A 112989-nucleotide genomic window follows, 5' to 3' on the forward strand; every position below is an offset into this window, starting at 1 on the left:
CACATCAGGATCGCGGGGAAGATCGGCGAGACCACCGCCTCGATGCCCTGGATGCTCCTGAACGAGGCCAGCGTCAGGTGGTGCGTGGACGTCAGCGTCTCGATGCCGCCAAGGCCGAAGAAGTTGACCAATGCTTCGGGCAGTTTCATGCCGCCTCCCCATCGCCATCCGCCCGATCCTAGCGCGCCCGGAATTTGCCGGGGCGGAACTGCGCCATCAGTAGAGGTCGATGGGATCCACGTCGAGGGACCAGCGCACCTTGCGCGCGCCGGGCAGGCGCGCGAGTTGCGCGGCCCAGGGGTGCAGCGCGGCGTGCAGCTCGCGGCGGTTCGCGGCCTCCAGCAGCAGCTGGCCGCGTTGGCGGCCGGCGCGCAACGGCATCGGCGCGGGCATCGGGCCGGCGATCTGCAGGCCATGATCCGGCGGCAGCGCGGCACAGGCTTCGGCGAGGAAGCCGTCGACCGCCACGCGTTGCGTGGCCTCGGCGCGCAGCAACACCTGGTGCGCGAACGGCGGCAGCGCACTCTGCCGCCGTTCGGCGAGCAGGTTTTGCGCGGCGGCGGCATAGCCCTGCGTCAGCAGTTGGCGCAGCAGCGGATGATCCGGATGATGGGTCTGCAACAACACGCGGCCCGGCTTGGCGGCGCGTCCGGCGCGTCCGGCCACCTGCACCAGCTGCTGCGCCAGCCGTTCGCCGGCGCGGAAGTCCACGCTGAGCAGGCCTTCGTCCACGCCCGCGATGGCGACCAGGGTGAGGTTGGGCAGGTCGTGGCCCTTGGCCAGCATCTGGGTGCCGACGAGGATCGCGGGTTTCGCCTCGTCGCGCAGCTTGTCCAGCAGCTGTTCGAAAGCGTCGCGGCGGCGCGTGGTCTCGCGGTCGATGCGCAATACGGGCACGTCGGGGAAGCGCGCGGCCAATGCTTCCTCCAGCCGCTCGGTGCCCTGGCCCTGCGGCTTCAGCTCGGTGGCACCGCAGGCCGGGCAGGTGGCAGGAATGCGGCTGTGATAGTCGCAGTGATGGCAGACCAGGGCACGGCGGCCGGCATGCAGGGTCAGCGGGTGTTCGCAGCGCGGGCAGTCAGCATGCCAGCCGCAGGCGTGGCACAGCAGCACCGGCGCGTAGCCGCGGCGGTTGCGGAACACGAGTGCCTGTTCGCCGCGCGCCACCGTCTCGGCCACCGCGGCGAGCAGGGTGGGCGAGAGGCCGTGCTCCAGCCGCTGCGCGCGCATGTCCACGATCTGCACCGTGGGCGGCCGCACCGCGCCGGGCCGCGCGCGCAGATGCAGCGCGCGATAGCGGCCGGCTTCCACGTTCGCCAGCGATTCCAGCGACGGCGTGCCCGAGCCGAGCAGCACCGGCACGCCCAGCGCACGGGCACGCACCACGGCAAGGTCGCGCGCGTGGTAGCGGAAGCCTTCCTGCTGCTTGTAGGCGCCGTCGTGCTCCTCGTCGACGATGACGAGGCCCGCGTGCGGCAGCGGGGTGAACACCGCGGAGCGGGTGCCCAGGATCACCTTCGCCTCGCCCGATCGTGCGCGCAGCCAGGCACGGGCACGTTCGCCCTCGGCCAGGTTGGAATGGATCACCTCGACCGTCACGCCGAGGCGCTCGCGCAGGCGGCGCACGGTCTGCGGGGCGAGGCCGATCTCGGGCACCAGCAGCAGGGCTTGCCGGCCCTGCGCCAGCACGCGCTCGATCAGGGCGAGGTATACCTCGGTCTTGCCGCTGCCGGTGACGCCGTCGAGCAGGAAGGACTGGTAGCGGCCGAGATCGCCAGCCACCGTGTCGACGGCCTGTTGCTGTTCCGCGCTGAGTGGCGGCGCGGCGCGCGTGGCGATGGCGTTACTGACGGTACGTTCGCCACGTTCGACCAGGCCGGCTCCGAGCAGCCGCCTTGCCGCGGCGCGCCAGCCGGGCAGGCAGGCGTCCAGTTCGGCGACGCCCAGCGGACCCGTGGCGAGTTCGGCGAGCAGGCTGCGACTGGCGCCGCGCCGGCTGCCGGCATCCAGCGCGCTGCGTCCGGCGATGGTGAGCGACCAGCATTCCTCGCCCAGCGTTGGCAGCGGTTTTGCCTCGCGCAAGGCCAGCGGCAGTGCGTTCGCATAAGCTTCGCCGGGCGCGCCCAGCCAGTAGTCGGCGGCCCAGGCCAGGGTCTGCATCAGTTCGGCATCGAGCAGGGGCGCTTCGTCGAGCAGGCGCAGCGCGCGTTTCAGCTTGCCCATGCCCACCGCGGGCTCCACACCGGTGGCCACCACCACGCCCACCGCCTTGCCGCGGCCGAACGGCACCAGTACCCGGCTACCCGGCCGGATCCCGCCGCCGGCCGCGGGCGGCAGGTAGTCGAACAGGGTGGGCAGGGGTACCGGCAGGGCGACGCGCAGGACGGCGGGCATCATGGCGACCAAGTTTAGCGGCGTCGTCGAGGCCGCATTCTCCGCACAAGGGGCAGGCGGGGCAGAGCTTGCGGACACATGCTGCCCACGGGTCGAGGAGTAGGACGCAAGTCACTCAGCCGTGCAGGTTTTTTCGCTTATCCACAAGGGCTGTGGACAAGTCTGTGGACGACGCGGGGACGAGGGGCTCTGAAGCGCATGGTGAAGCCCTTCGCGACAGTCTGGACACGTTTTGGTCATGTGAAAAAATGTTTCCATATCAATAACTTGTGATTTTCGTCCAGCGAGCATTCATCGAACGGCCAAATGGTGAGGGGCGCCTTGACAGCCCGGTGACGCTGTGCAAAACCGCGGCCAGGTGGCCCCGGCCATGACGCCGCTGGGCGTGCGCCGGGGCGATTTGCGCTAGTGCGCCAGCCCCAACACGAATGCACAGATCAGCACGAAGAAGAGCAGCCAGAAGTAGCACCAGCCGATGCACCAGTACTTCAGCAGGGTCATCGGCCAGCCCTGCCGGTAGATGCGCTTCTGCATCAGCAACAGGTAGATCGGCGCCCACAGCACCAGGATCCGCTCCAGCCAGTTCAGCGGGTATGTGGTCCACAGCGCGTGCGGCTCCAGCCAGCCGGCCAGGGCGGCCAGCAGCGTGCACAGCAGCAGCCACAGGAACAGGAAGGCCTGGCTGTGCAGCGCCACGATCAGGTGCTCCATGTAGAGCCGCCGCTTGAACACGTAGAACAGCTTGAGCAGGAGTGCGAACACCGGCACCAGTACCAGCATGGCGCCCGGCAATTTGCCGAAGACGCCGTTGACCATGCGGTCCTTGGCTGCCTCGCGGCTCAACGCGTCGCCGTGCCGGAAGGCGTGCCAGTTGTCGAGCATGTGCTCGCGGACCGCATTCAACCGCTGGTTGGCGAAATCGGGCAGCCAGGCGATCTGCACCGGCTTGCTGGTCTCGCTCCGGGTGACCGGGGAGGCGGTGGCGTACGCCGCGGGCAGCGGCGGGGCGTGCAACTCCGCCAGCCGCCGGTCGGCGGCCGCGCGCAGCTGCTGCTTCACGCGAGCTGCCTGCGCGGCCATCGCGTCGTCGCCGAAGGTCCGCACGGCGTTCAGCGCGTTGTTCTTCTCGTCAAGCAGTTCGTGCACCTCGTCCGCGCTGTCGGCCTGGGCGAAATCGGTGCCGCGATCGAGCAGTACGTGCTGCTGGCGCTGTTCGATGCTGTGGCTGATCGCCGCCGAGGTGGCCAGGTGCAGCACGAAGAAGCACAGCAGGCACAGCACGAACATCAGCCGGAACGGCGCGATGTAGCGTACGCGGCGGCCGGAGAAATATTCCAGCGTGAGAAAGCCCGGCTTGAGGAACAGCGGCGGCAGCGTGTGCACGATGCGGCTGTCGATGTGCAGCACCGTCTCCACGGTTTCCTCGACCATGTGGTGCATCGGCTTGAGCACGCTGTGCATGGACTGACCGCACCCGTGGCAGAAGTCGCCCACCAGTGGCGTGCCGCAGTTGGCGCAGTGCTGGCCTTCGTGGCTGACCAATGACTTCATCGCGTGCCCCTTCTTTCCGCTGCAGCGCGCGATCTTGGCACAGCATGCGGCTCCCGACAGCCCCGCCCGCTAGAATGTCCGCTCGCAGGAGCCTTCGATGAAACCGTTTCGCCCCGAGCGTGCCCGCGTGCGGCACGAGATCGGCGCCACCATGCGCCTTGCCATCCCGCTGATCTTCGCCCAGTTGGCCGCGGTCGGCAGCAACGTGATCGACACGGTGCTTTCCGGCCACGTCAGCGCCCATGTGCTGGGCGCGGTGGCGGTGGGCGCCAACCTCTGGTCGCTGGTGATCGTCTGCGGCATCGGCATGATGATGGCGGTGCCGCCCTCGGTGGCGCAGCTGGACGGCGCCGGTCGGCGCCACGAGGTGGGCGGCGTGTTCCGCCAGGCATTGTGGCTGGCGCTGGGCATGGGCGCGGTGCTGTGGTTCGCGGTGCGCCATGCAGGGCCGCTGATCGACCTGATCGGGGTGACGCCCAGCCTGCGCCACGATGTGGAGCGTTTCCTGTTCGCGATCAGCTGGGGTGCGCCCGCGCTGACCTGCTACTTCGCGCTGCGCGGTTTGTCCGAAGGCCTGTCGCTGACCAAGCCGTCGATGGTTTTCGGCTTTGGCGGCCTCGCATTGCTGGTGCCGCTGGGCTACGTGCTGATGTTCGGCAAGCTGGGCATCCCGCCGCAGGGCGCGCATGGCTGCGGCATCGCCACCGCCACCGTGCTGTGGCTGGAGATGCTGGGCTTCGGCACCTACGTGCTGAAGCACCGCAACTACCGCGGGCTGAACCTGCTGGAGCGTTTCGAGTGGCCGCACTGGCGGCGCATCGGCGCGCTGCTGCACATCGGTGCGCCGATGGCGGTGACCCTGCTGGCCGAGGGTGGCATGTTCGTGGCCACCGCGCTGCTCATCAGCACGCTCGGCGAGGACGTGATCGCCAGCCACCAGGTGGCGCTCAACGTCGCCGCTTTGTTCTTCATGATCCCGTTGGGCCTGGCGATGGCGATCACCGTGCGGGTGGGCAACGCGGTGGGTCGTGGCGACGCCCGCGGCGTGCGCTACGCCGGCTTCTGCGGCATCGGCCTGACCCTGGCCACCCAGCTGGTCTCGGCGGCAATGATGCTGAGCCTGCCGCATTTCATCGCCACGCTGTACACGCACGATGTCAGGGTGATCGCGCTGGCGGCGCAGCTGATCGTGCTGGCCGGGCTGTTCCAGTTCTCCGACGGCATCCAGGTGGCCGCGAACGGAGCGCTGCGCGGGCTCAAGGACACCCGCGCGCCGATGGCGATCACGCTGTTTGCCTACTGGGGCGTGGGCATGCCCACGGGCTGGTGGCTGGCCTTCCATCGCGGTCTGGGCGCACGCGGCATGTGGATGGGCCTGATCGCCGGCCTGAGCGTGGCGGCGGTGATGCTGTTCACGCGCTTCTGGCGCAGCGCCTGGCGCGAGCGCTGGCGGCGGCACATGCCGGCCGCGGCGGAAGCGCCGATACCGGTCGCGCCAGGCATGACGTGACGCCGCGCAAGCGGCTACGCTAGCGCGCATCCACCACGGAACCCGCACCGATGCCGCCACCGCCCATGCCGTCACGCCCTTCGCCGTCGTCGGCAACCCCGCCGCCGCGCAGGCATGGCTTCTGGGCGGTGCTGTGCGGGATCGGCCGCGGCATCAACGTGGTGCGGCTGGTCATCATCAACGCGGTGTTCTTCTTCCTGCTGCTGATCGTGCTGCTGCTGGTTGTCGGTGGCGTCGCCGGCAGCCGGTCGTCGCATGAAGTGGCGGACAACAGCGTGCTGGTGCTCAAGCCGGAGGGCCAGCTGGTCGAGCAGTACAGCATCGACCCGCTGCAACGCACGCTGGCGCGGCTGTCCGGCAACAAGCCGGACCAGGTGCAGCTGCGCGACCTGGTCGGCGCCATCGACGCCGCCGCGCACGACAAGCGCATCAGCCGCATCCTGCTGCTGCCGGGCGACCTGCACGCTGGCGGCTTTGCCGCCTTGCGCGAGGTGGGCGCGGCGCTGGACCGCTTCCGCGCCACCGGCAAGCCGGTGATCGCCTGGGCGGCGAATCTCGACCAGGGCCAGTACTACCTCGCCGCGCATGCTGACCGCGTGCTGCTCGATCCGCAGGGCAGCCTGATGCTGACCGGCCTCGCCAACTACCGGCTGTTCTACAAGGATCTGCTCGACAAGCTGGGCGTGGACGTGCACCTGTTCCGCGTGGGCCAGTTCAAGAGCGCGGCCGAGCCGTACATCCTCGACCATGCCTCGGCCGCCTCGAAGGAGGCCGACGGCTACTGGATGGGCGGGCTGTGGGACGAATACCTCGCCGAGGTGGCGAAGCTGCGCAAGCTCGATACCGCGGCATTGCGCGCCGACGTCGACGACCTGCCGCAGACCATCGCCAGCACCCAGGGCGACCTCGCCAAGCTGGCGCTGGACGAACACCTGATCGACGGCACCGCCACCCGCGCCGAGCTGATCGCGATGCTGCACGCCCAGGGCGTGCCCGCGGCGAAGAACGGCCACGGTTTCCGTGCGGTGGACCTGGCGCAGTACGCCGCCGACCTGCCGGACAACACAAGCCTGTTCGCGCCCGGCGTCACCGTGGTGGTGGCCGAGGGCGAGATCGCCGCCGGCAAGCGTCCGCCGGGTTCGATCGGCGGCGAATCCACCGCTGCGCTGATCCGTGCCGCGCGCGAGGACAAGCGCACCAGGGCGCTGGTGCTGCGCGTCGACTCGCCCGGCGGCGAGGTGTACGCCGCCGAGCAGATCCGCCGCGAAGTGGCGCTCACCCGCGCGGCCGGCATCCCGGTGGTGGTGTCGATGGGCGACGTGGCCGCCAGCGGCGGCTACTGGATCTCGATGAACGCCGACCGCATCGTGGCCGAGCCGAACACCATCACCGGCTCGATCGGCATCTTCGGCATGTACTACACGGTGCCGAACACGCTGGCCAAACTCGGCATCCAGAGCGACGGCGTGGCTACCGGCCCGATGGCCGGTGCGTTCGACATCACGCGCCCGCTCGATCCCGGGGTGGGTGCGGTGATCCAGGCGACCATCGACAAGGGCTACCGCGATTTCGTGGGCGGTGTGGCCAAGGCACGCGGGAAGAGCTTCGCCGACATCGACGCGATTGCCCAGGGCCGCGTGTGGACCGGCAGCCAGGCGCTCGACCGCGGCCTGGTCGACCAGCTTGGCGGCCAGGACGACGCGGTGGCCGAGGCCGCCAGCCTCGCCAAGCTGGGCAAGACTTACCCGGTGCGCTACGAGCAGGCGCCGCTGGGCGCATTCGAGCGCTTCATGGTCGGCTTCAGCCAGAGCGCCAGCGTGGAGCTGCTGCAGTCATGGGGTGTGCGGCTGCCGCCGTGGTTCGCGCAGATCCACGCGCTGGCGCCGGAGCTGTCGCTGCTGCAGGACGCCAAGGCCGGTACGCCGAACGTCTACTCATACTGCTTCTGCTCGCCCCATTGATGCGGATTGCAGGAGCGCACCCTGTGCGCGATTGTCTTGCGCTTTGATCGAAGCAAGAGCCATCGCGCACAGGGTGCGCTCCTACGGCGGAGCCGCCGCCGCGTCGTACCAGTCGCCATGCTGCGCGACGTGCACCGGCATGCCGAACGCTTCGCCCAGCGCGTCGCCGGTGAGCACGGCGGCCTTGTCGCCCTGCCGCAGCACGCGGCCCTGTCCGAGCAGTAGCACCTGATCGATCTCGGGGATGATCTCCTCGACGTGGTGGGTCACCAGCAGCAGGGTGGTGCCGCTGCGCGCCAGCGCGCGCAGGCTTTCCAGGAAGCGGCGACGGCTGGCGAGATCCAGTCCGGCGCAGGGTTCATCCAGCAGCAGCGCGCGCGGTCGATGCACCAGGGCGCGGGCGATCAGCACGCGGCGCGCCTCACCGGTGGACAGGCTGGCCATCTCGCGGCCGATCAGCTGGCTGGCACCGAGTTGTTCGAGTGCGCCGCGAGCCCGTTCGCGCATGCTCTCGCTGACCTGGTGATCCAGCCCCAGTCCGCGCGCGGCGAAGAAGCCCGAGACCACCACGTCGAACACTTCCAGTGGCATCTCGCTGGTGTAGTCGCGCTGCACGGCTGGCGAGACGATGCCGAGCAAGCCGCGCAGTTCGGTCACGTTCCAATGCTCGCGGCCGAACACACGCACCGGGCTGCGGCCGTTGCCCGGTGCCAGCGGGTAGAGCTGGCGCGCGATCAACTGCACCAGGGTGGACTTGCCCGAGCCGTTGCCGCCGAGGATCGCGGTATGCCGGCCCGCGTCGACGCGCAGGCTGAAACGGTCGAGCACAGGCTGGCCGCCGCGCAGCACCGTGGCGGCGTCGATCTCCAGCAATGGCGGCGCAGAGGCGTGGTTGGTATCGGCATGCATGCCGCAAAGATGCCGGCAAACGCGACGACTGGCAAGGCACACGGACGTCGAGACGTCCAAATGCGACAGGCTATTGCGTCTGTGCCTCGATCTGCTTGCGTTGGTCCGCGGCCTGCTTGTCCACGATCTTCTGCACGTCCTTCGCACGCTGCTCGTCGGCCTTCATCGCGTCCCACGGCGTGGCGACGCGACTGCTGGCCGCCGCGGCCGGTTGCGCGGCCGCCGTGGGCGTTGGCGGCTTGCCGGAGCAGGCGGCGAGAGTGAGCAGGCACAGCAGGGGCAATGTGGCTTTCATCGCGCAAGCCTCGTGGAATGCAGGCGTCGAGTGTCCCGCTGCATGGTCTCTCCGGCAAGGCCATCGTGTAAGCTCGCGCCATGAACAGCCGCATCGACGCCTGGCAGCTGCACGGCCACACCGCCCTGGTCACCGGGGCCAGCAAGGGCATCGGCTACGCCACCGCGCACGAGCTGGCCGGGCTGGGCGCGAACCTGCTGCTGGTGGCGCGCGACGAGGACTACCTCGAACAGGTGCGGGTGGAGCTGGCCGACGAGTACGAGGGCATCGAGGTTTACGCGTTGGGTGCCGATCTCGCCGAGGCGGAGGACCGGCTCGCGGTGTTCGACTGGGTGGCCGATCTCGGCCTGCCGCTGTCGTTGCTGGTCAACAATGCGGGCGGCAACATGCCGAAACCGGCACTGGAGTACGGTGGCGATGACTACCGCGCGATCTTCGAACTGAACCTGTTCGCCGCGTTCGAGATGTGCCGGCTGGCGCATCCGCAGCTGGTGCAGCATGCGAACGCGGCGATCGTCAACGTGGGTTCGGTGTCCGGCGTCACCCACGTGCGCACCGGCGCCCCCTACGGCATGAGCAAGGCCGCGTTGCACCAGCTCACCCGCAACCTCGCCGCGGAGTGGGCCGTGGACGGCATCCGCGTCAATGCGGTGGCGCCGTGGTACATCCGCACCCAGCGCACCGATTCTGCGCTGGCCGACGAGGACTACCTGGAAGAGGTGCTGGATCGCACACCGCTCAGGCGCATCGGCGAGCCGGAGGAAGTGGCCGCGGCGATCGCCTTCCTGTGCCTGCCTGCCGCCAGTTACATCACCGGCCAGGTGCTGGGCGTGGACGGTGGCTTCCTCAGCTACGGCTTCTGACTTTCTGGCCGTAGGAGCGGCTTCAGCCGCGATCAGCGCTGCGGGAGTCGCGGCTGAAGCCGCTCCTACGGGCCGCCGCAACCCTGCAGTTGCGCGCGCAACCCGGCCTCGCGCTGGAGCAGCGGTGGCTGGTCGCTCTTGAAGGCACGGCTGAGTTTGCGTTCGTTCTCGGTCCAGTCCTTGCGCAGGACCTCGCAGGTCTCCTGCGGGCCCAGGGCACGGCAGCGATCCTGCACCCGGGTGTAGTAGTAGCCGGGGACCATGGCGGCGTTGGGCTGGTCGCGGCCCGTGTGGCTGGTCGCGTCGTATTGCTGTGTCAGCGAGGTGAGCAGGCCGACGATGCCGAGCGGTGCGTAGTAGCCGGGCGGCTCGCCGGTGGTGCTGATGTAGGTTTTGCCGTCGGTGGCGCGCACGCACTGGTACAGCGCGGGGATCGGTGCGGCTGGCGGCGGCGGGAGCGCCGGCGCGGTATCAACAAGCGGTGCCGTGCTGGTGGCCACCGCCGGCGCAGGGGCCGGTGGTGGTGACGCGGGCGGTGCGTCGAGAACGATCTGCCGCTGGCGTTGTGCGCCAGGACAGGGCGAGGACTGGTAACTGGCTTCGCCGTGCGTTCCCGTGCACTTGTAGACCGTCTGCGCATGACCCGGCACGCACAGGCCGGCACCGAGCAGTGCGAGACAGGCAGGCAAGGCGGGCAGGCGCGGCATCGTCTGTTCCACGGCCACGCAGGGCGAGCCTCAGAATGCGGCCTCGTGTTCCTCGGCAGCGAAGCCCAGGGTGACGGCGCCTTCGCCCACGTTGACCATGCCGGTGATGCTCATCGGCGCTTCCAGCAGGGTGACGCCGCATTCCTCGCAGGCCGTGCGCAGGCCGGTGTAGCCCGGCAGGTGCGACAGCACGGCGAGGTCGCCGCCGTAGCTCGCGCACACCACCGGTACCAGCAGGCCGGCGCGCACGCGGGCGGCGGCGTAGTCGAACAGCTGCTGCGCGCCTTGTTCGAAGCCGCGCGCCTTGCCCACCGGCCCGGTCTCGCCGCGGAAGCAGCGCAGGATCGGCTTGATGTCCAGCGCGGAGCCCAGCACCGCGCTGAACAGCCCCACGCTGCGGTCGTTCTTCTTCTTGGCGCGGGCGCGCAGGTAGTACAGGTCGCGCGGCAGCATGTAGCCGTAGCTGTGATTGGCGATGTGGTTGAGTCGTTCGCGGATCGTGGCCGGCGCCTCGTCCGCGGCGATCAGCCGGGCCGCCTCCCAGATCGCCGGTGCGGCGCCGGCGAAGATGTTGCGGGTGTCGATCACCCGCATCAGGAACGGGCCGTTGATCCCGGCCGGCTCGCGCACCTCGCGATAGCCGCGCAGCACCGCGAAGCTGGCGCGCACCACGTTGTCGTGGATCGGGCTGCGGGTGGCGGTGATGGTGAGGCAGAACATGCAGTCCTGCTCCAGCACCAGGCGCTTCAGGAACAGCTGCTGCACTTCCTCGGCCGTGGTCGGCTCGGTTTCCGCCGAGTGGCTGCGGTTGCCGAGGCGGCGGTTGATGAAGCGCTGGATCTCCGCCGGGTCGCGGTCATCCATGAAGGTCTCGCCATCCACCTTCACGGTGATCGGCATCACCGTGATGCGGTGTTCCTGCACGAACGCCTGCGGCAGATCGCAGGCGGCGTCCATGGTCAGCCCCATGCGCATGTGTCATCCCCCTCGAATGGCATTCGCAACATAACACGCGGCCGCGCCGAATTCCGGAGGGCGGCAGGCGAGGGCGCCTGCATCCATATAATGCGGGGCAGACCTGAGGATCCCGCCGGCGTGGCGTCGCCGGCACCCTCCGCGGGCGCGGAGGTTCCCCATCGGACAAGGCAATACCGCATGAAAGAGAAGTACGAGATCGTCACCAACTGGCTGCCGCGCTACACCGGCACGTCGCTGGAGCAGTTCGGCCAGTACATCCTGCTCACCAATTTCGGCCACTACGTGGACCTGTTCGCCGAGTGGCACGGCGTGGAAGTGCAGGGCCGCGACCGGCCGATGCCCAATGCCACCGCCGACGGCATCACCCTGATCAACTTCGGCATGGGCAGCCCCAACGCCGCCACCGTGATGGACCTGCTCAGCGCGATCACGCCGAAGGCGGCGCTGTTCCTCGGCAAGTGCGGCGGGCTCAAGAAGAAGAACCAGATCGGCGACCTGGTGCTGCCGATCGCCGCGATCCGCGGCGAGGGCACCAGCAACGATTACCTGCCACCCGAGGTGCCGGCGCTGCCTGCGTTCCAGCTGCAACGCGGCGTCTCGACCATGATCCGCGACCTCGGCCACGATTACTGGACTGGCACCGTCTACACTACCAACCGCCGGGTCTGGGAGCACGACGAGAACTTCAAGTCCTATCTCCGGCGCACCCGCTGCATGGCGGTGGACATGGAAACCGCCACCATCTTCGCCGCCGGTTTCGCCAACGGGATTCCCTGCGGTGCGCTGCTGCTGGTCTCCGACCAGCCGATGATCCCCGAGGGCGTGAAGACCGAAGCCAGCGACCGCAAGGTCACCGAAAAGTACGTCGAGGCCCACATCCGCGTCGGCATCGAGGCGCTCAAGCTGGTCCGCCGCAACGGCCGCAGTGTGAAGCACCTGCGTTTCGAGGAGGATGGCGAAGGGGAATGAGGGCGGGGCCGGTCGGCACGCAGATGCGACCGACCGGCCTGCGCGCAACGCTTCCGGATGATCGGGGGCGCCGGGAAGATCCGTATCCCGCTGCGCGCATCCATGCAGAGGTACCCGCCAGGGGAGCGATCACATGCGACAATCTGCGGGCCTTGCGCACCCCGCCATCAATGAAGCTGATCGGCGTGTCCTGGAGGTGGTTCGTGCATGCGAGGCCAGGTTCTGACCATCAAGCGAGCAATCCGGTCCATGCCACCACAGCCCACACTTTCGCCGGCAACGCGCCGATTGCTGGCAGACGCCGGGGCGGCGCTCAATCAAAGGCAGCCCGATCTTGCCGAGCGCCTGCTTGCGCAGGTGCTCGCGGCCGAGCCGGATCTGTTCGATGCGCAATTCCTGTATGGGCTCGCCTGCCTCATGCGCGGCGACAGTGCCAGGGCCGCCGGTTTTCTGCGCAAGGCCGCCGGACAGCGTCCTGGCGACGCAAACATCCAGATGTACCTGGGCTGCGCCCTGCAGGATGCAGGTGTCCCGGATGAGGCGTTGGTCCATCTGCGCCGTGCTTGCGAGATGGCACCCGGACAGGCGTCGCCCTGGTACAACCTTGGCAAGGCATTGAAGCAGCAGGCATGGCTGGACGATGCAGCCGAGGCATTGCGTCGCGCGCTGGCGCTGGACGACCGGCACGTCCTTGCGCGTATCTGTCTGGCGGACATCTGCACCATGCAAGGCGATATAGCCCGGGCGGTTGCCGAGTACCGGCGCGTGCTGCGTCAGCAGCCCGACCAGGCCAAGGCATGGCACGCGCTCGCCAACCTGAAGACCGAGCCGCTGAATCATGAGGATATCGGGCAGATCCGGCTGGCCCTGCGCAATCCCGGCATCAGTTCCGAAACACGCACCGAGCTGGGCTTCAGCCTGTTCAGGGCGTTGGAGGATCAGCACGATTACGCGGGCGCCTTCGCGGCGTTGCGCGAGGCGAATGCCGAGATGCGGCGCCAGGTGGGCTGGGATGCCGCTGCCGAGCGCGCGCGCATTGACGCCATCATGGAGACCTTCCGCTTGCCCTTGCCGGCACCGCTGGATCCGGCGCTGGGACGGGAGGCGATCCTGATCGTCAGCCTGCCGCGCTCGGGCTCGACGCTGGTCGAACACATCCTGGCCTCGCATCCGCAGGTCGAGGGCGCCAACGAGATTCCCGACCTGTCGCAGGTGATCGAGGATGAATCCCGCCGGCGTGGCCAGCCGTTTCCGCAGTGGGTGGCGACGGCGACGGCGCAGGACTGGTGGCGGCTGGGCAAGGACTACCTGGCGCGCACCGCAAGGTGGCGCGAAAAGCGCCCCCGTTTCAGCGACAAGAGCCTGTTGAACTGGCCGCTGGTGGGGGCGGCCCTGGCCATGCTGCCCGGCGCGAAAATCATCGACTGCCATCGCGATCCGCTCGAAACCTGTTTCGCCTGCTACCGCCAGCTGTTCCGGCACAGCATGCATTTCAGCTACGACCTCGACGACATGGCCGACCACTACCGGGACTACCGGCGCGTGATCGACTTCTGGCAGTCGCGCTATCCGGGCCGGGTACTGGATTTCTCTTACGAAGCGTTGTTGCAGGAGCCGGAGATACAGATTCGCCACCTGCTTGCCTTCTGTGATCTGCCTTTCGATCCCGCCTGCCTCACGCCCCACCAGACCAAGCGCGAAGTGCTCAGCACTGCCAGCGCGGCGCAGGTGCGCGAACCCATCCGTGCAGATACGGCGCACAGCGCGCCGTACCTGGAGTGGTTGCAGCGGTTGCGGGAGCGGTTGGTGCACTGAAACGGACAAGGCCGCCGGGTAACCGGCGGCCTTGTCCGTTTTCGCATCTCCGCGCCATGCCGCCAGCTTGCGGCGGCATGGCGCGGAGGTTGTTGCTTACCAGTCGAACTTGGCGTTGAACTCCACGTAGCGCGGGAGCTCCACCGCATAGCCTGTCACGCCGCCGATCGGCAGCTTGTACGCGGTATCCGGTGCACCACCCACGCCATCGTGGGTAACGACGTAAGCCGTGTCCTTCTGCTCGTTGAACACGTTCTGGACCTGCACCTGGAGAGTCAGGTGCTTGCCGGCCCACTCCGGGATGTAGCTGACGGACAGGTCGAGCTTGTGGGTCCACGGCGTATGGCCGGCCTTGCCCGGAGGCGACGGCATGCCGTTGCACCAGTGATAAGCCTCGCCGTAACCCTCCGCATCGATCTGGTCTGGGCCCCAGGCACCCAAACAAGTGATGGGTGCGCCCGACTGGACGATATACAAACCACTGACCAACCACTCGGGAGTGATCGCATAGGTGCCATAGGCCTTCAACGTGTGGCGATGCGAATTGGGCAGTTCACCGTTCGAATACTGCATCAGCTCGGGGAAATCCCAGGCTTCGCTGATCGAACCGGACTGTCCGCCACCCGAAGCGGCCGACGCGTTGCTGGTCTGGCCGAGCGGCGAGTAGGTCGGGCCTTCCGTGGTGCCGTAGCTCTTGGCGAACACGTAGTCGATCTTGCCCATCCATTTGCCATCCCACGGATGCTCAAGGGCTTCTTCCAGGCTGTAGTACTTGCGGAATGCGGCCGGGAAGCCCGTGACGTATCCACCAGTCACCGTGTGCGGATTCCACGTGTAGGTCTTGTAGGTGCCGTCGGTCGCCAGGTAACGCACCTTGTTGCTGCGCCCGGGGTTGACCAAAATGTCCGTTTGGAAGGCGCTGTCAAGCGCATCGGCAGGCTCGGTGACAGTACCGGTGTCATCGATGATGTTGTTCATCCTCGAGTAGGTCGCCTGCGAGGTCCAGACCAGCGCCTGACCGAACGCGTTGAGCGTCTTCTGGAAGCCCAGCACGTACTCGTCCTGGTACATCGGTTTCAGGTCCGAGGCGGCAATCGTCTTCGGATCCTTCGGCGTGCCGTACTCGCCGTCGGGCGAATAGGGCGTCGCGGTCGTGGGAACCTGGGTCAGGCCCTGCGGAATGCCGTTCGAGTCGATGGACGCGTAGGTGTAGTACTCATTGAGGTAGGCATTGGCACCCGCCATGCGCACACCGAGACCCGTGGGCAAGGCAAGGTAGTAACGCCCCACGTTGCCGTACAGCTTGGCGCTGCTGTCGCCGAAGATGTCCCAGCTGAAGCCCAGGCGCGGCTGCCACTGCGGCGAGGTCTCCCGGATGTACGGCTGGTTACCGGCGCTGTAGTTGATGAACTGGTCGTTGCGCAGGCCGAGGTTCAGCAGCAGGTTCGGCGTGACCTGCCAGTTGTCCTCGACGTATTGCGCCTTCTGCTCCACCGTGAACGAGGCCACGCCGCCATACGTCCGCTTCACGACGTAGTAGCTGCTGGCAGTGTCGCCGGTACCCACCGCGCCGCCGTTGGGGTAGTTGATCGGGTTGAGGGCGCACTGGCCCAACGCATTGCACGACAGGGTCGGCGAGGAGAAGTTCTTCGAGCCCTGCTTGCCGTAGATCCAGTAATACCCCGGACCGGCACTCTGGCTGCCGTCGTTCATGTCCGTGCTGCGCATGTTGTCGATACCGAACTTCACGTCGTGATCGCCCAGCTTCCAGTCGAGGTCCAGACGGAAGTTGTTCTCGCTGGACTTGTGGTCCGGAGAGGGGATGGTGAGCGCGTTGTTGTTCGTGTTGCCGGCGCCCGGAACGGTCGGGTTCTGGCTTCCGACGCCAGACACGCCCGCCAGCAGCACATCGAAGCCTGGATAGGTCACTTGCTGGCTGTAGTACGTACTCTTCATCTTGCCGGCCAGCACGCTCAGCGTGAGGTTGTCGGTGATGTACGAGGTGTACTTCAGGATGCCGATGTCGAACTTGCTCGAGTACAGCGGGTTGTTGATGCCGGCGTAGCTGCCCGCGGTATTCGTGCTGTAGTCGTAGTTGTAGGCGTTGTTCGAGAGGTCTTCGAGCTTGCTCGAGGCGTAGGTGGCCTCAAGAACATTGTTGTCGTTGATGTTCCAGTCCAGCTTGCCGTAGAACTTGGGCAAGCTGGTGCTGTGCGAGTTGTAGTACGGCGAATCGACCGAGCCGGTGGCCTTGCTGCTGTCGTGCTGGGCCTCGGCCGTGATGTAGAAGAACAGCTTGTCCTTGATCAGCGGGCCGGACACGTAGGCGTCGTAGACCGTGCTCCAATCGCTGTTCCGGCGGCGATTGACGAATATGTCGCCTACTTGCTGGCCCGGCGTGGTCGACGCCGGGTTCGCGTAGTAGATATTGTCGTAACCGCTTTGCGCCCAGGACGGTGCCCAGGTGACATAGACGCCAGCGTGGAAATCGTTGCCGCCACGATGGCCGATCTGGCTGATCACGCCGCCGGTGGAGCGGCCGTATTCGGCGCCGTAGCCGGAGGTGATGGTCTGCTGCTCGGCGATGGCGAAGTACGGCAGGGCGATGCCGCCCGCGTTGCCCACCGGATCGGTGGTGTTGAAGCCGTTGATGTAGTAGGCGTTCTCAGCCGTCGAGTCGCCGCCGAAGGAGATCAGCGGGGTACCGGCCGGACCGGTGCCGAGGCTGGCGTTGCCGCCGGCGACGCCGGGCGCCAGCACGGCGATGGACTCGGCGTTGCGCGCGAGCGGCAGCTGCTTCAGCTGCTGGGCGGTGATCACCGAGGTCTGGCGGGTCGAGGACACGTCGATCGCAGGCAGCGAATTGGCCGTGACCGTGACGCTGGAAAGGTTCTGCACATTCTTGCCGGCTTCGGCGGCGGCAAATGGCACTGGCGTGCCACCTGCCACACTCACCTGCACGTGCTCGCGCTTGGACACCTCGTTGCCGCCCTGCATCAGCGACACGGTGTAGTCGCCCACCGGCAACTGGTTGGCGCCATAGCGGCCATCGCTGCCGACCGCCACTTCGCGGGTCAGGCCAGTCTGGTTGTTGACGATGCGAACTGTCTCGCCGGACGCCACCGGCGCGGTGCCGTAGACCGAGCCGGTCGTGGCCTGACCATAGGCTACGCCCGTGAGGCCCAGGCCCACCGCCAAGGCAGCGGCCAAAGTATTGCGGCGGTATTGGCCTTCCCGCATGAAGCGCTTGCTCATTGCTGACTCCCCTAAACAAACCCGTTATGGGTGACTGGAAACCGGTCATGCCAGTCGTCTCATGCGACGGCATGGCGTCGAACGCGAGGCTGCAATCGGCTGGCTGATGCCGCGACGAACTGCGGCGGTGACGGAAATTGCGCTTAGATCTCGCGTCCGCTTCATTTCCGCAAAAAACAAACAGTGCAGCCTTGCGGCCGGAACTTAATTCGCCCATTCGATGGATGTCAACAAATTTTTATCATGTTTGGAGCACCATCCAAACAATCGCAAGATTATGCTTATTTATATAAGCTATTGATATGTATAGATAAATTTCGCAACACTGAAGCAACGGTATCAGTGCCAGTGAGAGAAGCGTCGACTCGGGATTCGCGCGTCATTTCTTTCAAATCATTAACTTGCGCGGAGCGACGCCATGCAGAGGCGCGTCTAAAAATTCATGGGCATCGCAATATATTGCGATTCTTGCAGGCAGCTTGTCGGCGCCTTGCGGCTTCAATCTGTCGATCTCGTTGGATCCGCCCAATCAAGACCACCCTGCAACCAGGATGTCTGTCAGGTCGATGCTTGCAGGGCGAGTTGCAGCGTGGGGGCTTGTCACATGGACTCTGCTGTCCAGATTCCGCAATTTTCCGTGCCGCGACGGGATCAGCGTCGGCCTGGTCTAGTCAAAGGCGAATGGCATTCGAGTCCATTGACGACCTGATCGGCAATTGTGGCCAGCCGTGTGAGCGGCGACCTGCAGCAGGCTGGAAATCAGGCAAAACGCACAAGGCCGCCGGTTTCCCGGCGGCCTTGTGCGTTTGCTTGCTCCCTCCCTCGTGCCGCCGCCGGTTCGCAGCGGCACGGGGGACGGAGGTTGTCGCTTCTTACCAGTCGTACTTCACGCTGAACTGTGCGTAGCGCGGCAGTTCAGTGCTCACCGGCAGCAGGTACGTGGGGTCAGGCGAGCCGGTCGAACCAAAGCCGCTGACGTAGGCCGTGGCCTTCTGCTCGTTGAACACGTTCTGGACCTGCACCTGCAGGGTCAGGTGCTTGCCGGCCCATGCCGGGACGTAGCTCACCCCCAGGTTCAGCTGGTGGGTCCACGGCGTGTTGCCCGCCTTGCCCGGCGGCATCGGCACGCCACCGCACCAGTGGTACGACTCGCCGTAGCCATCCGGATTCGTCTGGTTCGGGCCGTAGTAGCCCAGGCAGGTGATCGGCGAACCCGACTGGATGATGTACGAGCCGCTGACCAGCCATTCCGGCGTGATCGCATACGTGCCGTAGGCCTTCAACGTGTGCTTGTGCATGTTCGGCAGGTCGCCGTTGGCGTACTGCATCAGCGACGGGAAGTCCCATGCCTCGGTGATCGAGCCGGACTGATGGCCGCCGGACGCGCCCGAGGCGTTGCTGATCTGGCCGACCGCCGAATCCGTCGGGCCTTCCGTGGTGCCATAGCTGCGCGAGAACACGTAGTCGATCTTGCCCATCCACTTGCCGTCCCACGGATGCTCCAGCGACTCTTCCAGGCTGTAGTAGTGGCGGAAGGCGGCCGGGAAGCCCATGACGGTGCCGTCCGACGCCGTGGAGGGATCCCAGGTGAAGGTCTTGTAGGTGCCGTCGGTCGCCAGGTAGCGCAGGGTGTTGCTGCGGCCCGGGTTGACCAGCACGTCCGACTCCTGGCCCGCTTCGCTTGTCGCCGCGTCGGCCGGCAGCGTGATGGTGCCCGTGTCGTCGACGATGTCGCTCATCTTCGACCAGGTCGCCTGCGAGGTCCACACCAGCGACTGGCCGAACGCATTGAACGCCTTCTGGAAGCCCAGCACGTACTCGTCCTGGTACATCGGCTTCAGGTTGGCCGCGGCGACCACCTTCGGATCCTTCGGCGTACCCAGCTCGCCGTCGGGCGAGATCTGCTGGTAGGGGTTGGTGATACCCGGCCCGGACACCGGGATCTGGGTCAGACCCTGGGGCACGCCGTTGGCATCGATGGAGGTGTAGTTGTAGTACGTGCTGAGGTAGCTGTTCGAACCCGCCATGCGGGAACCCAGGCCCGAGGGCAGCGCGAGGTAGTAGCGGCCCACGTTGCCGTACAGCTTGGCGCTGCTGTCGCCGAAGATGTCCCAGCTGAAGCCGAGGCGTGGCGCCCACTGCGGCTTGGTCTCGCGGATGTAGGGAACCATGTCGCCGTTGTAGTTGGTGAACTGGTCGTTGCGCAGGCCCAGGTTCAGCAGCAGGTTCGGGGTGACCTGCCAGTTGTCCTCGATGTACTGCGCCTTCTGCTGCACCGTGAACGAGGCCGCACCGCCATACACGGTCTTGGCAACGTAGTAACCGTCTGGATTGCTATTGCTCGATGCTTTGCCGACGCACTGGTGGACGTTGTTGCAGAGCGTGGTCGGGTTGTCAGCGTTCGACATCACGTTATACGACCAGTAATACCCCGGCGAAGACACGGGGTTGCCGGCATACGACCACTGGCTCAACGTGCCGTCGTCGACGTCCGTGCTGCGCTGGTTGTCAATACCGAAGCGCAGGTCGTGGTCGCCCAGCTTCCAGTCCAGATCCAGGCGGAAATTGTTTTCCGTGGACGCGTGGTCTTCCGTGGGAATGGTGGTGGGGTTGGGGTTGGTGCTGCCGGCGCCGGGGCCGTTCTGGTAGTAGACGTTCTGGATACCCGGAATCGACGGATCCAGGCCCGGGTAGTTTTCCATCTGGCTGAAGTAGGTGCTCTGCATCTTGCCGGCCAGCACGCTCAGCGTGAGGTTGTCGGTGATGTACGAGGTGTACTTCAGGATGTTGACTTTGAACTTGCTCGAGTACAGCGGGTTGTCGACGGCCGCGAAGTTGTTGATGGAGTTCGTGCCGTAGTCGTAGTTGTAGAGGTTGTGGAACTGGTCCAGCACCTTGGACTGGATGTTGGTGTACTCCAGCGTGTTGTTGTCGTTGATGTTCCAGTCCAGCTTGCCGTAGAACTTGGGCAGGCTGGTGCCGTGCGTGGAGAAGTACGGATCGTTGACCGAGTCCGTGCTGTGGGAATTGTCGTGTTCGATCTCGCCGGTGAGGTAGAAGAACAGCGTGTCCTTGATCAACGGGCCGGACACGTAGGCGTCATAGACCGTGCTCCAGCTGCTGTCATGCTGGCGGTTGTTGTAGATATCGCCGTACTGCTGGCCCGGCGTGGTGGATGCAGGATTGACGTAATAGACGTTGTCGTAGCCGGACTGCGCCCAGCTCGGCTCGAAGGTGGCATACACGCCGGCATGGAATTCATTGCCGCCGCGCTGGCCCACCTGGCTGATCACGCCGCCGGTGGAACGGCCGTACTCGGCACCGTAGCCGGAGGTGATGGTCTGCTGCTCGGCGATGGCGAAGTACGGTAGCGCGACACCGCCCGCGTTACCCACCGGGTCGGTGGTGTTGAAGCCGTTGATGTAGTAAGCGTTCTCCACCACGGAGTCGCCGCCGAAGGAGATCAGCGGGGTGCCGGCCGGGCCGGTACCCAGGCCGGTGTTGCCGGGGCCCACGCCAGGCGCGAGCATCGCGATCGATTCGGCATTGTGCGCGAGCGGCAGCTGCTTCAACTGCTGCGCGGTGATCACCGAGGTCTGGCGGGTGGAGGACACGTCGATCGCGGGGATCGAGTTGGCCGTGACCGTCACGCTGGAGAGATTCTGGATGTTCTTGCCGGCCTCAGCGGACGAGAACGGCACCTGGGTGCCGCCGCTCACGCTCACCTGCACATGGTCATGCGAGGCGATCACGTTGCCACCCTGCACCAGCGACACCGTGTAGTCGCCCACCGGAAGGCTGTTGGCACCGAAATGACCCGTGTTGTCGACCGCCACTTCGCGGGTGAGCCCGGTCTGGTTGTTGACGACCCTGACCGTTTCACCGGACGCCACCGGCGCGGTGCCGAAGATCGAGCCGGTCGTGGCCTGACCATAGGCCAGGCCGCTGATGCCAAGGCCTACGGCCAAAGCGGCGGCCAGGGTATTTCGGCGGTACTGGCTCTCTCGTTTGAAGTGATTGTTCATTAGCTATATCCCCAAAAGGCAACCCGAGTAGTTGACTGCGATCGATCGTGCCAGTCGTCGCGTGCGACGAGCTGGCGTTGGTAAAAGGCCACGGCTGATTGATGATGCGGTGGGCAAGTCACCCGATGGGCGTTCTCTTGTCCGGACTCCGAATCGAGTCGTTACCGTGCAATGGCAACCGCCGATTTCCTTCCACGGCAGAAACTAGTTCGTGGCGTCAATGACTGTCAACGCTTTTTTAGCATCTTGCGAACATTGTAGAAACGCATGAAACTTAATGCGAATGCGAAATAAATTGTGCACGTATGCGCGAAACGATATTTAATGCGAAAGTGCGTAGAAACATGTCACGCATCGGTCTGGTCGATCGCGTATCGTCTTCCATATTTATTTCCTTCCCATTCAATGGATTTGCTTGGCGTACCCACGCCGATTTCTTCGCAAGACATTGCAACGGCCGTGACGGTACGCTGCTTGCTGACTCGCAATAGCTCGCCACGGCGCCATGTTGTTTCGATAACTGGCCACCGGCAGGTTGGCCCGAGCATGACTCCCGCGTGAATCATGTGTCCTGCATGTGATTCATCCGTGTAACAGCATGGGTTCAATCGCTGCCGCCGAGTGCGCCCCGCTGCGCGGGAGCAACCTGTGCTGGCCCGTGTCGAGGTGTTGCCGCTTTGCCGCGTCCTGGCCATGCGGCTGACAGGGATGCCTGCATGGCATGCCGGGTTCCGCCGCGTTTACATACAGGGCAGCTGGAAGGGGTCCCATCTCGGGAAACATGAGTTTCCGTTTCCTCCTGACGCGCTGTTGTCACCCAAGCCATCCCGATGATCATCGTGCTTGCGCGATGTTTGTTTGCCGGAATCCAGAAAGTAATTGCGAATTCCGCAAATCGGTTGCCTGCGTGCAGCAGCGGCGTCCCATGGCGGGTACAGTGTTTGCAGGGATTTCGCATTATCTTTCGACATGATCATGTGGTGGCACCGCCTGGAGCGGGCACTAATGCAGCTGATACAGGATCAAGTTCGTTCTCGCGTTTTTGATTGCAGATATCGGCGATTCGCAAAAAAATGATCCGCAAGTTATTGATTGTTGACTTTCTGTTATTAGGGGAACTAAATGTGTGCTGCACGCCCATCGCCGGTCTGCATGCACTTAAGTGCCGCGTGGCCGCAGATCGATCGATATGGGATTGTCGGTAGGTGGAGGCGCCTGCAGGGGTGGGGTATTTCGGCCCTGCTAATGGGGACATGATCCTGGGTTGCCACTTTCAATAGTCAACGAAGTTGCGTCCTGACACGGGGAGAGACAAATCGAATGAACGCCATGATTCCAATGAAGGCCATGAGGTCGACTGGCTGCAGGCCTGGTTCCGCCTTGCGACGCACGGCTTTGGCGGTTGCCATCGTTGCCGGCGTTGGCGTGTCGGGCCAGGTGCTGGCACAGGCCACCACCGGCACCATCTTCGGCAGCGCCCCCACATCCGGCGCGACCGTGCAGGTTATCGGTGGCGCGGGCTTCAACCGCACTGTTTCGGTCGACAGCACGGGTCACTACTCGGTGACCGTGCCGGTCGGCAACTATACGGTCAACCTGCTCCAGAACGGTGCCGTGGTGCAGTCACGTAACAACGTCAACCCGGTCGCAGGCGGCGCGAGCGAGGCCGATTTCGTTAATGCCAGCGCGAATGGCAGCGCGAACGCGCAGAACCTGAGCTCGGTGACCGTGACGGCGAACGCGCTGCCCGCGATCGACGTGACCTCCACCACCCAGAATCTCACCATTACTTCGCAGCAGTTGGCGACGCTGCCGCTGGCCCGCAATTCGACGGCCATCGCCTTGCTTGCGCCGGGCACCACGCAGGGTGCGGCCATGCTGGGCCAAGACTCCCTGGGCAAGAACCTGGTCTCGTTTGGCGGCTCGACGATCGTCGAGAACGCTTACTACATCAATGGTTTCGATACGTCCGATCCGCTCAGCAACACCGGTGGCGTCGACCTGCCTTATGGCGCGATCGACCAGCAGCAGACCCTGACCAGCGGTTACGACGCCAAGTACGGCCGTTCGACCGGCGGCGTGATCAGCCAGGTGGGCAAGAGCGGCACCAACGACTGGCATTTCGGCGGCCAGATGCTGTGGCGGCCGGAGTTTGCGCAAAGCACCGCCAACAACATCTATTGGAACAATCCGCTGAGCACCCAGAGCGGAGAGGAGCTTGGTAATCTCCAGACCTACCAGGCGCCGGACAAGGAGTGGGAGACAGTCTACGACGCCTACGTCGGCGGTCCGCTGATCAAGGACAAGCTGTTCTTCTTCATCGCGGCGGAATCCGACAAGTCGCAGGGCGAGACCAACGGCAGCGTCAACGGGGGCAATATCGCCTACTGGAAGCACAGCTCTCCGAAGTTCTACGGCAAGCTGGATTGGAACATCAACGACAGCAACATCCTGTCGGTGACCAACGTCCGCAACCAGTATGCCCAACAGCCGGAGGAGATCTACGACTACAACAACACGACGCACCAGGTCGGCGATTTCAATAGCCTGACCCAGCGCAACAAGACCGCCTTCGACATCTGGATCGGCAAGTACACCTCGTACATCACCGACAACCTGACGTTGAACGCCATGCTCGGCAAGATGGACGCCACGTATTACGAGTTGCAGGCGGCCTACCCCGGTTATGACCCGAGCCTGCCGAACATCCTCAATTCGTCGCTGGAAAACCCCGCCTACACCCCGAATGGCCCGGTACACACCTCCAACATCACCACGAACGTAAGCAGTCCGGAGCACAAGGCGGAGGTGCTCAACCTTCGTCTCGACCTCGACTGGAAGCTGGGCGACCACGACCTGCAGTTCGGTATCGACAACTCCACCGCTACCGACGAGAACGATGGCGCGGCCATGACCGGGCCGGGTTATGCGTGGCTATATGGTCAGACCGCCTCGCCGACCGCGCCCGTCCCGGGAGCCGGCGGCGCGCTCGGTACTTCGTGCAACAACGGCACGGCCGGTTGCTACGTGGAGCAATACGTGTTCTCGAATGCGTCGACCGTCAAGGTGAAGCAGCGGGCGCAGTATGTCGAGGACAACTGGCAGATCACCCCGAACTTCCTGCTGAACGTCGGAGTGCGTGACGACGAGTTCACCAACTACAACCCCAATGGTGTCGCATACCTGCGCCTGACCAAGCCCCAGTGGGCGCCGCGCATCGGCTTCAGCTGGGACGTGTTCGGCGATTCCAGCATGAAGGTGTTCGGCAATGCGGGGCGCTACTATCTGGCGATGCCCGCTGCAGTGGCCTTGCGCGAAGCCGGTGCCCCGACGTACACCGCGACGTACTTCACCTACACTGGCGTGACCGCCACGGGCATACCGACCGGAACGGTGCAGTTGGCTCCGACGGGTTACGTCAACGGCGAAAACGGCACTGCGCTCGACCCCAAGCTGGTCTCGTCCGAGAACATCAAGGCGGAGTACCAGGATCAGTACGTACTGGGCATGCAGCAGCAGTTCAAGATGTTCGACCAGAGCTGGGTGTACGGCGCCACCGGCACCTACAACAAGCTTGGCCGCATCATCGACGACGTCTTTGCCAGCTTGGGTTATTACCCGGGTGCTCCGTTGTCGGAGAATGCGCTGGCCATTGTGAATGCCGGCCTGGCGCAGGGCGTCGCCGTCAATCCGGCCGACCTTCTCGGCAGCGTCCTGGTCAATCCGGGCAGCACCAATATTCTGACCGTTCCGACCATGAGCGGCGGCTATGGCCAGGTGAAGATGTCGCCGGCGGATTGGGGTTACCCCCCGGCCGAGCGCAAGTACTACTCGCTGGAGCTGTACCTGGAGCACCCGTTCGACGGCAAGTGGTACGGCAAGATCGATTACGTGTTCTCGCGCAGCTACGGCGATACCGAAGGCCCCGTGCAGTCGAACATCGGCCAGGGCGGTTCCTCGCAGTCGGCTACCGAGCAGTGGGACTTCAGCCAGATCATGTCGTACAGCAACGGCTTGCTGGCCAACGACCAGAAGCACCAGTTCAGGCTTTATGGTTCGTACCAGATCACTCCCGAGTGGATGGTGGGCGCCACGTACCTGATCGGGTCGGGCCACCCCAGGTCGTGCCTGGGCTTCTATGGCCCGGGCCAGACCGATCCGTCTACGCTTGGAGGACTGATACCCGGATACGGCTCGTCGTACCACTGGTGCGATGGCGTGCCGACGCCGGGCGGCACCACCGGCTTCACGCCGTGGACGCACCAGCTGAACCTGCAGGTGGACTATCGTCCGGCTTTCGCGCAGCACAAGCTCGATTTCACCCTTCAGGTGCACAACGTGTTCAACGAGCAGAGCGCCTTGCAGTACACGGCGGAGTACAACACCGGCGGCGGTGGCATCAACCCTGCCTACCTGTTGCCCTTCAGCCTGGAGCCGCCGCGCTACGTGCAGTTTGGCGTGACGTACGACTATTGATCCGGGACGTCGTTTAACCGCTCGTGTTTTGGTAATGCGAAAGGCCGCCAGGAGACTGGCGGCCTTTCTTTACGCGCTGTTCGCATTGAGTAGTGACGTCTCAGGCGGTGAGCATGGCTGAGGGGATGGTGGCGGCAAGCCCGAAGGGTTCGGGCGCAGGAGCCACCGATGCGTACCTGCGAACTGAATCGCTGGCTGGATCGACTGTCCCGCCTGACGCCCTACCAGCGTGGTGCTGGTCGTGCGCAATCGCGTGGGGCAGACCGCGGACTTCGGTTTGCCCTCGGGCAACAAGGCCGGACTCCTGACCATCCTGTCGCAGGCGGTGACCGGCGATGCGGTGCGGTGCACCGATGGCAGCGCCATGCTGGTCGCCGCCGCCCGCCATTTGGGCCTTGAGCACCATGGCCTGAACATGCTGCGCGGCGAACATCGCCGGGGTGCGTGGCACATCCAGAACGTCAACGCCTACCACAGCCACTTCAAGGGTTGGCTGCACTGTTTCCGGGGCGTCGCCACCTCCTGCCTGCCCAACTATCTGGGGTGGTATCGCGCGCTGGATCGGAACACGCTAACCGGCGCTCAGGCCGTATCCCTGCTCGCCTTGACCATCGCCGCATGAGCCCATCCACACTCACTGCGAACAGCGCCTTTCTTTTATGCCGCTCTTGGGAAGTCTGATTTTGCTCATCATCCCAGCACAAGCTGGTGGAGTGTTTCGCGTGCGGAACCCCCGAAGGGTGGAGCGAGGCGAGCCGTTCAGAGTCTTCAGGCTGTTGAGCGCAAAATGCCCTGGATTCCCGTTTGACCAGCTTTCGGTTGTTGCAAGGCGCCTCGAAGGGATGACGGGCAAAGAGCAGGTTGTTCGGCCCCTTCCTTGATGCCGCACCACAGAGGCGGGAGCCTATTCGATCTCCAGCCGCTGCAGAAGGTCGCGCAATGGATCGAGCAAGGCGCCGTAACGGGATGCGCGCGATGTGTTCGTCTGCAAGGGCTGTCGAACCTGGGCGGCGCTTGCCGTGCTTCGGACGGCACGGAGCGTCTTGTGGAATTCCAGGCAGTTCGGTTCGAACGGAAGCCCGCAGAACGCAAGGAGTTCGCGGATCTTTCCCTCGGGGTCCGCGAGCATGTCTTCGTAGACGTGGTCGTGCCAATTTTCGGGAAAGCGCTCTTTCCAGAATTTGCACATGCGAACGTATCCGGCGTAGTAGCTCGCCATGGATTCGAAGTCGTAGCTGAAAGAGGCGCCGTCGCTGAACAGCTGGCGATAGCAGGCGAAACAGGTTTCCAGAGGGTCGCGCAAAGTGTTCACGACGCGCGCGCCCGGCAACATCGCCATGGCAGGGCCGATCAGCGACCAGTTGCCGAGACTTTTGTCGGTGGAGCAGGGCTTGCCTTCGCGCCACTGCGCGGTGCGTTCAAGGTATTCGCACCCCAGGCGATGCCAGTCTTCGGCGGTGGCGAGCGGCGCCCATTGCGTCAGGAATTGCCTTCGGCGGTTCGACTCGCCGGTGATGACGATCTGCAGTTCCGAAATCTCGTTGGCGCCTTCCACCATGGAATGGGAGGCGAGTATGTGCTCGGTCAGTGTCGATCCGGAGCGGGGCAGGCACGAGATGAAAATGACTTCATGGCCGAGGTTCGCATCCACTGCACGTGGCATGGGGCGATCAAACGCTTTGATGATGCCGTCGATGCGCTCGCGTTCTGCCTGGATGTCCCACGACACCGAGCGGCGCCGTATCGCGCTGGCGGTTTGCAACGCGTGAAACGATGCTGCCAGGTCGTCCTGATCCTCAAGCACCTTGGCCAGCGCATAACCCAGCCATATTTGATCGTCGGACGATATCCCGGGGCGCTTCAGCAGTTCCTTGATGCGCTCGATTTCGCTGCCGTCCAGCCTGGTCGTCTTGAGGTTGCAAAGCTCGAACCAGGCTTTCGCGTGATCCGGCTTGATTTTCAGCACGCTGCGGTAAAGGCTGGCGGCCTCCGCAATCTCCCCCAGGCTGATTTGCGCATTCGCCAAGGTCATCCTGGTCATGACGTGCGATGGATCAAGCGCCATCGCGCGCATCAGGATGGGCCTGGCTTCCGAGGGTCTGCGCGCTATGTGCATGGCGCGCCCCAGGTTGTACCAGGTGGCAGATTCGGAGGGGGCAAGTTCGCAGGCGTGCCGCATGCTTTCCAGGGCGGTATCGGTGTACTGGCACTGGAACAACGCACTGCCGAGATTCATGTGCGCGTTGAAATCGCCGGGTTCCAATTCAACGGCGCGTTGCAGGAATCCGACCGCCATGCCTGCGTTCCCGCGCATGAGTTGCACGACACCGGAAAGCCTCTGCGCCTCGGCCGAATCCGGCGCGGTCGCCACGGCCTGCTTCAGGATCTGTTCCGCGGTTGCCAGTTTCCGTGCGGCCATGGCGCGGGATGCCCGGGCCAGCAAATCGCTCAGCGACCGGGTATCGGTGAAATCCATGTCCGGCTCCAGGCGGGCCTCAGCAGCTCTCTTCCACCGCCATCATCCCGCCCACTACGTTGTGCACGTTGCTGAACCCGTGTGCGGCGAAGCGTTCGGCCACGTCCTGGCTGGAAATGCCGCGTGTGCAGATGAAGGCGAGGGCGGTGTCCTTGGGCAGGGCGGCCAGTGCTTCGTAGCCTTCGTCTTCGAGGATGCGTGCCTGCGGCAGCGGGGCGAGTTCCGCGCGCGCGGCAGCGGGGCGCACATCGACCAGGGTGATGCTGCCGGCAGCGAGGTGCTGCTGCAGCTCCTGCACGGTGAGCGACTTCACTTCCCGGGTGCCGGGGAACTTCAGGCTCAGGCCCTCGCCCTGCACGGTGGAGACCCAGTCGATCACGATGCCCTTGGCGCGCTGGGCGCTGGCAGGGTCGAAGTGCACTTCGAGGCCGTTGGCGCGGGCCACGATGTCGTGCTCGCTGGCGGGAGCGAGCTGGAAGCCGGCGCTGTGGTCGGGGCCGATTTCCAGGTGCAACGCAAGGCCTTGGGCGTTCGCGGTGCCCTCGCGGATGGCCTTGGCGGCAGCGTCGGTGATGGTGATTTCCGGCGGTGTGCGATCCGGCGCGGCGACGCCGAACAGCGCGTGCAGCTCACCGCTGCCATACATCTGGCGGATGATGTCGGCGCCGCCGACCAGCTCGCCTTCCACGTAGAGCTGCGGGATGGTGGGCCAGTCGCCGTAGGCCTTGATGCCTTCGCGGATCTCGGGGTCTTCCAGCACGTTCACCGTGTGGTAGTCCGGCAGCAGCTCGTTGAGCGTGTTGGTGGCGGCGGCGGAGAAGCCGCAGGCCGGCGCAGAGCGGCTGCCCTTCATGAACAGCACCACGCGGTGACTCTTGAGCAGGGATTCGATGCGTTCGCGGGTGGCGGTGTCGAGGGACATGAGGGGCTCCGGCAAAGAGGGCAATGATACGCCCGATATGCCGGCGCCGCCGGGTGGCTTCAAGTCGCAGGCATCGTGGCGAGCATGGCGTGTGCGGTGGGCAGTGCGGCCTTGGCCCACAGTGCGTACTGCGCGGCGGAGGGGTGCAGACCGTCGTCGGCGAGCAGGGCGGCGTGCTGGCGCGAGATCGGCGTGATGTCGACCCAGTGTGCGCCCGGCCGCAGGGTTTCCTCGCGGGCGGTGGCGTTGTATGCGTCCAGCTCGGCGGCGATGCGCGCGGTGTCGCGGCCGCTGTCCCGCGCGAACGGGGTGACGCCCCAGTCCGGAATCGACAGCACCAGCACCCGGTCGGCGCGTCCGGCGGCGAGCGCGATCGCGCGTTCCAGCAGGCGGCGGAACTCGGTGCGGTAGCCGTCCACGTCGCGGCTGCGGTACTGGTTGTTGACACCGATCAGCAGGCTGACCAGATCCCAGGGGGGGGCATGGCCGGCCGCGTCCATCGCGGCGGCAAGCTCGTCGGTGGTCCAGCCGGTGGTGGCAAGGATCACGGGGTCACCCAGCGGCGTGCCTGCGTCACGCAGCGCGGCAGCCAGCTGCACGGGCCAGCGGCCTTCGGCTGGCACGCTCTCGCCGATGGTGTAGGAGTCGCCGAGGGCGAGGTAGCTCAGTGGCATGCGGGTCTCCTGCGCTTCCTTCCTCTTCGGGGAGAAGGTGGCCCGGAGGCCGGATGAGGGTACGGGCAGCGCGTGGCGGTGAGGGTGCCCGGGCCCTCATCCCGACCCCTCCCCAGTGGGAGAGGGGTCATGAACATCATGCGGCGGCGACGCGTCGCGGCTGTTCCGCCGCCATGCGCGCCAGCACCCGCTCGATGCGCGCGAACACCTCGCGCAGCTGGGGCGGTTGCGGCAGCAGGGTCAGGCGCAGGTGACGGCTGGCCGCCACGTTGAAGCTGGAGCCGGGCACCACCAGCACGTGCTCTTCTTCCAGCAGGCGCAACGCGAAGGCGTTGTCGTCGAAGCCGGGAATGGCCTCGGCCCGCACCTGCGGGAAGGCGTACAGCGCACCGGCGGGCGACACCAGTTCCAGGTGCGCGCTGGCGGCCACGCCGTCGAGCACGGCCTGGCGAGCCTCGTACAGCCGACCGCCCGGCGTGGTGAGCGCCGAAATGGTGGGCGCGTCCTGCAACGCCGGGATCACCGCCCATTGCGCGGTGACGTTGGCGCACAGCCGCAGCGCGGCCAGCAACTGCAGTGCGTCGCGGTAATCGGCGCTGCGCGCGGGATCGCCGGACAGGCTCAGCCAGCCCACCCGGTAGCCGCAGGCGCGATGCACCTTGCTGAGGCCGCCGAAGCTCACGCAGGGCAGGTTGCCGGCCACGGCGGCCAGCGGCTGGAACGGTGTGCCGTCGTAGAGGATCTCGTCGTAGATTTCGTCGGTCAGCAGCAGCAGGTTGTGCCGCGCGGCCATTGCCACGATGCGTTCCAGCAAGGCGCGCGGGTAGACCGCGCCGGTGGGGTTGTTCGGGTTGATCAGCACCAGGGCGCGGGTGCGCGGGGTGACCAGTGCTTCGATCTCGTCCGGGTCGGGCTGGTGGCCGTTCTCCGCGAGGCAGCGGTAGTAGCGCGGCTGGCCGCCGTTGAGGATGGTGGCGGCGCTCCACAGCGGATAGTCGGGGCTGGGCAGCAGCACCTCATCGCCGGGCTGCAGCAAGGCGCGCAGGCTGAGGTCGATCAGCTCGCTGACGCCGTTGCCGATGAAGATGCGCTCCACCTCGACGCCGCGTGCGCCACGCGCACGCTGCTGGGCGGCGATCGCCTCGCGGGCCGTCTCCAGGCCTTGCTCGTGGCCGTAGGCCTCGCTGTCGGCGAGGTGCGCGGCGATCGCCTCGCGCAGGTGCGCCGGCGTCTCGAAGCCGTAGCGGCCGGGGTTGCCGATGTTGAGCTTGATGATGTCGCGGCCGGCCGCCTCTAGCTCGCGGGCGCGGCGGGTGAGTGCGCCGCGGATCTCGTAACGCACGTCCGCCAGATGCGTGCTGGGTTTGATCGAAGCCAACGCCGGAGCCCTCGAGACCGGCCACCGTGCCGGTTTGCGCCGATGCTAGCAGCATGGTGCGGTGCAGCGCGAGCCGGCCCGCGGGCGCTGGGCGGGCATTTCGGAGGCAGGGCATAATCACCCTCACCAGCGGAAATCCCTGACTCATGAGCGACGCCGAAATGACAGAGCGGCTGCGGCGCATCGGCTGGCGCGGCGAAGCGATGCCGGCCACCGGCCGCCAGCTGGCGCGGGTGGTGGCGCAGCACCGCACCGGCTATGAGCTGCATGACGGCGAACACGGCTTCGGCGCGCAGCCGGCCGGGCATTTCCTGAAGCGCAGCCTCGATCCCAGCGAACGGCCCGCGGTGGGCGATTTCGTGGAGATCGAGCGTGGCCAGCCGCCGCACATCGTCGCCGTGCTGCCGCGGCGCACCGTGCTGTCGCGTGCCGCCGCGGGCGAACGCTATGCGCGGCAGATCATCGCCACCAACATCGACTACGTGCTGGTGCTCACCGGACTGGATGGCGACTACAACCCCGCGCGCATCGAGCGCTACCTCTCGCTGATCGAGGACTCCGGCGCGCGGCCGGTGGTGCTGCTGAGCAAGCCGGACCTGCACGAGGACGTCCAGGCGCGCGTGGAGGAACTGCGCGCGCGCCTGGTGGCCGGTACGGCCATCCACGCGATCAACGGCAAGGACCCGGCCAGCGCGGCACAGCTCGCACCCTACATGCAGCCCGGCGACAGCGCGGTGCTGGTGGGGTCCTCCGGCGCGGGCAAGTCCACGCTCACCAACACCCTGCTCGGCATCGACAAGATGGCCACCAGTGCGGTGCGCCACCACGACAGCCGCGGCCGCCACACCACCACGCACCGGGCCCTGCTGCAGCTGCCTACCGGCGGCTGCCTGATCGACACGCCCGGCATGCGCGAGCTCAAGCTCACCGGCGAGGAAAACCTCGACCTGTTCGCCGACATCGAGGAGCTGGCGGAGGCCTGCCGCTTTGCCGACTGCGGTCACGGCAGCGAACCCGGCTGCGCGGTGCAGGCCGCGCTGGACAGCGGCGAGCTGTCGCCCGAGCGCTGGCGCAATTACCTCAAGTTGCGCGACGAGCGCGAGGAGCAGGCCACCACGCTGGAAGCGAAGCTGCGTCGCCAGCGCGGCGGCCGGCCGGTCGAGCGGCCGCATGCGCCCCGTGGCCGGCGCGAGCGGGAATGAGCAACGTGCTGCCCAGCTTCATTGCCCGTCATTCCGGCGCAGGCCGGAATCCAGCCCCGAGCGTGCCCGGCTGTCGCGAAAACCCGGCGCTCCACTTGCTGGATTCCGGCCTGCGCCGGAATGACGGCGTTGTGTTCCGTTCGAGCCGTAGCGTGACCGTCGGTGTCGGAAGGTATCGGGCATGAACAGCACTTCCCCCGACCTGCAGCATTGCGCCGCGCTCGACCAGCGCCTGCTGGCCGCGGTGAAGAGCATCCACATCCTGCCCACGGTGGCGTGGCCGGCGTCGCTGGAGAACCGGATGATCGCGGACTATGCCGCAGGCCGGTTCGCCTTGCCCGAGGTGAGCTACCAGCGGCCCGATCTCGCGGCCGCGCGTGCCGAGCTGGCCGCGATCGAGCGCGAGACTGCGGCGCTCGGCGGCGACCCGCTGGGCGATTACCTGGCGCGTACCGCCGAGTCCTGGCGCATCGCGGCGGAAATGCTGGAGGCGGTGGGTACTGGCGGGGTCAGCGCGCCGTCGATCGCGCTGTACGGCCGGCCCGGCGATGCGATTCCCGGCAGCCAGCGCAGCAATCTCGACGCGGCGCGCTACTTCGTGGAGCTGTCGGACGAGGTGGGCGCCGACCTGCTGGCCGACGACACGCGCGAAGGCATCACCGCCGAGGTGCTGCGCGACGAGATGGCGCACACGCTGGACGGCTTCTTCGGCGCGGGCACGGTGAAGGTGGAGGTCGACCCCGAACTCACCGCCAAGGCTGCCGCGGGTGCCACCCGCATCCGCCTGCGCGGCGGCGCCACCTTCAGCGACTACGACCGCCATCAGCTGCTGGCGCACGAGGCGCTGGTGCATACGCTTACCGCGCTGAACGGCCGTGCGCAGCCGCTGCTGGCCTCGCTGGGACGCACCTCGCCGCGCGTCACCGCCACGCAGGAAGGCCTGGCGGTGTTCGCCGAGCTGATGTCGGGCGCGATCGACATCGCGCGGCTGAAGCGCATCAGCCTGCGCATCCTCGCCATCGACATGGCGCTCTCCGGCGCCGATTTCGTCGAGGTGTACAAATTCTTCGCCGGGTGCGGGCAGAGTGCGGCGGACAGTTTCCATTCCGCCCAGCGCGTGTTCCGCGGCGTGCCGCCCGCGGGTGGTGCGGCGTTCGCCAAGGACAACGTGTACCTCTCCGGCCTGCTCACCGTGCACACCTTCTTCCGCTGGGCGCTGAAGGAGCGGCGCCTGGAGATGCTGCGCCACCTGTTCGCCGGCAAGCTCACCCTGCACGACGTGGTGGCCCTGCAGCCGCATTTCGAATCCGGCGCGATCGCGCCGCCGCGCTGGCTGCCGCCGTGGATGCAGCACGTGCACGGCCTGGCCGGCAAGCTGGCGTTCTCGGTGTTCGTCAACGGCATCCGCATGGGCAAGGTGCATGCCGACGAGCTGGTCTAGCCGCATGTCGGGAAAGTGCCTCCCTGCACTTTCCCGACTCGCCGAGTCCGGCGCATGTCCGGATTCGGCTCCCCCGGTCAGTCACTTGCGCGATTGACCGGCGGGCGATCCCTCCGTGGATCGCGCTCGCGAATGGCTTCACGGAGACCACCGGCCACGGCCCGGGGAGTGCCCGGTGCTACCATGTCGCAAGCCGCCTAGCGGCATCCCGAACCCCACGACAAAGCCCCATCCATGGCCCACTCCGAAGACCTGCGCCGTGCCGCGCTCGAATACCACCGCCATCCGCGCCCGGGCAAGATCAAGGTCAGCCCGACCACGCCGCTGCTGACCCAGCGCGACCTGTCGCTGGCCTATTCGCCGGGCGTGGCCTACGCCTGCGAGGCCATCATCGAGGATCCGAACGCGGCCAGCGAGATGACCGCGCGCGGCAACCTGGTGGCGGTGATCACCAACGGCACCGCGGTGCTGGGCCTGGGCGACATCGGCCCGCTCGCCGGCAAGCCGGTGATGGAAGGCAAGGGCGTGCTGTTCCAGAAGTTTGCCGGCATCGACGTGTTCGACATCGAACTCAACGAGCGCGATCCGGACAAGCTGGTCGACATCATCGCCGCGATGGAACCCACCTTCGGCGGCATCAACCTCGAGGACATCAAGGCGCCGGAATGCTTCATCGTCGAGCGCAAGCTGCGTGAGCGGATGAAGATCCCGGTGTTCCACGACGACCAGCACGGCACCGCGATCATCGTGGGCGCGGCCGTGCTCAACGCGCTGGAAGTGGTGGGCAAGAAGATCGAGAACGTGCGGATCGCGACCACCGGCGCCGGCGCGGCCGGCATCGCCTGCCTCGACATGCTGGTGGCGCTGGGCGCAAAGCCGGAGCACATCCTCGCCTTCGACCGCGATGGCGTGATCTACCAGGGCCGCGACCACCTCGACCCGGACAAGGCGCGCTACGCGCGCGACACCGACAAGCGCACGCTGGCCGGGATCGTGGCCGGCGCCGACGTGTTCCTGGGCCTGTCCGCCGGCGGTATCCTCAAGCCGGAGATGGTGGCCACGATGGCCGACCGGCCGATCATCCTGGCGCTGGCCAACCCCACGCCGGAGATCATGCCGGAGGAGGCCAGGAAGGTGCGGCCCGACTGCATCATCGCCACCGGCCGCTCGGACTACCCGAACCAGGTCAACAACGCGGTGTGCTTCCCGTACATCTTCCGCGGCGCGCTGGACGTGGGCGCCACCGGCATCAACGAGGCGATGAAGACGGCCTGCGTGCGCGCGATCGCGGAACTGGCGCGGATGGAAGCCTCGGACCTCGGCAGCGCCTATGGCGGCGAGGTGCCCTCGTTCGGCCCCGACTACCTGATCCCGCGCCCGTTCGATCCGCGCCTGCTGGTGATGCTGGCGCCGGCGGTGGCGCAGGCGGCGATGGACTCGGGCGTGGCCATGCGGCCGATCACCGACATGGAGGCATACAAGGAAAAGCTCGGCCAGTTCATCTACCGCACCGGCCTGATCATGAAGCCGGTGTACGACCGTGCCCGCTCCGACCTGAAGCGCGTGGTCTACGCCGAGGGCGAGGAAGAGACCGTGCTGCGCGCGGTGCAGGGCGTGGTGGACTACAAGCTGGCCTTCCCGATCCTGATCGGTCGCCCCGAAGTGATCGACATGCGCATCAAGCGCCTCGGTCTGCGCCTGCGCGAGGGCGTGGATTTCGAGCTCACCAACATCAACGACGACCCGCGCTTCAACGAGTACTGGCAGCAGTACCACGCGATGACCGAGCGCCGCGGCGTCACGCCCGATGCGGCGAAGAACCTGATGCGTTCGCGGCCCACCCTGATCGCCGCGATGATGGTGAAGCGCGGCGAGGCCGACGCGCTGATCTGCGGTCTGGTCGGCCGCTACCACAAGAAGCTGGGCTACCTGCGCAGCGTGTTCGGGCTGGACCCGGGCGTGCAGTGCACCTCGGCGATGACCGGCGTGATCAACGACAAGGGCGCGTGGTTCTTCCTCGACACCCACGTGCAGCTCGACCCCGGCGCCGAGCAGATCGCCGAGGCCACGCTGCAGGCGTGCTACCGGCTCAAGCTGTTTGGCATCGAGCCCAAGGTGGCGCTGCTGTCGCACTCCAACTTCGGCAGCCACGACAACGCCAGCGCGGCGAAGATGCGCAAGGTGCGCGAGATCCTCAAGGCCCGCGCGCCCAAGCTGGACATGGACGGCGAGATGCAGGCCGACACCGCGTGGGACGAGGCGCTGCGACGGCGCATCTTCCCCGGCACCACGCTGTCGGGCCGCGCCAACCTGTTCGTGCTGCCCAACCTCGACGCCGCCAATATCGTCTACAACATGGTGCGGGTGATGACCGACGGCGTGGCGATCGGGCCGATCCTGATGGGCGTGGACCGGCCTGCCCATATTCTCACCACCTCCTCCAGCGTGCGTCGCGTGGTCAACATGACCGCGGTCGCCGCGGTGGATGCGCAGATCCGCGCCCGCAGCTAGCGCGCTGTCGAAGACAGCGCGCTAGCTGCGGGCCTCAAATTGGGGGCTGACGCCGAAGCCGGACGCCGTCGCATTCCGCAACGCCCGGCGGGCGGACCCGCTCACCGCCTTCGCCTCCTCTCCCCTGTGGGGAGAGGATTGAGGTGAGGGGTGGGTGCTCGCGACGGCGCATCATCGAAGCGTGCTTCGTAGCCCCCGCGTGGCCAGCGTGCCCCCTCACCCCAACCCTCTCCCCGGAGGGGAGAGGGAGCACCAGCCTCCCGCATGCTCCCGGACGGCCGCCATGCGCCCCCGCATGGCCCCCCATCGACGGACGTCCAACTGGCAGCGATGTGCCGCGAAGGCTAGACTTGGGCGTCGGCCTGCCGCTTCCCCCGGCAACGGCTCCCCTACAGGCATCTGCGCCGCGCGGCGCTGCGGAGAATCTCCCCCATGGATCAGCTCGACGACGTCCTCAACCAGGATCTCGATCCCACCGAAACCCGCGAGTGGATCGACTCGCTCAATGCGGTCATCAGCCATGACGGCACCGGGCGCGCGCACTACCTGCTGGAGCAGATGGTCGATTCGACGCGCCGTGCCGGGGGCTACCTGCCATTCGATCCCACCACCGCCTACGTCAACACCATCGCGCCGGCCAACGAGGCGAAGAGTCCGGGCGACGCCGCGATGGAATGGCGCATCCGCTCGCTGATCCGCTGGAACGCGATGGCGATGGTGGTGCGCGCCAACCGCAAGCCGGGCGAGCTGGGCGGCCACATCGCCAGCTTCGCCTCTTCGGCCACGCTGTACGACGTGGGCTTCAACCATTTCTGGCGCGCACCCAGTGCCGACCATCCGGGCGACCTGGTGTTCCACCAGGGCCACTCCAGCCCGGGCATCTACGCGCGCTCCTTCCTGGAGGGTCGCTTCGCCGAGGATCAGCTCGATCTGTTCCGCATGGAAGTGGTCGGCAAGGGCCGCGCGCTGTCGTCCTACCCGCACCCCTGGCTGATGCCCGACTACTGGCAGGTGCCGACTGTGTCGATGGGCCTGGGCCCGATCCAGGCGATCTACCAGGCGCAGTTCTGGAAGTACCTGGAACACCGCGGCCTGATGCCGAAGACCGACCGCAAGATCTGGTGCTTCATGGGCGACGGCGAGACGGACGAGCCCGAGTCGTTGGGCGCGATCGCGCTGGCCGGCCGCGAGGGCCTGGACAACCTGGTGTTCGTGATCAACTGCAACCTGCAGCGCCTGGACGGCCCGGTGCGCGGCAACGGCAAGATCATCCAGGAGCTGGAGGGCGTGTTCCGCGGCGCCGGCTGGAACGCGATCAAGGTGATCTGGGGCAGCTACTGGGATCCGCTCCTCGCGCGCGACAAGGACGGCGTGCTGCGCAAGCTGATGATGGAAACTGTCGACGGCGAGTACCAGGCCTGCAAGGCCTTCGGTGGCGCCTACACGCGCGAGCATTTCTTCGGCAAGTACCCGCAGACGCGCGAGATGGTCGCCAACCTCAGCGACGACGACATCTGGCGCCTCAACCGCGGCGGCCATGACCCGCACAAGGTCTATGCGGCCTACCACGCGGCGTCGACCACCAAGGGCATGCCCACGGTGATCCTCGCCAAGACGGTGAAGGGCTACGGCATGGGCATCGGCAGCGGCGAGTCGCAGAACCCCACACACCAGCAGAAGAAGCTGGATGACGAGGCGGTGCGGCATTTCCGCGACCGTTTCCAGATTCCGGTACCGGACGACAAGCTGCACGAGGTGCCGTACTACCACCCCGGCAAGAACTCGCCGGAAGTGGAATACATGATGGAGCGCCGCCGTGCGCTGGGCGGCTTCCTGCCGCAGCGCCGCCGCAAGGCCGACGCCAAGCTGAAGGCGCCCGAACTGTCCGCCTTCGCGCAGATCACCGCGGGCACCGGCGAGCGCGAGATCAGCACCACGATGGCGCTGGTGCGCGGCATGAACCTCTTGCTGCGCGACAAGCAGCTCGGCGAGCGCGTGGTGCCCATCGTGGCCGACGAGGCGCGCACCTTCGGCATGGAGGGCATGTTCCGCCAGATCGGCATCTACGCGCCGTTCGGCCAGAAGTACCGCCCGCAGGATTCCGACCAGTTGCTGTACTACCGCGAGGACCAGAAGGGCCAGGTGCTGCAGCAGGGCATCAGCGAGGCCGGCGGCATGGCCTCGTGGATGGCCGCGGCCACCAGCTACAGCATCAGCAACCAGGCGATGCTGCCGTTCTTCATCTACTACTCGATGTTCGGTTTCCAGCGCATTGGCGACCTGTGCTGGGCCGCCGGCGACATGCGCGCGCGCGGCTTCCTGGTCGGCGGCACCTCGGGTCGCACCACGCTCAACGGCGAGGGCCTGCAGCACGAGGACGGCCATTCGCACCTGATGGCCGGCACGATTCCGAACGTGAAGGCCTACGACCCCACCTTCTCCTACGAGGTGGCGGTGATCCTGCAGGACGGCGTGCGCAGCATGATGCAGGAGCAGGAGGACCATTATTACTACCTCACCGTGATGAACGAGAACTACGCTCATCCGGACATGCCCGAGGGCAGCGCCGAGGGCATCATCAAGGGCATGTATCTGTTCAAGGATGGCGGCAAGCCGAAAAAGGGTGAGCCGCGCGTGCAATTGCTGGGTTCCGGCACCATCCTGCGCGAGGTGATCGCGGCGGCCGAATTGCTGGAACAGGATTTCGGCGTGAAGTCCGACATCTGGTCCTGCCCCAGCTTCATCGAACTGCGCCGCGACGGCTTCGACGCCGAGCGCTGGAACCGCCTGCATCCGGAAGGCAAGCAGCGCGTGCCCTACGTCACCGGCCTGCTGGAAGGTCGCGGCGGCCCGGCGATCGCCGCCACCGACTACGTGCGCGAGTACGCCGACCAGATCCGCGCCTTCCTGCCCGACGGCATGCGCTACACCGTGCTTGGCACCGACGGTTACGGCCGCTCGGACACCCGCGCGCACCTGCGCGAGTTCTTCGAGGTGGACCGCTACTGGATCGCCCACGCCGCGCTGGCCGCGCTGGCGAAGGACGGCAAGGTCAACGCCAAGGACGTGGCCCGCGCGATCAAGGAATACAAGCTCGACCCGGAGAAGCCCAATCCGCTCACCGTGTGAGCCGATGGCCGCAGGCAAAAAAGGAAACCCGCCGATGGCGGGTTTTCTTTTGCCCGGATGGGAAGCGCGAAGGCGCTGGCCGGTTCAGTCGTCGTCCTCGTCGCTGCGGAACGCGCGGCGCAGCAGCAGGAACGCGCCGATGGTGCCGGCCACGATCGCGGCGGTGGCGACCGGATGACGGTTCACCTGGCGCTTCAGCCGCCGGTAGCGATAACTCGTCTCGTCGGCGAAGTCCTCGGCGGCGCGCGCCAGCCGGCGCCGGTAGCCGTCGCCATCGAGACGCGCTGCCGCGCGCCGCCCGCGGGCGATCCAGCCATGCGCGGCGCCACCGGCGTCATCGGCGTAGCGCCGCACACGGTCGCCGAGTTCGTCCATGCCTTGTTCGATGTCGCGACGGGTGCTCATGACAGACTCCTGCGGGAACAGCACCACGCTGCCAGCGCCGGCGTGAGCGATGCGTAAAGGCTGTGTGGTCGCGTTCAGGAGGAGGCCTTCCACGGACGGAATTCGTCGCGTACCGGCGCGCTGCGCAGGCGGCGGGTGATCCAGCCGAACAGCACGCATAGGCCCAGCGCCATCAGCGTGCTGAACACCTGCATGGCGCGGATGAAACCGTGCATGATCGCGTCCATATCGGCCGGTGCGCCGGACGCCTGCATGAAGCCCGGCATCGAACCCATGAACCACCACTGCCACGCCAGGCCGAGCAACTGGTAGGCGATGGCGAAGCCCATCAGGCCGATGAACAGGCGGCGCGCCCACTCGTGCCGGCGCAGCAGGCCGATGGCGGCAATCAGGGTGACGGTCGAGACCAGCAGGAAGGCGCGGAAGAACCACGCGAAGTGCCCGAACATCCAGTGCATGGGCGCCGGCAAGCCTGGCGGAAGCGGCGCCTGCGCCTGCTGCATCATCGGCAGGAACAGCCACTGCAGCATCAGGTTCTGCAGCACGGCGATCAGCGTGGCGAAGCCGGACAGGCCGATGAACACCCAGGCCAGCACGGTGACGAAGGTGGAACGCAAGGGTGGCGGTGCGGACATGCGCGACTCCCCATGGTGGGCATGACGGGCGCCAGCATCGCGGGTTTGCGGGCGCCGGGCAACGGCGCGCGCGGTCTCAGTACCGCCAGCTCTTGAGGTCCGCGTGCGCGGGCGCGTGGCCGTCGATGTAGGTGGTGATGTCCTCGATCAGCTGCTTGCCGCGCGGCCCCCAGCAGTGCGGCGCCATCGGCTGGTAGGTGACGCTGCCGCCGAAGGCGGGATCGCGCGCGCTGCGCAGGAAGGCATCCATCGCGCGCACGCCCATGTTGAGGTTGTAGGTATCCATGTCGCCGACGTAGATGTGCAGCTTGTCGGCCAGCTTCGGACCCAGCGTGGACCAGTGCGTCTGCAGCAGGTAGCGCAGGTCGAAATGCTGCTTCCAGTACTCCGCCACGGAGTGATCGATGACACCGCTGCGCTTGTTCCACAACCGCTGCGGATAGCCGTCCGCGCCGACCGGGCCGAAGGCGGCCTCCCAGATGTCCCACTGGCCGCCGGAGCGGTCGTGGTCGCCCACCGCCAGCTCGTACCAGTTCTCGTCCTTCATCATCGCCTTGACGTTGCCGTCCGGCTGGCGCATGTCCACGCGCTCGACCTTCATCCAGCCCTTGTCGATCCAGTAGGCGTTGGCGTCGTCGTAGATGTCCACCACCTGGTGGTAGCGGAAGTCCAGCGCATCCGGGCAGGAGGCGAACGCGCCGCCGTAGAAGTCCGGATGGAACACGGTCTGCGCCACCGTGATCCAGCCGCCGGTGGAACCGCCTTCGAGGATGCGCGCCCAGGGCTGCTCGATGGTGCGGAAGCGCCGCGCGATCTCCGGCAGCAGCTCCTGGTGGATGGCATCGTCGTAGGGGCCCTCGTTGGCCGAGTTCACCGCGTAGGAATCGTCGTAGTACGGCGAGGGATGCTGCAGGCTCACCATGATGTAGCGCGGCGTGCCGTCGGCCAGCCAGTAGTCGCGGAAGCCGCTCTTCGGACGGTCGTAGCCGCCCGGCGCAGCGGTGGAGAAGTGGCCCTGCTCGTAGATCACCGGATAGCGCAGGCCGGGGTGCTTGTCGTAGTCCTTCGGCAGCAGCACGGTCGCGCCCAGGTAGATCGGGTGGCCCCACCATGCGCTCAGCAGCTTGCTGCGGATGCGGAAGCGCTTGACCTGGGGCGTGTCTTTCGGCAACGGGATCGGCGCGATCACCTGGTCGGCGACCAGGTGCAGCGGCTCATGCGAGGCCGGGTCGTAATGCACCTTCACCGGCTTGCCGTAGAGGTTGCCGGGCGAATGCTTCCAGTCCTGGCCTTCCCACTGGTCCATGTGCAGCCACACGGTGTGGCCGTCGGCACGCTTGAACTCGGTGTAGACGTTGACGAAGGGCTGCATCCAGTAGTCGCCGGCAGGCAGCTGGCGCAGGCTGGCCAGCGGTGCGCCGAAGTCCTTGGCGTCGATCGCCACGGCCTGGCCCGGCGCCAGCGCGACCACGTCATGGCCGAACAGCGGCACGCCGGTGACGTCGGCCTCCTCGATCGGCGGCTTGTCGGCATCGCGGCTGACCGCCACGTAGACGCGGCCGGTCACCGGCTGCGCACGTGCCTGAGCGCTGAAGCTGACCAGGATGCGCGGGCCGTCGTCGGTCGCGTGCACAGCCGGTACGAGGGCGGACAGGGCGAGCGCGATGCTGGCGGCGCGGAGGATGGCGAGTATGTTCATCCGCCGATCCTAGCCGTCCGCAGCGGCGGCGCCCACTGCCGCAGGGCCTACACCGATTCGGCGGTGCCCAGGGCCTCGTTGGCCGGTTCTTCCAGGTGCAGGCTCTGGCGCCGGCGCAGGCCCGGGAACATCGCCATCCACAGGCCGACCACCACCAGCGTACCCACCCCGCCGACCACCGCGGACCCCACTGCGCCCAGCCAGGCGGCAAGCATGCCCGACTCGAATTCGCCGAGCTGGTTGGAGGTGTTGATGAAGATGGAGTTCACCGCATTGACCCGGCCGCGCATCGCGTCGGGCGTGTCCAGCTGCACCAGCGAGCCGCGGATCACCATGCTCACCATGTCGAACGCGCCCAGCGCGAACAGTGCCGCCAGCGACAGCCACAGCACGGTGGATACGGCGAACACCAGGGTCGCCACGCCGAAGCCGCCCACCGCGGCGAACATGGTCATGCCCACGTGGCGCTGCAGGTCGTGCTTCGCCAGCCACAGCGACATCAGCAGCGCGCCCACCGCAGGCGCCGCGCGCAGCAAGCCCAGGCCCCAAGGGCCGGTATGCAGGATGTCGCGCGCGAAGATCGGCAACAGCGACGTGACGCCGCCCAGCAGCACCGCGAACAGGTCCAGCGAGATCACGCCCAGCACGTCCTTGCGCTCGCGGATGAAATGCACGCCGGCGAACAGCGTCTTCAGCGTAGCCGGTTCGCGCTTCGGCGGCGCCTGTTCGTAGCGCAGCACGGCCATCATGGCGGCGGCGACCAGGTACAGCACGGCGGCGGCGAGGTACACCATGCCGGGGCCGGCCACGTAGAGCAGGCCGCCCACCGCGGGACCAAGGATCATCGCCATCTGGAATGCCGAGCCGCTCACCGCCACCGCGCGCGGCAGGATCGCCGGGGGCACCAGCGCCGGCAGCAGCGATTGCATCGACGGCGACTCGAACGCCTTGGCCACGCCGATGACGAACACCAGCAGCAGGATGCCGGCTTCGTGGATGCGGCCGAGCAGGGTCAGCACGGCCAGCAGCACGATGGCCGTCCATTCCACGATCTGCCCGAGCAGCACCACGCGCCGCCGCTCGAACTGGTCGGCCACGTGTCCCGCGGGCAGCGCCAGCAGCACCGAGGGGATGAACTGCACCAGGCCGATCAGGCCGAGATCGAAGGCGCGCCCGGTGATCGCGTAGATCTGCCAGCCCACCGCCACCGACAGCATCTGGAAACCGAAGCCGGAAGCGATGCGTGCGCACCAGAACTGCACGAAGGCGCGATGGCGCAGCGGCGAATCCGCTGCAGCGGACGTGGGCGTGGGGTTCGACATGGGAATCCTTGCCGGGGAGCGCGCATTGTAGTCGCGTCGCATGCGCCAGCAGACGCGGGACTTGACGCCATCGTGCCGCGGATTTGATCCGGGCTTTCTTCGCGCATGACTATCGTGGAGGCGGTTTTCCCCGAGGAGATATGCGCCGATGGGCAGATCCGCCAAACATGTCTATTCCGATCCGGCCGCCGTGCAGGCGCTGGAAGCGCTTGCGAGCGAGCTCCCCGCCAACGGGCATGTGCGCCTGATGCTGAAAAATGGCGGCATGTGTGAGGGCGTGGTCGCGGAACGCGCCACCGTGCAGGTTTATTACGACCCCACCGAGCAACACCAGGGCATCAACGGCGAGCTGCGGCTGGAGCGCCCGGACGAGCCCGACTGGCACCGCTGGATGTGGCTGGACGAGATTGCCAGCGTGGAGCATCTCGACTCCACGCTGGGCAGCGAAAACTGAGCGTACTCGCGCGCTACGTCCGCAATCGGGTGAAGCCATCCGCGTTCCAGTCCTCGCTGCCGACGCCGTGGTGCACGAAGAACAGGCCGTCCGGGTCGTACTGGCGCTTCGCCGCGGCGAGGCGCGGATAGTTGCTGCCCCAGAATCCCTGCTGCCAGTCGCGCAGGAAGTAGTCGCTTTCCGAGACGTAGGAACCGGCATCGGGCGCCACGGCGCGCAGTGCGTCCATTGTCTTGTCGACGGCCGCCGCCATGCGCCGCGCCATGGCCAAGTCGGGTTTCGCGCCCGGCATGCCGGGAAAGGCGGGGTCGTCGCCGCTGGCGCTGATCGCGAGAGCGAAGGCGTCCAGCACTTGCGGATGGGTGGCGGTGTCGCGTGCGCGGGCGATCGCATCGGCCGGTGCGCCGGCCAGCCCCTTGTTGAAGTGCAGAGAGACGCCCTGGTGCCGCGCGGCCTCGCACAAGGCATCCACCAGGCGCGCCTGCCGCCCCGGCTGCAGCAGCGCAGCCGGCAGCCAGGCCGATTGGTAGCCCTGGATGAACCAGCACGCCTGTTCGCGGTCGCCGGCCCACACGAAGTGATCGCTGGGTGCGCCCGGCCGGTCGTCCGGCACGATGGCGCTTGGCAGGTATTTGCGCAGGAATTCGGCGTCCCAGAAGTGTCGGGCTGGTGCCGCCAGCGCCTGGAACGGTTGGGTGACGCGGCAATCCTTGCGGGCACGCACCCAGTCGAGGAAAGGAGCCCAGGTCTGTTCGGCCTGCTGCCTGGTGAGGCCCTGGAACACCATGGAAATTTCGAAAGTGTCGCCACCATGGAATCTCATCTGCTCGCCCCAGTGCGGGTTGAACAGCGCGCGCTGGTAGAAGCCCATCGCCTCGGCGATCAAGGCCCGATAGGCCGCGGCCGAGTCGGCCTTGATGGTGAGGTTGACCGCGCCGAAGAACCCGGGCAGCTCGAACGTGCGCAGGGTCAGCCGCGTGACCACGCCGAGGCTGCCGCCGCCGCCGCCCTTGAGGCCCCAGAACAGCTCCGGGTTCGTGCGGGCATTGGCGATGCGTACCTGGCCGTCGGCGGTGACCACTTCCGCCTCCAGCAGGTTGGACGCGGCCGTGCCCCAGCGCTTCGAGAAGCTGCCGAAGCCACCGCTCTGCACCAGCCCGGCCACGCCCACCGTGGTGCAGCCGCCGCCTTGCACGTAGCGGCCGCCACGGGTGGTCACGGCGTTGTAGGCGTCGATCCACATGGCGCCCGCTTGCACGCTCGCCGCCGTTTGCGGTGCCACGTGGCCGGCGCAGCCCTGCGGCACGAAGGCGTCGTGCAGGTCCACCTGGTTCATGTGGCGCGTCCATACCAGCAGCGAATCCGGCGCGTCCGAGGTGCCCTGGTAGCTGTGGCCGCCGCCCTTCACCACCAGCCGCAAGTGGTGTTGGCGCGCGAAGTTGACGGCCGCGGCCACGTCGGCAGCGCTTTCTGCCGCCACCGCCCAGGCGCTGGGTTGCGAAGCCCAGGCATTGGCCCAGCCGCTGGTCTGGGTCAGCGCGGGGTTGTCGCCCACCGCGAACGGGTTGTCCAGCTGCTTGAGCACCTGCGCGCAGGCGCTGTCTGACGGCGCCGCGCCGCAGGGGGCGAACGGCGATTCCAGCTTCAGCAGCCGGCCGCCGACCTGCCGTTTCAGTTGCTCCCATTCCGCGGCCGTGGGCCAGCCCGGCTGGCCCGGGCGTACCCGCGAGCGCAAGGTGGTGGCGAGGGTGCCGGCACCGCGCGCCAAGGCCGTGCCGCCGCGCATCAGCAAGGGCAGCAGGGGCAGGGTGACGGCAGCCTTCAGCAAGTCGCGCCTTTTCATCGTATCGCTCCGGACGGGATGGACGGCGGCCAGCATGGGCCCGTGTCGCCGCCAATCCCAGCGTGGGGTGACGGATCGCGGGCCACCAGGGACGAATCGACCACGGCGTGGGACGGGACGCATGGGGATTCCGCCACGGCCACGTAGAATCGCCGGCATGAACGAGCAGTCGGATATCGGATACAGGGATTTCCAGCGTTGGCGCCCCTCGGTCGAGGTGGCCTTCTGGGTGGCGCTGTACACCCTCAACACGGTGTTCAACTGCATCGTTGCGCAGATCGACGATGCCCGCACGGCGGCCTGGGAACCGTGGGTGAGGGAATCGAGCAGCGCGCTGCTGGTCCTGCTGCTGATCCCCTTCGTGAAGGCGGTGGAGCGGCGCTGGCCGTTCCGCTTCGATACGTGGCGCCACAGCCTGCCGTGGCATCTGCTGGCCAGCGTGCCGTTCAGCCTGGTGCACGTGGCCGGCATGGCCGGGCTGCGCAAGCTGGCTTACGGGATGGTCGGCCAGCACTACCGTTTCGGCGCGTGGTGGCCGAACTTCGGCTACGAGTACCTGAAGGACATCCGCAGCTATTTCCTCATCATCGCGCTGATCTGCCTGTCGCGGCTGTGGCTGCTGCGCCAGCAGGGCGAGGCGAAGCTGCTGGCCGAGCCGGACGAGGGTCCGCCGGTGGAACCGGTGGATCGTCCTGCGCGCTTCCTGGTGCGCAAGCTGGGCAAGGAATTCCTGCTCAACGCCAGCGAGATCGAATGGCTGCAGGCCGCGGGAAACTACGTGAACCTGCACGTACGCGGGCGCGACTACCCGCTGCGCAGCACGATGGCCACCATCGAGGGGCGGCTGGACCCGGCGCGCTTCCTGCGCGTGCACCGCGGGTACTTCGTCAATCTCGACTACCTCGCCGAGATCGAGCCGCTGGAAACCGGCGACGCGCGCCTGCGCCTGCGCGACGGCACCGCGATCCCGTGCAGCCGGCGCTACCGCGCCGCACTGCGTGAGCGCTACGGACAACCGGCCATGTCGGAGTGAGCCTTGCATCGTGGCGAGTGATCGTTCCAAGCTAGCCGCTGGTTCCACCCTGGATGCCCGCCGATGATGATCCTGCCGCCGCTGCCCCGCCGCCTCGCCGTCGCCGCCCTTGCCGGCGCCTTGGTTCTTGCCGGCTGCTCGCAGAGCAGCACGCCCGCGCCGAATGCCGCACAGCAGCAGGCCCAGGCCCAGGATGCCGAGGCGGCGCGCAATCTCGACACCTATCGTCAGCTGCTGCGCATCCACAACGACCAGATGGCGGCGTCGATGGGCGAGGACATCGTGCAGCGCTTCCCCAACAGCGCCGCGGCGAAGGAGGTGCAGCAGACCCTGCCCGGGATCGAGAAGCGCTGGAAGGAGAACAGCGAGAAGGCGCGCCTCGCCGCACTGTGGCAGTACCAGGTGGCGCCGATGGCCGGCGGCACCCAGTCCACCGCGGCGATCTACAACAGCCAGCCTACCGACGTGCACGTGCGGCTGGTACTGCGCCGGCACACCAGCTGGGGCCAGAGCGCCTTCCTGTTCAGCGACGGCCACGGCTTCGTCTGCAAGGGCAACTGCACCATCGCGGCGAAGTTCGACGACAAGCCGCACGCGATCAAGGCCTACGCCCCATCCACCGGCGAGCCGGCGCTGATGATCCGCGACGACAAGGCCTTCATCGCGCTGCTGGAGAAGACGAAGAAGGTCAGCCTGGACGTCACCATGCAGGACGGCGAGAAGAAGCTGAGCCTGCTCTACGAAGTCGGCGGCTTCGTGCCCGACCAGTGGCAGCCGTTGCCGAAGAAGACCGGCAAGAAGTGATGCCGGGCGCGTGCACCCGCCGGTCGCTCACGCGTTTCAGTGCGTATCGACGAATGGAGGATGCAGCCATGTCCTGCAAGGCTTCGTGGATGGTCTTCGCACTGGTGGCGGTGCTGGCTGCATGTTCCAGCGTGCCGTATGCACAGCGGGTGGCCCAGCGTCAGGCCGCCTACGCGGCGGCGGCCGGTGCGCCGGTGCGCAGCTTCCATTTCTTCAACCTGTACTCGTGGGAGCCGCTGGGCGACAGCCAGGTGGCCATCTACACCCAGATCAACCGCGCCTGGCTGCTGGACGTGAGTCCCTGCCAGAACCTGGGGTTCACCAATGCGATCGGGCTCACCTCCTTCGCGGGCGAGGTGTCGGTGAATTTCGACAAGGTGCTCGTCGGTCGCGGCTATCCGCCATGCTTCATCTCGAAGATCCGCCCGATCGACGTGGCGAAGCTGAAGCTGGAGCAACAGGCCCAGCGCGAGATCAATGCCGAACCGCGGCAGCCGGCAGCCGCCGGCTGACCGCGCCGCTCAGCGCACCACGGTCACCGGTACATGGGCGCGTGCCAGCACGTTGGTGGAAACCGAGCCGAGCAGCCAGCGCGCCAGCGCGCCGCGCTCGGTATGGCCGATCACGATGTGGTCGATGCCGTGCTGGCCGACCTGGCCGAGCAGCACGTCCCCGGGACTGCCGTGAGTCAGCTCGACATCGACGAGGCTGGTGGTGTCCGGTGCGATCGTGGCCAGCTCGTCCCGCAGTTCCTGCACGCGCTGGGTGCCGGAGTCGGTCATCATCAGGGCACAGGTGTCGCCGCCTTCGGCCACCTGCAATACCGACACCACGCGCACCCGCCCGCCGCAGGCGCGGGCCAGCTCCATCGCGAACGCGAACGCGCGGCGGGCGGCGTCCGATCCGTCGTAACCGACCAGCAAATACTTGGGCATGCGCGCTCCTTCCGGGACGAAACATCGTCGTTGGGTGAAGAAGTCTGAACGGGATGGTGTTAGCGAAACATCAAGATGAATGGAACCGTGCATGGCTCACATGCCCGTCACGGGGGGCTGTCGATGCTGGATCGCACGTTCCTCCGGACGACCGGGTGGAAACGGGTTCCGCACCAGATGGCGCCACTGAAAAAGGAGAAGCCTGATGAGCAAGCACACACTCGCCCTGACCGCCGCCCTGCTGCTGGGTACCGGCGTCCTGACGGCGTTGCCGGTCATGCCCGCGCATGCCGCGAAGGCCGACGTGAAATGCCATCTCGACTTCAACCTGTCGGGCTGGTCGATCATCTACAAGCACGCCGAAGGCAGCGGCACCGTGCGCTGCGATGACGGCCAGCAGGCCGCAGTGAAGATCTCGGTGGTGGGCGGCGGCCTCACCGCCGGCAAATACCGCATCGACCACGGCACCGGCGACATCACCCACGTGCGTGGCATCGACGACGTGTTCGGCGACTACGCGCAGGCGGGCGCCGAGGCCGGCGTGGTGAAGAGCGGCACCGCCCAGGTGCTGACCAAGGGCACCACCTCGCTGGCGCTGGCCGGCCACGGCGAGGGCATCAACCTGGGCGTGTCGGTGGGCAAGTTCAGCATCAGCCGCCGCTGAGCAATCGACACGGGAGTGCCGCGAAGGGCGCCGCAAGGCGCCCTTCGCGTACACTGGGCAATGCCGTTCCGTTCCGGAGGACACCCATGCGCCGCCTGCCGCTGCTGTTCGTGCTGACCTTGCTGTGCAGCTTGTTGACCGCGCCTGTACTTGCCGCCGATGCATTGCCCAAGGCCGGCACTGCCGCGCCTGCCTTCCGCCTGCAGGACCAGGACGGCCACTGGCGCAGCCCTGCCGACTATCACGGCCACTGGCTGGTGCTGTACTTCTATCCCAAGGACTTCACCCCCGGCTGCACCACCGAGGTGTGCACCTTCCGCGACGACATCGCCAAGCTGCGCCAGGCGGGTGCCTCGGTGGTGGGCGTCAGCCTGGACGACGTGAAGTCGCATGCCGACTTCGCCGCCAAATACCACGTGCCGTTCCCGCTGCTGGCTGACACGGATCGCAAGGCGGCCACCGAATACGGCGTACTCGGCAGCATGGTGGGCATCCACTACGCCAAGCGCACCACTTTCCTGATCGACCCGCAGGGCAGGATCGCCAAGGTCTACGTCGATGTCGATCCCAAGGCGAACTCCGGCCAGGTGCTGGCCGACCTCGCCGCCTTGCAGAAGGTGGCACCCTGATGATGGCGACGGCACCGGCCGGGGCCGGCCACGCTCCACGTGGTTTCGCGATCTGGCGCGTGGTGGTCTGGTTGCTGCTGCTGCTGGCTGCGTTCGGCTGCGTGCAGTACCTCAATCACGCGCAACTGCTGTGGGCGCAGCGGGCGAACCTGTCGCCGACCGACACCGTCGCGATGCACCACATGCTGGCCTGGGACATCGCTTACCTGCTGGCCGCATTTGCCATCATCGTGCTGTGCGCTGGCTGCATCCTGCGCCAGGCCTGGGCACGCATGCCGCTGCGCGTGGCCACCGGCGTGCTGGTGCTGTGGGCATTGGTCAGCGGCGGCATGATGCTGGCGCGGTGGCCGCAGTTCGACCGCGCCAGCGCCGACGCGCTGGCCCAGCTCGGCCACGATGCCATCCTGCGCAACGCCGTGGTGCATGCCCGGCGCGTCTACCGCATCACGCTGGCGCTGAAGGCCGTCGCGATCCCCGTGCTGTTGTGGCTGGCCTGGCGCCTGGGTACGCCGGCGGTAAGCATGCAGTTCCGCCATCGCCGCTGAGCATGAGCGTGGTTGGCCGAACCCGGCATGGGTTCGGGCCATGCAGTGGCATGCCGGGCTATTGCATGTTCAGCATGGGTTGCTCCGGATGCAGGTATCGCTGCGCCATCTTGATCTGCGGAATTCCCCTGATGCGCCGCTGCCGTTTGTCGTTGTTGTTCCTGCTGCCACTGTTTGCCGCGCTGCCATTGCAGGCGCAGGATCTGGCCAGCACCTGCCGTGCCACTAGCAGCTACGACGTGACGCTGCGGCCGGGCAGCGTGCTGTTCGATCGTCCGGGGCCTGCGCCCACGCGGGTGGAGCTGGGTCAAGGCACATTGCGCACTGACGGCGTGGCCGTGTCGTTGAATGCCGAGGAGCAGGATCGCCTGAGCCTGTTCGAGCGCGACCTGCGCGCGCTGGCGCCGCGCGTGCGCAACGTGGCGCAACATGGCGTGGACATCGCAGTGCAGGGGCTGCGCGAAGAAGCGGCAGGCATGGGCCTCGGCGCCGACACCCGGGTCGAGCTGGATGGCCGGCTGCAGACGGATGCGGCCAGCCTCAAGCAGCGCATCGCAACCAGCAACAGCACGCACGACTGGCAGGGCGGTGCGATGGACCGGACCATCAGCCAGATCGAGGGCGATCTGCTGCCGCTGATCGCAGCCGACCTTGGCCAGCAGGCGCTCGACGCCGCCCTCGGCGGCGATCTGCAGACGGCGACCACGCTGCGCGACCGCGCGGCGAACCTGGCCACGCAACTGGAGCCGCGCATGCGCCAGCGAATGCAGGCACTGCGGCCCCAGGTCGAGGCGCTGTGCCCGGCGATCCGGCAGCTGGCCACGCTGCAGCAGGGTCTGCACGACAGCCGCGGCCGACCGCTGGACTTGCTGCAGATCGGTCATTGAACGGCATCGTAACCGGCTGGTTTCGCCAGGCATCACGGCTGCGGCTGCAAGCCCTGATCCCGCCGCGGATTAATCTCCGGCTAAGTAGCCATGGACGAGGATAACGCCACCTTCCCTCACACCCGCCCCGGGGGCGAACGTGGCATCGAGCGTCACCCACACCACCTGCAACCAGCTGATTCGCCGTGGCATCGACCTGTGCCACCTGTATCGCCACGCCGCCCTGGCGGTGAGCGAGCCAGGCCTGCGCGCGGTGCTGGACGAGGATGCCCAGGCGCTCGCCACCCTGGTGGTCGAGCTGCAGCACGAGGTGGAGCTGGCTGGCGAAGAGCCACGCACGCACGGCAGCTGGCGGGCCGCGCTGCGCTGCCGGATGGTGGATGGCATGGCGCGCACCGCCACGCGGCGCGACAACACCTGGATTCACGCCCTGGCGCAGGACGAGAGCGCCCTGCTGCGCGCCTTCGAGCATGCGATCGCCAACTTGCCGGAGGAGTCTGCCCAAGGCTTGCGCCGGCAACTGCCGCGCTTGCGCGGCATCCATCTGGACATGCACAGCCTGGACGGCGCCGCACATTCCTGATGCGGTGATCCGCGGCATGCGACTACACGATGGCGCGTGTCGCGCCCACCCGATCCCCGACATTCGGCTATGACCGGCATCGCCATGGCGAGCTAGCCTGCATGGCAGGGCGCAATCGCGCCCGTTGCACGGGGAGCCTGTCATGCATCGTCGCCTGCTGGCCGGTCTGCTGGCCTGCCTCCTGTTCGCTGTTGCCGCTGGCGCTTCCGCTTCGGACAGCCTGCGCGTGGGCAGCCGCGTGCTGGTGGTGGGTGACAGCGCCGCCACGGTGACTGCACTGCTTGGCAAGCCTGTGCACAAGTCGCGCCGCAATGCTGCCCGCGGCGGCGGCCACCGCGGGAAGCGTGCGCGTGCGGCCCAGGGAGACAAGGCGCGCGGCGAGCAATGGCAATACCGCCGCGATGGCCGGGTGATCGTGGTCACCCTGGTCGACGGCCGCGTCAGCGATATCGACGAGCGCAGCCGCTGACGACGCTCTCGGGCCGCGTCGCCCGTGACTGATGGCAGGGCATGACGCATGGCGCATGCCGCCACGAGTCACATGATCAAACCTTTCGGGCATGCCGGCGCATCCAAGCCTGCACCGGGCCGCAGGGGCCCATGCCACGGGAGGTTCCCATGTCCAGACACGGCACGGTCGCGACGCTCGTCTTCGCCTTCGGCCTTGTCCTCGGCGCGCAGACGCAGGCGGCCGAGGTCCATGTCCACGGCGACCAGTGCGGCTACAACAGCAATTACGACGTGCGGGTGACGCCCGGCGGCATCGATTTCAACCGCAGCGGCGCGCAGCCGAACGAGATCTTCATGCACGACGGCACGTTGCGCGTCGATGGCAGGCCGGTCGCGGTGTCGGCGGACGATGCGGGGCGGCTGCGCAGCTATGAGGGGGACATGCGCAGCTTGCTGCCCGAGATGGCGGGCATCGCGCACGAGGCGGTCGGCATCGCGTTCGATGCGCTGGCCACCGTGGCTGCCACGCTGGGCGGCAGCCAGCACCACCGTGACGCACTGGTGCGCCAGCTCAACCAGTCGCGCATGGAAGCACTGCGCGGGCTGGCGGGCAGCATCAACGCCGATCACTGGAGCCAGCAGGACTTCGCCGATGCGATCGAGCAACCGGTCACCACGGCCAGCAATCAATTGGCCAGTTCACTGACACGCAGCGTGATGTGGTCGCTGTTCACCGGGCGGGCCAGCGAGCTTGAGGCCCGGGCCGACACGGTCGACCAGTCGATGGAGAAGGAGATGAAGGCGCGCTCGAGTCGGCTGGAGGCGCGCGCCAAGGCGATCTGCCCGCGCCTGGCGGAGCTGAGCGACCTGCAGCAACAGTTCCAGTTTCGTCTCGCCAACGGCCAGCCACTGCAATTGCTGACGGACAATCGGGACCGCAAGGGCAAGGACAGCCAGAGCAGCGCTGCCAGCGACGAAGTCGCCCGGCGCTGATTCCCCCAAAATCCGTGCGCTCCCCGCACGGTGACATGCCGCGCCCGGCGTGATGCCGCCCGCGGCATTTTTTTTGCGGCCACCATCCCTGGCGGCCGCCCTTCGGGCCATCGCTGACGCGATGTCAAAAATCGCTCCAGGCGATTCTTTGCACGACACCTGCAGGGGCGGGGACGCGGCGAACACGATCCGGCTGCTAGGCTCGCCGCCTGCCTTTTCGAGTGACTGCCATGCACGAACTGTTGACGCGCCTTGCCTCCGTGGATCTCTCTGCCATTGCGGCCAGCGTCGGTCCGCGCCTGCTCGGCGCCCTGCTGATCCTGCTGATCGGCGCGTGGCTGGCCGCGCGACTGGCGAATTTCACCCAGCGTGCGTTGCACCGGGCGAAGGTGGACGACACCCTGGTCGGCTTCCTGCGCAACCTGGTCTACGGCGTGCTGATCGCGGTGCTGGTGGCGATGGCACTGGCCGCGCTGGGCGTGTCGCCGGCGCCCATGGTGGCTGCGCTGGGTACGGCAGGGCTGGCGATCGGCCTGGCCCTGCAGGGCTCGCTCTCCAACCTCGCCTGGGGCGTGCTGCTGATCATGTTCCGCCCGTTCCGGGTGGGTGATTACGTCACCGCCGGCGGCATCGACGGCACCGTGCAGAGCATCAACCTGATGCACACCTTGCTCGTGCTGCCGGACAACCGCGAGGCGATCGTGCCGAACGCCAAGGTGGGCAGCGATGCGATCCTCAACTTCAATCGCCGTGGCACGCGCCGGGTCGACCTGAAGATCGGCGCGGGCTGGCGCGACGACCTCACACAGGTGATGACCATGCTGCAGCAGTTACTGGCAGACGAGCCGCTGGTGCTGGCCGAGCCTGCGCCAAGTGTGTGGGTGGACGGCATCGCTGGCCAGACCGTGACCCTGGTGCTGCGCGGCTGGGTGAAGAGCCCCGACGTGTGGGCCACGCAGACCGCGTTGCTGCGCGCGGTGAAACGGCGCATCGATGCGGGTGAACTCAGCTTGCCGGCGACGGCGCACGAAGTGAGTGTGGTGCAAGCGCCATCGAAGGATGGTGCAGGGGCGTGACAGGCCGGCAGGCGCCCGGAACCGCCTTGCGGAGCGCAGATACGGGCCCGCGCCAGCGGCGCGAAACCGCGGCAAGGTCCAGGCGCAGGCACCCCCGCCCGCAGTTCGCCGACGACGCCGCTACTGCAGCGTCACCGCCTTGCGATTGTCGTCGGGCACCCTGTCGATCAGCTCGTTGTACGGGTCGATGCCGGCCATCGCAGGCTTGCCGTCCACGGTCACGGTGAGGCTGCTGTCGCCGTCGGGCAGCATGCGCTTTTCGAGGTAGAGCGGTTTGCCGTCCCTGCCGTCGCCGGGCGAGGCGGCGAACACGCCGATCTCGATCGGGATGTTCGGTGCGGCCGCGGTCTCCTTGCCCTTGCCGTCGGCCCAGGCCATGCCGGCATGCACCTTCATCGTCACCTCGTACCTGCCGTCCGGCAATTTCTTCGCGGTGGCGTCGAGCATGCGGTCGTCGAACAGGGTGATCCGCCAGAAGAAGTCGTCCAGCAGCGGTTGCCACTTCGGCCCCAGTGCGGCGGACAGCGCGTCCATGAATTCCTTCGAGGTGGTGTAGGGCGGCTGCTGGAAGCCCTTGTCGACCAGGAATTGCTTCAGGACCGCGTCGAGCCTGTCCTCGCCCACGTAGTCCTGCAGCGCGTAGAAGATCAGCGAGCCCTTGTTGTAGTGGATGTACTGCTCGTTCTCCACCTTCGCCAGCGGCTCTTCGGCCACCTTGTCGGTGGCGCGCCCCGCCAGGTACTTGTCCAGTTCGTATTTCAGGAACTTGCGCATCTGGTCGGCGCCGTACTTGTGCTTCATCACCATCAGCGCGCTGTATTGCGCCAGCGATTCGCTGAGCATGGTCGAGCCCTGCATGTCCGCGCCGATCACCCGGTGCGCCCACCACTGGTGCGCCACCTCGTGCGCGGTGACGTAGTACACGTAGTCGATCTGGCTCTGGTCGCGCAGGTCGGCGATGAAGCCGATCGACTCGGAGTACGGGATGGTGTTGGCGAAGGACTGCGCGAACGAGGCGTAGCCGGGGAACTCCAGGATGCGCAGCTGCTTGAACTGGTACGGCGTGTAGTGGCTGTCGTAGTAGTCCAGCGCATCCTTCGCGCCCTCGATCATGCGGTCCACGTTCCAGGCATGCGCGGGGTTGTAGTAGACCGAGATCTGCACGCCCTTCCAGTCCATGCTCTTCACCGCGTAGCGCGCGGAAAGCCAGGAGAAGAAGTTCAGCATCGGCTGCTGCATCACGTAGTGGAAGTAGCGGCGATTGCCCTCCGTCCATTCCTTCTGCAGCGTGCCCGGCGCCAGTGCGATCTGGTCGGCGGCGGTTGAGACGGTGGTGTCGAAACTGATCCAGTCGGCGTCGTTGCTGATGTAGGTGTTGGCGCGCGCCTGCTCGTCGCCCAGCGGCGGCATGCGCGGCACGTCGAGCTTGAGGCCGTATTTGCGGCGGTCGTTGCGGTCGGTGAGCTGGTTGCCGGCCTGGTAGCCGAACTGCGGCAGCTTGCTGCTGTTGAAGAACGTGCCGTTGTGCACCAGGAAGGTCTCGCCGGTGTCGTTGGTGAAGCCCCTGGGCGCGTAGTCGATGTCGAAATCGAACGGCATCGAGGCGCCGGGCGCCAGCGGCGTCTTCAGCTTGTAGATGGCCACGCCGAGGCGCTTGTCGAAGCTCGCGGTGTCGTGCGGCGCGAACGCGAGCGTCTCCGGTGCGAAGTCGTCGGCGTAGTTCACCAGCAGCTCGGTCACCGGGACATCCTGCTTGTTGACCAGGGTGTAGTGCGCGTGGATGCGCAGCCGGCGCTGGTACGGATAGATGTCCACGTCGGCCTTCACCGCGGTGATGCGCGGCTGCGGAAGGCTGGCGTATTTCGCGTACTGCTTCTCGTAGTCGGCCTGTTCGCGTTTCTGCGCGGTGCCGTTCTCGTAATGGTTAAGGACGTTGGTGTTGTAGAAGATCCACCCGCCCAAGGCCACGAAGCCCAGCAGCGCAACAGCCAGCACGGCCGCCGATGCCGGGCGCAGGCGTGCCCGCCCTTCGCGCAGGCGTTCGCGCCAGCTTTGGCCGGTGCCGCGCACCCACAGCAGCGCGGTCAGCACCAGCATCGCCAGCGCGAGGCAGGCCCAATAGGCGTCGAACCACAGCGCGCCGACGAGGAAGTGGCCAAAGCCGTTCATGTCCGAGTACGGCACGTCCGGCGCGCCGGCGTAGTTGTACAGGTTGTGGTCCCAGTGCAGCCAGGGAAAGGCGAGCTGGCAGACGAACCACAGGACCACGAGCAGGTAGCCGAGATAGCGGTTGTTGGTGGCCACCTGCAGAAACAGCGCCAGCACCGCCAGCAACACGAACGGGATCGCCTGCAACGCCAGCGTGGCCAGGTACAGCCCCGGCTCGATGTGCGTGTAGCCGTGGCCCAGCTGCCAGCCGACGCCCAGCACGGCGCCTGCGCCGAGGAACGCCACGATCACTGCCAGCAGCGCGCTCAGCTTGGCGGCCAGCGTGATCCAGTCCGGTAGGGGAAACGCGTCGCTGACTTCGGCCGTGCGCAGGTTGCGCTCGCGCCATACCAGTTCGCCGGCGTAGAACATCACGATGATGTAGAGCAGCCACTGCATGCCGGAACGCTGCATTTCCAGCATGTTGTGCGTCACCGGCCAGGTGGGCGTGCCGTAGATGCGCGCCACCAGTGCGTACGCGAACAGCGTGTTGACGAGACCGAAGGCCAGCATCACCAGGAACGGCACACCGCGCAGCACGCTCCAGGCATCGAACGCCAGCAGGTACCGGAACTGGACCAGCCGTGCACGCCAGCCGGCGGACAGCCGCACCGCGGGCAGCACCAGCGTGGCGGGCGTCGCGGCCGGGCGCAGCAACGGCGGTTCGGCGCGCCGCGCGCCCCGGCGCAACCGGAGGCCCTCGCGGTCGGTGCGGAACAGGGCGAACGCGACGCCGGCCAGCAGCACGGCGACGCCGGTCCACAGCAGCCGGTTGAACAGCAGCAGGCCGTGCAACGGCGGCAGTTGGCGGTTGATCTGCTCCGGCGTCCAGTAGCGGGTGGCGATCTGCAGGGTGCGGCCGCCGAACGGGTCGAGGATCGCCGCCAGCGCGTGGTGGCTCACGTCCTGGGTCAGCAGCCTGGCGATCGAGAGCAGCACGATGAAGGCGATCACGCCGATCAGCGTGGCCAGCAGCGAGCGCGTGGCGGTGGCGAGCAGGAACAGCACGGCGGCGATGAACAGCAGGTTCGGCAGCACCATCACGCCGAACGCCCAGGCGTAGCCGTGCCAGTCCGACGGACCCAGCCGCGCCGCATCGACCCACGGCATGCTGCCGCCCGCGGCCAGGCCCAGCGCGCACAGCAGCATGATCGCCACCATCACCAGGTAGCCCGCGGCGAAGCGCCCGCCCAGGTAGGCGCGTTTGCGCAGCGGCGTGGCGAACACCAGTTCGGACGTGCCGTGGTCGAAATCGCGCAGCGCGGCGCCGGCCACGAAGGCGGCCGCCAGCAGCAGGCAGAGCGGCGCGAAGTTGTCGAGCAGGCGCACGATCACCAGCGGCGCGTTGCGCAGCACGTTGCCGCTGGCACCGCCCAGCATCACCGCGTCGGTGCTGGCGAACATGAAGGCCAGCGCCGCGAACACGAAGGCGATGATCCAGAACAGCGGCGCCTTCAGTTGCTGGCGCAGCTCGAAGCGGAGGATGGCGGAGAACATGGTTTCCCTTCGGGCAGGCGCGGCGTCAGGCGGCGCGCGCGGTGGCCTGCGCACGCAGGTGGCCGAAATACACGTCTTCCAGGTCGGGCGCGACCGGCTCGAAGCCTTCCTCGGGCAGGCTGTCGGCCAGCACGTGCAGCAGGGTGCGGCCGCCGGCGAGGCGGGTGGAGAGGATGTTCATGCGGGCGCGGTAGCCGTCCAGCGCGGCCTTGTCGATCGTGCGCCGCCAGACCCGGCCTTCCAGGGCGTGGATCGCCTCGCGCGGCTCGCCGGCCAGCAGCAGCTGGCCCTGGCCGATGATCGCCATGCGCTGGCAGAGGTCGGTGACGTCTTCCACGATGTGGGTGGAGAGGATCACCACCACGCGCTCGCCGATCTCGGCCAGCAGGTTGAGGAAGCGGTTGCGTTCCTCGGGATCGAGACCCGCGGTGGGCTCGTCCACGATCACCAGCCGGGGATCGCCGATCAGCGCCTGGGCGATGCCGAAACGCTGGCGCATGCCGCCGGAGAAGCTGCCCAGCTTGCGCTTGCGCACGTCCCACAGGTTCACCTGGCGCAGCAGCGCCTCCACCAGCTCGCGCCGCTCGCCCTTCGCGGTGACGCCCTTGAGCACCGCGAAATGGTCCAGCATCGCCTCCGCCGACACCTTGGGATACACGCCGAATTCCTGCGGCAGGTAGCCGAGCAGGCGGCGGGTGGCCTGCTTGTCGGCCTGCAGGTCCATGTCGTCGAGCCGGATCGTGCCCTCGTCCGGGTCCTGCAGGGTGGCGATGGTGCGCATCAGCGAGGATTTGCCCGCGCCGTTCGGGCCCAGCAGGCCGAACATGCCGTTGGGGATGTCCAGCGAGATGTCGCGCAACGCGCGCACGCCGTTGGCGTAGGTCTTGGACAGGTTGCGGATGCTGAGCATGGCTTCCTTTTGCCGTAAGCGGTGATGGGCAAGTGGGCACAGTGTGGCCGAGCGGATCCGGGCGCCGCATGGGCCTCACGTCACGGAACTTTCGTCACGCCATGCATACGTATGCGCATGCACGCCGCGTGGCGGCGAAGCTGCCGCTGGGGCCCCCCGTTCGCTATGATGGAAGCCTTGCGGCCGCCCCTGTCCCCCCGCGCGGCCTGCCCTCGCCATTCGCAGGAGACACCATGGCCGACATCCAAGAAGCCCGCGTACCCGACATCGGCGGCCACGACAACGTGCCGGTGATCGAGGTGATGATCAAGCCCGGCGACCGGGTGGAGAAGGAACAGAGCCTGATCACGCTGGAATCGGACAAGGCGACGATGGAAGTGCCCGCGCCGTTCGCCGGCACGGTGAAGGAAGTGAAGCTGAAGGTGGGCGACGAGGTTTCCGAGGGCGCCGTGATCGCGCTGATCGAGGCCGACGGCGCCGCCGCGAAGCCGCCGGCTGCCGCACCGGCACCGGCGGAAGCCCCGAAGGCGGCTGCCCCCGCCCCCGCGAAGGCAGCCGAGCCGGCCCGCAGCGAAGCGCCCAAGGCCGCGACAGGCGGCGTGCGCGAGGCCCGCGTGCCCGACATCGGCGGCCACGAAGGCGTGCCGGTGATCGAGGTGCTGGTGAAGGTGGGCGACAGCGTCGCCAAGGACCAGAGCCTGGTCACGCTGGAATCGGACAAGGCCACGATGGAAGTGCCGGCGCCGTTTGCCGGCGTGGTGAAGGAAATGAAGCTGAAGGTAGGCGACGAGGTCTCCGAGGGCGCGGTGATCGCGCTGATCGAGAGCGCGGACGGCGGCACTGCCGCACCAGCCCCCGCGGCGCCTGCGCCGGCCAAGGCCGAAGCCCCGAAGGCGGAAGCGCCTGCGCCGGCCGGCCGCCCCGAGCCGGGCCACGCGCCGGAAGGCGACGTGCCGCCGCAGGCGCGCCCGCCGTTCGACGCCAACATCGTGATGCCGGGCGACGCACCCTACGCCAGCCCCGCGGTGCGCGCCTTCGCGCGCGAGCTGGGCGTGGACATCCACCAGGTGAAGGGCAGTGCGCGCGGTGGCCGCATCGTGCGCGATGACGTGAGTGCCTACGTCAAGCACGCGCTGGCCTCGGGCGCGCGGCCGGTGAGCGGCGGCGCCGTGGCGGCGGGCGGCGGCCTCAACCTGCTGCCGTGGCCGAAGGTGGACTTCAGCAAGTTCGGCGCGGTCGAGGAGAAGCCGCTCTCGCGCATCCAGAAGATCTCCGGCGCCAACCTCGCACGCAACTGGGCGATGATCCCGCACGTCACCCAGCACGAGGACGCCGACATCACCGAGCTGGAAGCCTTCCGCAAGAAGCTCGGCGAAGAGAACAAAGACCTCAAGATCACCCCGCTGGTGTTCCAGATGAAGGCGGTGGTGGCGGCGCTGAAGGAATACCCGCAGTTCAACGCCTCGCTGGACGAGACCGGCGAGAAGCTGATCCTCAAGAAGTACTTCCATGTCGGCATCGCGGTGGACACGCCCGACGGCCTGGTGGTGCCGGTGATCCGCGACGTGGACAAGAAGGGCCTGCTCGACCTTGCCCGTGAACTGGGCGAGATCTCGAAGAAGGCGCGCGACAAGAAGCTCGGCCCGGGCGACATGTCCGGCGGCTGCTTCTCGATCAGCTCGCTGGGCGGCATCGGCGGCACCGCGTTCACGCCCATCGTCAACGCGCCGGAAGTGGCCATCCTCGGCGTCTCCAAGGCCTCGATCAAGCCGGTCTGGAACGGCAAGGAATTCGCGCCGCGCCTGCTGCTGCCGCTGTCGCTGTCCTACGACCACCGCGTGATCGACGGCGCGCTGGCCGCCCGCTTCGCCGTGTTCGTGGCCAAACAGTTGGGCGACATCCGCCGCCTCTTGCTCTGATTTTCATCCCCCTCTCCCCTTTGGGGAGAGGGCTGGGGTGAGGGGCGGGTGCTCGCGGCACTGCCCCATCGAGCGAACAGAAAATCCAAGGATTCCCCATGGCGAACACGATCGAAATCAAGGTTCCCGACATCGGCGGCCACGACAACGTGCCGGTGATCGAGGTGCTGGTGAAGGCCGGCGACACCGTGACGAAGGAACAGAGCCTGATCACGCTGGAGTCGGACAAGGCCACGATGGAAGTCCCTTCCAGCGCCGCCGGCACGGTCAAGGAGATGAAACTCAAGGTGGGCGACGAGGTGTCCGAGGGCGCGGTGATCCTTGTCCTCGAAACCGCCGATGCCGCCGCCACTTCTCCTTCCACGAAGGCCGACGCTCCGCTCCCCTCTTCCCCCGGGAGAGGGGCTGGGGGTGAGGGTTCGGCCTCGCCGGGCGCTTCCGCAAGCACCCGCCCCTCACCCCAACCCTCTCCCCAAAGGGGGGAGGGGGCCAATGCGCCGCAAGCGGCAGCTTCCACTGGAAAAGCGGCCGATATCGAGTGCCAGCTCGTCGTCCTTGGTTCCGGCCCCGGCGGCTACTCCGCCGCGTTCCGCTCCGCCGACCTCGGCCTGGATACCGTGTTGGTGGAGCGCTACGACACGCTAGGCGGCGTCTGTCTCAACGTGGGCTGCATCCCGTCCAAGGCGCTGCTGCATGCCGCCGCGGTGATCGACGAGGCCGAGGCGATGGCCGCGCACGGCGTCAGCTTCGGCAAGCCCAAGCTGGACCTCGACAAGTTGCGTGGCTTCAAGACCAAGGTGGTGGGTCAGTTGACCGGCGGCCTCGCGGGCATGGCCAAGCAGCGCAAGGTGCGCACCGTGGTCGGCACCGGCAGCTTCGTGTCGCCGCATGAAATGGAAGTCCAGACGGCCGAAGGCGTGAAGCTCATCCGCTTCGAGCAGGCCATCATCGCCGCAGGCTCGCAGGCGGTCCGTCTGCCGATGTTCCCGTGGGACGACGAGCGCGTGATGGATTCCACCGGCGCGCTGGAGATGAAGGACGTGCCGGGCAAGCTGCTGGTCGTGGGCGGCGGCATCATCGGCCTGGAGATGGCCACCGTGTATGCCGCGCTGGGCAGCGAGGTGACCGTGGTCGAATTCATGGACCAGATCATCCCCGGTGCCGACGCCGACCTGGTCAAGCCGCTGGCCAAGCGCCTGGCCGGCAAGGTCAAGGGCATCCACCTCAAGACCAAGGTGACCGAGGCCAAGGCCGGCAAGAAGGGCATCGAGGTCAAGTACGAAGGCGAGAGCATCCCCGAGACCAGCGTGTTCGACCGCGTGCTGGTCGCCGTGGGCCGTTCGCCCAACGGCAACAAGATTGGCGCGGACAAGGCCGGCGTGGCGGTGACCGAGCGCGGTTTCATCAACGTCGATACCCAGCTGCGCACCAACGTGCCGCACATCTTCGCGATCGGCGACCTCGTGGGCCAGCCCATGCTGGCGCACAAGGCGGTGCACGAGGCGCACGTGGCGGCGGAAGTCGCGGCGGGCCACAAGGCGCACTTCGACGCGCGGGTGATCCCGTCGGTGGCTTTCACCAATCCCGAAGTGGCATGGGTGGGTGTTACCGAGCGCGAGGCCAAGGAGAAGGGCCTCAAGGTCGGCGTGGGCAAGTTCCCGTGGGCCGCCTCCGGCCGCGCGATCGGCATCGCGCGCACCGAGGGCTTCACCAAGCTGATCTTCGACGAGGAGACGCATCGCATCGTCGGCGGCGCCGTGGTCGGCGTGAACGCGGGCGACCTGATTTCCGAACTGGCGCTGGCCGTGGAAATGGGCGCCGAGGCCGCCGACATCGCGCTCACCGTGCATCCGCATCCCACTTTGGGCGAATCGGTGGGCATGGCGGCCGAGGTCTACGAAGGCACCATCACCGACCTGTACATCCCGAAGAAGAAGTAAGCCCATGCTGCTTCGCAAAAAGCCCGGCTTCGGCCGGGCTTTTTGCATGGTTCTTCAATGTGCTGCGGCAGGTTTGCCGGAGTCGGGTGCCAGGTCCGGCACGGCCGTGCGGATCCGCTGCGCGAGCGCCTGCAGGCCATGCGTGGCTTCGCTGGCGACGCCGCACATCTGGTTGACGACATGCAGCAGATCGCGTGGCTGATAGTCGCCGGTGCGCACGTCGAGCAGGGTGTTCTGCATCCGCGGGCCGTCATAGATGGACGGCGCATCCATCATGATGAGGCGCGTCATGGCGTCCTGTGCGGCATAGACCGCGGAATAGCTGCGCAGTCGCGCGGCATCGATCCAGCCCGCGGACTGGTTGGCCACGGCCACGTTCCACGCCTCCTGGCGCAGGTTGGGCCAGCGCCAGTCCAGGTAGATGTCGCCGGGTGCCAACTGGTGGATGTGCTGCTGGATGGTGTCGATCGTGGCGTGCGATTCCACGTCGGCCTGCAACTGGTCGCGCAGTTTTTCCAGCGATTGCATGCGCGCGCTGTCGTGGGCGATGTCGGTGTCGATGTCGGCCAGGTTCTGCCGGATCTCGGTTTCGATCTGCGCGCTGGCGGTGGCCGCCGCGTGCGCGTGGTGCGTGTGCTCGATCCAGGCTTCCAGCCCCAGCGCGGTGAGGATGCTGAGCACGATCATCAGGTAGTGCTTGGCGAAATCCTTGAAGGATTCCAGTCGGGTGTTCGGCGGTTCGAGATGCATGGCGGCTCCGGCGAAGGCGGGACCCTGCGAGCGTAGCGGATCACCCGGTTCAGGTCTGCGCCGACAGGGTGCCGGGCACGGACGGCGGGCATGACGCCGGGCGCCTGCGTGGGTACCATCGTCGATCTCGTATTCCAAAGAAGCCGGTGACTGCCGCGCCGCGTTCCGGCATGGCGCACGAACCCGCGAGGTGACCATGTCGTTGAAGGTATGTCTTGCCGGCGCCGCCGGCTGGGCCGGCTCGGAACTGGCGCGCGGCATGGCCGCCAGTGCGGACCTGGAACTGGTTGCCGCGGTATCGCGCCGGCATGCCGGCCAGCCGTTGGGCGCAGCACTGGGCGACGCTGCCATCGTCACGCCGGTGTTCGCCAGTGCGGCCGAGGCGCTGGCCACGCCCTGCGACGTGTTCGTCGAATACACCCACCCCGACACCGCGCGGGCCAATGTGCTGGCCGCGCTGGAACGCGGTGCGCACGTGGTGGTGGGCACCTCCGGGCTTGGCGACGAGGACTACGCGCAGATCGATGCGGCGGCGCGCCGGCATGGGCGCGGCGTGCTTGCCTGCGGCAACTTCGCGCTCACCGCGGTGCTGCTGATCAAGTTCTCCGAGATGGCGGCGAAGATCCTGCCGCAGTGGGAGATCATCGATTACGCCTACGCCGGCAAGCCGGACGCGCCCAGCGGCACCGTGCGCGAGCTGGCGATGCGCATGGGTCGGCAGCGCCAGCCGGTGCTGGAAGTGCCGCTGGAAGAGACGCGCGGCCTGCGCGCGGCGCGCGGGGGCACCCTGGCCGGCAGCCAGGTGCACGCGGTGCGCCTGCCCGGTTTCGTGCTCGGCGCCGAAACCATTTTCGGCCTGCCGGACCAGACCCTCAGCATCCGGCACAATGCCGGTGGCAGCGCCAGGCCCTACGTGGACGGCGCGCTGCTGGCGATCCGCAAGGTGTCCACGCTGACCGGCCTGCACCGCGGGCTGGACGCGGTGCTGGAACTTTGATCCGACCGACCTCGGTCAGGCGTGGGTGGCGGTGCCGGTCTTGTCCGGCGACGCAGGCGGCAAGGCGGCGCCGAGCTGCTTCTCGAGGTCCCGCAGGTTCTGCGTGGTCTGGTCGAGCATCGAGCGCATCTGGCTGATCACGTGCAGGAACTGGCGCGGCTGCACTTCGTCGGTGGCCAGGTCGGCGATGGCGTCGACCATGCCCGTGCCGTTCATCAGGATCGCGGTGTCCTCGCGCATCATGTCGACACTGTCGCGCTCGTTGGCATAGGCGGCGGAGTAGCGCTGCATGCGGGCGCGTTCGATCCAACTGGCGGACTGGTTGGCCACCGCCACGTCCCAGGCCTCGTGGCGCAGGGTGGGAAACCGCAAATGCAGGTCGAAGTCGCGCCTGGTCAGCGCGATGATGTGCTGGCGCACCACGTCATCGGCCGCGTGCGACTTGAGGTCCTGGATCACCGTATCGCGGATCGCATCCAGTTTTTGCAGTTGCGCGGCGTCCCGTTGCGCGTCGAGGTCGACATCGGCCAGGTTGCTGCGGATCTCAGCCTCGATCTGCATGCTGGCGGTGGCCGCGGCATGGGCGTGCTGCGTGTGCTCGATCCACGCCTCCAGCCCCAGCGCGGTGAGAATGCTGAGCACGATCATCAGGTAGTGCTTGGCGAAATCCCTGAAGGACGCCAGGCGGGTGGTCGGCGGTTCGATGTGCATCGGGTGCTCCGGGGAACGGCGGCGGATCGGGCGCGCAGCTTACACGCGGGACGGCAGGTGCGGAGCCTCAGGAGCCGGGAGGTCCGGGGCTGCGATCGGCTGCGGGCAGCGCGGCAGAGATCTGCGGTTCGAGCTGCTCCAGGTGCGACTGGGTTTCCTGCGCGGTGTGGATCATCTGGTCGAGCACGCCGAGAAAATCGGTCGGATCGACCGCCTTGCCCAGGTTGAGGCGGGTGCTCAGCACCGACATGCGCGGTGCATCGAGCATGATCGTGCTGTCGCTGGTCAGCCACGCGTCCGCCGCGCGCTGGCCGGCGTAGGCGTTGGAATAGCGGCGCAGCGCGGTGGCGTCGATCCAGCCGGCGGACTGGTTGGCCACCGCCACGTCCCAGGCCTGGCTGGGCAGGTGAGGCCAGTCGATGCTGAGCTTGAAGCGTTCCCGGTGCGCCTGGATGTAGGCATTGATGTCGCTGTCCGACTGGCCATTGCGGATCGCCTGCGCCACGTCGTGTTCGAGCTGCTCCAGCACGGCGATGTCCTTGCGGTTGTCCACAAGGGAGGCGCGGATGTCCGCCAGGTTGTCGCGCAGCTCGCGTTCGATCTGCATGCTGGCAATGGCCGCCGCATGGGTGTGGTGGGCATGTTCGATCCATGCCTCCAGCCCCAGTGCGGTGAGGATGCTGAGCACGATCATCAGGTAGTGCTTGGCGAAATCCCTGAAGGACGCCAGGCGGGTGGTTGGCGGTTCGATGTGCATGGGTTCTCCGGCGCGAACGTGGTCGGCCATGAAGCGTAGCCGATCGTCCTGCATTCAGCCGGGCGGAGCGTGCGCAGGCCGCTGCCACAACCCGAGCAGCCAGGACGCACCGAGGCAGGCGCCCAGCGCCAGCAGCCAGCTCGTCGCGGGAGTGCCGGGAGACGGCAACAGTTGGCGGAAGGCGGGCAGCCATGCGCTGCCGTAGTCGGCAGTCACCACGCCGGCAGCCACGATCAGCGCGGCGACGAGCGTGCACGCCAGCGCGAATTCGATGCGCGTATCGCCGGCCCCGGCACGAGCCGGTGCGCCGGCAACGCGCGCCGCCACCCGCTGCGCGAAATCATCAGGCAACGCCGAAGGCATGGGTTCGCGCAGCGCACGCGCCAACAGGCGATAGCGGCGCACGCGTTCGTCGCCGCCGGATGGATCGAGGCCAAGGCGTTCGGCCTGCAGCGCGCGCTCCTGCGCCTGCCATTCGCGCTCCTGAACGAGGTTGCCGAAGGGAGGATCGTCGAAGGGAGGGATGTCGTGGTTCATGCCGCAACTCCTGTCCGGTTTTCCAGCGCCTCGCGCAGGCGCAGTCGCGAGCGGAACAAGTGGCTCTTGATGGTACCCCCGGCGAGCCCGGTGATGCAGGCGATCTCGGGGATGGAGATTTCGTCGAGGTAGTACAGGGTGAGCACGGTGCGCTGCAAAGGTGGCAGCGCCTCGATGGCTGCATGCAGGTGGCGTCGGGTTTCCTCGTCCATGCAGGCGGCTTCGAGGTCGAAGCCGTCGCCGATGTTTTCCAGCAGCGCGTTGCCTTCGTCGTCGTCACGCGATTCGACCAGCGGGATGCGCTTGTGCTGCAGGTGGCGCAGGGCGATGGTGTAGGCCACGCGGCCGATCCAGGATTTCAGCGCGCTCTCGCCGCGGTACTGGTGCAGGCACTGGTGCACGCGCAGGAAGGTGTCCTGGCACAGCTCGCGCGCGTCCTCGGGGTTGCGCACCATGCGCTGGACGATGTGCCAGCACAGGCCCTGGTACTCGCGCACGAGGCGCTCGAACGCGCCGGGCCGGTTGGCCAGCACGGCTTCCGCCAGGGCGCGGTCGTTGGGGTAGGCGTCATCCATGGCACATGGGATACATCCAGACGCGCAACGGTTGCAGCGCATCCGCTGCAACCGTTGCGCGTCTGCCGGTATCCATGTTCCCGAAACCTGTCATTTCCACCCATTTACCCGGAGGTACTTATGGATTTCGGCATCTTGATCCCGATCGTGTTGTTTGTCTGCATCGCCTACACCATCAAGGTCTGCGTGGACGCGATGGTGCGCCGGCGCATGGTGGACGCGGGCGGCTCGGCCGAACTGGTCGCCTCGGTGCTGCGCGACGAGGAACTGCGCCGGCGTCATTCCTCGTTGCGCTGGGGCATCGTGCTGCTGTCGGTGGCGCTGGGCTTCGGACTGATCCAATGGTTCGGTTGGCAGGAGGTCACGCCCGGGCTGGTGGCTGTGCTGGCCGGCGCCACCGGCCTCGGCAACCTGGTGTTCTTCGCGGTATCGCGCAAGCTGGGTTGAGTTCCGGAAAAACGAAGCCCGGGACTGGCCCGGGCTTCGTTTGCGTGACAGCGGGTACCGTCGGTTCAGACCACGACCAGCGACACGTCGATGTTGCCGCGGGTCGCATTGGAGTACGGGCAAACGACATGGGCCTTCTGCACCAGCGCTTCCGCTTCCTCGCGTGGCATGCCGGGCACGTGGATCTTCAGTTCGACCTCGATGCCGAAGCCGGTGGGGATCTGGCCGATGCCGACCGTGCCTTCGATGCTGGTGTCGGCGGGCAGCGCGAGCTTGTCCTGGCCGGCGACGAACTTCAGCGCACCGAGGAAGCAGGCCGAGTAGCCGGCGGCGAACAGCTGCTCGGGATTGGTGCCGGTGGCGCCGTTGCCGCCGAGCTCCTTCGGCACGGTCAGCTTGACGTCGAGCACGCCGTCGGAGGAGGTGGCGTGGCCGTCGCGGCCGCCGGTGGCCTTGGCGTGGGCGCGGTACAGGACTTTTTCGATGGACATGGCGGTTGCCTCGTGATGGATGGCTGTGTCAGGCGGGGATGGGGTGGAGCAGGGAGCGCCTGGCGTGCTCCGATGGTAATGATTGGGCGATATTGAATAGCGTGCTATTTACATGGTGTGGCGATGCGCCGCTGGCGGGCGTCTTCAGTCCTCGCCGGACAGGTGGGAGCGCAGCCGGTCGAGGTCGCGCTTGAGGCTGTGCAGTTCGTCGACCCTGCAGCCGGCCGCGCACAGCACCTCGTTCGGCACGGTGCTGGCGCGTTTCTTCAGCGTGCGCCCTGCCGTGGTCAGGGTGATGACCACCTGGCGTTCGTCGGCGGTCGAACGCACGCGGTCGAGCAGGCCAGCCGCCTGCAGCCGCTTGAGCAGGGGTGTCAGCGTGGCCGAATCCAGGTACAGGCGTTCGCCGATCTCCGACACGGTAAGGCCGTCGCGCTCCCACAGCACCAGCATCACCAGGTATTGCGGATAGGTGAGGTCCAGCGCTTGCAGCAGCTTGCGGTAGAGCTTGCCCATCGCCAGGTTCGCCGCATACAGCGCAAAGCACACCTGGCGGTCGAGCAGCAGGGGCGAGTTCGCGGCGGCAGGGGCGTGGCGGGTGTCCATGCCGCCAATATATATAGCGCGCTATTCAATTGCAAGATATTTTTCTGCCAGCCGGTCGCATGCTCGGCTCAGCCGTCCTCGAACAGGTCGCGCTGCGCCGCATGGCTGTCGGCGTCGACGAATCCGGACAGGCCCACGCCGACGAGCCGGTAGCGGCTGTCGGCGGGGCGCTCGATGCGTGCGCGCAAGGCGCATGCGATGTCGGCCAGTTCATCCGCCGAGGCGGGTCGCAGCGTCGGCGTGAGGCTGCGCGTGAGCGTGTGGAAGTCCGCGGTCTTGAGTTTCAGCACCACGGTGCGCGCGATGCGTCCTTCGCCGGCCTCGCGCTGGTGCGCGGCCCAGGTTTTTCCGGCGAGCCGGCGGATGTGCGGTTCGAGTTCGTCCAGCGTGAGGTCGTGCTCGAAGGTGTCTTCGGCGGATACCTGCAGGGTGGGGCGGTCGGGTGTCACCGGGTGATCGTCGATGCCCAGCGACAGCTCGTGCAGGCGCCGGCCCCAGCGGCCGAAGCGTTGCTCCAGTTCCTCCGCCGCGAACGCGCGCAGGTCGCCCACGGTGGCCAGGCCCAGCGCGACGAGCTTGCCTTCCATCACCTTGCCCACGCCGGGCAGGCGGCCGATCGGCAGCGGCGCGAGGAAGTCCAGCACCTCGCGCGGGCGCACCACGAACAGGCCGTCGGGCTTGCGGAAGTCCGAGGCGATCTTGGCGAGGAACTTGTTCGGCGCCACGCCGGCGGACGCGGTGAGCTGCGTTTCCTCGCGGATCGCCGTGCGGATCGCCTCGGCGGTGGCGGTGGCCGAGGGCAGGCCGGTCTTCGTCGCGGTGACGTCGAGGTAGGCCTCGTCCAGCGACAGCGGCTCGATCAGCTCGGTATGCCGCGCGAAGATCTCGCGCACTTGCCGCGATACCGCCTTGTAGCGCGTGAAGTCCGGTGGCACGAAGATCGCCTGCGGACAAAGCCGCTCCGCGCGCACCGCGGGCATCGCCGAGCGCACGCCGAACTTGCGCGCCTCGTAGCTGGCCGCGCACACCACCGAGCGAGCGCCCTTCCATGCCACCACCACGGGCAGGCCGCGCAGCGAAGGATCGTCGCGCTGCTCCACCGACGCGTAGAACGCGTCCATGTCGACGTGGAGGATTTTTCGCGGCGGAGCGGACACGATGCGATCGATGGATGCCCGGTGGGGAACCGATTCTAGACCGCCGGGTCGAAGCCGCACGAGCCGGTGCGTGCCGGCTGACAGGGGGACAGGCGATGCACAAGGCGTGCTTGGTGGGGATGGCGGGGCTGATGTCGGGCTGGCTGATGGCGGCGCATGCGGCCGATGACGCTGATGCGCAATGGGCACGGCAATGCCCGGGCATGGCGGCATGGGCCAAGGCGCAGGAAGCCAGGGTTGCCGCGGAGAGGAAGGCGCACCCGTCGGTGAAGCCCAGCCAGCCGGCATTGCGCGACGAGCTGTTGCAGATGGGCGAAGCGGATACGCAGGCCCGCAATGCGGCTATCGCTGGCGGCGGCAAGGACCCCGCGTTGTTCAAGGCCGTGTACGACGTCGATGGCCGCAACCTGCCGCGCATCAAGCAGATCGATGCGGAGCTGGGTTTCCCCACGCCCGCGCAGGTGGGTAGCGATGGCATGCATGCGGCATGGCTGATCGTGCAACACGCCGACCGCGATCCGGACTTCCAGATGCATGTGCTGGAGGAACTGCGGGCCCGCCCCGGTCACGGTGGCGTCGACGCGCAGGAGTATGCCGCGCTCACTGATCGCGTGCTGCTCGCGCAGCACAAGCCGCAACGCTATGGCACCCAGTTCGATCCCAAAGGCATCAGCGACGGCGAACTGAAGCCCAGCCCCATGGAGGACGCCGTTCATGCGGACCAGCGTCGCGCTGCCATAGGACTTCCACCGCTGGCCGATTACAAGTGCATGCTGCAGGTGGTTTACAAGGTGCCGGCGAAGCCCTGAGTGCCGCGCATTCCGTCGCGCGATACCGGCATGGCCCGCTGCAGCGCATGCATGCCGTCATTCCGCGCGCACGTACATCCATGCCTGCCGGCCGGAGGCGAGCGCGACGGCCACGCGCCGGTAGTCGTCCACCTCGTAGGCGTCGGCTTTGGCCAGCTCCTGCGGCGTCAGGCGGAACACGGTGCCGTGCACGAGATCCGCCGGGTCGCCGCTGCGCACCGCGATGGGATGGTGCGTGGCACCGCTGGTGGCGACGACCTGCGCATCGCAGATCACCAGCTGTTCGAGGCGGTAGCCGGGCAACGCGTCCGGTTCGCCGTCGAGGTGGTGGCCGAAGGTCGTGAGCTGCACTGCCCCGTCCCGCAGTGTGCCGTAGGAGAACAGCAGCTCGCTGGCGAGGGCTGCCATCATGCACGCTCCGTCGCGCGCGGGGCTTTCGTCGACCGCAGTGGCTCCAGTTGCGTGGCGATGACGCGGGCGTAGCGCTCGGCGGCATCGGGCCGCTCGGCAAGAAACAGGAAGGGCTCGATCAGCTCCAGCTCCATGAGCAGAAAGCGGCCATCCACCACCACGCCATCCACCCGTGCGTACCCGGCGTCGCCGAGGCCCAGCGCGGCGCATGTCGCCAGTGCATGCCGGGCGGCGGCAACGGTGGCCGCATCGGGCTCGACGATGTCGGTGCGCCCGCCGTACTGGCTCTGCACGCGATAGTCGCCCGTGGCGGGCCGCTTGACGACGGCGTGGCTGAACTCGCCGCCGAAGAACAGCAGCGACCATTCGCCGTCGTCGACGATGGCCTGCACGAAGGGTTGCAGCAGGTATTCGCCTGGCGGCAGTTCCGACACGGATCGTTCGAACGCGGGATCGCCTACCGTGCCGCGCACCGTGCGCCATGCACCGCCGCTGACGGCCGGCTTGACCACGACGTCCCGGCCCTGGAATGCGGACAGGGCCTCATGCAGGCCGTCGCGCGAGGCGAGCCGGGTGGGAATGGTCGGCACGTCGAGCGATTCCAGTTGCAGCAGGTAGCGCTTGTCGCTGTTCCAGCGCATCAGCGCGACAGGGTTGATGACCGGCATGCCCGAATGCTCAAGCCGGTCCAGCCAGGCGAGGAATGCGTCGTAGTGCTCGAAGTAATCCCAGGTGGTGCGAACCAGCACGGCGTCGTGGCGGCCCCAGTCGACGCCGGGATCGTTCCACACGCAGACCTGCAGCTGGATGTCGAGCGCCGCGAGCGAGGCCGCCAGGTGGGCGTCGTCGGGCTGGATGGTCGGGTAGGCCGCCGAAGTGGCGATGGCAAGCTGGACAGGCATGGGAGGCTCTCCAAGATCATGGAAAGGGCGCCCTTGCCAATGTCATCGCGGGCCAAGCGTGGCGGATCGTGACCCGTCGCAGCACCCCTTGGCCCGGACGGCACGCGGAGGGTTTCCGGCGTGCCAAACGTGCGCAGTGTCCTTGCGGCCCTATGGCATGTCAATTCGCCGATGCGGCATCGTCCCGCACGGAGGGAGAGCGTATGCTCCCGCGGTCCGCATTGCCTGCATGAAGGCCTCACCACGTGCCGATCCACTGGACTCACTTCGGGCCTTCCATGCTGGCCTCCTTCCTCGCCTCGCTGGTGGAGTGCGTGGAAGCCTTGACCGTGGTGCTGGCGGTGGGCGTGGTGCGTGGCTGGCGCAGCGCGCTGGCGGGCTGCGCGACGGGCTTGCTGGTGCTGCTGTTGCTGGTCGCGCTGCTCGGCCAGGCGCTCGCCCGCGTTCCCCTGCACGGTTTCCAGCTGGTGGTGGGTGCCTTGCTGCTGCTGTTCGGCATGCGCTGGCTGCGCAAGGCGGTGCTGCGCGCGGCCGGCGTGCTCGCCCTGCATGACGAGGACGCGATCTACCAGCGCGAAATGCAGGCGCTGGGCGGGCAGGCTGGCGTGCTAACCGGCCTGGACAGGCTTGCGTTCGTGGTGAGCTTCAAGAGCACCGTGCTCGAAGGCATCGAGGTGGTGTTCATCGTGCTGGCCATCGGTGCCGGGCGGGCCGACCTGCTGTGGCCGGCCAGCCTGGGCGCGCTGGCCGCGCTGCTGGTGGTAACTGCACTGGGCGTGGTGCTGCATCGGCCGCTGGCGCGGGTGCCGGAGAACACGCTGAAGTTCGTGGTGGGCGTGCTGCTGTGCGCGTTCGGCACGTTCTGGGCCGGCGAGGGCATGGGCTACGCGTGGCCGGGCGGGGACGTCGCCATTCCAGCGCTGGCGTGCGCCTTCCTCGCGGCGGCGGCGCTGTGCGTGGCGTGGTGCCGGCGCGTTGCGCAGGAGACCGTTCGATGAGCTGGCTGCGCAAACTGCTGCTCGAGCTCTGGGGCCTGTTCGTCGACGACGGCCGCTACGCGCTCGCCATCGTGGCGTGGTTGCTGCTGGCGTGGCGGGCCCTGCCGTTGCTGGGTTTCGGCGGCGGCTGGAATGCGCCCGTCTTCGCGGCGGGCCTGCTCGCCATCCTGGTCGAAAGCGTGCTGCGCCGCGCGCGGCGTTGAGCCACAAGTAGTACCTGGGCTCTAGCCGGCGTCCTCCCACTTCACCTCGACCGCGTCGCCCTCCATCACGCCCCACCAGCGCGTGCCGAGGCGTACCCAGGCCGAGCGGATGCGGTGGCTGGCTTCGTCATAGACGGAGACGTGGTAGACGACCTGGTATTTCGAGGTGGTGAACCACATCGACAGCGGCATGGCACCCCAGCTTTGCCTGGCGTGCAGGATGCGCAGACCGTTGGCGTCGGCCCAGTCCTGCAGCAGGGCCTTGGCGTTCCGGTAGTGGCGCCAGCTCAGCCAGATCGCCGCGGCGATCAGCAGCAGGAACAGCAGCGGTGCGGACCTGCTCATCGTGTATCTCGTGGGTTCCCTGCGCGCAGCGTGAGCCGTGTCTGGCGGCCGCACAAGCCACCCCTGTCGACGGGGACTGGTCGAACCCCGGCCTGCCATGCCAAGGTTGCCGGATGACGACGACTGACAGCTCCCCCGCGTACCTGCGCCGCCTCGGCGTATGGGACGGCGCGATGATCGTGATCGGCGGCGTGATCGGCGCCGGCATCTTCCGCACGCCGGCCACGGTGGCCGAGCGCACGTCCTCCGGATTGCCGCTCTTGGCGCTGTGGGTATTGGGCGGCCTGCTCACGCTGACCGGCGTGCTGTGCTACGCCGAACTGGGTTCGCGGCGGCCGCAGGCGGGCGGCATCTACCTCTACCTGCGCGAAGCCTTCGGCATGCTGCCGGCCTTCCTGTTCGGCTGGACGATGGCGCTGATCAACTACCCCGGCAGCGTGGCCGCGGTGGCCACCACCTTCGCCGACTACTTCTGCCAGGCAGTGGGCCTGCCGCTGCTGTGGGTGAAGCCGGTGGGCGTGGCGGCGATCGTGTTCATCGTGGGCGTGAACCTGTTCGGCATCCGTGCCGGCGCGCTGATGCAGAACATCTTCGCGGTGCTGAAGCTGGCGGCGATCGCGCTGCTGGTGGCGGTGGGGCTGGCGCTGGCGCACGGCCACCTGGGCGGCGTGCTGGCGGCGGACGCCACGCAGCACGTGTCCAGCGGCGCCTTCGTGGGCGCGCTGCTGCCGGTGCTGTTCACCTACGGCGGCTTCCACTATCTCAACGACCTCGCCGGCGAGGTGCGCGACCCGCAGCGCACGCTGCCGCGCGCCCTGCTGCTGGGCATGCTGGGCGTGGTGCTGGCCTACGTGCTTGCCAACGTGGCCTATCTCACCGGCATGGGCCACGCGGGGCTGGCCGCCAGCCAGGCGCCGGCGGCCGACCTGATGCGCCGCCTGTTCGGCGAGACCGGCGCGAAGGTGATGGCGATCGGCATCGCCTGCTCCACCTTCGGCTATTGCAGCATCGCCATCGCCGGCGGCGCCCGCGTGATGCAGACCATGGGCGCGGACGGCATGCTGTTCCGTGCGGTGGGCTACATCGACCCGCGCACGCGCGCGCCGCAGGTGGCGCTGGCGCTGCTGGGCGCGTGGACGGTGGTGCTGATGCTGTGGGGCAACTTCGGCCAGCTGGTGGACTACACCACGGTGGGCGAATGGCTGGGCCATGCGTTCGGCATCGGCACGCTGTTCTGGTATCGCTGGAAGTTCGTGGACGAGCCGGCGCCGTACCGCGTGCCGCTGTTCCCGTTGCTGCCGCTGGTGTTCGTGCTCACCGTGCTGGGCGTGATCGCCGCCACCGCCGTCGCCTCGCCGCACGACGCGGGCATGAGCCTGCTGATCATCGCGCTGGGCGCGCCGGTGTACTGGCTGTGGCGGCGCTGGCAGCGTGCCTGAGGTTCGCGCAGGCGCACCGAGAGTGAATCCCTCTCCAGGGTCCCGTCCGCAGCGGGGCACTGAACCTGGCCCACCCACGGCCAGTCGCGCTTCAGGCGGCGGCGCGATACTCGGACGATTCCGGCGAGGCGAGGCAGCGATGAAGACCGTGACGGGAATGGCGGTGTTGTGCCTGGGCATGTGCCTGGCGGGATGCGGGCAGACGACGGAAGTGGCGGATCTCATGTCGTCGTCGTCGGTTCGCGTCTCCCTGCAGCAGGTGCAGCGTGCGGGTCGGGCGGAAGCCGCGGCCGACGGCGTGATGCAGCAACGCTATACCTTCCAGGCCGCCGCGCAGCCGCAAATCGTGGTGACGCCCACGCAGGGCACGTGGAACTGGCACGGGCAGGGCGAGCTGCGCCTGCGCGTGCAGAACGCGATGCCCTGGGCGCTGACCCTGGTGGTGGACATCGACGGCGCGGATGCGAAACAGCACCTGCACGCGGTGGTGGGCCTGCCGGCCGGCCCGGCGCAGACCCTGGTGGTGCCGCTGCACCCCACCGCGCCGCTGGCCTTCGGCATGCAGGTGGGGCCGCCGATGCCGCTCGACGACCGGGGCCGGCGCGTGCTGGTGGCCACCACGGTGGAAGGCGCGCTCGATCTCTCCGCCGTGCGTGCCGTGCGGTTCTCGATGCCGGCGCCGCAGGCGGCGCAGTCCATCCTGTTTGGCAAGCTCGACGTGGTCGCGGGCGAGACCGCGCTGCACGATGCCTATGCCGGCATCGTCGATCGCTACGGCCAGTACACGCGCGGCAACTGGCCCGAGAAGGTTGCCGACGATGCCGCGTTGCGTGCCACCGTGAAACAGGCGGTGCCCGCGGCATCGACTGCCGGCGAGGATGGCTACGGCGGCCGCCTGGACGTCCGCCTGCAGGAGACCGGCTGGTTCCATGCGCAGAAATCCGGTGGCCGCTGGTGGCTGGTCACGCCTGACGGCCACGGCTTCTTCTCGCTGGGCGTGGATGCGGTGACGGCGGACGGCGGCCGCAGCTACGTGCAGGGCCGCGAAACCATGTTCACCGACCTGCCGCCGGACAGCGGCGCGTGGGCCATGTTCTGGGGCACGGGCGACAACCGCAGCGCGCAACAGGGTGCGGGTGCGGGACGTTGCTGCGACCACGGCCGCTGGTTCGATTTCTATGCGGCCAACCTGTATCGCGTCGACGGCCAGGGCTGGCCGGCCGCCTGGCGCACGCGCACGCTGGCGCGACTCAAGGCCTGGGGCTTCAACACGCTCGGCAACTGGAGCGATCCCGCACTGGCTGCGCAGCACCAGCTTCCCTACACGCGCTCGGTGAACATCGAAGGTGTGTTCGGCAACGTCGCCACCGGCTACGACTGGTGGGGTCGCATGCCCGACCCGTTCGACCCGCGCTTCGCGCAGGTGGCGGATGCGGCGGCGGCAAAGGCCGTGCAGGGCGTGCGCGACGATCCCTGGCTGCTCGGCTATTTCGCCGACAACGAGCTGGCCTGGGCCGCGCCGGGGCCGCAGGGGCGCTGGGCGCTGGCGATCGGCACGCTGCACGGCGAGGCGCGCAGCGACGCCAAGCAGGCTTTCATCGCCGACTTGGAAAAGAAATACGGCACGCCGGACAAGCTCGCGGCGGCGTGGGGCATTTCGCTGCCCTCGTGGGATGCGCTGCAGGCCACCAACTTCCCCGCGCCCGAACCGGGCGAGGCGCACCCCGCCATCGCCGCCGACTACAGCGCGTGGCTGCGGCGCTACGCCGACCAGTACTTCCGCGTGGTGTCGCAGGCGATCCGCCGCCACGATCCGCACCACCTGTTCCTGGGCGGCCGTTTCGCGGCGAGCACGCCGGAAGCCATCGCCGCCTGCGCCGAGTACTGCGACGTGGCGAGCTTCAACGTCTACGCCGACCTGCCGCAGCACGGCTTCGACGCGGCGCTGGCGCAAAAGCTCGACCGGCCTGTCCTGATCACCGAATTCCAGTTCGGCTCCGACGACCGCGGTCCGTTCGGCAAGGGCGTGGTGCCGGTATGGAACGAGGCGCAGCGCGGCCACGCCTATGCGAAGTTCGTCGCCGCGGCCGCGGCCGATCCCGTCATCGTCGGCGCGCACTGGTTCGGCTATGTCGACCAGCCCGTCGCCGGTCGCCTGCTCGACGGCGAGAACTCGCACACCGGCCTGGTCGGCATCACCGACATTCCGTTCGCGGGTTTCGTGGAGACGGTGCGCAAGACGAACCTGACACTGCGGCACGCCGCGTCGCCCTGAGCGCGTTGCCGCGGCGCAGCCGCGACAGTGCGATCGCCAGCGCCAGTACGGATGCCAGCGCGGCCAGTTCCAGCGGCGCGGCGAAGCCGTGGCGACGCGCGGCCAGCATGGCGGCCACCGGCGGGCCGACGATCTGGCCGATGCCGAAGGCGGCGGTCAGCGCGCCGATCAGCCGGGTGGGATCGCGCGGCGCCAGTCGCGCCGCCTCGCGCATGGTGAACATCACCACCGGCGTGATCGCCGCACCTTCCAGCACGGTGCCCAGCGCCAGCCCGGCACGGCTGGGCCAGTACAGGCACAGCGCGGTGCCAAGCAGCATCGACAGGCAGCAGCCAGCCAGCCCGGCGTAGTTGCTGCGCACGGTCAGCGCGCCCAGCAGCAGGGTGGCCGATACCGTGGCCACGCCATACAGCGGCCAGAACCATTCGCGCAGCGCAGGCAAGTGCAACTGCGCGTCGGCGATCAGCGGCAGGAAGGTGGCGGGGATCACGTAGCCGAAGCCGAACAGGCCGTAGATCGCCACCAGCGGCCAGGTCGGGCCGGCATCGCGGGCATCGCCTTTCGCCACGGTTGCGACGGCGGGAGCGGCAGGCGCGTCCAGCGTGCGCCAGATCAGCGCGGTCACCGCGGCACTGGCCGCGCCGAACGCCAGCCACCAGTGCGCCGAGTCCACGCCCGCGCCATGCAGCGCGGCCACCAGCGTGCCGCTGGCGATGATGCCTACGCCGGGGCCGCTGTACAGCACGGCCTCCAGGCCCAGCCGACCGTGCAGGCGCAGGTGCGCGCCGCACCAGGCGATGCCGTGCACCATCAACATCGCGGCGGCCACGCCCGCCACGAAGCGGCACAGCAGCCACAGCGGCAGCGATGGCGCCAGCCCCATGCCCAGCGTGCCCAGCGCCACCAGCACCAGGCCGGTGCGCAGGCTGGCGCGCTGCGGCAGCGCCAGCGCGGTGCACAGCAGGGCGCCCAGCAGGTAGCCGATGTTGTTGATCGAGGCCAGCCAGCCGCCGCCGACCAGGCTCAGGCCGGCGTCGGCCTGCATCAGCGGCAGCAGCGGGGTGAGCAGGAACCGGCCGATGCCCAGCGCAAGGGCCAGCACGGTCATGCCGGTGAGGGAAAGCGGAACAGGGGACCGCATGGGGATGCTCCGGCAGGGGATGCAACCATGCTAGGTGCGGCGTATCATCGTATAAAGCGAATAATTGCGAATGAATCCATCGAGGAAATCGAACATGGACCTGCGCGCGCTCGAAACCTTCCAGGCCGTGGTGGCTGCCGGCGGCATCGGCCGCGCGGCGACCAGGCTGCATCGGGCCCAGTCCAGCATCACCAGCCGCATCCACCAGCTTGAAACCTCGCTGGGCGTGCAGCTGTTCCACCGCGAGGGCCAGCGCCTGCGCCTCACCGCGCCGGGCGAGGAGCTGGTGGACTACGCGCGGCGCATGCTGGAGCTGGCCGAGCAGACCCGCGTGGCCGTGCGCAGCGGCGAGACCGGTGGCGCGCTGCGGCTCGGTTCGATGGAGAGCGTGGCGGCGAGCCGGTTGCCGTATCCGCTGGCGGCGTTCCATCGCGCCCACCCGCAGATCTGGGTGAACCTGCACACCGCCTCCTCGCGCGGCCTGGTGGCCGACGTGCAGGGCGGCGCGCTGGACGCGGCGATCGTGGGCGAGCAGGTGGATACCGAACGTTTCCGCTGCGTGCCGCTGTATGTGGAGGAACTGGTGCTGGTCGGCGCACGCGACAGCGCGATGCTGGCGGAGCCGAAGCGGCTGGCCGACGGCACCGTGCTGGTCTACCACAGCCAAGGCTGCATCTACCGCCGGCGGCTGGTGGAATGGCTGGACGCGCAGCGCATCGTGCCCGCGCGCGTGCTGGAGTTCGCCTCCTACCACGGTATCTTCGCCGCGGCCGCGGCCGGCGTGGGCGTGGGACTGGTGCCGCGCTCGGTGCTGGCGACCTACCCGCAGCGCGACACGCTTTCCGTCCGCGAGATGCCGGCACGACTCGCACGCATCCAGACCGCGCTGGTGATGCTGCGCACCACCCACCTGCCCGCGCTGACCCGGCTGGAGGAATGCCTGCGCAAGGACGCCATCGCCGCGCGCGACAAGGCGACATCGCGCCCGCGCCGTACTTCCGCGCGCAAGGTGGCGTGAGCCATGTGCCTGATCGCCTTCGCCTGGCAGGCCCATCCGCGCTGGCGCCTCGTGCTGGCCGGCAACCGCGACGAGTTCCATGCGCGGCCCAGCGCAGCGCTGGCGCGCTGGAACGATCTGCCGATCACCGGCGGTCGTGACCTCGAGGCCGGTGGCACCTGGCTGGGTGTCACCGATGCTGGCCGCTGCTGCGTGGTCACCAATGTGCGGGACCCGCGCGACCCGCAACTTGGCGCCTCGCGCGGCCTGCTCGCCACCGACTATCTCGTCGGCGCGACCGGCGCCACGGCGCATGCACGGCAACTGCTCGCGCGGGCGGCCGGCTACCGCCCGTTCAACCTGCTCACCTTCGATGCGCAGGCCGCGTTCTATCTCGGCAACCGGCCCGAGGCGCGCGCGCAGGCTGTGACGCCCGGCGTGCATGGCCTGTCGAATGCCGACTTCAACACGCCCTGGCCGAAGACGCGCGCGCTGATGGCGCGGCTCGCCGCGTGGACCGGGACCGGCGACGCGGACGACTTCACGCCACTGTTCGCCGCGCTCGCCGACGAGCGGCAGGCGCCGGATGCGGAGTTGCCCGACACCGGCATCGGGCTGGAGCGCGAGCGCTGGCTGTCCGCGGCCTTCATCCGCGGCGCCGACTACGGCACTCGCGCCAGCACTGTGGTGGCGATCGGCCATGACGGGCGCGGCGTGATCGAGGAGCGCCGCTTCGGCCCCGAAGGGCGCTTCCTCGGCGAAAGCCGGCTGGGCTTCGGTCCGCACGCCGCCGCGGATTGACGCCCCGCGCCTACGTGGTGGCGCGCGCGAGACTGCCTGACTCCGTGCAGCGGCATGGCTAGCGTCGACGGCTCCATCCACGCTGGGGGCGTCACATGCGCATGGCTTGCCTGTTGCTGCTGCTGGTCATGTCGGGCGTCGATTCCGTGCACGCGACCGATTGCCCCGACTGGTCGCCCGGGCAGGCTCGCCGTGAGCTGACGGCTTTGCACGATCGGCTCGATGGCTGGAACCATGCCTATCGGGTCGATGGCCGTTCTCCCGTGAGCGACGCCGTCTATGACCAGTCCGAGCAACAGCTCGCGGCGTGGAGCCAGTGCTTCCCCGCACAGGCGCCGGCGCCGCTGGCGCATCTGGGCGATGCCGGTGGCCGTGCCCGTTCGCCGGTGGCGCAGACTGGGCTGGCCAAGTTGCCGGATGCCGCCGCGGTCGAGGCGTGGATGCGTGCACGCGGCAACCGCGACCTGTGGGTGCAACCCAAGGCGGATGGCGTGGCGGTGACCCTGCTCTACGAACACGGTCGACTGCGTCAGGCCGTCAGTCGCGGCGACGGCCTGCACGGTGCGGACTGGACCGTGCTGGCGCAGGCCATCGCCGCGATCCCGAAGCGCCTGCCGAACGCGCCGGCGCGCGTGGTGCTGCAGGGCGAGCTGGTGTGGCTGCTGTCTGGCCATGTGCAGGCCGACGATGGTGGTGCCAATGCGCGTTCGGCGGTGGCCGGCGCGCTGGCGCGCAACACGCTGGATGCCGCCACCGCCGCGAAGATCGGTCTGTTCGTGTGGGACTGGCCCAGCGGCCCGGCCGACATGCCGGCGCGACTGGCCGGCCTCGTGGCGATGGGCTTCGCCGACAGCGCCGCGCTCGCCCAGCCGGTGGCGAGCCTCGACGACGTGAAGCGCTGGCGCGAGCAGTGGTATCGCCACGCGCTGCCGTTCGCCGCCGATGGCACGGTGCTGCGCCAGGGCCACCGGCCGGCCGCCGACACCTGGCAGGCGCGGCCGCCGGGCTGGGCGGTGGCCTGGAAATATCCGGCCGCCTCCGCATTGGCCGAAGTGCGCGCGGTGAGCTTCACGATCGGCCGCAGCGGGCGCATCACGCCGGTGCTGGAACTGGCGCCGGTGCAACTGGACGACCATCGCGTGCAGCGGGTCAGCGTGGGTTCGTTCAAGCGCTGGCAAGCGCTCGATATCCGTCCGGGCGATCAGGTGGAGGTGGTGTTGGCTGGGCTGACCATTCCGCGCCTGCAGTCGGTGGCGTGGCGCGCCGCGCAACGTGCCGCGGTGGATGCGCCCGATCCGGCGCGTTACGGCCCGCTGAGTTGCTGGCGGTCCACACCGGGCTGCGAACAGCAATTCCAGGCACGGCTGGCTTGGCTGGGCGGCAAGCAGGGCCTGCGGCTGCCGGGCGTCAGCGCGGGAACCTGGCAGGCCTTGGCGGATGCCGGTCTGGTCCGTGATCTGCTGGATTGGTTGGCGCTGACACCGGGACAACTCGCCACGGTGCCGGGTCTGGGCGCGAGCCGGGCCAGGGCGCTTGCGCAAGCCTTTGCCGATGCGCGCAGGCGGCCATCGGGCGATTGGCTGCACGCGCTGGGTGCCCCGGATGATGCGACGGATGCCGGCGAGGATTGGGCCACGCTTGCCGCGCAGGGTGAAGACGGTTGGCGTGCGCGCGGCGCCGGTGCGGCGCGTGCCCGGCAACTGGCAGCCTTCTTTGCCCATCCCGAGTTGCAAGCGCTGGCTGCCCGATTGCACGCGGCCGGCGTGCAAGGCTTTTAGCTAGCTGTAGGAGCGCACCCTGTGCGCGAAGGCCCTGGCGCTTGATCGAGGCCAAGAGCCATCGCGCACAGGGTGCGCTCCTACATCAGTTCGCCATCGTGGTAATACCAGCGCCCCGCCTCGCGCACGAAGCGGCTGATCTCGTGCTGGCGGTGTGCGCGGCCACCGCCCAGACGATAGCGGGCCACGAATTCCACCACGGCGTGGTCGTCGTCGATGCGTTGTTCGCCGCGCACTTCCAGGCCCAGCCAGGTCGGCGCCGGCTGTTGCGCGGCCAGCCGCAGCGAAGCGGGGCGGGTGTCGGCGTGCCAGCTGGCCAGCAGGTAATCCTCGCGCTTGAGCACGTAGGCGCTGTAGCGCGAGCGCATCAGTTGCGCGGCGCTGGCGGCCACCACGTTGCCGTCATGCAACGGGCCGCAGCAGGCGGCATAACCGGCGGGATTGCCGCAGGGGCAGGGAGTGAGCGTGTCGATCGCCTTCATGCCGCCTTTGTACCCGCTTCGGCGGCGGCGTGCAGGGCTCAGTGCCGGGTACGCTGCCAGACGCGGCAGCGGTTGTTCGCCGGCATCGCCACGTCGTCGACCAGCGCGAAGCCCGCCGCCGTGGCCAGCGCGTCCACTGCCTCGGCATCGCGGATGCCCATGTGCGTGCCGCGCGCCTTCAGCCACTGGTCGAACGCGGCATTGCTGTCGCTGGTGTAGCGGCCGGCGTAGTTGAACGGGCCGTAGATCACCAGTCGCCCGTCGTCGGCCACGACGGCCGGCAGCTGCGCGAACAGCGCCTCCACCTCGTGCCAGGCCATGATGTGCAAGGTGTTGGCGCTGAACGCCGCGTCGAACGGGCCGTGCGGCCACGGCCCGACGACGTCGAGTTCCAGTGGTGGGGGCGTGTTCGGCAGTGCCGCCTCGTCCAGCCAGGCGCGGATGCCCGGCAAATGCTCCGCGCGGTCCGAGCATTGCCAGTCCAACCAGGTCAGCGCGGCGGCGAAATGCACGGCATGCTGACCGGTGCCGCTGCCGATCTCGAGCACCCGCCGCCGTCCGGCATAGTGCCGGCGCAACACTTCGAGGATCGGTTCGCGGTTGCGTTCGCAGGCGGGGGCGTGGGGTTTGTCCACGCCTGCAAGGTCAGACCGGATGGCCGCGCAGCACGCGGGCAGGCAGCATCAGCAGCGCGCCCAGGAAGGCGAACACCGCGCCCACGGTGATGCCGACCAGCCGCAGCGGCAGGCAGAGCAGCCACACGACGGGATAGAGCACCAGCGCCAGCAGCGCGAGCGGCCAGCAGAACACCAGCAGCAACAGCCAGAGCAGGAAGGCAGCCATGGCACGACCTCGGTGGGGACGGATGGCAGCACTGTAGCGCGATCCGCGGCACGTGCGCAGATGGCTTTCGGCACCCCGGGCCGGCGTGACGCGGCTACATCACCGGTTTCACGCCGATCAGCAGCGCATGCAGCCAGAACGCGAAGACCGCCCAGGCCACCACGCCGATCACGATGGCGATGATCGTGCCCTTGGCCGTACCCGGCGGATAGACCGTGCCTTCGCGGCGGTCGCGCCGGCGCGAGGCGGCGAACAGCACCACGGCCCACAGCAGGAAGGCGCCGAACAGCACCATGTCGTGCAGCATGCCGGTGGCAAGCAGGTGGCCGAAGGCCCAGGTCTTCACCGCCAGCACTTGTGGATGGTGCAGGCGTGCCTTGATGCCGTTGCGCGGTACCCGCGCCGCGGCGAGCAGCACGAAGGCCACCAGGGTGAACAGCGCGTTGAGCCGGACCAGCCACGGCAGCGGCGTGTACAGCGGCACCGGATGATGCCGCGCCAGCGCGAAGCCCCAGCAGATCAGCACGAAGCCGGCGACGGCCACCAGCGAGTACAGGCCCTTCCACTTCTTCTCGCCGAGCCGCGCGATCTGCCGCGCGCGCCAGCCGTCGGCGAAGATGCGCAGCGAATGTGCGCCGAGAAACAGCACGAGACCGAGGATCAGCACGGACATCGCGGGACTCCGGTGGAGGCGACGGACCGAGTATAGGCGACCGCGTGACGCTTTCGGGACAGCTTTCAGGAAGTGGTTTCGACACGCACCGCCAGCGCCAGTGCATCCGCGTGCAGGACGACCGCTCCGCCAGCCGATGGCCGCCATGCATCGCCTGCCTGCAGGCTGCCGCCGGCACAGTCGATGCGACCGCGCACGCAGTACACCAGCGCAATGGCGGCGTCGGCTTGCCGCGCACCTGCCGTGCGCCACGCCTCGATGCCACCGCGCACGCGGCCGCGGCGCAGCATCAGGTTGAAATCGCGGCTGGGGCCGCCGGCCAAGGCCACTTGCACGCCAGCTTCGCCAGGGAATGCGAACGGCACGCACGGCGCAGTGAGCGCGTGGACGCGGCCATCGTCCAGCGTCATCGTGAAACCGTCGCCATCGAGCAGGACGATCACGCGGTCGATGCCCGGAAACGCGGAGAACGGCGCGGCGTTGTCCACCTCGGCGATGCTCACCCGCCACAGGAAATCGTCCATGCCTGCGCCGGACGGATGGATGGCCAATTCGCGGGTGCGGCCGCGGCCGTTCTTCCATGGCATGGCAGGGCAATCGGCGGGACGGATGATGCCCATGTGCTATCTCTCGATCACGCGACGGAACGGCGGCAACGCCCGCAGCATGCCGGCGCCGTAGCGCTTGGTGACCACGCGGCGGTCCAGCAGCACGATGCGGCCGGTGTCGCTCTCGTTGCGGATCAGGCGTCCGCAGTACTGGGTGAGCAGGCGGGTGGCCTCGGGGATGCTCACCTCGATGAAGGGATTGCGGCCGCGCGATTCCAGCCATTCCGCATAGGTGGCGCCCACCGGGTCGGTGGGCACGGCGAACGGCAGCTGGGTGATGACCACGGTCTCGCACAGCTTGCCGGGCAGGTCCAGGCCTTCGCCGAACGAGGCCAGGCCGAACAGCGTGCTGCCCATGCCGGCTTCCACGTCGGCGACGTGCTCGGCGATCAGTTGCGTCTTGCCCAGCGAGCCCTGCGCGCGCACCTTGCGCACCTTATCGATCGGCAGGCGCTGCAGCACGCGGTCGAGCTTGGCGCGCGAGGTGAACAGCACGAGGTTGCCGGCGCTCCAGTCCAGATGCTCGGCCAGCCAGTCGCTGATCGCCTGCGCGTGTTCCTCGCGTGCGTCGGGCAGGGCGGCCATGGCCGGTACTTCGAGCTGCGCCTGTGCGGCGAGGTCGAACGGCGAGGGCAGGCTGAGCGTCGCGGCGTCGTCGGGCAGGCCCACGGCATCGGCGTAGCCGCGGAAATTGCCGCCCGCGCTCAGCGTGGCCGAGGTGAGCACCACGCCGCTGGCGTTGCCCCACAGCACGTTGCGCAACAGGCCCGAGGCGGATACCGCCGAGGCGTGGCAGACCAGTTGCTGGTCGCTGGTGAGCGTAATCCAGCGCGCCAGCGGCGGCGCCTGGTCGGGATCTTCCACCGACCAGGCCTGCCAGCAGGCGGCCTGCTTGCCGATGCGTTCCAGCGCGATGCCCAGCTCGCGCGACAGCGCCTCCTGGGTGGGCCCGCCGTCGGTCATCTCCACCACCGCACGGCGCACCGCGGCGAGCCAGCGCTGCACTTCGCTGGCCTGCAGGCTCAGCAGGCGCGCGTGTTCCACCCAGGCTTCGGGCAGGCGGCCCAGCGAGCCGCGGTACATCGGCTCGGCCTCGGCGGGATCGGGCAGCCAGCCGAGGCGGATCTCCCTTTCCAGCGCTTCCAGCGCATCGCCGAGTTCCTGCAGCCTGGCGTCGCCGGCATCGAGCGAGAGCTTGCCGAGGTTCTCCTTGTCGGTGAGCGAATAGGCCGCGTGCACCTGGCGTCCAAGCCGGCTCAACTGGCGCACGGTGGCGGCCAGATGCACATCGGCGGCGCCGCGGTCGATGGCCTTGCCGGGGATGTGATGGGCCTCGTCGAACACGTACAGCGTCTCGTCCGGGCGCGGCAGGATCACGCCGCCCCAGTTTTCGTCCTCGCCCGGCATGGTGAGGTCGGCCAGCACCAGGTCCTGATTGGCCACGATGATCTCGGCATCGTCCACTGCGCGGCGCGCGGCGTAGAACGGGCAGATCATGAACTGGCCACACTTGCGGTTGGTGCAGCCGCCCGCGCTGGTGGTGAGCATGGGGCGCAAGATCTCGCTCACCGGCTCGGGCGCGCTGTCCATGTCGCCGTTCCACTGGCCGGCATCGAAGGCCTGGGCGAGCTTGGCCAGCGCCTGCTTGTCGCGCTCGGCTGGTGGCTTCGACCACAGCGCGAGGTCGGCATCGAAACCGAAGCCCATCTGCGCCGAACCGGCGAGGCTGTTGCGCGCCATCGCCAGGTTGCGCGGGCACAGGTAGCGGCCGCGGCCCTTGGCCAGCGCCACCTTCGCCGCGTGGCCGGAGAGCTGCAGGTACAACGGGATGTCGCGTTCCACCAGCTGTTCCTGCAGCGCCACCGTGGCGGTGGCGATCAGCAGCTTCTTTTTCTGCGCCCGCGCCACTTCGTGACCGGCGATCAGGTAAGCCATGGACTTGCCGGTGCCGGTGGGTGCCTCGATCGCGGCGACGCCGCCTTCGTGCGCCAGTGCCTTCGCCACCTCGGCGATCATCTTTCCTTGCGAAGCGCGCGGACGGAAGCCGGGGAGGCCGTCCTTCAGGCGCGTGTAGGCAGCGCGTATGGCGTCCTTGGTGGTGTCGGCGAGCATGCGTGCATCCGGGGCGAGCCGTTCATTCTAGCGGGCGGGTCGCGTCGGGGGCGGATGTTGGGTGTTGCCGCGATAGCGCGCTACCATCGGATCGGGGGAATCATCGACGCCATGAACCAGCTCCGCAGGCTGCATGTCACGATTCCGGGCGAGGCCGACCAGCTGGCATGGCTGGGGCGGCTGATTGGCGCGTCCACGGCGCGGGCGGTGGGCGAGCTGGTGGTGGAACTGGCGCGCGGTTGCCCGGCCTGCAGCGATGCCCGTCTGTTGTGGCTGGAGCGGGGCGAGTGCCACGCCACGAACGGGAAGCCGGACGTGCATGTCTCCGCGTGGATGCTGGCGATATTGCGCGGCGAGGACGACGTACCGGCATCCGCCGGTGGTGAGTACGTGATCCGGCTGGCGCCGGATGTGCCTGCCGTGCTGTTGCTGATGCTCGAGGATGCAATGGCCGGTCCGCGGCTGGGCGCGGCGCTGGAACCCTGCCTGGTGCTGGCGGGACGGCAGTTGCAGCAGTTGCTGGCGCTGGCCGAACTGCACGATTCGCACCGCCAGCTGGAGCGTTCGGAGAACCTGCAACGCGCGCTGTTCGCGATTTCCGAGCTGGCGGGCACCGATCTCGACATGCCCGAGCTGCTGCGCGGCATCCACGGCATCGTCGGCACGCTGATGTACGCGGAAAACTTCTACATCGCGCGGCACGACCCCGAGCGTGGCACGCTGCGTTTCCTGTACTACGCCGACACGGCGGATGCCGCTGGCCCCGACATCACTTGCGACGAGCCGCTGGAAGCGCGGCGTGGCTCGCTCACCTGGCACCTGCTGACCCAGGGGCGTCCGCTGATGGGCAGCGCCGAGCAGCTGGCTGCGCAGATCGGTGAGCCGCTGGAGGTGGTCGGCCCGGACAGCGTGGACTGGCTGGGCGTGCCGATGCTGCGCGAGGGGCGCGCGCATGGCGCGCTGGTGGTGCAGAGCTATCGTCATGGCATCGGCTATTCCGACGAGGATCGCGCGGTGCTGGGATTCGTCGCCGAGCACGTGCTCACCGCGCTGGAGCGCAGGCAGAGCAAGAACGAGCTGGAGCACCGCGTGCTGCTGCGCACCCGCGAACTGGCCGCCGCCAACCGCGAGTTGCAGCAGGAGGTGCTGGAGCGCCAGCGCGCGGAGCGCCTGCAGTCGGTACTGTTCCGGCTGGCCGAGCTGGGCACCGCCGATCTCGACGAGGACGCGTTCTACCGGCATGTGCACGCCGAGGTGGGCAGCCTGCTGGACGCGTCGAACTTCTACATCGCCCTGCTGGACGAGCAGGGGCAACGGCTGGATTTTCCGTATTACGTGGATGCCGGGGTGCAGAGCGCTTTCAGCCTGCCGCTGGAGCGCAGCATCACCGCGTACGTTCTGCGCACCGGTCGGCCGTGGCTGGGCAGCCGGCGCGAGCTGGACGCCATGGCGCAGGCGGGCGAGGTGGTGCCCCGCTACATCGGTGCGCCGTCCACCTGCTGGCTCGGCGTGCCGTTGCGCACTGGCGAGACGGTGATCGGCGTGGTCGCCGTGCAGGGTTACGGCGACGAAGTGCGTTTCGGCGCCGCCGACCAGGAGCTGCTGGGTTTCGCCGCACTGCAGATCGCCAACAGCATCCATCGCCGTCGTGCCGCCGCCGCGCTGCTGCAGGCCAACCTGCAGCTGGAACACCGGGTGGAGGAACGTACCCGCGAATTGCGCGAGCAGATCGCGGAGCGCGAGCAGGTCCAGCGGCAGCTGCGCCACGAGGTGATGCACGATCCGCTCACCGGCCTGCCCAACCGCGGCTTCCTGCGCGAACGGCTGGGCGAGCGCCTGGCGCGCAGGCCGTCCGGCCCGTCTTGCGCGCTGCTGTACCTGGACGTGGATCGCTTCAAGGTGATCAACGACAGCCTCGGCCATCTGGCCGGCGATGCCTTCCTGCAGGCGGCGGCGAACCGCCTGCGCGCCTGCGTGTGCGCGCCGGACGTGGTGGCGCGGCTGGCCGGCGACGAGTTCGCGATCCTGCTGGACGTCGTCGCCGAGCCGGCGGCTGCCGAGCGCATGGCGCAGGGCGTGCTGCAGGCGTTGCACCAACCGCTGTCGATCGGCGGTCGCGAGCTGGAGCCTTCCGCCAGCGTGGGTATCGCGGTCAGCGACGGCCGCCACGAGCGGGCCGACTCGCTGTTGCGCGATGCCGACATCGCGCTGTATCGCGCCAAGCAGCTGGGGCGCGGCCGCTACGTGATGTTCGACGAGACGCTGGCCCGGAATGCGGTGGACGAGCTGGCGATGGAGGTCGAATTGCGCCATGCCTTGCAGCACGGCGAGTTCGTGCCGCACTACCAGCCGATCTTCCGGCTGGACAGCGGCGAGGTGGTCGGCCACGAGGCGCTGCTGCGCTGGAACCATCCGCGGCGCGGCATGCTGCTTCCCGACGATTTCGTGCCCATTGCGCAGGACTGCGGCCTGCTCGAGGCGATCGACTGGCAGCTGTTCGGGCAGGTGTGCGAGCGCATGGTGCGGCCGGACACCGGCGAGGGCTTCGTGACGATCAATGTCTCGCCGCAACACCTGCGCCACGCGTACTTCGATCGCCGGCTGTTGCAACTGCTCGAACGCAGCGGGCTGCCACCGACGCGGTTGCTGATCGAACTGACCGAGGGCGCGCTGCTGGACGACCCGGTGCTGGTGCGCGACACCCTGGAGCGTCTGCGCGCCGCTGGAGTGCAGGCGGCGCTGGACGATTTCGGTACCGGCTATTCTTCGCTGAGCTACCTGCATTCGCTGCCGCTGGGCAAGCTGAAGATCGACCAGGTGTTCGTGCGCGAGCTGGATGCCGCCGGCGGCACCGGCGCCAACACCGTGGTGGCGGCGATCCTCGCGCTGGCCCGTGCGCTGGGCATTGGCGTGATCGCCGAGGGCATCGAGACCGCGGCACAGCGCGATGCCCTGCTAGCGATGGGCTGCGAATTCGGGCAGGGCTTCCTGCTGGGGCGCCCGGCCCCGTCGCCATGCCCGCGCCGCGGTTGATGCAACCCCGCGGCGGCATGGCTGACCGGACCGCTCCTAACGCGTGCCGCGCACCACGATGGTCTTGCCGGAGACGTCGATCATGCCCTGCTCCTCGAGTTGCTTGAGCACGCGGCCGACCATCTCGCGCGAGCAGCCCACGATGCGGCTCACTTCCTGGCGCGAGATGCGGATCTGGGTGCCTTCGGGGTGGCTCATCGCGTCCGGCTCGTCGCACAGGTCGAGCAGGGTACGCGAGATGCGGTTGGTGACGTCCATGAACGCCATGCGGCTCACCTGGCGCGAGGTGCGCAGCAGGCGCTGGGTCAGCTGGGCGCCGATCGCGAACAGGATCTTCGGGCACTCTTCCTGCAGCGGGCCCTTCATCAGCTGGAACAGGCGCTCGTAGCTGACCTCGGCCATCTCGCACACGCTGCGCGTGCGCACCACCGATTCGCGCTGGGACTGCTCCACGAACAGGCCCATCTCGCCGATGAACTGGCCGCGGTTGATGTAGGCAAGGATCAGCTCGCGGCCCTGCTCGTCCTCGGTGCATACCGCCAGCGAGCCGTCGATCACGTAATACAGCGTGTTGGCCGGGTCGCCGGGGCGGATGATCGCGGTCTTGCTGGGGTAGCGGCGGCGATGGCAGAGCGCGAGGAAGCGCTCCATCGAGGCCGGGTCCGGCGCGAAGGCGAGAGGGGCCTGGGAGCGTTCGAAGGCCTGTTGAAGCTGGTATTTGAGTAGCGCCACGGTATCTGGTTCCCCTTAGGATTGGCCCCGCCGTGCCTTTCCTGGCGTGATGGGCGGCATCGGTCGGTTGTCTGTCACGCGCCGTTACCGGCGAGGGTTCACGCGGGACGCACGCAAGCGATGGAAACTTCCGTATCGTCCGGCAAGGTCGTCGCTGCGGATGGAGCTGGTACAGGGGAACGCAGCGGCTTGCTGCGGGTTCGGCCCCCCGATCACCCCCAATCGCCCCATTATGGCAAACCCGAACGAATTGACGCAGGTTCAGTTTTCCACAATTTTGCCGCATACTTCGCAGTCTTTCGTTCGCGGCTTTGGCCGCGGGCTGTTCGCCGGGTGGTGGGGGACAAGGGTCCCCGCCATCCGAATTCCCGCGGGGACCCTTGGTGCTAACCCGCCTCATCTGCTGACCGTGATCCGGTCATGGAGAGTCGTCGTGGTCAAGCCGCTTCCGCGTCTGCGCCTGCAGGGGTTCAACAACCTCACCAAGGCGTTGAGCTTCAACATCTACGACATCTGCTACGCGGTGTCCGAGGAACAGCGCCAGCGCTACATCGAGTACATCGACGAGCAGTACGACGCCGACCGCCTCACCCAGATCCTCACCGACGTGGCCGAGATCATCGGCGCGAACATCCTCAATGTGGCCCGCCAGGACTACGATCCGCAGGGTGCCTCGGTGACGATCCTGATTTCCGAAGAACCGATCGTCGAAAAGCTGGGCCGCGACACGATCTCCGGTGCCGTGGTGGCGCACATGGACAAGAGCCACATCACCGTCCACACCTACCCCGAGACGCACCCGCACAACGGCATCGCGACCTTCCGTGCGGACATCGACGTGGCCACCTGCGGCGTGATTTCCCCGCTGAAGGCGCTGAACTACCTGATCGACAGCTTCGAGTCGGACATCGTGGTCTGCGATTACCGCGTGCGCGGCTTCACCCGCGATGTGAAGGGCAAGAAGCACTTCATCGACCACAAGATCAACTCGGTGCAGGATTACCTGGCGCGGCACATCCGCCAGAAGTACGAGATGTTCGACGTCAACGTGTACCAGGAAAACATGTTCCACACGAAGATGCACGTGAAGGACTTCGACCTCGACACCTACCTGTTCGACGCCCATGCCGACGACCTCTCGTTCAAGGAGCGCCAGCGCATCGAGTCACTGCTGCGCCGCGAGATCGAGGAGCTCTTCCACGGCCGCAACCTGATGTGACATGAAAAACCCGCCGAGAGGCGGGTTTTTTCTTGCAGCCTTTCTCCCCTCTCCCTTCGGGCGAGGGGCCGGGGGAGATGGTCCGGGCGAAGCGAGGAGATCGACTTTCGCGGATGCATTCCGATCCGCGTGCTGACCGAACCCTCACCCAACCCCTCTTCCTCCCTCCTCCACGCGGAGAGAGCACAGGGATGTGCTCTGCTTTGGGGAGCGAGGAAAGCATGGCCATCCATGGCTCTTCCCCGCGTCCGGTGGGAGAGGGGCTTTCAAACCCGGTACGCCACCGCCTTCATCACCATCGAACTGGCCTGCATCAGCTGCGGAATGGGGAACGGCAAGTCGATACCGCCGCGCGCCTGCGCGTCCTGCCCGTGGCGCATCTCGTCCGCCTGCATCTGCGCCAGCACGGCGCGCGAACGTTCATCCTGTGCGGGCAGGCGCCCCAGGTGGTCGGCCAGGTGCGCCTCCACCTGGCGCTCGGTTTCCACCACGAAGCCCAGGCTCACCGCGTCGCCGGCCAGCGCGGCCAGCGCGCCGATCGCGTAGCTGCCGGCGTACCACAGCGGGTTGAGCAGGCTGGGGCGGCTGTCCAGTTCCCGCAGGCGCTCGCCACACCAGGCAAGGTGGTCGGTCTCCTCGGCGGCAGCGTGCAGCAGGTGTTCGCGGTTGGCCTCGTTGCGGGCCAATGCAGCCTGGCCGTCGTACAGCGCCTGCGCGCAGACCTCGCCCGTATGGTTGATGCGCATCAGGCCGGCAGTGTGGCGGCGTTCGGCATCGTCCAGTTCCACGTGGGCGGTGCCGTGCGCAGGCGAAGGGCGATTCGCCTCCGGCGCGCCGGCTACGGTCTCCAGCGCGCGTTCGATGCCGGCCAGCAGGCGGTCCAGCGGGCTGAGCGTGCGTGCGTTCATGGGAGAGATCCTTCAGTCGTCGGGCGGCGCCGGTGCAGCGTCCCGGGGTAGGGGGTCTATGCAAGCGCCGGGCGTCGCATGCTATCATTGCCAGCTCACAGGCCACCTGCCGGTGGACTTGCGCCAGTGATGACGGCTCCGCTATCATCTCGCGCCTTTGCTTCACCGATTTATTGTGCAACCGCCCTCGCTGGCGGCATACGGGTATCTCGAAATGAAAACTTTCAGCGCCAAGGCAGAAAGCGTCAAGCGCGACTGGTTCGTGGTGGACGCCACCAACAAGACGCTCGGTCGCCTGTCGACCGAAATCGCGCGTCGCCTGCGCGGCAAGCACAAGCCCGAGTTCACCCCGCACGTGGACACCGGCGATTACATCGTCGTGGTCAACGCGCAGAAGGTGGCCGTCACCGGCGCCAAGCTTGACGACAAGATGTACCACCGCTTCACCGGCTACGTCGGCAACCTCAAGACCACCAGTCTGAAGGACATGCTGGCCACCCACCCGGAGCGCGTGATCGAGATCGCCGTCAAGGGCATGCTGCCGAAGAACGCCCTGGGCCGCGAGATGTATCGCAAGCTCAAGGTGTACGGCGGCGCCGAGCACCCGCACACCGCGCAGCAGCCGCAGGCGCTGGAAGTTTAAGGCTTTATTGCGCAGTCCCTGCGCGTGAAAGCGGCCATCCATGGCCGCACTTTTCAAGAGTAAAACCATGGCGATTCAGCAGAATTACGGCACCGGCCGCCGCAAGACCTCCGCCGCCCGCGTGTTCCTGCGCAAGGGCACCGGCGCGATCGAAGTCAACGGCAAGACCCTCGACCAGTTCTTCGGTCGCGAGACTTCGCGCATGATCGTGCGCCAGCCGCTCGAACTGACCCAGAACACCGACAAGTTCGACATCAAGGTCACCGTTGAAGGCGGCGGCATCACCGGCCAGGCCGGCGCGATCCGCCTCGGCATCGCCCGCGCGCTGATCGAGTACGACGAAAGCCTGAAGTCGCCGCTGCGCAAGGCCGGCTTCGTGACCCGCGACGCCCGCGAGGTCGAGCGCAAGAAGGTCGGCCTCCACAAGGCCCGCCGCGCCACCCAGTTCTCGAAGCGCTAACCGCGCTTCGACGTGCGGCGCTCCAGGTCAGAGCGCGCCGCCACGCCAGGGTTTTGGGAGATCGTCTAATGGTAGGACAACAGACTCTGACTCTGTTTATCTAGGTTCGAATCCTAGTCTCCCAGCCAAAACAAAAGGCCCCGCCGATGGCGGGGCCTTTTGTTTTGGCTGGGAGGGTCGGGGACTTGGATCCCGTTACTCGGCGCTTCCTGTGCCTCGCCCTTCGGGCCATCGGCTGCGCCGATGTTCGCTCCGGCATCCTGCTTCCGCAGTCGACAATTTTGTCAGGAACAAAATTGGACAGCGCGTGAGCGCTGGCCACGTAGAGCGCAGTGCGGAGGGGTGAGCCCCAGGAATGGGGCGAGCAATCCTAGTCTGCCAAGTTGTCCAGAGTTCAATCGTGTTATTTGTTCTGTTATGCGCGGCCCGGGCTGATGAACGATTTTAGCTTGGTCCCCAGGTGCGTTCGGCGCGTTCGTAAAACGGCTGGACCGATTTGAGAAAGTACGCGCTCAGTCCTTCGCCCCCGCGGACTATCTTGATGAAATCGACCGAAACGCCTTTGGGCGCGGTGTCGGCTGCGACTGAGCCGGCTTCTTGCATGGCGCGCTCCAATGCCTCGCCTTCAAAGCCGACAACCAGACTTGGTTTTTCCTGGGTCGATGGATCATGCATCAGGCAAAGATACGCGGCCTTGACCGATGGATGCTTGGCCAGAAGCTTGGTCAGTGCGGCAATCATCTCGGAAGGGTGGTTTGCAGGCTGGCCGAGAAGGACTTGAGTCGGTTTTTGCACCACTCGACTTTGTGCTACGTGGTTGACTCCGGTGGCAAGCATCGCCTCGATTTCGTGCGGGAAGAATTCTTTCGAGTAGCTTGATCCGGGATTCAGGACAAGCGTTGCCCCTTTGGTGACTTCAAGCAATGATCTGGCGGGCATGGCGACAAAAGACTGTTGCTCCTTGATTGCTCGACGTAACACATCAAGCGAGCTAAAGAACGGTATAACGGGCGTTCCATCATTCTTTTGCCAGTTCACGATCGAGATTTTTTCGCCAACGGCAAGAGTTCGGCGCCCATCTCCTTCGCTTTCCGTGTGCCCAAGCGCAAAAACTTCGGATTCCAGCAGCAGTTGGTAGAACGCCGGGCGATTTGCTGGTTCCTTGGCTGCTTGTTCCAAAGCATGTTCCAAGGCGTTGTGAGAATTGTCGTTCATTGCTTGTCTCTCCGTTACACCAACACCGTCCCCACCCCAAACCCCACCGCCGCCACAACCCCCACCGCCAGGCACGCATTCCCAAACCTGATCCGCCGCGCATCCACCCGTGGCGTGAGTCTGCACACCAATACCGCCCCTACCAGCATGTCCCCCACCAACGCCCAGCGCAGCAGCCCGGAAGCGAGCAACGCACGGAACGGCGGATGCAGATGCCCTTCGTACGCCGCCACGCCAACCACCAGCAGCATGCCGAGCAGGGTCCACAGCAAACAGGCGAGATAAACGCGGTTGAACACCACGTTGCAGCGTTCGGTCCAGCGCAGCACCGACCAGGCGATCAGTGCGCAGAACAGCGCGCCGATGCTGCCGTAGAGCACCCACCACACCAGGGAGCTGACAACGGTGAGCAGGGCATTCATGCGACGTGCTTGAAGCCGAGGCGGCGCAGCAGCTTGGCCATCAGCCAGGCGGGGCCGATCAGCAGGTAGGCGAGGTCGGTGAGGAAGCTGGGTTTGCGGCCTTCGAATTTGTGGCCGATGAACTGGCCGATCCACGCCACCACGAACACGCCGATGGCGAGCCCGCAGAGATCAGCGACACCGAGCAACGCGTACAGGAAGTTGGTGAGCAGGCCGAGCGCGGCGAACGCGACCAGCAGCGCCAGTGCCAACACGCGTGCGCGCTTCCAGTACCAGTAGAACGCCAGCACCATCACCGCCACGGCCCAGGCGCCGGGGCGCAGCCAGGTCTGTGGCACCGGGATCGCCCACAGCAGTGCGATCACCGACCACACGATGGGCGGCACGCAGCACCAGTGGAAGACCTGGTTGACGTGGTTGCGGTGGTCGTTGCTGTAGCTGTCCAGCCAGTCCTGCATGCTGCGCGGGCTTGCGGCTTGCGTGGCCATGGTGCGTCCCCTCGAGGATCAGGGGTGCAATAGCAGCACGTCGGCGGCGGGTGTCGCAAGCCGGGGCGGATCGTAGGAGCGGCTTCAGCCGCGATCGCCGCAGTCCGGATCGCGGCTGAAGCCGCTCCTACGAACCGATCAGGACAGCTTGATGCCGGCCAGCCGTTCCAGCGCCTCGGCGTACTTGGCGGCGGTGCGCGCGATCACCTCGTCCGGAATCACCGGGCCGGGCGGGGTCTTGTCCCAGCCCTGCGCCTCCAGCCAGTCGCGCACGAACTGCTTGTCGTAGCTGGGCGGGCTGATGCCGACCTGGTAGCTGTCGGCGGGCCAGTAGCGCGTGGAGTCGGGCGTCAGCATTTCGTCCATCACGTACAGCTTGCCGTCGGCATCGGTGCCGAACTCGAACTTGGTGTCGGCGAGGATGATGCCGCGTTCGGCGGCGTAGGCGGCCGCCCAGCGGTAGATCGCCAGGGTGGCGTCGCGCACCTTTTCGGCCAGTTCGCGGCCCACTTGGTCGACCATCACGTCGAAGCTGACGTTCTCGTCGTGGTCGCCCACGGCGGCCTTGGTCGACGGCGTGAAGATCGGCTCGGGCAACTGCTGCGCCTGCTTGAGGCCCGCGGACAGCGCGATGCCGCACACCGTGCCGGTCTTCTGGTAGTCCTTCCAGCCCGAGCCGATGATGTAGCCGCGCGCGATCGCTTCCACCGGCACCGGCTTCAGGCGGCGCGTGACCACGGCGCGCTTTTCGTAGAACGCAAGGTCGGTGCCGGGCGGCAGCACGTCGGCCAGCGGCACGTCGAGCAGGTGGTTGGGAATCAAGTGCGCGGTCTTGCCGAACCAGAAGTTGGAGATCTGGGTGAGCATCTCGCCCTTGCCGGGAATCGGGTTGGGCAGCACCACGTCGAACGCGGAGAGCCGGTCGGTGGCCACCATCAGCAGGCGCTGCTCGTCCAGCGCGTAGACGTCGCGCACCTTGCCGCGATGGATCAGTTCCAGGCCGGGCAGGTTCGATTGCGGCAGGGTGGTGGGCACGACGGCGGTTCCGTGGCGGGGAGAGGAGCGTTCATTGTAGCGGCTGGCGTCGGTAAGGTTCCGGCGCGAGGCGGGCAGCGTCGCTTACCGCTGCTAGAATCGGCGGCTTTCGGCCCCAGCTTCCGTCGATGCGCATTTTGCTGACCGCGGCACTCTGCCTCACCATCGCCTTTCCGAGTCTGGCGCAGACGCCGTCGCCCGCCATGGCGAAGCCGTCGCGGCTGGGCCTGTGCGCGGCCTGCCACGGTGAAACCGGCATGGCCGTGATGCCGGGCGCGCCGAATCTCGCCGGGCAGCGGCTGGATTACCTGCGCCAGGCGCTGAAGGACTACCGCGACGGCAGTCGCGACGTGCCGCTGATGCGCACCGCGATTGGTCCGCTCAGCGCGGCCGAGCTGGATGCGCTGGCACGCTGGTACAGCATGCAGGTTCCGACACCGGCGGCCGGACCATGAGCTTCACCTACACACTCTGGTTCGGCTTCTTCGGTCTGCTGATCGGCCATCTGCCCGGTGCGGTCACCGGCGCGGTCATCGGTTTCGTGTTCGACAACCTGCGCCACAGCCAGCGCAGGCAGGCCACGCCGGAGGCAGGCGGCTTCGTCGGGCCGCTGTTCGCGCTGCTGGGCGCGGTGGCCAAGTCCGACGGCCGCGTCTCCGAGGCGGAGATCGCCGTGGCCGAACGCATGATGGCGCGCATGGGCCTGGACGCCGCGCAGCGCCAGCAGGCGATCGCCAGCTTCAACGCCGGCAAGCAGCCGGAATTCGATGTGGCGCCGACCATCGAGGAACTGCGCCGCTGGGCCGGCCTGCGCCGTGACCATGCGTTCCCGGTGCTGGACGTGGTGATCGACACCGTGCTCGCCGAGGGCAATCCGCCGCCGGAGAAGATGGCGATCCTGCGCCAGCTCGCGTTCGCGCTGCGCGTCAGCGACATGGAGTTGATGGCGCTGATGGCGATGAAGGGCTATGCGTGGAACGCGGGCAATGCGCGCGGCCGCGACGGCCATGGCTACGGCGGGGGCGGTTACGTGCCGCCGCAGCGCAGTACCCGTGGCCCCGATCCCTACGTGGTGCTCGGCATCGAACGCAGCGCCGATGACCGCGCGGTGAAGCGTGCCTACCGCAAGCTGATTTCCGAGCATCACCCCGATCGCCTCGGCGACCTGCCCGAGGCGATGCGCCGGCGGGCCGAAGCCCGCGCCAGCGAGATCAACGCCGCCTACGAACGGATCAAGGCGGAACGCGGCTTCAAGTAGGAGCGGCTTCAGCCGCGATAGGCGGGTTGCGACAATCGCGGCTGAAGCCGCTCCTACAATCCGCCAGGTACCATCCTGTCGACACACCGGAATCGCCATGAGCAAGCAGAGCCCGATCATCGCTCCTTCCATCCTCGCCGCCGACTTCGCGCGCCTGGGCGAGGATACCGCCGCGGCGTTGGCCGCGGGCGCCGACTGGGTGCATTTCGACGTGATGGACAACCACTACGTGCCCAACCTCACGATGGGCCCGATGGCGCTGTCCGCGCTGCGCAAGTACGGCATCGCCGCGCCGATCGACGTGCACCTGATGGTGAAGCCGGTGGACCGCATCGTGCCCGACTTCGCCAAGGCCGGCGCCACGCTGGTCAGCTTCCATCCCGAGGCCAGCGAGCACGTGGACCGCACCATCGGACTGATCAAGGACTCGGGCTGCCAGGCCGGGCTGGTGTTCAATCCAGCCACGTCGCTGGATTGTCTCGACTATGTGCTGGACAAGCTCGACCTGGTGCTGATCATGTCGGTGAACCCCGGCTTCGGCGGCCAGAAGTTCATCCCGATGGCGCTGGAGAAGCTGCGCCGCGTGCGTCGCATGATCGATGAGCGCGGACTGCCCGTACGACTGGAAGTGGACGGCGGCGTCACTGCCGAGAACATCGGCGCGATCGCGGCCGCCGGCGCCGATACTTTCGTGGCGGGCTCGGCGATCTTCCACGCCAAGGACTACCGCGCAGAGATCGCGGCGATGCGCGCGGCGATCGGCTGAATCCACGCGTTGAAAAATCGCCTGGAGCGACACGACATCGCGCCAGCGACGGCCTGAAGGGCAACCGCCAAGGATGGCGGTCGCAAAAAGCCCCGGCGCGATGACGGTCACGCCGGGGCAAACGTCATTGCATGACGTGCGAGGAGACACCATCGACCGGCGCCGTGACGCGGATACGGTCGTCACGGAGGGGAGATCCACGGCCGTATCGGCACCATCCACGGCAATGGAGTGGCGCCAGTCGTGAATTCTGACCGGCCCCCGGGGGATTGGTTCCCTGGAAAATCGCCGGTGGCGGCCGCAAAAAAATCCCCTCGTGCGGAGGGGACGAAGGAACCACCATGTTGGAGGAACGGGGGGCGGGATCGGGGTGCCGCATTGGCGCTGTTCAGGATCGGGATTCGGATCCGTCATGCCCCGCGGCCGGAGCGCTTCCCTGCGTCCCGGCCGCACTCCGCTTTTCACGGCTAATGGAGCGTTGACGGGCTGGTGCGCATTCAGTGCAGGCCCAGTAGCAGGCCGAGCAGCAGCGCACCCAGCGCCAGCGTCACCCGCAGCGGCTCGAAGCCACGCAGTTCAGCGTTGGGATCACGTTCGGTGGCATCGTTGCGGGTCATGGCGGCATTCCGGTGGGCGCTGGATGCATCTCACGCCCTGGTGCGGTCGCGCGGGCGGCGAGGCCGGGGCCATGTGCCGTCGATTTGTGGCAAAACGCGGGCAGCGGTGGTGTGCGGCTTGCGCCATCGGCGCGCACATAGCACGCTGCGCGCCATTGCCACCGGGAGCAGCCCATGGGCCGCAGCATTGCCATCGTCGAGGACGAACCGCTGATTCGCGCCAACTACGTCGAGGCGCTCAACCGCTTCGGCTACGACACCCGTGGCTACGGCTCGCGGCAGGAGGCATCGAACGCGTTTGCGATCAAGCTGCCCGAGCTGGTGATCATCGACATCGGCCTTGGCGACGAGCCGGAGGGAGGCTTCGACCTGTGCCGCGAGTTGCGCGCGAAGTCGGCCACGCTGCCGATCATCTTCCTCACCGCGCGCGATTCGGATTTCGACGTGATCTCCGGCCTGCGCCTGGGCGCGGACGATTACCTGAGCAAGGACACCAGCCTGCACCAGCTCGCCGCGCGCATCGCCGCGCTGTTCCGCCGCATCGAGTCGCTGAAGGCACCGGCGGCCAGCGAGACGGTGATCGAGCACGGCCCGCTGAAGATGGAATCGGAGCGCATGCGCATCACCTGGAACGGCGTCGAGGTGCCGCTCACCGTCACCGAGTTCTGGATGGTGCACACGCTGATCCGCTTCCCCGGCCACGTGAAGAACCGCGACCAGCTGATGCGCGAGGCGGAACTGGTGGTGGACGACGCCACCATCACCTCGCACATCAAGCGCATCCGCAAGAAGTTCATCGCGGTGGCGCCGGAATTCGACGCGATCGAGACCGTGCACGGCGTGGGCTATCGCTGGAAACCTTGAGGAAACCGACGACGATGAGACGTGTGTTGATGATGCTCGCCCTGTGCGTGGGGGCGGCGGGCGTGCAGGCGGCTGCCGCCGGCGGCAGCGATGACGTGCTGGCGCATGGCGTGCGCGACGGCGCGGCGCCGGCCTGGGCGATCGCGGTGGCGAGCCCGCCCGGCTGGACGCGCGACTGTTGCACTTATGCGAAGGCGATTGGCGTCGATGCCGTGCTCTATCAGGGCGAATGGACCGGCAAGCCCGAACGGGTGATGGTGCTGAACGTGTGGCCGCGGAAGCTGTCCACGCTGGCCGACGAACTGGCGGCCGACCGCAAGCAGTACCTGCGGCGCGACCCGCAGGGCAAGGCCACCGACATTCGCATCCACAACCCGCACATGCCCTGCCAGGGCGTGGTGTACGAGGGCAGCGACCATGTCGACGACGTGGTGGTGTTCTGCGACCCGGGCACGGCCAGCGGCATCCGGCTCAGCTGGTCGATGAGCTTCGCCGACGGCGACCCCGGCAAGCGCCCGCTGCTCGACGCCTTCATGCGCGTGGCGACGGATTCGGGTTACCAGCGTTACGTGGCGCTGTCCGCGCCCAAGAAACCCTGACGACGCGATGACCCTGCGCCGCAAGCTGCTGCTGGTTGCGCTGTGCACGCTGGCGCTGCCGGTGGCCGGCTGGCTGTACGTGCGGCAGATGGAGGCGCTGTTGCGCGAAGGCCAAGCGCAGGCGCTGATCGCCTCGGCGCGTGCGATGGCGCGCAGCCTGGTGGTGACGCATGCCGCGCTGCCGCAGGGCGATGCGGCTTGGTACGTGGAGCAGGCAGTCAACCCGATCACCGTGGATGGCTATGGCGATGACTGGGCGCCGCTGACGCCGTGGAGCCAGCCGTTCGGCACACGCGGCAAGCTGCTGCTCGCTGGTGACACGAGCGGGCTGTACCTGTACGCCGAGGTGCGCGACACCCGGCGTACCCGTGCCGATGCGATGGACGGTGCCAACGCATTGGCTGCCGACCATCTCAACCTGGTGCTGGGCAACGCGACCGGCCAGCAGCGCTACCTGCTGGAAAGTGACGCGCCCGGCGCGATCACGGCCAGGGCCCTGGGATCGCCGGTGGCCGGCCTGCCCGCGGAATTCCCCGCGCAATGGCAGGAAGATGGCAGCGGCTTCCGCGTCGAGCTGCGCCTGCCGCGCAGCCTGCAACTGCAGACGCTGGGCATCGGTGCCTATGTTGCGGTGGCCGGTGGCGACCGCATGGAAGTGGAAACGCGGCCGCTGCTGGATTATTCGCCCGCGCTTTCCGCAGAACTTGCCAGCCTCGCGCCCGACCGCGTGCAGGCCCGCGTGCTGTCGCCGCAGGGCTGGCTGCTGGCGCGCAGCGGCAGGCTGGATACCGCGCCCGGCGCACATGGCCAGCCAGGCTGGTTCGCTTCCCTGGTCTACCGTTCGCTGCTGGCCACGCGGCTGGAGGACGCGAACCTGTGGGCGGAGGACGTGCCTCGGTTGGACACGCCGGAGGTGCTGCGCGCCCGCGCCGGGCAGCCGGTGAGCGTGTGGCGCAGCGGCGAGGAGCGCGGCAGCGTGGTGCTTTCCGCCGCGGTGCCGATCGAACGCGACGGCAAGCCGGCCGGCGTGCTGCTGCTGGAGCAGGCCAGCCGCGCGGTGCCGCTGCTGGCCAACCGCGCGCTGCTCGGCCTGCTGCTTACCAGTTTCAGCGTGCTGCTGGTGGCCGGCGCGATCCTGCTGCTGTTTGCCACGCGGCTGAGTCTGCGTCTGGGCCGCCTGCGCAATGCGGCCGAGCGCGCGCAACTGTCGGACGGGCGTCTGGATGGCCTGTTCGAACGCGGCCGCTTCCCGATGACGGACGCGCCGGACGAGATCGGCGATCTCGCCCGCAGCTTCGAGCAGCTGTTCGAGGCGGTGGGCGGCTACACGGACTACCTGCGCACGCTGGCCTCCAAGCTCTCGCACGAACTCAACACGCCGCTGGCGATCGTGAAGTCCTCGCTGGACAACCTCGAGCATGCCGAGCTGTCGCCGGACGCCCAACCCTACCTCGACCGCGCCCGCGACGGCGTGGCGCGGCTGGGTGCGCTGGTGCGCGCGATGAGCGAGGCCAGCCGCATGGAACGCGCGATCGCCGCCGCCGAACCCGAGGACGTGGATCTGCGCGAGGTGGTGCGCGGCTGCGCCGAGGCCTATCGCCCGCTGGCCGGTGCACGGCGTCTGGACTGTGTGCTGCCCGACGCTCCGCTGCACCTGCACTGCGCGCCAGAGCCGATCGCCCAGGCGCTGGACAAGCTGTTCGACAACGCGCTCTCGTTCACTCCGCCCGAAGGCTGGCTGCGGCTCGGCCTGCGCGCCGTCGACGGCGGCGCCGAGATCGAGCTGGCCAACCAGGGGCCGCCGCTGCCCGCGGCGATGCAGGGTCGGCTGTTCGATTCGCTGGTGAGCCTGCGCGACAAGGCCACCCCCGGCGACGCGCCGCACCTGGGCCTGGGCCTGTACGTGGTGCGGCTGGTGGCCGAGCGGCACGGCGGCGTCGCTGGCGCGCGCAATCTCGACGACGGGAGCGGCGTGGCTTTCAGCCTGAGCCTGCACGGCATGCCGCGGCAGCGCCTGTAGCGCAAGGCATGGCGCCGCCTGCTATCGTGTGCAGCCCCGTCCCCGTATAGATGGCCAATCCGTGATTTCCCGCGACGACTTCGCTGCGCTGGCTGCGCAGGGCCACACCCGCATCCCGCTGGTGCGCGAGGTGTTTTCCGACCTCGACACCCCGCTGTCGGTGTACCTGAAGCTGGCCGACGGCCCGTACACCTTCCTGTTCGAGTCGGTCGAGGGCGGCGCCACCTGGGGTCGCTATTCCATCATCGGCCTGCCGGCGAAGCGCGTGTACCGGCTGCGCGGGCACGAGCTGGAGGTGGAGGATTCGGGCGAGATCACCGAACGTCGTCACCTGGACGATCCGCTGGGCGAGATCGAAAAGCTGCGGGCGCAGTACGACGTGCCGCGCCTGCCGCAGCTGCCCGCGTTCTCGGGTGGCCTGGTCGGCTACTTCGGCTTCGAGACCATCGGCTACATCGAGCCGCGGCTGGCGCAATGGGACCGCGCCGACGAGCTGGGCACGCCCGACGTGCTGCTGATGCTGGCCGAGGAGGTCGCGGTATTCGACAACCTCAAGGGCCGGTTGTACCTGATCGTGCATGCCGATCCGTCGCAGCCGCAGGCGTACGCCGCCGCGCAACGCCGGCTCGATGCGCTGGTCTACCGGCTGCGCCAAGGCGGTGCCTCGTATCCACAGCTCACCCAGTCGACCGCGCTGGACGAAGGCGATTTCAAATCCTCGTTCACCAAGGAAGAGTTCGAGGCGATGGTGGAGCGTGCGAAGGAGTACATCCGCGCCGGCGACATCTTCCAGGTGGTGCCCTCGCAGCGGCTCAGCGTGGGCTTCAACGCGCGGCCGGTGGACGTGTACCGCGCACTGCGCGCGTTGAACCCTTCGCCGTACATGTATTTCGTCGACCTGGGCAGTACGCAGATCGTGGGCTCCTCGCCCGAGATCCTTGCCCGGCTGAAGGACGGCAAGGTGCTGGTGCGCCCGCTCGCCGGCACGCGCAGGCGCGGCGCCACCGAGGAAGAGGACCAGGCGCTGGAGGCCGAGCTGCTGGCCGACCCTAAGGAGCGCGCCGAGCACGTGATGCTGATCGACCTGGGCCGCAACGACATCGGCCGGATCAGCGAGACCGGTACGGTGGAAGTCGCCGAATCCTTCGCGATCGAGCGCTACTCGCACGTGATGCACATCGTTTCGCAGGTGCAGGGCACGGCGAAGCCGGGGCTCAGCTACATGGACGTGCTCAAGGCCACCTTCCCGGCCGGCACGCTCAGCGGCGCGCCGAAGATCCGCGCGCTGGAAATCATCCAGGAACTCGAACCCTACAAGCGCAACATCTACGCCGGCGCGATCGGCTGGATCGGTTGGTGGGGCGATGCCGACACCGCCATCGCGATCCGCACCGCGGTGATCCAGGATGGTCGCCTGCACGTGCAGGCCGGCGCCGGCATCGTCTACGACTCCGACCCCGCTGCCGAGTGGGAGGAGACGATGAACAAGGGCCGCGCGCTGTTCCGCGCGGTGGCGCAGGCGGCGAAGGGGCTGTGAGGGCTTGCTCGCGGAACCTCGCGGCGTGTGTCGGGCTGGCGCTGGCCATTGTACCGGCCGCCTCTGCGCGTGACGGCTGGCCGGATACGCCGCTCGGCCGCACGCAGGCGCTGGCCGAACTGCAGACGCTCAACGCCGAGTTGCTGAGCCACCCCAGCGCCACGCTGACCCTGGAGCACTGGTGCGGCGCACATCACCTGGCGGCGCAGGCGAAGATCGTGGCGCGTCGCGTGCAGGGCGCGGACAAGCCGCTGCCGCCGGATGGCCGCGCGTTGCTCGGCATCGGCCCGGACGAGCCGGTGCGCTACCGCCGCGTGCAGCTGGCCTGCGGCGACACCGTGCTTTCCGATGCCGACAACTGGTACGTGCCGTCGCGACTGACGGCGACGATGAACCGGCAGCTCGACACCACCGATGTGCCGTTCGGCAAGGTGGTGCAGTCGCTGCATTTCCGCCGCCAGACGCTTTCCGCCGACCTGCTGTGGTCGCCCCTGCCGCAAGGCTGGGACAGCGGTGCCGCCTTACCGCCGGCAAGCAGCCAACCACTGGCGATCCCGCCCCATGTGCTGCAGCATCGCGCCCTGTTGTACACGCAGGACAACCAGCCTTTCAGCCTGGTGGTGGAGAGCTATACCGCGGGCGTGCTGGTTCGCCCTTAACCCGCCGGTGCTTGCGGCGACGGTGCGGTGCAGGTGTTGGCGGTCGGCTCGATCTGCTGCGCGAGGTTGTAGAGGATGCGCAGGTCCTGCGCATCCAGCGTGTCGCCCTCCATGCCGCGGAAGTGGTGATGGAAGGAGCGCACGGCAGCGGGGCGATCATCCAGCGCGTAGCCGACCACGGCCATCGCCATCCACGGATCGAAGCCGGGCGGCGGATCACACAACGGGCCGCGCGGCCAGCGGCCGAAGCCGGCCTCGGCGAGTTGCTGCCACGGGAACAGCGGACCGGGGTCGACCTTGCGGCCGGGGGCGAGATCCTCGTGGCCGATGATCTGCGTGGGCGGGATGTGCAGGCGCGTGGTGAGGTCGGCGAGAAGGCGCAGCAGGCTGGCGATCTGCGGTTGCGCGAACGGCGTGTGGCCGTCGTTGTCCAGCTCGATGCCGATGGAGGCGGAGTTGAGGTCGGTGATGGTGCCCCAGCGGCCCGGCCCGGCCTGCCATGCGCGCAATTGGTCGGGCACCAGCTGGTAGATGTGGCCGTCGCTGCCGATCAGGTAGTGCGCGCTGACCGGCCCGCCGCTGTTGCGCGTGCGCAGGGTGTCCAGGCTCTGCGCGACGGACTGCTGCTCGGTGAAGTGCAGCACGATCAGCACCGGCCGGCGGATGTCGTAGTTCGGCGACGGTACCCAGGTCGCCAGCGGATTGCGCGGCGGCGCATGGGCGCAGGCGGCGAGCAGGGCGAGCAGGAGCAGCAGGGCGGCCGTGCGCAGGAGGCGGGGTGTGGGGAGTGTCTGGTGCATGGCGGTGGGCTTCATGGCTTCTTTCTGCTTTTTGCTCGTCATTCCAGCGAAAGCTGGAATCCAGTGAAGTATGCGTGCGAAGCACGCGAAACCGGTTTTGAGTGCTACGCACGAGTCGTTTGACTGGATTCCGGCCTGCGCCGGCATGACGGTGAGGGATATGGCAATTCCGGTGGTGATCAATGCAGGAACGGTTCGGCAATCGCCAGCACGGTGCGGTAGGGTTCGGGGTCGTTGCGGTTGCTGAGCAGGATCACCGTGAGATGCTGCTTGGGCCAGCGCACGATCACGTTGCGGAAGCCGATGCTCTCGCCCGAGTGCCACAGCGTGTCGCCGGTGATGCGCCAGCCGTAGCCGTAGCTGGCTTCGTAGGGTTCGCCCACGACCTTCGCATGCGGGCTGAAGGCGAGCTTGCGCGAGGCGTCGCTGAGCAGGCGGTTGTCGTAGAGCGCGGCGTCCCACTTTGCAAGGTCGTCGATGTTCGAATAGATGCCGCCGTCGCCGCGGGTGGCGCTGGTCAGGTCCTGGTCGGTGCGCTGCCAGCGGCCGTCGGTTTCGCTGTAGCCGTACGCGCGGTTCGGCACGCTCTTGTCGTCGTGCACGTAGAGCAGGGTGTGGTCCATGTGCAGCGGCTGGAAGATGCGCCGCGCGAGGAAGTCCTGCAGCGTCGTGTCCGATGCCTTTTCCACCACGAGGCCGAGCAGCACGAAACCGGTGTTGCTGTAGCGGTAGGCGGTGCCGGGCGGGAAGTAGCCGTGCGTGGTGGCGGCGATCATGCGCAGCACGTCGTCGTCGTCGAGCTGCTTCGTGGTGCCGGGCGGGATCAGATCCTCATAGTCGAGCAGGCCGCCGGTGTGGCAGAGCAGCTCGCTCAGCGTCACCTTGCCGGTGAAGGCCGGCAGCGTGGGCAGCCAGTGGCGGATCGAATCGTCGAGCTTCAGCTTACCGTCCTGCGCCAGCAGCAGGATCGCGGCGGCGGTGAACTGCTTGGTGATGGAGGCGAGGCGGTAATCGGTGGCCGGGGAGGCGGCGACGTGGTGCTCCAGGTCGGCCATGCCGTAGCCGCGGTCGAGCAGCGGCTTGCCGTCCTTGATGACCAGCAGCGAGGCGCCGGGTACGTCGCCGGTGTAAGGCTGCATCAGGCGGTTGGCGTTCTGGATGGCGTCGGCGGTGGAGGCGCTTGCGGTGCCGGCGATGAGCAGCAAGGCCAAGGCTGTGGCGAGACGCATGGTGGACCTCCGTGCGCGGTAGCTTGAGCCCCTCCCCCGGCGGGGAAGGGGTTGGGGAGAGGGTTCGGCACCGCCGCAAGGTCTGGTTTCGCCCGTACCCTCTCCCGCCTGGATTCGCACCATCCATGGCGCTCTCCCCTGTCGGGGCCGGCTCCGCCGTTCCGCAGTCGCTCCAGCGCCTGCAGGTCGGCACCCTCTCCCGGAAGGAGAGGGGAGGCTTCGGATAGGGCGGGGCGAGAATGGGGCGTTCATTGCACCGGCACGTCGTACAGCGTGTGCGGGGTGGGTTCGGGCGCGAGGGTGTAGTGCCACCACTCCAATGTGTAGTTCTGGAACCCCTCGCGCTCCATCGCCGCGCGCAGGCGATGGCGGTTGGCGAGCTGTACGGCGCTGATGCCGGGGGCGTCGGTATGGGCGCGCACGCCGAACCAGTCGAAGCCGGTGCCCATGTCCAGCGGCGCGCAGTGCGTGCCGTCGGCGGCGCAGCGTTCCATGGTGAGGTCCACGGTGGCGCCGCGGCTGTGCCCGGAGACGGGCGCGATGTAGTCGCCGAGCAGCTGCGACTTGTCGAGGTTCGGGTAGTGCTGCGGCTTGGTGCGCTGGTCGGACAGGTCGTGCGCCCAATGCACGAAATCCGCCACGGCGCGGGCGGGGCGATAGCAATCCCACAGCTTCAGCCGGTAGTGCTGCGCGCGCAGGTCGTGCTCGACGCGCGCCAGCGCCTCGGCGGCCGGGCGCAGTAGCAGGCACTTGGGCGCGAGGTAGCCATGCACCGGCCGGCCGACGAAGTTGTCGCTGCCGGCGTACTTGATGTCCTCGGCGATATCGGGCGCCAGACTGCGGATGTCGACCAGGCCGGCTTGCGCCGCGGTTTTCGCGGGCGAGAGCCGCGGTGGCGGTTCATCGGCCTGCGCGATCTGCAGGCAGGCCGCGAGCACGATGACCGGCGCGATGGTGTAGGAGCGCACCCTGTGCGCGAACAGCTCTTCGCGAAAAGCTGGATCGCGCACAGGGTGCGCTCCTACAGGAAACCGGCGCTTCACGGGCAATCCCCGGTACGCACGAAGTGCAGGTCCTCGTAGTCGGAGCTGAAGTCGCCGAGCGGGTCGACCTTGGCCATGGTCAGCGTGGCGGGTTGGCCGCCTTGCGCGGGATGGAAATCCAGCCAGGCGTCGGGGTCCATGCCGTGGTTGCTCCAGTGCACCAGGTCGCGGTTGCCCAGGCGCATCACGTCCCCGTTGAGCCGCGGCGACTTGGCGACGGCGAAATGCACGCGGCCGTTCCTGGGGCACAGCATGAGATCGCCCAGCCACGGATCGCGGTAGCGGCCTGTCCACGCCGCCAGCACGGCGGGTGCGACGGGCGTGGCGGCGGAGGTGTCCGGCGCGGCGGCACGCTTGGTGGCCTGCTCGTCGGCGCGTTGCAGCGCGTCCGCATACCACGTGACGCCGCGCGTGTCGTCCGGCTTGGTGAAGTGCTTGAGCAGCGCCTCGCCCAGCACGGTGCGCGCGGATTCCGCCTCGCCGTTGATGAGGAATACGAAGCCATCCTTCTGGTCGGGCAGCAGCATCAGTTCGGAGTACATGCCATCCAGCGTGCCGGTGTGCCACACCGTCCAGGTGCCGTCCACGTCGGTCATGCGCCAGCCGTAGCCGTAGGCCATGATGTGGCTGTCGTCCCAGTCGCGGCGTTGCTCGGAAACGGGGATCAGCATGTGCGGCGATTGCAGTACGTGGCGCTGTTCCGCCGACAACCACTGCAGTTGCGCTGGCGTGGGCACCAGCCAGTTGCGCGCCCAGCTCAGCATGTCGTCGAGGTCGCAGCGGATGCCGCCGGCGGGTGCAGAGGTGATCGCGGGGATCACCGGGCCGTCCTCGTCCTCCGGGACGTTGCGGCCGTCCCTGAAGGAGTGCGGTTGCGCCACGTCGCCCACCGCGTCGCGGTTCCACTGGCCGACCTGGCAGCGCGAAAGACCCAGCGGCTGGAACACCTCGCGATGCATCAGCGTCTCGTACGGCGCGCTGCCCGCGGCGGCGGCCACTTCGCCGGCCACCACGTAGAGCAGGTTGTCGTACTCGTATTTCGAGCGGAAGCTGTAGCCGGGCTTGATGTAGCGCAGGCCGTGGATGATGTCGGCGCGGGTGAACGCATTCGGCTCCGGCCACAGCATCAGGTCGCCGCCGCCTTCGGGCAGGCCGCTGGAGTGGGTGAGCAGGTCGGCCACGCGCATGTTCTTCGTGACCCATGGGTCGTACATCTGGAAGCCGGGCAGGTACTTCGTCACCGGATCGTCCCAGTGCAGCTTGCCCTGGTCGACCAGCCTGCCCAGCAGGGCGGTGGTCATCGCCTTGCTGTTGGAGGCGATCTTGAACAGGGTGCGCGGGGTGATCTTGCGGCCCGAGCCGGCGATGGTTTCGCCGCGCGTGGCGACGTAGACCACCTTGCCGTTTTCGATCACGCCCAGCGCGATGCCGGGCAGGTGGTAGCGCGCGACCACGGTGTCGAGGATGTGGTCGTAGGTGCGGGCTTCGGGTGTCGTGGAAACTGGTGTGGTCTGCGCAGCGAGGGCAGCTGTGCAGGGCAGTACGAATGCAAGAGCGAGCAGTGCCTTGCTCGGCCATGCGGGATGACGGCGGTGTTGGCCCCTCACCCCAACCCTCTCCTCGCTCCTCCACGCGGAGAGAGCACATGGACGTGCTCTGCTCTGGGGAGCGAGGAAAGCCGCGGCCATCCATGGCCGCTCCCCGCCTGCCCCGGAGGGGCGAGGGAGCTTCATGCGTGCGATGCGTTTCATGTCGTCTCCCACTGACTGGCCGACTGTTCGCCGGCGAGCATTTCATCCAGCGTCTGCCGCCGGCGGATCAGCGCATGGCGGCCATGGTCGAGCAGCACCTCGGCCGCCAGCGGCCGCGAGTTGTAGGTGGAGGCCATCGACGCGCCATAGGCACCGGTGCCGCGGATCATTACCAGGTCGCCCGCCGCACAGGCAGGCAATGCACGCGCCTGCGCGAAGGTGTCGCCGGTTTCGCAGACCGGGCCCACCACGTCGTAGATGGCCTGTGGCCGCGCTTCGCCCGACACCGGCACGATGTCGTGCCAGGCGTCGTACAGGCTGGGGCGGGCGAGGTCGTTCATCGCCGCGTCCAGCACCAGGAAGTCGCGCGCCTCGCCATGCTTGATGCGCAGCACGCGCGTCAGCAGCACGCCGGCCTCGGCCACGAGATAGCGGCCGGGTTCCAGCAGCAGGCGGCCATCGAAGCCGGCGAGCGCCTCGCGGATGACCGCGACGTAATCGGCCGGCGCGATAGTCACGTCGCCATCGCGGTAACGCACGCCGAGGCCGCCGCCCACGTCGATGCTGGCGACGGGATGGCCGGCGTCGCGCAGTTCGCGCCAGAACGCGGCCACGCGCTGCAGGGCCAGGCGATACGGTTCCAGCGAGAGGATCTGCGAGCCGATGTGCACGTGCAGGCCGTCCAGCCGCACGTGTCGCAGCGTGGCGCGCGCGTCGAACCAGCGGCGCGCCTCGGCGATGCTCACGCCGAACTTGTTCTCCGACTTGCCGGTGGAAATCTTGGCGTGGGTGAGAGCGTCCACGTCCGGGTTGATGCGCACCGCCGCGCGCGCCGTGGCGCCGCGTTCTCCCGCGATGCGCTCGATGGCGTGCAGTTCGTCCAGCGATTCCACGTTGAAGCGCTGGATGCCCGCGGCCAGCGCCTCGCCGATTTCGTCGTCGTTCTTGCCTACGCCGGAGAACACGATGCGTTCGGGTGGAATGCCGGCACGCAGTGCGCGTTGCAGTTCACCGGCGGAAACGATGTCCGCACCCAGTCCGGCCTGCGCCATCAGTTCCAGGATGGCGCGGCTGCCGTTGGCCTTGACCGCGTAGCAGATCGTGGCGTCCATGCCGTGCAGTGCCAGCTGCAGGCCGGCGATGCGCTGGCGGATCGCGCTGGCCGAGTAGGCGTACAGCGGCGTGCCGTGCCGCCCGGCGAGCGCGAGGAGATCCACGCCGTCGAAATGCGTGGAAGGTAGTGTGTCCATGGTGGGCAGGTTCATTGCGGAATCGATGAAGAGATCAATGCCGGTCGACCGGCGACCAGTCGAAGCCGTAGTGCCATTGGTCGTAGTAAAGGTTGCCGCCGCTCCACTCGACTTCGCCGCGCTGCGAGTCCACGTTGTCGGAGCGGAACGAGTGCTTGGCTGGCACGAAGCTCTGGCCGTAATCGCTGTTGAAGGCGATGCGCCAGGCGTCCAGCCCGCCGAGGTAGAACCACTCCAGCGCGTCGTCGCCGGGTTTCGCTTGCGCGCCCGGATGCAGGCGGCCGAAAGTGACATCCATCGGCACCCAGCCGTAAGGTGCGAGGTAGAGCTGGCCCCAGTCGTGGATGTCGTTGTAGCCGTGGTCGGCGAAGATCGCGCCGGACTGCCAGCGCGCCGGGATGCCGTTCAGGCGCAGCAGGGCGATCAGCAGCATGGTCTGCTGGCCGCAGTCGCCGTGGCCGGCGTGCAGGGTGTAGTCGCTGAGGTTGGGGATGGTGGAGTACTCGCGCGCACCGGCCCACGGGATTTCGTCCACGGCCGCGAACAGCTTCTGCGCGATGCGGTACGGGTTCTTCTCGTCGCCCACCACCTGCCGCGAGAACAGCCGCAACTGCTCGGTGAACACGAGGTGCGGCGGTCGCTCGGCCACGTAGGGCGCCAGTTCCGGCGTGATCGTCGCAGGTACCACCTTCGCCGGGTCGATGGCATGGTATTGCGCGTAGATCGTGAGCTCGTAGGTGACCGAGAAGGTGGTGGGCTTGCCGGCCTGCGCGGTCTTCTCGAAATACACCGTGCGCATTGGCGTGGCATCGGGCGCTAGCTCGTGCTTCGCCGGGGCGCTGGTCACGTAGCGGATGTCTTCCTGCTGGCCCGACAGCGCTTTCGGGTAGGGAATCCACGCGCGCACGGTCTTGCCGGCCGGCACTGCGTCGGCATCCACGGTGAGTGTCTGGGTGATGCGCACGCGATGCGGCAGCACGCTGCTGCGGTTTTCCTGCAGCGATGCCGCACGCACTTCGCGGTGGTAGTCGTTCAGCACGCCCATCGGGTCGTCGTCGAACGGCGCGGGATGGGCGCGGCGTGCGGCGGCGTCGGCGCTGAGGCGGAAGATGTTGGAGGCGTCGCGCTTGAAGTACATCACGCGGCCGTCGATCACCATGCGTTCGAGCAGGCCGTGTTCGTCCCAGTCGCGGAACTCGTCGTCGCGCAGGTCGGGCACCTGCTTGCGGATGCGTGCCTTCAGCGCACCGGCATCGAGCGAGAAGTCGTAGCGGATGCGGCGCATGCGTTCGCGCTGGAACAGCAGCGCGGCGCGCGTGGCGGCATCCAGCCCGGTCTGGTTCAAGGCCTGCGTGATGTCGGCGTCGGCGGCCTGGAACTGGCCGGCATCGACCAGTGCGGCGATGCTCGCCGGCGTATCGGCGGCCCAGACCATCGCGCACGGTGCGGCCAGCAAGGCCAGTGTGAGCAGCAGGCGTACCGTCCGCTGTGCAGCGGTCATCGCACTCGCCATCTGAAGGAGCCTGTTCATGGTCTCCGCGTGCCCCGCGATGCTTCCCCAACGGGTTGTGTAGCACGCTTGCAATTGGTGGTCAATAAATTATGCTTCGACAGAAATTTTCAGGAATCAAATATTCCTGCGTATGTTGTGCGACCAGAGCTGTCGCGCTTGGTGACGTGGCAGGCGAAGGGGTGAAACGACGATGAAACGTGCGGTTCTCGCG

Annotated in this window: 99 protein-coding genes, 1 tRNA gene and 1 riboswitch (2 of these 101 cut by a window edge); of the genes, 49 read left to right on the plus strand and 51 right to left on the minus strand. The window is 67.6% G+C overall.

Annotation, left to right across the window (positions count from 1 at the left end; all coding sequences use genetic code 11):
• From ABQJ54_RS09700 to ABQJ54_RS09710, 3 genes are all read right to left on the minus strand, one after another.
• Positions 1 to 149: the 5' end (the start) of a sterol desaturase family protein gene (locus tag ABQJ54_RS09700; RefSeq protein ID WP_367854091.1), read on the minus strand. The gene continues 799 nt to the left of window position 1, outside the view; only the first 149 of its 948 coding nucleotides appear in the window; it begins with the start codon at positions 147 to 149; the stop codon falls past the left edge of the window.
• 67 nt (positions 150 to 216) lie between these two features.
• Positions 217 to 2394: a primosomal protein N' gene (locus tag ABQJ54_RS09705; protein ID WP_367854423.1), complete on the minus strand. Its 2178-nt coding sequence runs from the start codon at positions 2392 to 2394 to the stop codon at positions 217 to 219.
• 405 nt (positions 2395 to 2799) lie between these two features.
• On the minus strand, positions 2800 to 3945 hold the full coding sequence (locus ABQJ54_RS09710; protein ID WP_367854092.1) for a DUF3667 domain-containing protein: 1146 nt from the start codon (positions 3943 to 3945) through the stop codon (positions 2800 to 2802).
• Positions 3946 to 4042: 97 nt separating this feature from the next.
• Between ABQJ54_RS09710 and ABQJ54_RS09715 the strand changes: the two genes are divergently transcribed.
• Positions 4043 to 5455, plus strand: coding sequence for an MATE family efflux transporter (locus ABQJ54_RS09715; protein ID WP_367854093.1), 1413 nt, complete (start codon positions 4043 to 4045; stop codon positions 5453 to 5455).
• Positions 5456 to 5505: 50 nt separating this feature from the next.
• Positions 5506 to 7416 (plus strand): signal peptide peptidase SppA, encoded by a 1911-nt coding sequence (gene sppA / locus ABQJ54_RS09720; protein ID WP_367854094.1) that lies wholly within the window; start codon positions 5506 to 5508, stop codon positions 7414 to 7416.
• Positions 7417 to 7497: 81 nt separating this feature from the next.
• Here sppA and ABQJ54_RS09725 read toward each other — a convergent pair whose 3' ends face one another.
• Together ABQJ54_RS09725 and ABQJ54_RS09730 are read right to left on the minus strand one after the other, a co-directional pair.
• Positions 7498 to 8325 carry an ABC transporter ATP-binding protein gene (locus tag ABQJ54_RS09725; protein WP_367854095.1) on the minus strand — a complete coding sequence of 276 codons (828 nt, stop codon included), beginning with the start codon at positions 8323 to 8325 and terminating at the stop codon, positions 7498 to 7500.
• 70 nt (positions 8326 to 8395) lie between these two features.
• The gene (locus ABQJ54_RS09730; protein ID WP_367854096.1) at positions 8396 to 8620 is read right to left on the minus strand and encodes a hypothetical protein; all 225 of its coding nucleotides are present in this window, start codon (positions 8618 to 8620) and stop codon (positions 8396 to 8398) included.
• Between the two features lie 80 nt (positions 8621 to 8700).
• Here ABQJ54_RS09730 and ABQJ54_RS09735 point away from each other — a divergent pair, with 80 nt between their 5' ends.
• The gene (locus ABQJ54_RS09735) at positions 8701 to 9483 is read left to right on the plus strand and encodes an SDR family oxidoreductase (protein WP_367854097.1); all 783 of its coding nucleotides are present in this window, start codon (positions 8701 to 8703) and stop codon (positions 9481 to 9483) included.
• A gap of 65 nt (positions 9484 to 9548) precedes the next feature.
• Here the strand turns inward: ABQJ54_RS09735 and ABQJ54_RS09740 are convergent, their stop codons facing one another.
• Both ABQJ54_RS09740 and ABQJ54_RS09745 read right to left on the minus strand, forming a co-directional pair.
• Positions 9549 to 10190 carry a DUF4124 domain-containing protein gene (locus tag ABQJ54_RS09740; protein ID WP_367854098.1) on the minus strand — a complete coding sequence of 214 codons (642 nt, stop codon included), beginning with the start codon at positions 10188 to 10190 and terminating at the stop codon, positions 9549 to 9551.
• 30 nt (positions 10191 to 10220) lie between these two features.
• Positions 10221 to 11165: a DegV family protein gene (locus tag ABQJ54_RS09745; RefSeq protein WP_367854099.1), complete on the minus strand. Its 945-nt coding sequence runs from the start codon at positions 11163 to 11165 to the stop codon at positions 10221 to 10223.
• 180 nt (positions 11166 to 11345) lie between these two features.
• Here ABQJ54_RS09745 and ABQJ54_RS09750 point away from each other — a divergent pair, with 180 nt between their 5' ends.
• Both ABQJ54_RS09750 and ABQJ54_RS09755 read left to right on the plus strand, forming a co-directional pair.
• Positions 11346 to 12137: an AMP nucleosidase gene (locus ABQJ54_RS09750; RefSeq protein WP_367854100.1), complete on the plus strand. Its 792-nt coding sequence runs from the start codon at positions 11346 to 11348 to the stop codon at positions 12135 to 12137.
• Positions 12138 to 12386: 249 nt separating this feature from the next.
• On the plus strand, positions 12387 to 13952 hold the full coding sequence (locus ABQJ54_RS09755) for a sulfotransferase (RefSeq protein ID WP_367854101.1): 1566 nt from the start codon (positions 12387 to 12389) through the stop codon (positions 13950 to 13952).
• A 96-nt stretch (positions 13953 to 14048) separates the two neighbouring features.
• Here the strand turns inward: ABQJ54_RS09755 and ABQJ54_RS09760 are convergent, their stop codons facing one another.
• Both ABQJ54_RS09760 and ABQJ54_RS09765 read right to left on the minus strand, forming a co-directional pair.
• Positions 14049 to 17207, minus strand: a complete 3159-nt coding sequence (locus tag ABQJ54_RS09760; RefSeq protein WP_367854102.1) for a TonB-dependent receptor — start codon at positions 17205 to 17207, stop codon at positions 14049 to 14051.
• Positions 17208 to 18079: 872 nt separating this feature from the next.
• Positions 18080 to 21232, minus strand: a complete 3153-nt coding sequence (locus ABQJ54_RS09765) for a TonB-dependent receptor (RefSeq protein WP_367854103.1) — start codon at positions 21230 to 21232, stop codon at positions 18080 to 18082.
• A gap of 1380 nt (positions 21233 to 22612) precedes the next feature.
• On the opposite strand from ABQJ54_RS09765, the gene ABQJ54_RS09770 reads away from it, so the two are divergent.
• The gene (locus ABQJ54_RS09770; protein WP_367854104.1) at positions 22613 to 25708 is read left to right on the plus strand and encodes a TonB-dependent receptor plug domain-containing protein; all 3096 of its coding nucleotides are present in this window, start codon (positions 22613 to 22615) and stop codon (positions 25706 to 25708) included.
• Positions 25709 to 25949: 241 nt separating this feature from the next.
• A complete protein-coding gene (locus tag ABQJ54_RS09775) occupies positions 25950 to 26330 on the plus strand; it encodes a hypothetical protein (RefSeq protein ID WP_437343337.1) in 381 nt (126 codons plus the stop codon).
• Between the two features lie 282 nt (positions 26331 to 26612).
• Here the strand turns inward: ABQJ54_RS09775 and ABQJ54_RS09780 are convergent, their stop codons facing one another.
• The 4 genes from ABQJ54_RS09780 to ABQJ54_RS09795 all read right to left on the minus strand — a co-directional run bounded on the left by ABQJ54_RS09780 (position 26613) and on the right by ABQJ54_RS09795 (position 31158).
• A complete protein-coding gene (locus tag ABQJ54_RS09780) occupies positions 26613 to 28184 on the minus strand; it encodes a tetratricopeptide repeat-containing sulfotransferase family protein (protein WP_367854105.1) in 1572 nt (523 codons plus the stop codon).
• Between the two features lie 19 nt (positions 28185 to 28203).
• Entirely contained in the window at positions 28204 to 29106 is a 903-nt protein-coding gene (gene grxD / locus ABQJ54_RS09785) for a Grx4 family monothiol glutaredoxin (protein WP_367854106.1), read from the minus strand.
• 59 nt (positions 29107 to 29165) lie between these two features.
• Positions 29166 to 29780 (minus strand): SGNH/GDSL hydrolase family protein, encoded by a 615-nt coding sequence (locus ABQJ54_RS09790; RefSeq protein WP_367854107.1) that lies wholly within the window; start codon positions 29778 to 29780, stop codon positions 29166 to 29168.
• Positions 29781 to 29916: 136 nt separating this feature from the next.
• Entirely contained in the window at positions 29917 to 31158 is a 1242-nt protein-coding gene (locus tag ABQJ54_RS09795) for an aminotransferase class I/II-fold pyridoxal phosphate-dependent enzyme (protein WP_367854108.1), read from the minus strand.
• Between the two features lie 146 nt (positions 31159 to 31304).
• On the opposite strand from ABQJ54_RS09795, the gene rsgA reads away from it, so the two are divergent.
• The 4 genes from rsgA (at position 31305) to aceE (ending at position 39441) form a co-directional block, all read left to right on the plus strand.
• Entirely contained in the window at positions 31305 to 32360 is a 1056-nt protein-coding gene (rsgA, locus tag ABQJ54_RS09800; protein ID WP_367854109.1) for a ribosome small subunit-dependent GTPase A, read from the plus strand.
• 181 nt (positions 32361 to 32541) lie between these two features.
• On the plus strand, positions 32542 to 33801 hold the full coding sequence (locus ABQJ54_RS09805; RefSeq protein WP_367854110.1) for a peptidase MATCAP family protein: 1260 nt from the start codon (positions 32542 to 32544) through the stop codon (positions 33799 to 33801).
• A gap of 234 nt (positions 33802 to 34035) precedes the next feature.
• Positions 34036 to 36312 (plus strand): NADP-dependent malic enzyme, encoded by a 2277-nt coding sequence (locus tag ABQJ54_RS09810; RefSeq protein WP_367854111.1) that lies wholly within the window; start codon positions 34036 to 34038, stop codon positions 36310 to 36312.
• 432 nt (positions 36313 to 36744) lie between these two features.
• Positions 36745 to 39441, plus strand: a complete 2697-nt coding sequence (aceE, locus tag ABQJ54_RS09815) for a pyruvate dehydrogenase (acetyl-transferring), homodimeric type (protein WP_367854112.1) — start codon at positions 36745 to 36747, stop codon at positions 39439 to 39441.
• Positions 39442 to 39525: 84 nt separating this feature from the next.
• On the opposite strand, the gene ABQJ54_RS09820 is transcribed toward aceE, so the two are convergent.
• From ABQJ54_RS09820 to ABQJ54_RS09835, 4 genes are all read right to left on the minus strand, one after another.
• Positions 39526 to 39846, minus strand: a complete 321-nt coding sequence (locus ABQJ54_RS09820; RefSeq protein ID WP_367854113.1) for a hypothetical protein — start codon at positions 39844 to 39846, stop codon at positions 39526 to 39528.
• Between the two features lie 74 nt (positions 39847 to 39920).
• Complete coding sequence (locus tag ABQJ54_RS09825) at positions 39921 to 40481, minus strand: hypothetical protein (protein ID WP_367854114.1); 561 nt, start codon at positions 40479 to 40481, stop codon at positions 39921 to 39923.
• 76 nt (positions 40482 to 40557) lie between these two features.
• On the minus strand, positions 40558 to 42180 hold the full coding sequence (locus ABQJ54_RS09830; RefSeq protein ID WP_367854115.1) for an alpha/beta hydrolase-fold protein: 1623 nt from the start codon (positions 42178 to 42180) through the stop codon (positions 40558 to 40560).
• Positions 42181 to 42227: 47 nt separating this feature from the next.
• Positions 42228 to 43502 carry an MFS transporter gene (locus ABQJ54_RS09835; RefSeq protein WP_367854116.1) on the minus strand — a complete coding sequence of 425 codons (1275 nt, stop codon included), beginning with the start codon at positions 43500 to 43502 and terminating at the stop codon, positions 42228 to 42230.
• A 148-nt stretch (positions 43503 to 43650) separates the two neighbouring features.
• Between ABQJ54_RS09835 and ABQJ54_RS09840 the strand changes: the two genes are divergently transcribed.
• Positions 43651 to 43956, plus strand: a complete 306-nt coding sequence (locus ABQJ54_RS09840) for a DUF3247 family protein (protein WP_367854117.1) — start codon at positions 43651 to 43653, stop codon at positions 43954 to 43956.
• A gap of 13 nt (positions 43957 to 43969) precedes the next feature.
• Here ABQJ54_RS09840 and ABQJ54_RS09845 read toward each other — a convergent pair whose 3' ends face one another.
• A complete protein-coding gene (locus ABQJ54_RS09845) occupies positions 43970 to 45799 on the minus strand; it encodes an FAD-binding oxidoreductase (protein WP_367854118.1) in 1830 nt (609 codons plus the stop codon).
• Between the two features lie 157 nt (positions 45800 to 45956).
• On the opposite strand from ABQJ54_RS09845, the gene ABQJ54_RS09850 reads away from it, so the two are divergent.
• The 3 genes from ABQJ54_RS09850 (at position 45957) to ABQJ54_RS09860 (ending at position 48148) form a co-directional block, all read left to right on the plus strand.
• A complete protein-coding gene (locus tag ABQJ54_RS09850; protein ID WP_367854119.1) occupies positions 45957 to 46832 on the plus strand; it encodes a LytTR family DNA-binding domain-containing protein in 876 nt (291 codons plus the stop codon).
• Between the two features lie 66 nt (positions 46833 to 46898).
• Positions 46899 to 47636, plus strand: coding sequence for a hypothetical protein (locus tag ABQJ54_RS09855; protein ID WP_437343343.1), 738 nt, complete (start codon positions 46899 to 46901; stop codon positions 47634 to 47636).
• A gap of 68 nt (positions 47637 to 47704) precedes the next feature.
• On the plus strand, positions 47705 to 48148 hold the full coding sequence (locus ABQJ54_RS09860; RefSeq protein WP_367854121.1) for a DUF6491 family protein: 444 nt from the start codon (positions 47705 to 47707) through the stop codon (positions 48146 to 48148).
• A 9-nt stretch (positions 48149 to 48157) separates the two neighbouring features.
• Here ABQJ54_RS09860 and ABQJ54_RS09865 read toward each other — a convergent pair whose 3' ends face one another.
• Positions 48158 to 48571: a universal stress protein gene (locus tag ABQJ54_RS09865; RefSeq protein WP_367854122.1), complete on the minus strand. Its 414-nt coding sequence runs from the start codon at positions 48569 to 48571 to the stop codon at positions 48158 to 48160.
• A gap of 205 nt (positions 48572 to 48776) precedes the next feature.
• Between ABQJ54_RS09865 and ABQJ54_RS09870 the strand changes: the two genes are divergently transcribed.
• The 8 genes from ABQJ54_RS09870 (at position 48777) to ABQJ54_RS09905 (ending at position 54398) form a co-directional block, all read left to right on the plus strand.
• Positions 48777 to 49235 (plus strand): hypothetical protein, encoded by a 459-nt coding sequence (locus tag ABQJ54_RS09870; RefSeq protein ID WP_367854123.1) that lies wholly within the window; start codon positions 48777 to 48779, stop codon positions 49233 to 49235.
• An 86-nt stretch (positions 49236 to 49321) separates the two neighbouring features.
• Positions 49322 to 49864, plus strand: coding sequence for a peroxiredoxin (locus tag ABQJ54_RS09875; RefSeq protein WP_367854124.1), 543 nt, complete (start codon positions 49322 to 49324; stop codon positions 49862 to 49864).
• Positions 49864 to 50409 (plus strand): hypothetical protein, encoded by a 546-nt coding sequence (locus ABQJ54_RS09880; protein ID WP_367854125.1) that lies wholly within the window; start codon positions 49864 to 49866, stop codon positions 50407 to 50409. The genes ABQJ54_RS09875 and ABQJ54_RS09880 overlap by 1 nt, the downstream gene beginning before the upstream one ends.
• 131 nt (positions 50410 to 50540) lie before the next feature.
• Positions 50541 to 51296 (plus strand): DUF2884 family protein, encoded by a 756-nt coding sequence (locus tag ABQJ54_RS09885; RefSeq protein ID WP_367854126.1) that lies wholly within the window; start codon positions 50541 to 50543, stop codon positions 51294 to 51296.
• Between the two features lie 139 nt (positions 51297 to 51435).
• Positions 51436 to 51879 carry a PA2169 family four-helix-bundle protein gene (locus tag ABQJ54_RS09890; protein ID WP_367854127.1) on the plus strand — a complete coding sequence of 148 codons (444 nt, stop codon included), beginning with the start codon at positions 51436 to 51438 and terminating at the stop codon, positions 51877 to 51879.
• A gap of 142 nt (positions 51880 to 52021) precedes the next feature.
• Entirely contained in the window at positions 52022 to 52348 is a 327-nt protein-coding gene (locus tag ABQJ54_RS09895; RefSeq protein WP_367854128.1) for a DUF2845 domain-containing protein, read from the plus strand.
• Positions 52349 to 52497: 149 nt separating this feature from the next.
• Complete coding sequence (locus tag ABQJ54_RS09900) at positions 52498 to 53322, plus strand: DUF2884 family protein (RefSeq protein ID WP_367854129.1); 825 nt, start codon at positions 52498 to 52500, stop codon at positions 53320 to 53322.
• A 230-nt stretch (positions 53323 to 53552) separates the two neighbouring features.
• Entirely contained in the window at positions 53553 to 54398 is an 846-nt protein-coding gene (locus ABQJ54_RS09905; RefSeq protein WP_367854130.1) for a mechanosensitive ion channel family protein, read from the plus strand.
• A gap of 120 nt (positions 54399 to 54518) precedes the next feature.
• On the opposite strand, the gene ABQJ54_RS09910 is transcribed toward ABQJ54_RS09905, so the two are convergent.
• Complete coding sequence (locus ABQJ54_RS09910; RefSeq protein WP_367854131.1) at positions 54519 to 58103, minus strand: ABC transporter permease/M1 family aminopeptidase; 3585 nt, start codon at positions 58101 to 58103, stop codon at positions 54519 to 54521.
• Positions 58104 to 58128: 25 nt separating this feature from the next.
• Positions 58129 to 59013: an ABC transporter ATP-binding protein gene (locus ABQJ54_RS09915; RefSeq protein WP_367854132.1), complete on the minus strand. Its 885-nt coding sequence runs from the start codon at positions 59011 to 59013 to the stop codon at positions 58129 to 58131.
• Between the two features lie 233 nt (positions 59014 to 59246).
• On the opposite strand from ABQJ54_RS09915, the gene aceF reads away from it, so the two are divergent.
• Both aceF and lpdA read left to right on the plus strand, forming a co-directional pair.
• Positions 59247 to 60932: a dihydrolipoyllysine-residue acetyltransferase gene (gene aceF / locus ABQJ54_RS09920; RefSeq protein WP_367854133.1), complete on the plus strand. Its 1686-nt coding sequence runs from the start codon at positions 59247 to 59249 to the stop codon at positions 60930 to 60932.
• Between the two features lie 98 nt (positions 60933 to 61030).
• Positions 61031 to 62872 (plus strand): dihydrolipoyl dehydrogenase, encoded by a 1842-nt coding sequence (gene lpdA / locus ABQJ54_RS09925; RefSeq protein ID WP_367854134.1) that lies wholly within the window; start codon positions 61031 to 61033, stop codon positions 62870 to 62872.
• Positions 62873 to 62926: 54 nt separating this feature from the next.
• Here the strand turns inward: lpdA and ABQJ54_RS09930 are convergent, their stop codons facing one another.
• On the minus strand, positions 62927 to 63622 hold the full coding sequence (locus tag ABQJ54_RS09930) for a hypothetical protein (protein WP_367854135.1): 696 nt from the start codon (positions 63620 to 63622) through the stop codon (positions 62927 to 62929).
• Positions 63623 to 63818: 196 nt separating this feature from the next.
• Here ABQJ54_RS09930 and dapB point away from each other — a divergent pair, with 196 nt between their 5' ends.
• Positions 63819 to 64619: a 4-hydroxy-tetrahydrodipicolinate reductase gene (gene dapB / locus ABQJ54_RS09935; RefSeq protein WP_367854136.1), complete on the plus strand. Its 801-nt coding sequence runs from the start codon at positions 63819 to 63821 to the stop codon at positions 64617 to 64619.
• A 15-nt stretch (positions 64620 to 64634) separates the two neighbouring features.
• Here dapB and ABQJ54_RS09940 read toward each other — a convergent pair whose 3' ends face one another.
• The 4 genes from ABQJ54_RS09940 to ABQJ54_RS09955 form a co-directional block, all read right to left on the minus strand.
• Positions 64635 to 65330 carry a hypothetical protein gene (locus ABQJ54_RS09940; protein WP_367854137.1) on the minus strand — a complete coding sequence of 232 codons (696 nt, stop codon included), beginning with the start codon at positions 65328 to 65330 and terminating at the stop codon, positions 64635 to 64637.
• A gap of 67 nt (positions 65331 to 65397) precedes the next feature.
• Positions 65398 to 66087, minus strand: a complete 690-nt coding sequence (locus ABQJ54_RS09945; RefSeq protein ID WP_367854138.1) for a hypothetical protein — start codon at positions 66085 to 66087, stop codon at positions 65398 to 65400.
• Positions 66088 to 66141: 54 nt separating this feature from the next.
• Entirely contained in the window at positions 66142 to 66624 is a 483-nt protein-coding gene (locus tag ABQJ54_RS09950) for a hypothetical protein (protein ID WP_367854139.1), read from the minus strand.
• Positions 66621 to 67199, minus strand: a complete 579-nt coding sequence (locus tag ABQJ54_RS09955) for an RNA polymerase sigma factor (RefSeq protein WP_367854140.1) — start codon at positions 67197 to 67199, stop codon at positions 66621 to 66623. Before ABQJ54_RS09955 ends, ABQJ54_RS09950 begins: the two co-directional genes overlap by 4 nt.
• 120 nt (positions 67200 to 67319) lie before the next feature.
• On the opposite strand from ABQJ54_RS09955, the gene ABQJ54_RS09960 reads away from it, so the two are divergent.
• Positions 67320 to 67646: a hypothetical protein gene (locus tag ABQJ54_RS09960; RefSeq protein WP_367854141.1), complete on the plus strand. Its 327-nt coding sequence runs from the start codon at positions 67320 to 67322 to the stop codon at positions 67644 to 67646.
• A 65-nt stretch (positions 67647 to 67711) separates the two neighbouring features.
• On the opposite strand, the gene ABQJ54_RS09965 is transcribed toward ABQJ54_RS09960, so the two are convergent.
• The 3 genes from ABQJ54_RS09965 to dinB form a co-directional block, all read right to left on the minus strand.
• Complete coding sequence (locus ABQJ54_RS09965) at positions 67712 to 68137, minus strand: organic hydroperoxide resistance protein (RefSeq protein ID WP_367854142.1); 426 nt, start codon at positions 68135 to 68137, stop codon at positions 67712 to 67714.
• Between the two features lie 144 nt (positions 68138 to 68281).
• Positions 68282 to 68743 (minus strand): MarR family winged helix-turn-helix transcriptional regulator, encoded by a 462-nt coding sequence (locus ABQJ54_RS09970; RefSeq protein WP_367854143.1) that lies wholly within the window; start codon positions 68741 to 68743, stop codon positions 68282 to 68284.
• A 68-nt stretch (positions 68744 to 68811) separates the two neighbouring features.
• Positions 68812 to 69900 (minus strand): DNA polymerase IV, encoded by a 1089-nt coding sequence (gene dinB / locus ABQJ54_RS09975; RefSeq protein WP_367854144.1) that lies wholly within the window; start codon positions 69898 to 69900, stop codon positions 68812 to 68814.
• 131 nt (positions 69901 to 70031) lie between these two features.
• On the opposite strand from dinB, the gene ABQJ54_RS09980 reads away from it, so the two are divergent.
• Positions 70032 to 70709 carry a DUF6624 domain-containing protein gene (locus ABQJ54_RS09980; RefSeq protein ID WP_367854145.1) on the plus strand — a complete coding sequence of 226 codons (678 nt, stop codon included), beginning with the start codon at positions 70032 to 70034 and terminating at the stop codon, positions 70707 to 70709.
• Positions 70710 to 70766: 57 nt separating this feature from the next.
• On the opposite strand, the gene ABQJ54_RS09985 is transcribed toward ABQJ54_RS09980, so the two are convergent.
• Complete coding sequence (locus ABQJ54_RS09985; RefSeq protein ID WP_367854146.1) at positions 70767 to 71120, minus strand: gamma-glutamylcyclotransferase family protein; 354 nt, start codon at positions 71118 to 71120, stop codon at positions 70767 to 70769.
• Positions 71117 to 72022 (minus strand): ATP-grasp domain-containing protein, encoded by a 906-nt coding sequence (locus tag ABQJ54_RS09990; RefSeq protein WP_367854147.1) that lies wholly within the window; start codon positions 72020 to 72022, stop codon positions 71117 to 71119. Before ABQJ54_RS09990 ends, ABQJ54_RS09985 begins: the two co-directional genes overlap by 4 nt.
• A gap of 18 nt (positions 72023 to 72040) precedes the next feature.
• Positions 72041 to 72118, minus strand: a riboswitch (S-adenosyl-L-homocysteine riboswitch).
• A gap of 182 nt (positions 72119 to 72300) precedes the next feature.
• Here ABQJ54_RS09990 and ABQJ54_RS09995 point away from each other — a divergent pair.
• Both ABQJ54_RS09995 and ABQJ54_RS10000 read left to right on the plus strand, forming a co-directional pair.
• A complete protein-coding gene (locus tag ABQJ54_RS09995) occupies positions 72301 to 73020 on the plus strand; it encodes a COG4280 domain-containing protein (protein ID WP_367854148.1) in 720 nt (239 codons plus the stop codon).
• Positions 73017 to 73223 carry a hypothetical protein gene (locus ABQJ54_RS10000; protein ID WP_367854149.1) on the plus strand — a complete coding sequence of 69 codons (207 nt, stop codon included), beginning with the start codon at positions 73017 to 73019 and terminating at the stop codon, positions 73221 to 73223. The genes ABQJ54_RS09995 and ABQJ54_RS10000 overlap by 4 nt, the downstream gene beginning before the upstream one ends.
• 21 nt (positions 73224 to 73244) lie before the next feature.
• Here ABQJ54_RS10000 and ABQJ54_RS10005 read toward each other — a convergent pair whose 3' ends face one another.
• A complete protein-coding gene (locus tag ABQJ54_RS10005) occupies positions 73245 to 73568 on the minus strand; it encodes a hypothetical protein (RefSeq protein WP_367854150.1) in 324 nt (107 codons plus the stop codon).
• Between the two features lie 113 nt (positions 73569 to 73681).
• Here ABQJ54_RS10005 and ABQJ54_RS10010 point away from each other — a divergent pair, with 113 nt between their 5' ends.
• Both ABQJ54_RS10010 and ABQJ54_RS10015 read left to right on the plus strand, forming a co-directional pair.
• Positions 73682 to 75007, plus strand: a complete 1326-nt coding sequence (locus ABQJ54_RS10010) for an amino acid permease (protein ID WP_367854151.1) — start codon at positions 73682 to 73684, stop codon at positions 75005 to 75007.
• A 139-nt stretch (positions 75008 to 75146) separates the two neighbouring features.
• The gene (locus tag ABQJ54_RS10015; protein ID WP_367854152.1) at positions 75147 to 77282 is read left to right on the plus strand and encodes a beta-galactosidase; all 2136 of its coding nucleotides are present in this window, start codon (positions 75147 to 75149) and stop codon (positions 77280 to 77282) included.
• On the opposite strand, the gene ABQJ54_RS10020 is transcribed toward ABQJ54_RS10015, so the two are convergent.
• Positions 77203 to 78423: a YbfB/YjiJ family MFS transporter gene (locus tag ABQJ54_RS10020; protein ID WP_367854153.1), complete on the minus strand. Its 1221-nt coding sequence runs from the start codon at positions 78421 to 78423 to the stop codon at positions 77203 to 77205. The genes ABQJ54_RS10015 and ABQJ54_RS10020 overlap by 80 nt on opposite strands.
• Positions 78424 to 78517: 94 nt before the next feature.
• Here ABQJ54_RS10020 and ABQJ54_RS10025 point away from each other — a divergent pair, with 94 nt between their 5' ends.
• The 3 genes from ABQJ54_RS10025 (at position 78518) to ligB (ending at position 81999) form a co-directional block, all read left to right on the plus strand.
• Positions 78518 to 79441, plus strand: coding sequence for a LysR substrate-binding domain-containing protein (locus tag ABQJ54_RS10025; protein ID WP_367854154.1), 924 nt, complete (start codon positions 78518 to 78520; stop codon positions 79439 to 79441).
• Positions 79442 to 79444: 3 nt separating this feature from the next.
• Positions 79445 to 80221 carry an NRDE family protein gene (locus tag ABQJ54_RS10030; RefSeq protein ID WP_367854155.1) on the plus strand — a complete coding sequence of 259 codons (777 nt, stop codon included), beginning with the start codon at positions 79445 to 79447 and terminating at the stop codon, positions 80219 to 80221.
• Positions 80222 to 80316: 95 nt separating this feature from the next.
• On the plus strand, positions 80317 to 81999 hold the full coding sequence (gene ligB, locus ABQJ54_RS10035; RefSeq protein ID WP_367854156.1) for an NAD-dependent DNA ligase LigB: 1683 nt from the start codon (positions 80317 to 80319) through the stop codon (positions 81997 to 81999).
• 80 nt (positions 82000 to 82079) lie between these two features.
• Here ligB and ABQJ54_RS10040 read toward each other — a convergent pair whose 3' ends face one another.
• The 6 genes from ABQJ54_RS10040 to dinG form a co-directional block, all read right to left on the minus strand.
• Positions 82080 to 82481: a YchJ family protein gene (locus ABQJ54_RS10040; RefSeq protein ID WP_367854157.1), complete on the minus strand. Its 402-nt coding sequence runs from the start codon at positions 82479 to 82481 to the stop codon at positions 82080 to 82082.
• Between the two features lie 38 nt (positions 82482 to 82519).
• The gene (locus tag ABQJ54_RS10045; RefSeq protein ID WP_367854158.1) at positions 82520 to 83116 is read right to left on the minus strand and encodes a DUF938 domain-containing protein; all 597 of its coding nucleotides are present in this window, start codon (positions 83114 to 83116) and stop codon (positions 82520 to 82522) included.
• A gap of 10 nt (positions 83117 to 83126) precedes the next feature.
• The gene (locus ABQJ54_RS10050) at positions 83127 to 83324 is read right to left on the minus strand and encodes a hypothetical protein (protein ID WP_367854159.1); all 198 of its coding nucleotides are present in this window, start codon (positions 83322 to 83324) and stop codon (positions 83127 to 83129) included.
• A 94-nt stretch (positions 83325 to 83418) separates the two neighbouring features.
• Positions 83419 to 83997, minus strand: coding sequence for an NnrU family protein (locus ABQJ54_RS10055; protein ID WP_367854160.1), 579 nt, complete (start codon positions 83995 to 83997; stop codon positions 83419 to 83421).
• A 65-nt stretch (positions 83998 to 84062) separates the two neighbouring features.
• Positions 84063 to 84617, minus strand: coding sequence for a HutD/Ves family protein (locus ABQJ54_RS10060; RefSeq protein WP_367854161.1), 555 nt, complete (start codon positions 84615 to 84617; stop codon positions 84063 to 84065).
• A 3-nt stretch (positions 84618 to 84620) separates the two neighbouring features.
• Entirely contained in the window at positions 84621 to 86717 is a 2097-nt protein-coding gene (dinG, locus tag ABQJ54_RS10065) for an ATP-dependent DNA helicase DinG (RefSeq protein ID WP_367854162.1), read from the minus strand.
• Positions 86718 to 86828: 111 nt separating this feature from the next.
• On the opposite strand from dinG, the gene ABQJ54_RS10070 reads away from it, so the two are divergent.
• On the plus strand, positions 86829 to 89750 hold the full coding sequence (locus tag ABQJ54_RS10070) for a bifunctional diguanylate cyclase/phosphodiesterase (protein WP_367854163.1): 2922 nt from the start codon (positions 86829 to 86831) through the stop codon (positions 89748 to 89750).
• Positions 89751 to 89786: 36 nt separating this feature from the next.
• On the opposite strand, the gene crp is transcribed toward ABQJ54_RS10070, so the two are convergent.
• Positions 89787 to 90482, minus strand: coding sequence for a cAMP-activated global transcriptional regulator CRP (gene crp / locus ABQJ54_RS10075; protein ID WP_367854164.1), 696 nt, complete (start codon positions 90480 to 90482; stop codon positions 89787 to 89789).
• Between the two features lie 433 nt (positions 90483 to 90915).
• On the opposite strand from crp, the gene speD reads away from it, so the two are divergent.
• Positions 90916 to 91701 carry an adenosylmethionine decarboxylase gene (speD, locus tag ABQJ54_RS10080; protein WP_367854165.1) on the plus strand — a complete coding sequence of 262 codons (786 nt, stop codon included), beginning with the start codon at positions 90916 to 90918 and terminating at the stop codon, positions 91699 to 91701.
• Positions 91702 to 91967: 266 nt separating this feature from the next.
• Here the strand turns inward: speD and coq7 are convergent, their stop codons facing one another.
• Positions 91968 to 92609, minus strand: coding sequence for a 2-polyprenyl-3-methyl-6-methoxy-1,4-benzoquinone monooxygenase (gene coq7, locus ABQJ54_RS10085; protein WP_367854166.1), 642 nt, complete (start codon positions 92607 to 92609; stop codon positions 91968 to 91970).
• 214 nt (positions 92610 to 92823) lie between these two features.
• Here coq7 and rplM point away from each other — a divergent pair, with 214 nt between their 5' ends.
• The 3 genes from rplM to ABQJ54_RS10100 all read left to right on the plus strand — a co-directional run bounded on the left by rplM (position 92824) and on the right by ABQJ54_RS10100 (position 93840).
• Entirely contained in the window at positions 92824 to 93252 is a 429-nt protein-coding gene (gene rplM / locus ABQJ54_RS10090) for a 50S ribosomal protein L13 (RefSeq protein WP_192107329.1), read from the plus strand.
• Between the two features lie 67 nt (positions 93253 to 93319).
• A complete protein-coding gene (gene rpsI / locus ABQJ54_RS10095; RefSeq protein WP_367854167.1) occupies positions 93320 to 93712 on the plus strand; it encodes a 30S ribosomal protein S9 in 393 nt (130 codons plus the stop codon).
• A gap of 54 nt (positions 93713 to 93766) precedes the next feature.
• Positions 93767 to 93840 (plus strand) — tRNA-Gln (locus ABQJ54_RS10100).
• Between the two features lie 316 nt (positions 93841 to 94156).
• Here ABQJ54_RS10100 and ABQJ54_RS10105 read toward each other — a convergent pair.
• The 4 genes from ABQJ54_RS10105 to ABQJ54_RS10120 all read right to left on the minus strand — a co-directional run bounded on the left by ABQJ54_RS10105 (position 94157) and on the right by ABQJ54_RS10120 (position 96872).
• Positions 94157 to 94927, minus strand: coding sequence for an enhanced serine sensitivity protein SseB C-terminal domain-containing protein (locus tag ABQJ54_RS10105; protein WP_367854168.1), 771 nt, complete (start codon positions 94925 to 94927; stop codon positions 94157 to 94159).
• Positions 94928 to 94941: 14 nt separating this feature from the next.
• Positions 94942 to 95349, minus strand: coding sequence for a hypothetical protein (locus ABQJ54_RS10110; RefSeq protein WP_367854169.1), 408 nt, complete (start codon positions 95347 to 95349; stop codon positions 94942 to 94944).
• Positions 95346 to 95837, minus strand: a complete 492-nt coding sequence (locus ABQJ54_RS10115; protein ID WP_367854170.1) for an Mpo1 family 2-hydroxy fatty acid dioxygenase — start codon at positions 95835 to 95837, stop codon at positions 95346 to 95348. Before ABQJ54_RS10115 ends, ABQJ54_RS10110 begins: the two co-directional genes overlap by 4 nt.
• A 138-nt stretch (positions 95838 to 95975) precedes the next feature.
• Positions 95976 to 96872 carry a phosphoribosylaminoimidazolesuccinocarboxamide synthase gene (locus ABQJ54_RS10120; RefSeq protein ID WP_367854171.1) on the minus strand — a complete coding sequence of 299 codons (897 nt, stop codon included), beginning with the start codon at positions 96870 to 96872 and terminating at the stop codon, positions 95976 to 95978.
• A gap of 128 nt (positions 96873 to 97000) precedes the next feature.
• On the opposite strand from ABQJ54_RS10120, the gene ABQJ54_RS10125 reads away from it, so the two are divergent.
• From ABQJ54_RS10125 to ABQJ54_RS10160, 8 genes are all read left to right on the plus strand, one after another.
• A complete protein-coding gene (locus ABQJ54_RS10125; protein ID WP_367854172.1) occupies positions 97001 to 97327 on the plus strand; it encodes a c-type cytochrome in 327 nt (108 codons plus the stop codon).
• Positions 97324 to 98130 carry a co-chaperone DjlA gene (gene djlA / locus ABQJ54_RS10130; protein WP_367854173.1) on the plus strand — a complete coding sequence of 269 codons (807 nt, stop codon included), beginning with the start codon at positions 97324 to 97326 and terminating at the stop codon, positions 98128 to 98130. The genes ABQJ54_RS10125 and djlA overlap by 4 nt, the downstream gene beginning before the upstream one ends.
• A gap of 97 nt (positions 98131 to 98227) precedes the next feature.
• Entirely contained in the window at positions 98228 to 98896 is a 669-nt protein-coding gene (rpe, locus tag ABQJ54_RS10135) for a ribulose-phosphate 3-epimerase (RefSeq protein WP_367854174.1), read from the plus strand.
• Positions 98897 to 99687: 791 nt separating this feature from the next.
• Positions 99688 to 100377: a proteobacterial dedicated sortase system response regulator gene (gene pdsR / locus ABQJ54_RS10140; protein ID WP_367854175.1), complete on the plus strand. Its 690-nt coding sequence runs from the start codon at positions 99688 to 99690 to the stop codon at positions 100375 to 100377.
• A gap of 14 nt (positions 100378 to 100391) precedes the next feature.
• Positions 100392 to 100976 carry a hypothetical protein gene (locus ABQJ54_RS10145; RefSeq protein WP_367854176.1) on the plus strand — a complete coding sequence of 195 codons (585 nt, stop codon included), beginning with the start codon at positions 100392 to 100394 and terminating at the stop codon, positions 100974 to 100976.
• Positions 100977 to 100983: 7 nt separating this feature from the next.
• A complete protein-coding gene (locus ABQJ54_RS10150; RefSeq protein ID WP_367854177.1) occupies positions 100984 to 102996 on the plus strand; it encodes an ATP-binding protein in 2013 nt (670 codons plus the stop codon).
• A 61-nt stretch (positions 102997 to 103057) separates the two neighbouring features.
• Positions 103058 to 104533, plus strand: a complete 1476-nt coding sequence (gene trpE / locus ABQJ54_RS10155; protein ID WP_367854178.1) for an anthranilate synthase component I — start codon at positions 103058 to 103060, stop codon at positions 104531 to 104533.
• Entirely contained in the window at positions 104530 to 105192 is a 663-nt protein-coding gene (locus ABQJ54_RS10160; RefSeq protein ID WP_367854179.1) for a hypothetical protein, read from the plus strand. The genes trpE and ABQJ54_RS10160 overlap by 4 nt, the downstream gene beginning before the upstream one ends.
• On the opposite strand, the gene ABQJ54_RS10165 is transcribed toward ABQJ54_RS10160, so the two are convergent.
• From ABQJ54_RS10165 to ABQJ54_RS10190, 6 genes are all read right to left on the minus strand, one after another.
• Entirely contained in the window at positions 105189 to 106007 is an 819-nt protein-coding gene (locus tag ABQJ54_RS10165; RefSeq protein WP_367854180.1) for an N-acetylmuramoyl-L-alanine amidase, read from the minus strand. The two genes, ABQJ54_RS10160 and ABQJ54_RS10165, sit on opposite strands and share 4 nt — an antisense overlap.
• 164 nt (positions 106008 to 106171) lie before the next feature.
• Positions 106172 to 107221, minus strand: coding sequence for a serine hydrolase domain-containing protein (locus ABQJ54_RS10170; RefSeq protein ID WP_367854181.1), 1050 nt, complete (start codon positions 107219 to 107221; stop codon positions 106172 to 106174).
• 248 nt (positions 107222 to 107469) lie between these two features.
• On the minus strand, positions 107470 to 108162 hold the full coding sequence (locus ABQJ54_RS10175; RefSeq protein WP_437343344.1) for a M15 family metallopeptidase: 693 nt from the start codon (positions 108160 to 108162) through the stop codon (positions 107470 to 107472).
• Positions 108163 to 108260: 98 nt separating this feature from the next.
• Complete coding sequence (locus ABQJ54_RS10180) at positions 108261 to 109871, minus strand: serine hydrolase (RefSeq protein ID WP_367854182.1); 1611 nt, start codon at positions 109869 to 109871, stop codon at positions 108261 to 108263.
• Positions 109872 to 110011: 140 nt separating this feature from the next.
• Positions 110012 to 111280, minus strand: a complete 1269-nt coding sequence (lysA, locus tag ABQJ54_RS10185; RefSeq protein ID WP_367854183.1) for a diaminopimelate decarboxylase — start codon at positions 111278 to 111280, stop codon at positions 110012 to 110014.
• Between the two features lie 19 nt (positions 111281 to 111299).
• Positions 111300 to 112796, minus strand: coding sequence for a transglutaminase-like domain-containing protein (locus tag ABQJ54_RS10190; RefSeq protein WP_437343338.1), 1497 nt, complete (start codon positions 112794 to 112796; stop codon positions 111300 to 111302).
• Positions 112797 to 112968: 172 nt separating this feature from the next.
• Here ABQJ54_RS10190 and ABQJ54_RS10195 point away from each other — a divergent pair, with 172 nt between their 5' ends.
• A protein-coding gene (locus ABQJ54_RS10195) for a C40 family peptidase (RefSeq protein ID WP_367854184.1) crosses the window boundary here: on the plus strand, positions 112969 to 112989 show its start. Its footprint extends 1389 nt past the window's final position; the window shows 21 of its 1410 coding nt (coding positions 1–21); the start codon lies at positions 112969 to 112971; its stop codon lies off the right edge, out of view.

It is taken from the genome of Rhodanobacter lycopersici, from assembly GCF_040812335.1.
GTDB lineage: Bacteria > Pseudomonadota > Gammaproteobacteria > Xanthomonadales > Rhodanobacteraceae > Rhodanobacter_A > Rhodanobacter_A lycopersici.

What these genes read in the sequence shown, in the direction of transcription:
- ABQJ54_RS10025 (WP_367854154.1), top strand. Translation starts at nt 78,518, where the DNA reads ATGGACCTGCGCGCGCTCGAAACCTTCCAGGCCGTGGTGGCTGCCGGC.
- ABQJ54_RS09725 (WP_367854095.1), bottom strand. Translation starts at nt 8,325, where the DNA reads ATGCATGCCGATACCAACCACGCCTCTGCGCCGCCATTGCTGGAGATC.
- ABQJ54_RS10055 (WP_367854160.1), bottom strand. Translation starts at nt 83,997, where the DNA reads ATGTCCGTGCTGATCCTCGGTCTCGTGCTGTTTCTCGGCGCACATTCG.
- ABQJ54_RS10050 (WP_367854159.1), bottom strand. Translation starts at nt 83,324, where the DNA reads ATGGCTGCCTTCCTGCTCTGGCTGTTGCTGCTGGTGTTCTGCTGGCCG.
- ABQJ54_RS10020 (WP_367854153.1), bottom strand. Translation starts at nt 78,423, where the DNA reads ATGCGGTCCCCTGTTCCGCTTTCCCTCACCGGCATGACCGTGCTGGCC.
- ABQJ54_RS09930 (WP_367854135.1), bottom strand. Translation starts at nt 63,622, where the DNA reads ATGCATCTCGAACCGCCGAACACCCGACTGGAATCCTTCAAGGATTTC.
- ABQJ54_RS10150 (WP_367854177.1), top strand. Translation starts at nt 100,984, where the DNA reads ATGACCCTGCGCCGCAAGCTGCTGCTGGTTGCGCTGTGCACGCTGGCG.
- ABQJ54_RS09835 (WP_367854116.1), bottom strand. Translation starts at nt 43,502, where the DNA reads ATGTCGAACCCCACGCCCACGTCCGCTGCAGCGGATTCGCCGCTGCGC.
- ABQJ54_RS09750 (WP_367854100.1), top strand. Translation starts at nt 11,346, where the DNA reads ATGAAAGAGAAGTACGAGATCGTCACCAACTGGCTGCCGCGCTACACC.
- dinG (WP_367854162.1), bottom strand. Translation starts at nt 86,717, where the DNA reads ATGCTCGCCGACACCACCAAGGACGCCATACGCGCTGCCTACACGCGC.
- aceE (WP_367854112.1), top strand. Translation starts at nt 36,745, where the DNA reads ATGGATCAGCTCGACGACGTCCTCAACCAGGATCTCGATCCCACCGAA.
- ABQJ54_RS09950 (WP_367854139.1), bottom strand. Translation starts at nt 66,624, where the DNA reads ATGAACCACGACATCCCTCCCTTCGACGATCCTCCCTTCGGCAACCTC.
- ABQJ54_RS09710 (WP_367854092.1), bottom strand. Translation starts at nt 3,945, where the DNA reads ATGAAGTCATTGGTCAGCCACGAAGGCCAGCACTGCGCCAACTGCGGC.
- ABQJ54_RS09845 (WP_367854118.1), bottom strand. Translation starts at nt 45,799, where the DNA reads ATGAAAAGGCGCGACTTGCTGAAGGCTGCCGTCACCCTGCCCCTGCTG.
- ABQJ54_RS09705 (WP_367854423.1), bottom strand. Translation starts at nt 2,394, where the DNA reads ATGCCCGCCGTCCTGCGCGTCGCCCTGCCGGTACCCCTGCCCACCCTG.
- ABQJ54_RS10010 (WP_367854151.1), top strand. Translation starts at nt 73,682, where the DNA reads ATGACGACGACTGACAGCTCCCCCGCGTACCTGCGCCGCCTCGGCGTA.
- ABQJ54_RS09780 (WP_367854105.1), bottom strand. Translation starts at nt 28,184, where the DNA reads ATGGATTTCACCGATACCCGGTCGCTGAGCGATTTGCTGGCCCGGGCA.
- dapB (WP_367854136.1), top strand. Translation starts at nt 63,819, where the DNA reads ATGTCGTTGAAGGTATGTCTTGCCGGCGCCGCCGGCTGGGCCGGCTCG.
- ABQJ54_RS09880 (WP_367854125.1), top strand. Translation starts at nt 49,864, where the DNA reads ATGATGGCGACGGCACCGGCCGGGGCCGGCCACGCTCCACGTGGTTTC.
- ABQJ54_RS09760 (WP_367854102.1), bottom strand. Translation starts at nt 17,207, where the DNA reads ATGAGCAAGCGCTTCATGCGGGAAGGCCAATACCGCCGCAATACTTTG.
- ABQJ54_RS09900 (WP_367854129.1), top strand. Translation starts at nt 52,498, where the DNA reads ATGTCCAGACACGGCACGGTCGCGACGCTCGTCTTCGCCTTCGGCCTT.
- rplM (WP_192107329.1), top strand. Translation starts at nt 92,824, where the DNA reads ATGAAAACTTTCAGCGCCAAGGCAGAAAGCGTCAAGCGCGACTGGTTC.
- lpdA (WP_367854134.1), top strand. Translation starts at nt 61,031, where the DNA reads ATGGCGAACACGATCGAAATCAAGGTTCCCGACATCGGCGGCCACGAC.
- ABQJ54_RS10105 (WP_367854168.1), bottom strand. Translation starts at nt 94,927, where the DNA reads ATGAACGACAATTCTCACAACGCCTTGGAACATGCTTTGGAACAAGCA.
- coq7 (WP_367854166.1), bottom strand. Translation starts at nt 92,609, where the DNA reads ATGAACGCACGCACGCTCAGCCCGCTGGACCGCCTGCTGGCCGGCATC.
- ABQJ54_RS10030 (WP_367854155.1), top strand. Translation starts at nt 79,445, where the DNA reads ATGTGCCTGATCGCCTTCGCCTGGCAGGCCCATCCGCGCTGGCGCCTC.
- ABQJ54_RS10070 (WP_367854163.1), top strand. Translation starts at nt 86,829, where the DNA reads ATGAACCAGCTCCGCAGGCTGCATGTCACGATTCCGGGCGAGGCCGAC.
- ABQJ54_RS09945 (WP_367854138.1), bottom strand. Translation starts at nt 66,087, where the DNA reads ATGCACATCGAACCGCCAACCACCCGCCTGGCGTCCTTCAGGGATTTC.
- ABQJ54_RS10040 (WP_367854157.1), bottom strand. Translation starts at nt 82,481, where the DNA reads ATGAAGGCGATCGACACGCTCACTCCCTGCCCCTGCGGCAATCCCGCC.
- ABQJ54_RS10165 (WP_367854180.1), bottom strand. Translation starts at nt 106,007, where the DNA reads ATGAAGCCCACCGCCATGCACCAGACACTCCCCACACCCCGCCTCCTG.
- ABQJ54_RS10190 (WP_437343338.1), bottom strand. Translation starts at nt 112,796, where the DNA reads ATGAACAGGCTCCTTCAGATGGCGAGTGCGATGACCGCTGCACAGCGG.
- ABQJ54_RS09960 (WP_367854141.1), top strand. Translation starts at nt 67,320, where the DNA reads ATGGATTTCGGCATCTTGATCCCGATCGTGTTGTTTGTCTGCATCGCC.
- ABQJ54_RS10000 (WP_367854149.1), top strand. Translation starts at nt 73,017, where the DNA reads ATGAGCTGGCTGCGCAAACTGCTGCTCGAGCTCTGGGGCCTGTTCGTC.
- ABQJ54_RS09740 (WP_367854098.1), bottom strand. Translation starts at nt 10,190, where the DNA reads ATGCCGCGCCTGCCCGCCTTGCCTGCCTGTCTCGCACTGCTCGGTGCC.
- ABQJ54_RS09970 (WP_367854143.1), bottom strand. Translation starts at nt 68,743, where the DNA reads ATGGACACCCGCCACGCCCCTGCCGCCGCGAACTCGCCCCTGCTGCTC.
- ABQJ54_RS09790 (WP_367854107.1), bottom strand. Translation starts at nt 29,780, where the DNA reads ATGCCACTGAGCTACCTCGCCCTCGGCGACTCCTACACCATCGGCGAG.
- lysA (WP_367854183.1), bottom strand. Translation starts at nt 111,280, where the DNA reads ATGAACCTGCCCACCATGGACACACTACCTTCCACGCATTTCGACGGC.
- ABQJ54_RS09985 (WP_367854146.1), bottom strand. Translation starts at nt 71,120, where the DNA reads ATGATGGCAGCCCTCGCCAGCGAGCTGCTGTTCTCCTACGGCACACTG.
- sppA (WP_367854094.1), top strand. Translation starts at nt 5,506, where the DNA reads ATGCCGCCACCGCCCATGCCGTCACGCCCTTCGCCGTCGTCGGCAACC.
- ABQJ54_RS09940 (WP_367854137.1), bottom strand. Translation starts at nt 65,330, where the DNA reads ATGCACATCGAACCGCCGACCACCCGCCTGGCGTCCTTCAGGGATTTC.
- ABQJ54_RS09765 (WP_367854103.1), bottom strand. Translation starts at nt 21,232, where the DNA reads ATGAACAATCACTTCAAACGAGAGAGCCAGTACCGCCGAAATACCCTG.
- ABQJ54_RS09995 (WP_367854148.1), top strand. Translation starts at nt 72,301, where the DNA reads ATGCTGGCCTCCTTCCTCGCCTCGCTGGTGGAGTGCGTGGAAGCCTTG.
- ABQJ54_RS09830 (WP_367854115.1), bottom strand. Translation starts at nt 42,180, where the DNA reads ATGAACATACTCGCCATCCTCCGCGCCGCCAGCATCGCGCTCGCCCTG.
- ABQJ54_RS09850 (WP_367854119.1), top strand. Translation starts at nt 45,957, where the DNA reads ATGAACGAGCAGTCGGATATCGGATACAGGGATTTCCAGCGTTGGCGC.
- ABQJ54_RS09910 (WP_367854131.1), bottom strand. Translation starts at nt 58,103, where the DNA reads ATGTTCTCCGCCATCCTCCGCTTCGAGCTGCGCCAGCAACTGAAGGCG.
- ABQJ54_RS09745 (WP_367854099.1), bottom strand. Translation starts at nt 11,165, where the DNA reads ATGCGCATGGGGCTGACCATGGACGCCGCCTGCGATCTGCCGCAGGCG.
- ABQJ54_RS09735 (WP_367854097.1), top strand. Translation starts at nt 8,701, where the DNA reads ATGAACAGCCGCATCGACGCCTGGCAGCTGCACGGCCACACCGCCCTG.
- ABQJ54_RS09840 (WP_367854117.1), top strand. Translation starts at nt 43,651, where the DNA reads ATGGGCAGATCCGCCAAACATGTCTATTCCGATCCGGCCGCCGTGCAG.
- ABQJ54_RS10005 (WP_367854150.1), bottom strand. Translation starts at nt 73,568, where the DNA reads ATGAGCAGGTCCGCACCGCTGCTGTTCCTGCTGCTGATCGCCGCGGCG.
- ABQJ54_RS10060 (WP_367854161.1), bottom strand. Translation starts at nt 84,617, where the DNA reads ATGGGCATCATCCGTCCCGCCGATTGCCCTGCCATGCCATGGAAGAAC.
- ABQJ54_RS09820 (WP_367854113.1), bottom strand. Translation starts at nt 39,846, where the DNA reads ATGAGCACCCGTCGCGACATCGAACAAGGCATGGACGAACTCGGCGAC.
- ABQJ54_RS10125 (WP_367854172.1), top strand. Translation starts at nt 97,001, where the DNA reads ATGCGCATTTTGCTGACCGCGGCACTCTGCCTCACCATCGCCTTTCCG.
- ABQJ54_RS09715 (WP_367854093.1), top strand. Translation starts at nt 4,043, where the DNA reads ATGAAACCGTTTCGCCCCGAGCGTGCCCGCGTGCGGCACGAGATCGGC.
- ABQJ54_RS10170 (WP_367854181.1), bottom strand. Translation starts at nt 107,221, where the DNA reads ATGCGTCTCGCCACAGCCTTGGCCTTGCTGCTCATCGCCGGCACCGCA.
- ABQJ54_RS09955 (WP_367854140.1), bottom strand. Translation starts at nt 67,199, where the DNA reads ATGGATGACGCCTACCCCAACGACCGCGCCCTGGCGGAAGCCGTGCTG.
- ABQJ54_RS10145 (WP_367854176.1), top strand. Translation starts at nt 100,392, where the DNA reads ATGAGACGTGTGTTGATGATGCTCGCCCTGTGCGTGGGGGCGGCGGGC.
- ABQJ54_RS09855 (WP_437343343.1), top strand. Translation starts at nt 46,899, where the DNA reads ATGATCCTGCCGCCGCTGCCCCGCCGCCTCGCCGTCGCCGCCCTTGCC.
- ABQJ54_RS09810 (WP_367854111.1), top strand. Translation starts at nt 34,036, where the DNA reads ATGGCCCACTCCGAAGACCTGCGCCGTGCCGCGCTCGAATACCACCGC.
- ABQJ54_RS09875 (WP_367854124.1), top strand. Translation starts at nt 49,322, where the DNA reads ATGCGCCGCCTGCCGCTGCTGTTCGTGCTGACCTTGCTGTGCAGCTTG.
- ABQJ54_RS09965 (WP_367854142.1), bottom strand. Translation starts at nt 68,137, where the DNA reads ATGTCCATCGAAAAAGTCCTGTACCGCGCCCACGCCAAGGCCACCGGC.
- ABQJ54_RS09915 (WP_367854132.1), bottom strand. Translation starts at nt 59,013, where the DNA reads ATGCTCAGCATCCGCAACCTGTCCAAGACCTACGCCAACGGCGTGCGC.
- djlA (WP_367854173.1), top strand. Translation starts at nt 97,324, where the DNA reads ATGAGCTTCACCTACACACTCTGGTTCGGCTTCTTCGGTCTGCTGATC.
- ABQJ54_RS09865 (WP_367854122.1), bottom strand. Translation starts at nt 48,571, where the DNA reads ATGCCCAAGTATTTGCTGGTCGGTTACGACGGATCGGACGCCGCCCGC.
- ABQJ54_RS10115 (WP_367854170.1), bottom strand. Translation starts at nt 95,837, where the DNA reads ATGGCCACGCAAGCCGCAAGCCCGCGCAGCATGCAGGACTGGCTGGAC.
- ABQJ54_RS09825 (WP_367854114.1), bottom strand. Translation starts at nt 40,481, where the DNA reads ATGTCCGCACCGCCACCCTTGCGTTCCACCTTCGTCACCGTGCTGGCC.
- rsgA (WP_367854109.1), top strand. Translation starts at nt 31,305, where the DNA reads ATGAGCGACGCCGAAATGACAGAGCGGCTGCGGCGCATCGGCTGGCGC.
- aceF (WP_367854133.1), top strand. Translation starts at nt 59,247, where the DNA reads ATGGCCGACATCCAAGAAGCCCGCGTACCCGACATCGGCGGCCACGAC.
- ABQJ54_RS09980 (WP_367854145.1), top strand. Translation starts at nt 70,032, where the DNA reads ATGTCGGGCTGGCTGATGGCGGCGCATGCGGCCGATGACGCTGATGCG.
- ABQJ54_RS10015 (WP_367854152.1), top strand. Translation starts at nt 75,147, where the DNA reads ATGAAGACCGTGACGGGAATGGCGGTGTTGTGCCTGGGCATGTGCCTG.
- ABQJ54_RS09755 (WP_367854101.1), top strand. Translation starts at nt 12,387, where the DNA reads ATGCCACCACAGCCCACACTTTCGCCGGCAACGCGCCGATTGCTGGCA.
- ABQJ54_RS09895 (WP_367854128.1), top strand. Translation starts at nt 52,022, where the DNA reads ATGCATCGTCGCCTGCTGGCCGGTCTGCTGGCCTGCCTCCTGTTCGCT.
- ABQJ54_RS10110 (WP_367854169.1), bottom strand. Translation starts at nt 95,349, where the DNA reads ATGAATGCCCTGCTCACCGTTGTCAGCTCCCTGGTGTGGTGGGTGCTC.
- ABQJ54_RS09885 (WP_367854126.1), top strand. Translation starts at nt 50,541, where the DNA reads ATGCGCCGCTGCCGTTTGTCGTTGTTGTTCCTGCTGCCACTGTTTGCC.
- ABQJ54_RS09990 (WP_367854147.1), bottom strand. Translation starts at nt 72,022, where the DNA reads ATGCCTGTCCAGCTTGCCATCGCCACTTCGGCGGCCTACCCGACCATC.
- rpsI (WP_367854167.1), top strand. Translation starts at nt 93,320, where the DNA reads ATGGCGATTCAGCAGAATTACGGCACCGGCCGCCGCAAGACCTCCGCC.
- ABQJ54_RS09905 (WP_367854130.1), top strand. Translation starts at nt 53,553, where the DNA reads ATGCACGAACTGTTGACGCGCCTTGCCTCCGTGGATCTCTCTGCCATT.
- ABQJ54_RS09730 (WP_367854096.1), bottom strand. Translation starts at nt 8,620, where the DNA reads ATGAAAGCCACATTGCCCCTGCTGTGCCTGCTCACTCTCGCCGCCTGC.
- ABQJ54_RS09805 (WP_367854110.1), top strand. Translation starts at nt 32,542, where the DNA reads ATGAACAGCACTTCCCCCGACCTGCAGCATTGCGCCGCGCTCGACCAG.
- ABQJ54_RS09870 (WP_367854123.1), top strand. Translation starts at nt 48,777, where the DNA reads ATGAGCAAGCACACACTCGCCCTGACCGCCGCCCTGCTGCTGGGTACC.
- pdsR (WP_367854175.1), top strand. Translation starts at nt 99,688, where the DNA reads ATGGGCCGCAGCATTGCCATCGTCGAGGACGAACCGCTGATTCGCGCC.
- grxD (WP_367854106.1), bottom strand. Translation starts at nt 29,106, where the DNA reads ATGTCCCTCGACACCGCCACCCGCGAACGCATCGAATCCCTGCTCAAG.
- ABQJ54_RS09860 (WP_367854121.1), top strand. Translation starts at nt 47,705, where the DNA reads ATGTCCTGCAAGGCTTCGTGGATGGTCTTCGCACTGGTGGCGGTGCTG.
- ligB (WP_367854156.1), top strand. Translation starts at nt 80,317, where the DNA reads ATGCGCATGGCTTGCCTGTTGCTGCTGCTGGTCATGTCGGGCGTCGAT.
- rpe (WP_367854174.1), top strand. Translation starts at nt 98,228, where the DNA reads ATGAGCAAGCAGAGCCCGATCATCGCTCCTTCCATCCTCGCCGCCGAC.